The 115,343-nt window shown below is 56.4% G+C and carries 100 protein-coding genes, 5 tRNA genes and 1 riboswitch (1 of these 106 running past the window's edge); of the genes, 50 read left to right on the top strand and 55 right to left on the bottom strand.

The window, feature by feature from the left end; all coding sequences use genetic code 11:
• The first annotated feature begins 609 nt into the window (after window positions 1–609).
• Window positions 610–2,199, top strand: coding sequence for a bifunctional phosphoribosylaminoimidazolecarboxamide formyltransferase/IMP cyclohydrolase (purH, locus tag UTO39_RS11135; protein ID WP_320727176.1), 1,590 nt, complete (start codon window positions 610–612; stop codon window positions 2,197–2,199).
• Between the two features lie 15 nt (window positions 2,200–2,214).
• On the top strand, window positions 2,215–3,507 hold the full coding sequence (purD, locus tag UTO39_RS11140; RefSeq protein WP_061096552.1) for a phosphoribosylamine--glycine ligase: 1,293 nt from the start codon (window positions 2,215–2,217) through the stop codon (window positions 3,505–3,507).
• Window positions 3,508–3,565: 58 nt separating this feature from the next.
• Here the strand turns inward: purD and UTO39_RS11145 are convergent, their stop codons facing one another.
• The 6 genes from UTO39_RS11145 to nudC all read right to left on the bottom strand — a co-directional run bounded on the left by UTO39_RS11145 (window position 3,566) and on the right by nudC (window position 7,918).
• The gene (locus tag UTO39_RS11145) at window positions 3,566–4,258 is read right to left on the bottom strand and encodes a DUF1481 domain-containing protein (RefSeq protein WP_151413566.1); all 693 of its coding nucleotides are present in this window, start codon (window positions 4,256–4,258) and stop codon (window positions 3,566–3,568) included.
• Window positions 4,259–4,269: 11 nt separating this feature from the next.
• A complete protein-coding gene (gene hupA, locus UTO39_RS11150) occupies window positions 4,270–4,542 on the bottom strand; it encodes a nucleoid-associated protein HU-alpha (RefSeq protein WP_002445246.1) in 273 nt (90 codons plus the stop codon).
• 186 nt (window positions 4,543–4,728) lie between these two features.
• Window positions 4,729–5,319, bottom strand: a complete 591-nt coding sequence (locus UTO39_RS11155; protein ID WP_061096554.1) for a YjaG family protein — start codon at window positions 5,317–5,319, stop codon at window positions 4,729–4,731.
• A 41-nt stretch (window positions 5,320–5,360) separates the two neighbouring features.
• A complete protein-coding gene (nfi, locus tag UTO39_RS11160; protein ID WP_061096555.1) occupies window positions 5,361–6,032 on the bottom strand; it encodes a deoxyribonuclease V in 672 nt (223 codons plus the stop codon).
• A gap of 9 nt (window positions 6,033–6,041) precedes the next feature.
• Window positions 6,042–7,106, bottom strand: coding sequence for a uroporphyrinogen decarboxylase (gene hemE, locus UTO39_RS11165; protein ID WP_061096556.1), 1,065 nt, complete (start codon window positions 7,104–7,106; stop codon window positions 6,042–6,044).
• Between the two features lie 38 nt (window positions 7,107–7,144).
• The gene (nudC, locus tag UTO39_RS11170) at window positions 7,145–7,918 is read right to left on the bottom strand and encodes an NAD(+) diphosphatase (protein ID WP_080330441.1); all 774 of its coding nucleotides are present in this window, start codon (window positions 7,916–7,918) and stop codon (window positions 7,145–7,147) included.
• Window positions 7,919–8,013: 95 nt separating this feature from the next.
• On the opposite strand from nudC, the gene UTO39_RS11175 reads away from it, so the two are divergent.
• The 10 genes from UTO39_RS11175 (at window position 8,014) to UTO39_RS11220 (ending at window position 16,763) form a co-directional block, all read left to right on the top strand.
• On the top strand, window positions 8,014–8,511 hold the full coding sequence (locus tag UTO39_RS11175; protein ID WP_061096558.1) for an Rsd/AlgQ family anti-sigma factor: 498 nt from the start codon (window positions 8,014–8,016) through the stop codon (window positions 8,509–8,511).
• 54 nt (window positions 8,512–8,565) lie between these two features.
• Window positions 8,566–8,675, top strand: a riboswitch (TPP riboswitch).
• 78 nt (window positions 8,676–8,753) lie between these two features.
• Window positions 8,754–10,649: a phosphomethylpyrimidine synthase ThiC gene (gene thiC, locus UTO39_RS11180; RefSeq protein ID WP_320727177.1), complete on the top strand. Its 1,896-nt coding sequence runs from the start codon at window positions 8,754–8,756 to the stop codon at window positions 10,647–10,649.
• Window positions 10,649–11,284 (top strand): thiamine phosphate synthase, encoded by a 636-nt coding sequence (gene thiE, locus UTO39_RS11185; RefSeq protein ID WP_320727178.1) that lies wholly within the window; start codon window positions 10,649–10,651, stop codon window positions 11,282–11,284. The genes thiC and thiE overlap by 1 nt, the downstream gene beginning before the upstream one ends.
• A complete protein-coding gene (locus tag UTO39_RS11190) occupies window positions 11,277–12,032 on the top strand; it encodes a HesA/MoeB/ThiF family protein (RefSeq protein ID WP_320727179.1) in 756 nt (251 codons plus the stop codon). Before thiE ends, UTO39_RS11190 begins: the two co-directional genes overlap by 8 nt.
• Window positions 12,016–12,216: a sulfur carrier protein ThiS gene (gene thiS / locus UTO39_RS11195; protein ID WP_061096562.1), complete on the top strand. Its 201-nt coding sequence runs from the start codon at window positions 12,016–12,018 to the stop codon at window positions 12,214–12,216. Before UTO39_RS11190 ends, thiS begins: the two co-directional genes overlap by 17 nt.
• A gap of 1 nt (window position 12,217) precedes the next feature.
• Entirely contained in the window at window positions 12,218–12,988 is a 771-nt protein-coding gene (gene thiG / locus UTO39_RS11200; protein WP_320727180.1) for a thiazole synthase, read from the top strand.
• Window positions 12,985–14,112 (top strand): 2-iminoacetate synthase ThiH, encoded by a 1,128-nt coding sequence (gene thiH, locus UTO39_RS11205; RefSeq protein WP_320727181.1) that lies wholly within the window; start codon window positions 12,985–12,987, stop codon window positions 14,110–14,112. The genes thiG and thiH overlap by 4 nt, the downstream gene beginning before the upstream one ends.
• 337 nt (window positions 14,113–14,449) lie before the next feature.
• Window positions 14,450–15,991, top strand: coding sequence for a sensor domain-containing diguanylate cyclase (locus UTO39_RS11210; protein WP_320727182.1), 1,542 nt, complete (start codon window positions 14,450–14,452; stop codon window positions 15,989–15,991).
• A gap of 146 nt (window positions 15,992–16,137) precedes the next feature.
• Window positions 16,138–16,446 (top strand): PTS sugar transporter subunit IIB, encoded by a 309-nt coding sequence (locus UTO39_RS11215; protein ID WP_266180066.1) that lies wholly within the window; start codon window positions 16,138–16,140, stop codon window positions 16,444–16,446.
• Window positions 16,446–16,763, top strand: a complete 318-nt coding sequence (locus UTO39_RS11220) for a PTS lactose/cellobiose transporter subunit IIA (protein ID WP_003862327.1) — start codon at window positions 16,446–16,448, stop codon at window positions 16,761–16,763. The genes UTO39_RS11215 and UTO39_RS11220 overlap by 1 nt, the downstream gene beginning before the upstream one ends.
• A gap of 58 nt (window positions 16,764–16,821) precedes the next feature.
• Here UTO39_RS11220 and rpoC read toward each other — a convergent pair whose 3' ends face one another.
• From rpoC to UTO39_RS11285, 13 genes are all read right to left on the bottom strand, one after another.
• Window positions 16,822–21,045: a DNA-directed RNA polymerase subunit beta' gene (gene rpoC, locus UTO39_RS11225; protein ID WP_028015097.1), complete on the bottom strand. Its 4,224-nt coding sequence runs from the start codon at window positions 21,043–21,045 to the stop codon at window positions 16,822–16,824.
• Window positions 21,046–21,121: 76 nt separating this feature from the next.
• A complete protein-coding gene (rpoB, locus tag UTO39_RS11230) occupies window positions 21,122–25,150 on the bottom strand; it encodes a DNA-directed RNA polymerase subunit beta (RefSeq protein WP_061096566.1) in 4,029 nt (1,342 codons plus the stop codon).
• 319 nt (window positions 25,151–25,469) lie between these two features.
• Window positions 25,470–25,835 carry a 50S ribosomal protein L7/L12 gene (rplL, locus tag UTO39_RS11235; RefSeq protein ID WP_002445276.1) on the bottom strand — a complete coding sequence of 122 codons (366 nt, stop codon included), beginning with the start codon at window positions 25,833–25,835 and terminating at the stop codon, window positions 25,470–25,472.
• Between the two features lie 66 nt (window positions 25,836–25,901).
• A complete protein-coding gene (rplJ, locus tag UTO39_RS11240; RefSeq protein ID WP_003862338.1) occupies window positions 25,902–26,399 on the bottom strand; it encodes a 50S ribosomal protein L10 in 498 nt (165 codons plus the stop codon).
• A 289-nt stretch (window positions 26,400–26,688) separates the two neighbouring features.
• Window positions 26,689–27,393 carry a 50S ribosomal protein L1 gene (rplA, locus tag UTO39_RS11245; protein WP_006810530.1) on the bottom strand — a complete coding sequence of 235 codons (705 nt, stop codon included), beginning with the start codon at window positions 27,391–27,393 and terminating at the stop codon, window positions 26,689–26,691.
• A 3-nt stretch (window positions 27,394–27,396) separates the two neighbouring features.
• Window positions 27,397–27,825 (bottom strand): 50S ribosomal protein L11, encoded by a 429-nt coding sequence (gene rplK, locus UTO39_RS11250; RefSeq protein WP_008503452.1) that lies wholly within the window; start codon window positions 27,823–27,825, stop codon window positions 27,397–27,399.
• 156 nt (window positions 27,826–27,981) lie between these two features.
• The gene (nusG, locus tag UTO39_RS11255) at window positions 27,982–28,527 is read right to left on the bottom strand and encodes a transcription termination/antitermination protein NusG (protein ID WP_003862341.1); all 546 of its coding nucleotides are present in this window, start codon (window positions 28,525–28,527) and stop codon (window positions 27,982–27,984) included.
• A gap of 1 nt (window position 28,528) precedes the next feature.
• Window positions 28,529–28,912, bottom strand: a complete 384-nt coding sequence (gene secE, locus UTO39_RS11260) for a preprotein translocase subunit SecE (RefSeq protein WP_013094999.1) — start codon at window positions 28,910–28,912, stop codon at window positions 28,529–28,531.
• A 229-nt stretch (window positions 28,913–29,141) separates the two neighbouring features.
• Window positions 29,142–30,326 (bottom strand): elongation factor Tu, encoded by a 1,185-nt coding sequence (gene tuf, locus UTO39_RS11265; protein WP_217480381.1) that lies wholly within the window; start codon window positions 30,324–30,326, stop codon window positions 29,142–29,144.
• A 118-nt stretch (window positions 30,327–30,444) separates the two neighbouring features.
• Window positions 30,445–30,520, bottom strand: a tRNA-Thr gene (locus tag UTO39_RS11270).
• 6 nt (window positions 30,521–30,526) lie between these two features.
• Window positions 30,527–30,601, bottom strand: a tRNA-Gly gene (locus UTO39_RS11275).
• Between the two features lie 117 nt (window positions 30,602–30,718).
• A tRNA-Tyr gene (locus UTO39_RS11280) sits at window positions 30,719–30,803 on the bottom strand.
• A gap of 8 nt (window positions 30,804–30,811) precedes the next feature.
• Window positions 30,812–30,887, bottom strand: a tRNA-Thr gene (locus UTO39_RS11285).
• 317 nt (window positions 30,888–31,204) lie between these two features.
• Between UTO39_RS11285 and coaA the strand changes: the two genes are divergently transcribed.
• A complete protein-coding gene (coaA, locus tag UTO39_RS11290; protein ID WP_032654569.1) occupies window positions 31,205–32,155 on the top strand; it encodes a type I pantothenate kinase in 951 nt (316 codons plus the stop codon).
• A gap of 44 nt (window positions 32,156–32,199) precedes the next feature.
• Here the strand turns inward: coaA and dppF are convergent, their stop codons facing one another.
• The 9 genes from dppF to UTO39_RS11335 all read right to left on the bottom strand — a co-directional run bounded on the left by dppF (window position 32,200) and on the right by UTO39_RS11335 (window position 42,764).
• The gene (gene dppF, locus UTO39_RS11295) at window positions 32,200–33,213 is read right to left on the bottom strand and encodes a dipeptide ABC transporter ATP-binding subunit DppF (RefSeq protein ID WP_151413779.1); all 1,014 of its coding nucleotides are present in this window, start codon (window positions 33,211–33,213) and stop codon (window positions 32,200–32,202) included.
• The gene (dppD, locus tag UTO39_RS11300) at window positions 33,210–34,193 is read right to left on the bottom strand and encodes a dipeptide ABC transporter ATP-binding protein (RefSeq protein WP_008502772.1); all 984 of its coding nucleotides are present in this window, start codon (window positions 34,191–34,193) and stop codon (window positions 33,210–33,212) included. The genes dppF and dppD overlap by 4 nt, the downstream gene beginning before the upstream one ends.
• 10 nt (window positions 34,194–34,203) lie before the next feature.
• Window positions 34,204–35,106 (bottom strand): dipeptide ABC transporter permease DppC, encoded by a 903-nt coding sequence (gene dppC, locus UTO39_RS11305; protein ID WP_061096570.1) that lies wholly within the window; start codon window positions 35,104–35,106, stop codon window positions 34,204–34,206.
• Between the two features lie 9 nt (window positions 35,107–35,115).
• Window positions 35,116–36,135, bottom strand: a complete 1,020-nt coding sequence (gene dppB, locus UTO39_RS11310; RefSeq protein WP_028015092.1) for a dipeptide ABC transporter permease DppB — start codon at window positions 36,133–36,135, stop codon at window positions 35,116–35,118.
• 161 nt (window positions 36,136–36,296) lie between these two features.
• Entirely contained in the window at window positions 36,297–37,904 is a 1,608-nt protein-coding gene (gene dppA / locus UTO39_RS11315) for a dipeptide ABC transporter periplasmic-binding protein DppA (protein ID WP_028015091.1), read from the bottom strand.
• 620 nt (window positions 37,905–38,524) lie between these two features.
• Window positions 38,525–38,601 (bottom strand) — tRNA-Pro (locus UTO39_RS11320).
• Between the two features lie 91 nt (window positions 38,602–38,692).
• On the bottom strand, window positions 38,693–40,387 hold the full coding sequence (gene eptB, locus UTO39_RS11325) for a kdo(2)-lipid A phosphoethanolamine 7''-transferase (RefSeq protein ID WP_253540309.1): 1,695 nt from the start codon (window positions 40,385–40,387) through the stop codon (window positions 38,693–38,695).
• 237 nt (window positions 40,388–40,624) lie between these two features.
• A complete protein-coding gene (locus tag UTO39_RS11330; protein WP_320727183.1) occupies window positions 40,625–41,827 on the bottom strand; it encodes an MFS transporter in 1,203 nt (400 codons plus the stop codon).
• Between the two features lie 238 nt (window positions 41,828–42,065).
• On the bottom strand, window positions 42,066–42,764 hold the full coding sequence (locus UTO39_RS11335; RefSeq protein WP_320727184.1) for an autotransporter domain-containing protein: 699 nt from the start codon (window positions 42,762–42,764) through the stop codon (window positions 42,066–42,068).
• A gap of 163 nt (window positions 42,765–42,927) precedes the next feature.
• Between UTO39_RS11335 and tag the strand changes: the two genes are divergently transcribed.
• Together tag and UTO39_RS11345 are read left to right on the top strand one after the other, a co-directional pair.
• Window positions 42,928–43,509 carry a DNA-3-methyladenine glycosylase I gene (gene tag / locus UTO39_RS11340; protein ID WP_061096575.1) on the top strand — a complete coding sequence of 194 codons (582 nt, stop codon included), beginning with the start codon at window positions 42,928–42,930 and terminating at the stop codon, window positions 43,507–43,509.
• Window positions 43,487–43,933 (top strand): N-acetyltransferase, encoded by a 447-nt coding sequence (locus tag UTO39_RS11345; protein WP_061096576.1) that lies wholly within the window; start codon window positions 43,487–43,489, stop codon window positions 43,931–43,933. The genes tag and UTO39_RS11345 overlap by 23 nt, the downstream gene beginning before the upstream one ends.
• On the opposite strand, the gene UTO39_RS11350 is transcribed toward UTO39_RS11345, so the two are convergent.
• Complete coding sequence (locus UTO39_RS11350; protein WP_320727286.1) at window positions 43,896–46,175, bottom strand: molybdopterin guanine dinucleotide-containing S/N-oxide reductase; 2,280 nt, start codon at window positions 46,173–46,175, stop codon at window positions 43,896–43,898. The two genes, UTO39_RS11345 and UTO39_RS11350, sit on opposite strands and share 38 nt — an antisense overlap.
• Window positions 46,176–46,387: 212 nt before the next feature.
• On the opposite strand from UTO39_RS11350, the gene UTO39_RS11355 reads away from it, so the two are divergent.
• The 6 genes from UTO39_RS11355 (at window position 46,388) to ghrB (ending at window position 52,432) form a co-directional block, all read left to right on the top strand.
• A complete protein-coding gene (locus UTO39_RS11355) occupies window positions 46,388–47,050 on the top strand; it encodes an OmpA family lipoprotein (RefSeq protein ID WP_266179523.1) in 663 nt (220 codons plus the stop codon).
• A 162-nt stretch (window positions 47,051–47,212) separates the two neighbouring features.
• Window positions 47,213–48,229, top strand: coding sequence for a LacI family DNA-binding transcriptional regulator (locus UTO39_RS11360; RefSeq protein ID WP_061096578.1), 1,017 nt, complete (start codon window positions 47,213–47,215; stop codon window positions 48,227–48,229).
• 103 nt (window positions 48,230–48,332) lie between these two features.
• Window positions 48,333–49,091, top strand: a complete 759-nt coding sequence (locus tag UTO39_RS11365; protein ID WP_320727185.1) for a sugar phosphate isomerase/epimerase — start codon at window positions 48,333–48,335, stop codon at window positions 49,089–49,091.
• Between the two features lie 3 nt (window positions 49,092–49,094).
• Complete coding sequence (locus tag UTO39_RS11370; RefSeq protein WP_320727186.1) at window positions 49,095–50,033, top strand: sugar kinase; 939 nt, start codon at window positions 49,095–49,097, stop codon at window positions 50,031–50,033.
• A gap of 117 nt (window positions 50,034–50,150) precedes the next feature.
• Complete coding sequence (locus tag UTO39_RS11375; RefSeq protein WP_061096581.1) at window positions 50,151–51,431, top strand: MFS transporter; 1,281 nt, start codon at window positions 50,151–50,153, stop codon at window positions 51,429–51,431.
• A gap of 26 nt (window positions 51,432–51,457) precedes the next feature.
• Window positions 51,458–52,432 (top strand): glyoxylate/hydroxypyruvate reductase GhrB, encoded by a 975-nt coding sequence (ghrB, locus tag UTO39_RS11380; RefSeq protein WP_061096582.1) that lies wholly within the window; start codon window positions 51,458–51,460, stop codon window positions 52,430–52,432.
• A gap of 60 nt (window positions 52,433–52,492) precedes the next feature.
• Here ghrB and cspA read toward each other — a convergent pair whose 3' ends face one another.
• Both cspA and UTO39_RS11390 read right to left on the bottom strand, forming a co-directional pair.
• Window positions 52,493–52,705: an RNA chaperone/antiterminator CspA gene (gene cspA / locus UTO39_RS11385; RefSeq protein ID WP_003860775.1), complete on the bottom strand. Its 213-nt coding sequence runs from the start codon at window positions 52,703–52,705 to the stop codon at window positions 52,493–52,495.
• A gap of 246 nt (window positions 52,706–52,951) precedes the next feature.
• Window positions 52,952–53,662 carry a DUF3053 domain-containing protein gene (locus UTO39_RS11390; protein ID WP_045260020.1) on the bottom strand — a complete coding sequence of 237 codons (711 nt, stop codon included), beginning with the start codon at window positions 53,660–53,662 and terminating at the stop codon, window positions 52,952–52,954.
• A gap of 331 nt (window positions 53,663–53,993) precedes the next feature.
• Between UTO39_RS11390 and UTO39_RS11395 the strand changes: the two genes are divergently transcribed.
• Entirely contained in the window at window positions 53,994–54,281 is a 288-nt protein-coding gene (locus tag UTO39_RS11395) for an HTH-type transcriptional regulator (protein ID WP_028015078.1), read from the top strand.
• 38 nt (window positions 54,282–54,319) lie between these two features.
• Here UTO39_RS11395 and UTO39_RS11400 read toward each other — a convergent pair whose 3' ends face one another.
• Entirely contained in the window at window positions 54,320–55,939 is a 1,620-nt protein-coding gene (locus tag UTO39_RS11400) for an ABC-F family ATP-binding cassette domain-containing protein (protein WP_320727187.1), read from the bottom strand.
• An 853-nt stretch (window positions 55,940–56,792) separates the two neighbouring features.
• Between UTO39_RS11400 and UTO39_RS11405 the strand changes: the two genes are divergently transcribed.
• A complete protein-coding gene (locus UTO39_RS11405; RefSeq protein ID WP_266179520.1) occupies window positions 56,793–57,230 on the top strand; it encodes a hypothetical protein in 438 nt (145 codons plus the stop codon).
• Between the two features lie 93 nt (window positions 57,231–57,323).
• Here UTO39_RS11405 and glyS read toward each other — a convergent pair whose 3' ends face one another.
• The 3 genes from glyS to UTO39_RS11420 all read right to left on the bottom strand — a co-directional run bounded on the left by glyS (window position 57,324) and on the right by UTO39_RS11420 (window position 60,780).
• A complete protein-coding gene (glyS, locus tag UTO39_RS11410; RefSeq protein WP_253540284.1) occupies window positions 57,324–59,393 on the bottom strand; it encodes a glycine--tRNA ligase subunit beta in 2,070 nt (689 codons plus the stop codon).
• A 9-nt stretch (window positions 59,394–59,402) separates the two neighbouring features.
• Window positions 59,403–60,314: a glycine--tRNA ligase subunit alpha gene (gene glyQ, locus UTO39_RS11415; RefSeq protein ID WP_003860141.1), complete on the bottom strand. Its 912-nt coding sequence runs from the start codon at window positions 60,312–60,314 to the stop codon at window positions 59,403–59,405.
• A gap of 160 nt (window positions 60,315–60,474) precedes the next feature.
• Window positions 60,475–60,780 (bottom strand): YsaB family lipoprotein, encoded by a 306-nt coding sequence (locus UTO39_RS11420; RefSeq protein ID WP_061096586.1) that lies wholly within the window; start codon window positions 60,778–60,780, stop codon window positions 60,475–60,477.
• Between the two features lie 182 nt (window positions 60,781–60,962).
• On the opposite strand from UTO39_RS11420, the gene UTO39_RS11425 reads away from it, so the two are divergent.
• Entirely contained in the window at window positions 60,963–61,958 is a 996-nt protein-coding gene (locus tag UTO39_RS11425; RefSeq protein WP_320727188.1) for an acyltransferase, read from the top strand.
• Here UTO39_RS11425 and UTO39_RS11430 read toward each other — a convergent pair.
• The 4 genes from UTO39_RS11430 to xylA form a co-directional block, all read right to left on the bottom strand.
• Entirely contained in the window at window positions 61,951–62,871 is a 921-nt protein-coding gene (locus UTO39_RS11430; protein WP_320727189.1) for a helix-turn-helix domain-containing protein, read from the bottom strand. The two genes, UTO39_RS11425 and UTO39_RS11430, sit on opposite strands and share 8 nt — an antisense overlap.
• A complete protein-coding gene (locus UTO39_RS11435) occupies window positions 62,871–63,410 on the bottom strand; it encodes an isochorismatase family protein (protein ID WP_320727190.1) in 540 nt (179 codons plus the stop codon). The genes UTO39_RS11430 and UTO39_RS11435 overlap by 1 nt, the downstream gene beginning before the upstream one ends.
• Window positions 63,411–63,513: 103 nt before the next feature.
• Window positions 63,514–64,968: a xylulokinase gene (xylB, locus tag UTO39_RS11440; protein WP_320727191.1), complete on the bottom strand. Its 1,455-nt coding sequence runs from the start codon at window positions 64,966–64,968 to the stop codon at window positions 63,514–63,516.
• Window positions 64,969–65,029: 61 nt separating this feature from the next.
• Window positions 65,030–66,352: a xylose isomerase gene (gene xylA, locus UTO39_RS11445; RefSeq protein ID WP_266179532.1), complete on the bottom strand. Its 1,323-nt coding sequence runs from the start codon at window positions 66,350–66,352 to the stop codon at window positions 65,030–65,032.
• 371 nt (window positions 66,353–66,723) lie between these two features.
• Here xylA and xylF point away from each other — a divergent pair, with 371 nt between their 5' ends.
• The 4 genes from xylF to xylR all read left to right on the top strand — a co-directional run bounded on the left by xylF (window position 66,724) and on the right by xylR (window position 71,701).
• Window positions 66,724–67,716 (top strand): D-xylose ABC transporter substrate-binding protein, encoded by a 993-nt coding sequence (xylF, locus tag UTO39_RS11450; RefSeq protein ID WP_023618556.1) that lies wholly within the window; start codon window positions 66,724–66,726, stop codon window positions 67,714–67,716.
• Window positions 67,717–67,788: 72 nt separating this feature from the next.
• A complete protein-coding gene (locus tag UTO39_RS11455; RefSeq protein WP_320727192.1) occupies window positions 67,789–69,330 on the top strand; it encodes a xylose ABC transporter ATP-binding protein in 1,542 nt (513 codons plus the stop codon).
• Complete coding sequence (gene xylH, locus UTO39_RS11460) at window positions 69,308–70,489, top strand: xylose ABC transporter permease XylH (RefSeq protein WP_320727193.1); 1,182 nt, start codon at window positions 69,308–69,310, stop codon at window positions 70,487–70,489. The genes UTO39_RS11455 and xylH overlap by 23 nt, the downstream gene beginning before the upstream one ends.
• 33 nt (window positions 70,490–70,522) lie before the next feature.
• Window positions 70,523–71,701, top strand: coding sequence for a D-xylose utilization transcriptional activator XylR (gene xylR / locus UTO39_RS11465; protein WP_061096594.1), 1,179 nt, complete (start codon window positions 70,523–70,525; stop codon window positions 71,699–71,701).
• A gap of 38 nt (window positions 71,702–71,739) precedes the next feature.
• Here the strand turns inward: xylR and UTO39_RS11470 are convergent, their stop codons facing one another.
• A complete protein-coding gene (locus UTO39_RS11470; protein ID WP_071888220.1) occupies window positions 71,740–72,564 on the bottom strand; it encodes a protein bax in 825 nt (274 codons plus the stop codon).
• Between the two features lie 313 nt (window positions 72,565–72,877).
• On the opposite strand from UTO39_RS11470, the gene UTO39_RS11475 reads away from it, so the two are divergent.
• Together UTO39_RS11475 and avtA are read left to right on the top strand one after the other, a co-directional pair.
• The gene (locus UTO39_RS11475) at window positions 72,878–74,908 is read left to right on the top strand and encodes an alpha-amylase (protein ID WP_320727194.1); all 2,031 of its coding nucleotides are present in this window, start codon (window positions 72,878–72,880) and stop codon (window positions 74,906–74,908) included.
• A 249-nt stretch (window positions 74,909–75,157) separates the two neighbouring features.
• Window positions 75,158–76,414, top strand: coding sequence for a valine--pyruvate transaminase (gene avtA / locus UTO39_RS11480; protein WP_151412684.1), 1,257 nt, complete (start codon window positions 75,158–75,160; stop codon window positions 76,412–76,414).
• Between the two features lie 57 nt (window positions 76,415–76,471).
• Here the strand turns inward: avtA and UTO39_RS11485 are convergent, their stop codons facing one another.
• Window positions 76,472–77,290, bottom strand: coding sequence for an AraC family transcriptional regulator (locus UTO39_RS11485; RefSeq protein WP_061096598.1), 819 nt, complete (start codon window positions 77,288–77,290; stop codon window positions 76,472–76,474).
• Between the two features lie 222 nt (window positions 77,291–77,512).
• On the opposite strand from UTO39_RS11485, the gene UTO39_RS11490 reads away from it, so the two are divergent.
• Window positions 77,513–78,913, top strand: coding sequence for an MFS transporter (locus UTO39_RS11490; RefSeq protein ID WP_320727195.1), 1,401 nt, complete (start codon window positions 77,513–77,515; stop codon window positions 78,911–78,913).
• Window positions 78,914–78,923: 10 nt separating this feature from the next.
• A complete protein-coding gene (locus UTO39_RS11495; RefSeq protein ID WP_320727196.1) occupies window positions 78,924–80,873 on the top strand; it encodes a glycoside hydrolase family 127 protein in 1,950 nt (649 codons plus the stop codon).
• Between the two features lie 69 nt (window positions 80,874–80,942).
• On the opposite strand, the gene UTO39_RS11500 is transcribed toward UTO39_RS11495, so the two are convergent.
• Entirely contained in the window at window positions 80,943–81,683 is a 741-nt protein-coding gene (locus UTO39_RS11500) for a MipA/OmpV family protein (RefSeq protein ID WP_320727197.1), read from the bottom strand.
• A gap of 117 nt (window positions 81,684–81,800) precedes the next feature.
• Here UTO39_RS11500 and UTO39_RS11505 point away from each other — a divergent pair, with 117 nt between their 5' ends.
• A complete protein-coding gene (locus UTO39_RS11505; protein WP_320727287.1) occupies window positions 81,801–82,766 on the top strand; it encodes a LysR family transcriptional regulator in 966 nt (321 codons plus the stop codon).
• Here the strand turns inward: UTO39_RS11505 and aldB are convergent.
• Entirely contained in the window at window positions 82,763–84,301 is a 1,539-nt protein-coding gene (gene aldB / locus UTO39_RS11510) for an aldehyde dehydrogenase AldB (protein ID WP_023309928.1), read from the bottom strand. The two genes, UTO39_RS11505 and aldB, sit on opposite strands and share 4 nt — an antisense overlap.
• 165 nt (window positions 84,302–84,466) lie before the next feature.
• Here aldB and UTO39_RS11515 point away from each other — a divergent pair, with 165 nt between their 5' ends.
• Entirely contained in the window at window positions 84,467–85,351 is an 885-nt protein-coding gene (locus tag UTO39_RS11515; protein ID WP_320727198.1) for an ROK family protein, read from the top strand.
• Here the strand turns inward: UTO39_RS11515 and selB are convergent.
• From selB to UTO39_RS11540, 5 genes are all read right to left on the bottom strand, one after another.
• Window positions 85,348–87,186, bottom strand: coding sequence for a selenocysteine-specific translation elongation factor (gene selB / locus UTO39_RS11520; protein WP_320727199.1), 1,839 nt, complete (start codon window positions 87,184–87,186; stop codon window positions 85,348–85,350). The two genes, UTO39_RS11515 and selB, sit on opposite strands and share 4 nt — an antisense overlap.
• Window positions 87,183–88,568: an L-seryl-tRNA(Sec) selenium transferase gene (gene selA, locus UTO39_RS11525; RefSeq protein WP_320727200.1), complete on the bottom strand. Its 1,386-nt coding sequence runs from the start codon at window positions 88,566–88,568 to the stop codon at window positions 87,183–87,185. The genes selB and selA overlap by 4 nt, the downstream gene beginning before the upstream one ends.
• Before the next feature lie 103 nt (window positions 88,569–88,671).
• Complete coding sequence (locus UTO39_RS11530) at window positions 88,672–89,280, bottom strand: glutathione S-transferase (RefSeq protein WP_061096610.1); 609 nt, start codon at window positions 89,278–89,280, stop codon at window positions 88,672–88,674.
• A gap of 90 nt (window positions 89,281–89,370) precedes the next feature.
• A complete protein-coding gene (locus UTO39_RS11535; protein WP_061096611.1) occupies window positions 89,371–90,507 on the bottom strand; it encodes an HlyD family secretion protein in 1,137 nt (378 codons plus the stop codon).
• A gap of 2 nt (window positions 90,508–90,509) precedes the next feature.
• Complete coding sequence (locus UTO39_RS11540; RefSeq protein WP_028015048.1) at window positions 90,510–90,866, bottom strand: DUF3302 domain-containing protein; 357 nt, start codon at window positions 90,864–90,866, stop codon at window positions 90,510–90,512.
• A gap of 636 nt (window positions 90,867–91,502) precedes the next feature.
• Between UTO39_RS11540 and UTO39_RS11545 the strand changes: the two genes are divergently transcribed.
• From UTO39_RS11545 to trmL, 9 genes are all read left to right on the top strand, one after another.
• Window positions 91,503–93,410, top strand: a complete 1,908-nt coding sequence (locus UTO39_RS11545; RefSeq protein ID WP_320727201.1) for a PTS mannitol transporter subunit IICBA — start codon at window positions 91,503–91,505, stop codon at window positions 93,408–93,410.
• 102 nt (window positions 93,411–93,512) lie between these two features.
• Complete coding sequence (mtlD, locus tag UTO39_RS11550; protein ID WP_266179504.1) at window positions 93,513–94,661, top strand: mannitol-1-phosphate 5-dehydrogenase; 1,149 nt, start codon at window positions 93,513–93,515, stop codon at window positions 94,659–94,661.
• The gene (mtlR, locus tag UTO39_RS11555) at window positions 94,658–95,248 is read left to right on the top strand and encodes a mannitol operon repressor MtlR (protein WP_028015045.1); all 591 of its coding nucleotides are present in this window, start codon (window positions 94,658–94,660) and stop codon (window positions 95,246–95,248) included. The genes mtlD and mtlR overlap by 4 nt, the downstream gene beginning before the upstream one ends.
• A gap of 58 nt (window positions 95,249–95,306) precedes the next feature.
• Window positions 95,307–95,669, top strand: a complete 363-nt coding sequence (locus UTO39_RS11560; RefSeq protein ID WP_320727202.1) for a YibL family ribosome-associated protein — start codon at window positions 95,307–95,309, stop codon at window positions 95,667–95,669.
• A 341-nt stretch (window positions 95,670–96,010) separates the two neighbouring features.
• Window positions 96,011–97,666 carry an L-lactate permease gene (gene lldP / locus UTO39_RS11565; RefSeq protein ID WP_266179503.1) on the top strand — a complete coding sequence of 552 codons (1,656 nt, stop codon included), beginning with the start codon at window positions 96,011–96,013 and terminating at the stop codon, window positions 97,664–97,666.
• Window positions 97,663–98,436 (top strand): transcriptional regulator LldR, encoded by a 774-nt coding sequence (gene lldR / locus UTO39_RS11570; protein ID WP_061096615.1) that lies wholly within the window; start codon window positions 97,663–97,665, stop codon window positions 98,434–98,436. The genes lldP and lldR overlap by 4 nt, the downstream gene beginning before the upstream one ends.
• The gene (lldD, locus tag UTO39_RS11575) at window positions 98,433–99,620 is read left to right on the top strand and encodes an FMN-dependent L-lactate dehydrogenase LldD (protein ID WP_061096616.1); all 1,188 of its coding nucleotides are present in this window, start codon (window positions 98,433–98,435) and stop codon (window positions 99,618–99,620) included. Before lldR ends, lldD begins: the two co-directional genes overlap by 4 nt.
• A 178-nt stretch (window positions 99,621–99,798) precedes the next feature.
• Window positions 99,799–101,139 carry an aromatic acid/H+ symport family MFS transporter gene (locus tag UTO39_RS11580; protein WP_320727203.1) on the top strand — a complete coding sequence of 447 codons (1,341 nt, stop codon included), beginning with the start codon at window positions 99,799–99,801 and terminating at the stop codon, window positions 101,137–101,139.
• Between the two features lie 45 nt (window positions 101,140–101,184).
• A complete protein-coding gene (trmL, locus tag UTO39_RS11585) occupies window positions 101,185–101,658 on the top strand; it encodes a tRNA (uridine(34)/cytosine(34)/5-carboxymethylaminomethyluridine(34)-2'-O)-methyltransferase TrmL (protein WP_320727204.1) in 474 nt (157 codons plus the stop codon).
• On the opposite strand, the gene cysE is transcribed toward trmL, so the two are convergent.
• The 5 genes from cysE to UTO39_RS11610 all read right to left on the bottom strand — a co-directional run bounded on the left by cysE (window position 101,655) and on the right by UTO39_RS11610 (window position 104,765).
• Entirely contained in the window at window positions 101,655–102,476 is an 822-nt protein-coding gene (gene cysE, locus UTO39_RS11590; RefSeq protein WP_008502718.1) for a serine O-acetyltransferase, read from the bottom strand. The two genes, trmL and cysE, sit on opposite strands and share 4 nt — an antisense overlap.
• A gap of 75 nt (window positions 102,477–102,551) precedes the next feature.
• Entirely contained in the window at window positions 102,552–103,571 is a 1,020-nt protein-coding gene (gpsA, locus tag UTO39_RS11595) for an NAD(P)H-dependent glycerol-3-phosphate dehydrogenase (RefSeq protein ID WP_320727205.1), read from the bottom strand.
• Window positions 103,571–104,038, bottom strand: coding sequence for a protein-export chaperone SecB (secB, locus tag UTO39_RS11600; RefSeq protein WP_003860835.1), 468 nt, complete (start codon window positions 104,036–104,038; stop codon window positions 103,571–103,573). Before secB ends, gpsA begins: the two co-directional genes overlap by 1 nt.
• Window positions 104,039–104,070: 32 nt before the next feature.
• The gene (gene grxC / locus UTO39_RS11605) at window positions 104,071–104,322 is read right to left on the bottom strand and encodes a glutaredoxin 3 (RefSeq protein WP_003860837.1); all 252 of its coding nucleotides are present in this window, start codon (window positions 104,320–104,322) and stop codon (window positions 104,071–104,073) included.
• Window positions 104,323–104,333: 11 nt separating this feature from the next.
• Entirely contained in the window at window positions 104,334–104,765 is a 432-nt protein-coding gene (locus UTO39_RS11610; RefSeq protein ID WP_014882007.1) for a rhodanese-like domain-containing protein, read from the bottom strand.
• A 246-nt stretch (window positions 104,766–105,011) separates the two neighbouring features.
• Here UTO39_RS11610 and gpmM point away from each other — a divergent pair, with 246 nt between their 5' ends.
• Genes gpmM through UTO39_RS11635 form a run of 5 tightly spaced genes read left to right on the top strand, consistent with a single transcriptional unit; the run spans window position 105,012 to window position 110,959 of the window.
• On the top strand, window positions 105,012–106,556 hold the full coding sequence (gene gpmM, locus UTO39_RS11615; RefSeq protein ID WP_320727206.1) for a 2,3-bisphosphoglycerate-independent phosphoglycerate mutase: 1,545 nt from the start codon (window positions 105,012–105,014) through the stop codon (window positions 106,554–106,556).
• 33 nt (window positions 106,557–106,589) lie between these two features.
• Complete coding sequence (gene envC / locus UTO39_RS11620; RefSeq protein WP_231940812.1) at window positions 106,590–107,849, top strand: murein hydrolase activator EnvC; 1,260 nt, start codon at window positions 106,590–106,592, stop codon at window positions 107,847–107,849.
• Window positions 107,850–107,852: 3 nt separating this feature from the next.
• Complete coding sequence (locus UTO39_RS11625) at window positions 107,853–108,803, top strand: divergent polysaccharide deacetylase family protein (RefSeq protein WP_320727207.1); 951 nt, start codon at window positions 107,853–107,855, stop codon at window positions 108,801–108,803.
• Window positions 108,804–108,823: 20 nt separating this feature from the next.
• Window positions 108,824–110,029, top strand: a complete 1,206-nt coding sequence (locus tag UTO39_RS11630; protein ID WP_320727208.1) for a glycosyltransferase — start codon at window positions 108,824–108,826, stop codon at window positions 110,027–110,029.
• Between the two features lie 15 nt (window positions 110,030–110,044).
• A complete protein-coding gene (locus UTO39_RS11635; RefSeq protein ID WP_320727209.1) occupies window positions 110,045–110,959 on the top strand; it encodes a hypothetical protein in 915 nt (304 codons plus the stop codon).
• A 27-nt stretch (window positions 110,960–110,986) separates the two neighbouring features.
• Here the strand turns inward: UTO39_RS11635 and tdh are convergent, their stop codons facing one another.
• Complete coding sequence (tdh, locus tag UTO39_RS11640) at window positions 110,987–112,015, bottom strand: L-threonine 3-dehydrogenase (protein WP_042717745.1); 1,029 nt, start codon at window positions 112,013–112,015, stop codon at window positions 110,987–110,989.
• Window positions 112,016–112,024: 9 nt separating this feature from the next.
• The gene (kbl, locus tag UTO39_RS11645) at window positions 112,025–113,221 is read right to left on the bottom strand and encodes a glycine C-acetyltransferase (RefSeq protein WP_048996487.1); all 1,197 of its coding nucleotides are present in this window, start codon (window positions 113,219–113,221) and stop codon (window positions 112,025–112,027) included.
• Window positions 113,222–113,436: 215 nt separating this feature from the next.
• On the opposite strand from kbl, the gene rfaD reads away from it, so the two are divergent.
• The gene (gene rfaD, locus UTO39_RS11650) at window positions 113,437–114,369 is read left to right on the top strand and encodes an ADP-glyceromanno-heptose 6-epimerase (protein WP_320727210.1); all 933 of its coding nucleotides are present in this window, start codon (window positions 113,437–113,439) and stop codon (window positions 114,367–114,369) included.
• Window positions 114,370–114,371: 2 nt separating this feature from the next.
• Window positions 114,372–115,343, top strand: partial view of an ADP-heptose--LPS heptosyltransferase RfaF gene (gene rfaF / locus UTO39_RS11655; protein ID WP_320727211.1) — the 5' portion only. 75 nt of this gene lie beyond the right edge of the window; 972 of the gene's 1,047 nt are visible here — the first part of the coding sequence; its start codon is at window positions 114,372–114,374; the stop codon falls past the right edge of the window.

A 115,343-nucleotide genomic window follows, 5' to 3' on the forward strand; every position in this document is an offset into this window, starting at 1 on the left:
TAGGCCTGCCGCCAGCGTTCAATCTGAGCCATGATCAAACTCTTCAATTTAAGTTTGATGCTCGTGAATTAAACTTCGTAATGAATTACGTATGTTCACTCAGAGACTTGGTATTCATTTATTGTCCGAAGACATTAAGAATCCATGTCACTTTGAGTGCCCACACAGATTGTCTGATAAATTGTTAAAGAGCAGTGCAACGCGGCTTTCGCTCACCGTTGCGAGGTGGCGTATATTACGCTTTCCTCTTTCAGAGTCAACCCGTTATTTCAGGATTTTTCTCTTCAACCGACCGGGCTGTCTGTGAAGTGATTCACATCCGCCGTGTCGATGGAGGCGCATTATAGGGAGTTCTCCGCAGGCCGCAACCGCTAAATGACAGAAAAATGACTGACTGCTGCATTCCACAGCAAAACCCCGCCTTATACCTTTTTACACACAGAGTTATCCACAATGATACGAAAAAGTGAAAATGTGCGAGCGTTGCGCAAACGTTTTCGTTAAAATGCTCGCGCTTAACAAGGATGCCCCGTCAGGTGTGTTAGATGAGTTTTTCGCAGGAAAATTCATCTAACGCTCTCTGTAATCGTGAAATCCAGGGGATTTACCATGCAACAACGTCGTCCAGTCCGCCGCGCTCTGCTCAGTGTTTCTGATAAAGCCGGTATCGTCGAATTCGCTCAGGCACTTTCCGCACGCGGTGTGGAGCTGCTTTCCACAGGCGGTACCGCTCGCCTGTTAGCAGATAAAGGTCTGCCGGTAACCGAAGTGTCCGACTACACCGGTTTCCCGGAAATGATGGATGGACGCGTTAAAACCCTGCATCCGAAAGTGCACGGCGGCATTCTTGGCCGTCGCGGTCAGGACGATGGCATTATGGAGCAGCATAATATTGCCCCCATCGATATGGTTGTCGTTAACCTCTACCCGTTCGCCCAGACCGTTGCCCGCGAAGGCTGTTCTCTGGAAGATGCCGTAGAGAATATTGATATCGGCGGCCCGACCATGGTGCGCTCCGCAGCCAAGAACCATAAAGATGTGGCCATCGTGGTAAAGAGCGGCGACTACAGCGCCATTATTAATGAGATGGACGCCAACGAAGGGTCGCTCACACTGGAAACGCGTTTCGACCTCGCCATCAAAGCCTTCGAACACACCGCTGCGTACGACAGCATGATCGCCAACTATTTCGGTAGCCTGGTGCCGGCTTACCACGGTGAAAGCAAAGATCCTTCTGGCCGCTTCCCGCGCACGCTGAACCTGAACTTCATTAAGAAGCAGGATATGCGCTACGGTGAGAACAGCCACCAGCAGGCTGCCTTCTATATAGAAGAAGAGGTAAAAGAAGCCTCTGTTGCGACCGCCCAGCAGGTTCAGGGGAAAGCCCTCTCCTATAACAACATTGCCGACACCGACGCCGCGCTGGAATGCGTGAAAGAGTTCAGCGAGCCGGCCTGCGTTATCGTCAAGCACGCCAACCCATGCGGCGTTGCGGTAAGCACCTCTATTCTGGATGCCTACGATCGCGCCTACAAAACCGACCCGACCTCCGCGTTTGGCGGCATTATTGCCTTCAACCGCGAGCTGGATGCTGAGGCCGCGCAGGCCATCATCTCCCGTCAGTTTGTTGAAGTGATCGTTGCGCCATCCGCGTCCGAAGAAGCGTTGAAAATTACCGCGGCGAAACAGAACGTGCGCGTGCTGGTCTGCGGCCAGTGGGCGGAACGCGTGCCGGGCCTCGACTTCAAGCGCGTGAACGGCGGCCTGCTGGTTCAGGATCGCGATCTGGGGATGGTGACTGAAGCCGACCTGCGCGTGGTGACCAAACGTCAGCCGACCGAACAAGAACTGCGTGACGCGCTGTTCTGCTGGAAAGTGGCGAAGTTCGTCAAATCTAACGCCATCGTCTACGCCAAAGAGAACATGACAATCGGGATAGGCGCCGGCCAGATGAGCCGCGTGTACTCCGCAAAAATTGCCGGCATTAAAGCAGGCGACGAAGGGCTGGAAGTGAAAGGCTCCGCCATGGCTTCTGACGCCTTCTTCCCGTTCCGTGACGGCATCGACGCGGCGGCTGCTGTGGGTATCACCTGTGTGATCCAGCCTGGTGGCTCTATCCGCGACGACGAAGTGATTGCCGCAGCCGACGAGCACGGCATCGCGATGATCTTCACCGACATGCGTCACTTCCGCCATTAATTCCCGGAGCAGAAAATGAAAGTATTAGTGATTGGTAACGGCGGGCGCGAGCACGCTCTGGCGTGGAAAGCGGCGCAGTCTCCGCTGGTGAAAACGGTCTTCGTAGCGCCGGGCAACGCCGGTACCGCGCTGGAACCCGCGCTGCAGAACGTGGCTATTGGCGTAACCGATATTCCGGCGCTGCTGAACTTTGCCCAGAGTGAGAAAATCGACCTGACCATCGTCGGCCCGGAAGCGCCGCTGGTCATTGGCGTGGTTGACGCCTTCCGCGCCGCGGGTCTGAAAATCTTCGGCCCAACGGAAGGTGCCGCACAGCTGGAAGGCTCCAAAGCCTTCACCAAAGATTTCCTCGCGCGTCATAACATCCCTACGGCGGAATATCAGAACTTCACCGAAGTGGAGCCTGCTCTGGCCTGGTTACGTGAAAAAGGCGCGCCGATTGTTATCAAGGCCGACGGTCTGGCCGCCGGGAAAGGCGTTATCGTTGCGATGACCCTCGAAGAAGCTGAAGCCGCGGTTCAGGATATGCTGGCCGGCAACGCCTTTGGCGACGCGGGCCACCGCATCGTGATCGAAGAGTTTCTCGACGGTGAAGAGGCGAGCTTCATCGTGATGGTCGACGGCGAGCACGTTCTGCCGATGGCCACCAGCCAGGATCACAAGCGCGTGGGCAACGGCGATACCGGCCCGAATACCGGTGGGATGGGCGCCTACTCCCCTGCCCCGGTGGTGACGGATGAAGTGCATCAGCGCACCATGGACCGCATCATCTGGCCAACCGTGAAAGGGATGGCGGCGGAAGGCAACACCTACACCGGTTTCCTCTATGCGGGCCTGATGATCGACAAGCAGGGCAACCCGAAGGTGATTGAATTCAACTGCCGCTTCGGCGATCCGGAAACGCAACCCATCATGCTGCGCATGAAATCTGACCTGGTGGATCTGTGCCTGGCGGCCTGTGAGGGCAAGCTGGACGAGAAAACCTCAGAGTGGGACGAGCGCGCGTCTCTGGGCGTGGTGATTGCGGCGGGGGGGTATCCGGGTAGCTACAGCACCGGGGATGAGATCCACGGCCTGCCGCTGGAAGAAGTTGAAGGCGCGAAGGTGTTCCATGCCGGTACGAAGCTGGCTGACGACGATCGCGTGCTGACCAACGGCGGCCGCGTTCTGTGTGCGACCGCGCTGGGCCATACCGTGGCAGAAGCGCAGAAGCGCGCCTATGCGCTGATGGCGGATATTCACTGGAACGGCAGCTTCAGCCGCCAGGATATCGGCTATCGCGCGATTGCGCGGGAGCAGGGGGAGTAACGGAGCCGTCTTCGCCCCTCACCCTAACCCTCTCCCCTCAGGGGAGAGGGAACTTAAATCAAAAACTCTTCTCTGTCGGCTGCCAGGTGCAGAAATCTTCGTTCGCCACCAGCAGCAGCTGTGAGCCTTCCGGCGCTTCCAGCCACGCCACACTCACTTCCATTGATGAATGACGCTGACGGCGCTGAATATGTTCGGTCGCCCAGGATTCGAGCTCAGGCTTCACCGTCTGCCCTTCGCAGGTGGTCACCGTCCCATCGGCATGCCAGCGCCCCTGGCGCAGCACCACGCGACCCAGACGCAGCGCGTCGCTGGTCTGACGGATTTGTTCGGCACGGTATCGGTAGAGGGCGATTTGATCGCTGGAAAGCTGCTGTTTTTGACCGCTGACTTCACGCTGCATAAAGCTCAGCTCGCCATGGTCATCAAAACGCACTTTCACGTGTTCGGGGGTTTTGCTGTAGACGTTCAGTTCAATCAGCGACAGGTCATCTCCCTGCCAGCGATATTCCGCAGTTGACGTATTACCGCTATGCCACGGGCTGAAGGCTGAAAGCAGATGCACTTCGCCGCCGGAATCTTTGCGCCAGATCCTGACCGCCCCCTGGTTGTCCGCATAACCGCTGGCGGTAAACGGCGGCAGGGAGGTGTCGTGGCTACAGGCGGACAGCAGCAGCATACCTGCCAGCGCGAGCGTTCCACGCCAGACAGACAAAAGGGGCGTTGCCGCCCCTTCGCTAAAACTGTTCACTGCCACGCGTCTTACTTAACAGCGTCTTTCAGTGCTTTACCAGAAACAAATGCCGGCACGTTAGCTGCGGCGATTTTGATTTCTTTACCGGTCTGCGGGTTGCGGCCAGTACGCTCAGCGCGGTGGTTCACTTTGAAGGTACCGAAACCAACCAGTTGTACAGCATCGCCTTCTTTCAGAGACTCAGTAATAGCAGCCAGGGTAGATTCCAGAGCAGCTTTAGCCTGCACTTTAGACAGATCAGCCTTGTCCGCAATTACATCAATCAGTTGAGTCTTGTTCATAAGTTATCCTTTCAATGTGTTTATCGCTTGCTAAGCATCGAGTGCGACGAAAATGCCAAAAAAGCACTCTCCTGCATACACGCACCGATAGCCACTTTTTTTCGCCCTCCAAATGTAGACCAGACGGGGGGCAGAAGGGAAGAGTCGAGGTGCGACAAAACAGGCGTTAAATCACGTTTTGTTGTCTCATTGGTTAAAAATTATACCAATATTGCTCTCACCGGCCTCGCGTAAGTCTGCACGCAGCCCTTTGATCAGCTCAATATCGCGTTCTTCACACTCTGCCAGCAGGCGGAAAATTTCCCACTGGATGTCCCATTCTTGCTCAACGGCCGGATTAGCACGCAGCTCTTCGTCGGTCATTTCACGACCTTCCTGGGTCATTTCAAGCATCGCGACGGTCGTAATGGATGCCTTACTGACTTCAATTGCATGCTCCAGCGTTTCACCGCTCAGACGGGAGTGGAGCAGCTCGCTTAACGCCACGCAGGCATCAATCGCCGGATAAACTCCGTACAGGTCAAAATCATCCGCAACCGGGATCGCCTCTTCCAGCTTTTCCAGCTGAGAGTCGAAGTTCACCTTCGCATCTTTCACCGTCAGCGTCTCCCAGATTAAATCCAGGATACGACGATAAATCTGGCCTTCGCCAAACTCCGTTTGCTTACAGAACGCGGCGTAGTTGGGATACATGCGCTCGCACAGGCAAGCCATAAACGTCACGTGCTGCCAGCTTTCCAGCTTCTCAAGGCGCAGATGAATCGGGTTTTGTAACATGATGATGTCTCGAATCGAAAATTAGCCGCAGTTTACCTGAATCACGGCTGAATTTCCTGCCAACGAACAAAAGCCGGACGCGAGGAGGCGACAGCGTCAGCCCAGCGCGTCGGCTCCGGTAAACGGTAGCCCTTCATGCAGCGCTGCACCCATGCCAGCGCGCTGTCCATGCTGACCCGATGCCCGGTCGCGATAAACAATGGATTGCAGCGCGCCTTGCTGCGCCAGACCCACGCCAGCTGCTCGCCGTTATGAATAAGCGGCGCCAGCGCGCCCGGCTCGGCGGAGAGCGGCTCAAACGCGCCACACAGGCGTTTTTTTGCCACGCCAATGGTCGGCACGTCCACCAGCAGCCCAAAGTGGCTGGCAACGCCTAAGCGGCGCGGATGGGAAATACCGTGTCCATCGACAAACAGCAGGTCAGGTTTTTGCGAAAGCTGTTCCCACGCTGCCAGCAGCGCGGGATATTCGCGGAAGGAGAGAAAGCCGGGGATATACGGCATGGTGGTCGCGATGCGCGCCACCTTGTACTCCACCAGTTCAAGCGAAGGGTATTTCAGCACCACCATCGCCGCTCGCGTCACTTCCCCGCCCTGCTCGAACCCGACGTCCGCTCCGCCAATGTACTGCGGAGGATCCTTATCCAGACGATCCTCGCGGATCACTGATGAAGCCAGTTCGATTTGCTGAGCGCGTAGCGACGCGAGATCCATAACCACTCCTTACTTGTGATACTGGGCAGAAAGCCGATGCACCGCCTCCACAAATACGCCAGCGTGTTCTGGCGGCACATCCTGATGAATGCCGTGGCCGAGGTTAAAGACGTGCCCTTCACCCTGGCCGAAACCAGACAGTATAGTCGACACTTCTTCTTCAATACGTGCTGGCGGCGCATAGAGCATGGACGGATCCATGTTGCCCTGCAGCGCCACTTTGTCGCCCACGCGACGGCGCGCATCGGCAATATCGGTCGTCCAGTCGAGGCCCAGCGCGTCGCAGCCGGTCGCCGCCATCGCTTCCAGCCACTGACCGCCACCTTTCGTGAACAGCGTCACCGGCACGCGGCGACCTTCGTTTTCACGCAGCAGGCCATCGACGATTTTGTGCATGTAATACAGGGAGAACTGCTGATAATCACGCCCGGTCAGCACGCCGCCCCAGGTGTCGAAAATCATCACCGACTGCGCGCCCGCTTTAATCTGCGCGTTGAGATAGAGCGTGACGCTCTTCGCCAGCTTGTCGAGCAGGGCATGCAGGGCCAGCGGCTCGGCGTACATCATCTTTTTAATCATGGTGAAGGCTTTGCTGCTGCCCCCTTCCACCATGTAAGTAGCCAGCGTCCACGGGCTGCCGGAGAAGCCAATCAGCGGCACTTCGCCCTTCAGCTCGCGGCGAATGGTGCGCACGGCGTTCATCACATAGCCCAGCTCGCCTTCCGGATCGGGGATTGGCAGCTTATCCACGTCGGCTTTGCTTTTGATTGGGGAGGTGAAGCGCGGGCCTTCGCCGGTTTCGAAATAGAGCCCAAGGCCCATGGCGTCCGGAATGGTGAGAATGTCCGAAAAGAGAATGGCGGCATCCAGCGGGTAGCGGCGCAGCGGCTGGAGCGTGACTTCACAGGCCAGCTCGGCGTTTTTGCACAGCGACATAAAATCACCCGCCTGCGCGCGCGTGGCTTTGTACTCTGGCAGATAGCGTCCCGCCTGGCGCATCATCCACACCGGGGTGACATCAACGGGCTGGCGCAGCAGCGCACGCAGATAACGATCGTTCTTCAGTTCGGTCATTTTTGCAGTTCCTTAAGCGTCATGGCCTCAGTGTAACACTACTCATACTCGGCCCGACACATTGCCACGGTATCTTCTATCAGGCGGCGCGCCACCGTACCCGGCGGGGGTAGAAGAGGCAGATCGTCATAACGATACCAGTTTGCCTCCAGCAGCTCTTTCTGGTCGATAACGATCTCGCCGCTGTCGTATTCCGCCATAAACGCCGTCATCAGCGACATCGGGAACGGCCACGGCTGTGAGGTGACGTAGCGCAGGTTTTTCACCTTGATTCCGCTCTCTTCCATCACCTCGCGCGCCACCGCCTGCTCCAGCGTTTCGCCCACTTCGACGAAACCGGCCAGCACGGTATGAATGCCGTTACGATGGCGGGTATGCTGCGCCAGCAGGATGGAATCGTCCCGGCGGATGGCGACGATGATGCACGGCGCAATCTGCGGATAGTAGCGTTCACGGCAGTGGCCGCAGAGGAGAGCCCACTCGGTTTTGCTCGGGTGCATGGTATGCCCGCAGTAGCCACAGTATTTATGCGAGCGGTAAAACTCCGCCAGCTGCACGCCCCGCCCCGCCAGCTGAAACAGCCCCGCGTCCAGATCCAGCACCTGGCGTACGGATCCCATATCCTGACGACGAGATTGCCGGATCAACCACACCGGATCGCCCTGCCACTCGCCGATCCGCAGAGCGGGCTGACCGACAAGATCGAAGATTTCTGCCGCACCGTAGGGGATTTCTCCACCGGGCAGCCACAACTTCTGTTCGTGGCTGACGATCCACCAACCCAGATCTGATTTTTCAATAATACGATCCATATCTATTGCACTACCTTCGCTTCACTGACATGTTGTTAGCATTGTGGTTACATTTTGGATAAGTAGATCCCATTCTAAACTTTGCGGAGTCGACCATGTTAAACCAGCTAGAAAGCCTGACGGAGCGCGTTGGAGGAAGTAACACACTGGTGGATCGCTGGCTACATGTACGCAAGCATCTCCTCGTGGCGTATTACAATCTGGTCGGTCTTAAGCCTGGCAAAGAATCCTTTATGCGGCTGAATGAAAAAGCGCTGGATGATTTTTGTCAGAGCCTGGTCGACTACCTTTCCGACGGCCATTTCAACATTTATGAACGCATTATCCGCGAAATGGAAGGCACAAATCCCTGTTTAGCGGCCAGCAAACTTTGTCCGCTGCTGGAAGCCAACACCCAGCAGATCATGGATTACTACGATTCCACGCTCGAGAATGCCATCGATCACGATAATTATCTTGAGTTCCAGCAGGCGCTTTCCGATCTTGGCGAAGCGCTGGAGGAGCGATTCACGCTGGAAGATAAGCTGATCGCCCTCGCCCTGGATAACGGCCTGGACGTCAGCCACGAAGATAACGTCGTGCGCCCGGCTTGAGTTCTTAATCATTAACGAGTAATTTACAACCATTCGCCCCTCTGCGGAGGGGGATTTTTCTTGTCGGAGTGCCCAGTGTGAAAGCACGGGCTGAGACCGTTAATTCGGGATCCGCGGAACCTGATCAGGCTAATACCTGCGAAGGGAACAAGAGTTACACTGCTGTTGAATCGCCCCTGGGCGATCTTCTCTTGCTTCATCCGTCGTCTGACAAGCCATGTCCTTCACTTTTGGAATGAGCTATGTCTACTACTAAACTGACCCGCCGCGAACAGCGCGAACACGCCCAACGCTTCATCGACACCCTGGAAGGTACCGCTTTCCCGAACTCGAAACGCATCTACATTACCGGCTCGCAGGCCGATATCCGCGTCCCAATGCGCGAAATTCAGCTCAGCCCGACGCTTATCGGCGGCAGCAAAGAGAATCCGCAGTACGAAGACAACGAAGCCGTGCCGGTGTATGACACCTCTGGCCCGTACGGCGATCCCTCTGTCGCCATTAACGTCCAGCAGGGTCTGGCAAAGCTCCGCCAGCCGTGGATTGACGCGCGTAACGACTGCGAAGAGCTGAGCGTGCGCAGCTCTGCGTACACCAAAGAACGCCTGGCCGACGACGGTCTGGACGAGCTGCGCTTTTCCGGCCTGCTGACGCCAAAACGTGCCAAAGCGGGCAAATGCGTAACCCAGCTGCACTACGCGCGCCAGGGTATCGTCACGCCGGAGATGGAGTTCATCGCCATCCGCGAAAATATGGGCCGCGAGCGCATCCGCAGCGAAATATTGCGCCACCAGCATCCAGGCGAAGGCTTTGGCGCTCGCCTGCCGGAAAACATCACGCCGGAGTTTGTGCGTGACGAAGTGGCCGCCGGGCGCGCGATTATCCCCGCCAACGTCAATCACCCGGAATCCGAGCCGATGATTATCGGCCGTAACTTCCTGGTGAAGGTCAACGCCAACATCGGCAACTCGGCGGTGACGTCATCCATCGAAGAAGAGGTGGAAAAGCTGGTCTGGTCAACGCGCTGGGGCGCGGACACGGTGATGGACCTCTCCACTGGCCGCTACATCCACGAAACCCGCGAATGGATCCTGCGTAACAGCCCGGTGCCGATCGGTACCGTCCCGATTTATCAGGCGCTGGAGAAGGTGAACGGCATCGCCGAAAACCTCACCTGGGAAGCGTTCCGAGACACGCTGCTGGAGCAGGCGGAACAGGGCGTGGACTACTTCACCATTCACGCGGGCGTGCTGCTGCGCTACGTACCGATGACGGCGAAACGTCTGACCGGCATCGTCTCGCGCGGCGGTTCCATCATGGCGAAGTGGTGCCTGTCCCATCATCAGGAAAACTTCCTCTACGAACACTTCCGCGAGATCTGCGAAATCTGCGCCGCCTATGACGTATCGCTGTCGCTGGGCGACGGCCTGCGTCCGGGATCCATTCGCGACGCCAACGACGAAGCGCAGTTTGCCGAGCTGCACACGCTGGGCGAGCTGACCAAAATCGCCTGGGAGTATGACGTGCAGGTAATGATTGAAGGCCCTGGACACGTGCCGATGCAGATGATTCGCCGCAACATGACCGAAGAGCTGGAGCACTGCCACGAAGCGCCGTTCTACACCCTGGGGCCATTGACCACGGATATCGCACCGGGCTACGACCACTTCACCTCCGGGATTGGCGCGGCGATGATCGGCTGGTTCGGCTGCGCTATGCTCTGCTACGTCACGCCGAAAGAGCACCTCGGGCTGCCAAACAAAGAGGACGTAAAGCAGGGGCTGATCGCCTACAAGATTGCCGCCCACGCGGCGGATCTGGCGAAAGGCCATCCGGGCGCGCAAATCCGCGACAACGCCATGTCCAAAGCGCGCTTTGAATTCCGCTGGGAAGATCAGTTCAACCTGGCGCTGGATCCGTTCACCGCCCGCGCCTACCACGACGAAACCCTGCCGCAGGAATCGGGCAAGGTGGCGCACTTCTGCTCCATGTGCGGGCCGAAGTTCTGCTCGATGAAAATTAGCCAGGAAGTGCGCGACTACGCCGCCGCGCAGACCATTGAAGTCGGTATGGCGGACATGTCAGAAACCTTCCGCGCCAAAGGCGGCGAAATCTACCTCAAAAAAGAGGAGGCGTAATGTATCAGCCCGACTTTCCTCCTGTCCCCTTCCGCTTAGGGCTCTATCCGGTGGTGGACAGCGTGGAGTGGATCGAACGCCTGCTGGAGGCCGGCGTTCGCACCCTCCAGCTGCGCATCAAGGATAAGCGCGATGAAGAGGTAGAGGCCGATGTGGTTGCCGCCATCGCGCTGGGACGCCGCTACGACGCCCGCCTGTTTATCAACGACTACTGGCGGCTGGCCGTTAAGCACCGGGCGTACGGCGTGCATCTGGGTCAGGAGGACCTGGAAACCACCGACTTGAACGCCATCCGCCAGGCTGGCCTGCGCCTTGGCGTTTCAACACACGATGATATGGAAATCGACGTGGCGCTGGCGGCCCGCCCCTCTTACATCGCCCTCGGCCACGTCTTCCCGACGCAAACCAAGCAGATGCCCTCGGCACCGCAGGGGCTGACGCAGCTGGCGAGTCACGTTAAGCGCCTTGCCGATTACCCGACCGTCGCCATCGGCGGAATCAGCCTTGAACGCGCCCCGGCGGTGCTGGAGACCGGCGTCGGCAGTATCGCCGTCGTCAGCGCCATCACCCAGGCGGCAAACTGGCGGTCCGCCACCGAACAGCTTTTACAGCTGGCAGGAGTGGGCGATGAATGACCGCGATTTTATGCGCTACAGCCGCCAGATCCTGCTGGAGGATATCGCCATCGACGGGCAGCAAAAGCTGCTCTCAAGCCGGGTGCTGATTGTCGGTCTGGGCGGGTTAGGCGCGCCTGCCGCGCTCTATCTGGCCGGTGCGGGCGTGGGCACGCTGGTGCTGGCCGATGACGACGAGGTGCACATCAGCAATCTGCAGCGGCAAATTCTCTTCACAACTGAGGACATTAACCAGCCCAAAGCGCAGATCACCCGGCAGCGGCTACACCAGCTTAATCCGGATATCGAACTGATTGCACTCCAGACGCGGCTGAGCGGTGAAAGCCTGCTCCGTGAAGTCGCCCTTGCCGACGCGGTGCTGGACTGTACGGACAATATGGCGACGCGTCAGGCCATCAACGCCGCCTGCGTAGCAAAGAATACGCCGCTGATCACCGCCAGCGCGGTGGGGTTCGGCGGGCAGATGATGGTCCTGACGCCGCCGTGGGCGCAGGGCTGCTATCGCTGCCTGTGGCCGGACGATGCCGAGCCGGCGCGCAACTGCCGCACGGCTGGCGTGCTTGGTCCGGTGGTGGGCGTGATGGGCACGCTGCAGGCGCTGGAGGCCATCAAGCTGCTCAGCGGCATGGAGGCGGAACGCAACACGCTGCGCCTGTTCGACGCCCGCTCCAGCGGCTGGCGCCATCTGGCGCTACACCGCGCCAGCCACTGCCCGGTATGCGGAGGCCACGATGCGCATTCTGTTTAACGATGAGCCGATGAGCTGCGAAGACGGGCTTACCGTTGCCGTACTGCTCGATAAATTACGCCAGCTCAAGCCGGGAACGGCGCTGGCGCTCAATCAACAGATCCTGCCGCGCGAGCAGTGGGAGCATCAGCAGGTCACTGAAGGCGACCAGATCCTGCTGTTTCAGGTTATCGCAGGGGGCTAAGATGTTACGTATTGCTGATAAAGTCTTTGATTCACATCTGTTTACCGGAACAGGCAAATTCGCCTCGCCGCAGCTGATGGTGGATGCCATCCGTGAAAGCGGTAGCCAGCTGGTGACGCTGGCGATGAAGCGCGTGGACCTTCGCCAGCACAACGATGCCATTCTTGCCCCGTTGCTGGAAGCCGGCGTCACGCTGCTGCCCAACACCTCCGGCGCGAAAACGGCCGAGGAGGCGATTTTCGCCGCACAGCTGGCGCGGGAAGCGCTCGGCACCCGCTGGCTGAAGCTGGAAATTCACCCGGACGCCCGCTGGCTGCTGCCCGACCCAATCGAGACTCTGAAAGCCGCAGAAAAGCTGGTGCAGCAGGGGTTTACCGTTCTGCCTTACTGCGGTGCGGATCCCGTGCTGTGTAAGCGTCTGGAAGAGGTCGGCTGTGCCGCCGTCATGCCCCTGGGCGCCCCAATTGGCTCCAATCAGGGTCTGGAAACCCGCGCGATGCTGGAGATCATCATCGAGCAGGCGACCGTGCCGGTGGTAGTGGATGCGGGCATCGGCGTGCCCAGCCATGCCGCGCAGGCGCTGGAAATGGGCGCAGACGCGGTGCTGGTGAATACCGCCATTGCGGTGGCCGACGACCCGGTAATGATGGCGCGCGCGTTTCGTCTCGCCGTGGAGGCTGGCGTGCTGGCCAAAGAGTCAGGCCCCGGCTCGCGCAGTTTTCAGGCGCAGGCCACCAGCCCGCTGACCGGTTTTCTGGAGACGCTCTCATGAGCACGTTTACCGAGCGCTGGCGCGAGCTTAACTGGGACGATATAGCCCTGCGCATTAACAGCAAAACGACTGTTGACGTCGAGCGCGCGCTGAATGCCCGTCATCTGAACCGGGAGGATTTAATGGCCCTGCTCTCTCCGGCGGCCAGCGCCTACCTTGAACCGATGGCGCAGCGCGCCCAGCGCCTCACCCGGCAGCGGTTTGGCAACACGGTGAGCTTCTACGTCCCGCTCTATCTTTCGAACCTGTGCGCCAACGACTGTACCTACTGTGGTTTCTCCATGAGCAACCGCATCAAGCGGAAAACGCTTGATGAGGAGGAAATCGCACGCGAGTGTGCGGCCATTCGTGACATGGGCTTTGAGCATCTTCTGCTGGTCACGGGCGAGCATCAGGGGAAAGTGGGAATGGACTATTTCCGCCAGCATCTGCCTGCGATACGTCGGGAGTTTGCGTCGTTGCAGATGGAGGTTCAGCCCCTGTCGCAGGACGAGTATGCGGAGTTAAAAACGCTCGGGCTGGACGGAGTCATGGTCTATCAGGAAACCTACCACGAGGCGACGTACGCCCGGCATCACCTGAAGGGGAAGAAGCAGGATTTCTTCTTCCGGCTGGAAACGCCGGACAGGCTGGGCCGCGCCGGGATCGACAAAATCGGGCTGGGTGCGCTAATTGGGCTTTCCGATAGCTGGCGGGTAGATTGCTACATGGTGGCAGAACATCTGCTGTGGCTGCAGCAGCACTACTGGCAGACCCGATACTCCATCTCCTTCCCACGCCTGCGCCCCTGCGCAGGAGGTATTGAACCGGCTTCGCTGATGGATGAACGCCAGCTGGTGCAGACCATCTGCGCGTTTCGCCTGCTCGCCCCGGAAGTGGAATTATCACTCTCAACGCGTGAGTCCCCGGCGTTTCGCGATCGCGTCATTCCGCTGGCGATTAACAACGTCAGCGCGTTTTCCAAAACGCAGCCGGGCGGATATGCAGACGACCATCCGGAGCTTGAGCAGTTTGCACCGCATGACGGACGGCGTCCGGAAGCCGTTGCCGCCGCCCTGTCGGCACAGGGACTGCAGCCTGTGTGGAAAGACTGGGACAGCTGGCTGGGAAGAGCCTCGCAATGACGATGTAACGCACTGCAACACGGTAAAAAATTATCGAGGCGCTACGGAAAGGCAAAACCGGATGATTGTCAGCGATCGCCCGGTTTTTTATTGTCATCAGGTCAGCAACGGACGCTGACCAGGGCGAAAAGCTTCTTCCTCGTTTCGCCCTGCCTCAGTCTCCGTGCATAAAATGGGCGAAATGGTATGAATAAGGTATTTCTTAGTGATTCTTAAGATAAATCATCTCGTCTGAAATCGTGTTCCGTATAATTCACCGCTAACCGCAGGACAGCGACTATGCTGAGAGGATATCGGCAGACGAAAAATTTTCACCATCAGGATCGATGTACAACTCATGGCACTTCACAGCAAAAAGCTCTCTTTCACCCGACCAATTATGCTCAGCTTCGCGGGGATCCTGTGCAGTTTTGCGCTGATCGCGGTCGTGGTAACTCTTTCACAACGTAAGGATTTCCTTGAGGACTATCATAAGATTAATGGCAATTTCACCCATAACCTTGCGGTGAACTACACCGAGTCTATCCTGCGTGAAAACGACTATATCCTGGGCCGCTCCGCGATGTACTTTGCACGCGATGACAGGCTAAACGAGACCCTCAACGTCGACCCGACGCAAGGGCTGCAGATGATGATGCATTTGCAAAACCTGATGCCGACCGTATCTTCCATCTCGCTGGCAGACACGCAGGGACATTATCTGCGCGCGCCGGAAGTGCTCCAGACGGAAAAGAGTAAAACCTTCGATCCCCGGACGCGTCCGTGGTTTGTCGCCCATGCTGAAGCCAGTATCTTCAGCCACTACACTCGTCCCTATATGGACTACTTCAACGGCCATCCGACGGTCACGCTCTATAAGCCGTTGATTTCACCAGAAGGTCGACTTAAGGGTACGATCGCGTTTCATCTTGACTTAACGTCAATGGGCTACACCCTGCGTCAGATGGTCGCTCCTGTTCAGGGGGAATTCTTCGTCGTCGAGCGAGATGGCGCCGTCGTGCTGCACCCTGATACGGGCGCGCTTTTCAAACAGTACGTCAGCGAAGCGCTGATGGACAAAATGACCAGCGGCGAAGGCCATCTTTACGACAAAAAAACCAACACCTGGTATTACTACTACTCATTTACCAATCCGGACTGGTTTGTTATCTACCGGGTCTCTGGCGCAACGCTTACCGATATCACCCGACACGAAACGACGATCGTAGGCTGGGGTTTCGCGCTGGCTGCCATCATTATCATTCTCTTCGGCCTCTATCTGCGCCACGCCTCGCGTACCGTGTTGATGACCATTATCAACGCGATCAAAACGGGCGATGTGAGCCAGGCGCCGCGTCTGGAAGCGATGCTGAGCCATACCATCCAGTCCAATAAAGAGCGTGAGATGGCGTATGTCCGCCAGGCCACTCACGATGCGCTGACCGGCTGCAAAAACCGCCGTGCGTTCGATAGCGATGTGGAGGAATTATTAAACGCACACCAGCCTTTCGCGATGGCGCTGGTTGATATTGATAACTTTAAGTCAATTAACGACACGTGGGGACACCTGAGCGGCGATATTGTCCTGCGGAACGTGGCGCGCGAGGGGATCCAGATAATGCAGCCCCACCACGTCTCGGTCTATCGCTACGGTGGTGAAGAGTTCGCGGTGATTTTCCAGGCCGAGCAGATCGCTGCCGCATTTTCATTGCTTGACGCATGGCGCACCGCCGTTGAAAGACGCATCTGGCGGGAAGAAAATCTGCACGTCACGTTCAGTGCGGGTCTGGGTGAATGGCACTTCGAACCGCTGGAACAATTTGTAGGTAGTGTTGATAACGCGCTCTACGGTGCTAAAAAGCAGGGAAAAAACCGTATTGTTCGCACTGCCGTCGGCTGACTTTTGCTCTTACTCGAAGAATTGTAACCGGTTTCAGAAAAATGCCGCTTTCTTTGTGATGCCTGACACACAATCGTGGTAAAGCGGTTGTTGAAGCTCTCTGTGCGGGATAATTATCAATAAACACATGTAGATCGAGGCTGATTATGAAGAACATCGTTTTATGCTGTGCAGCGGGAATGTCAACCAGCATGCTGGTTCAACGTATGAAAGACGCCGCGCAGAAAAAAGGGGTTGAAGTCACCATTAAAGCCGTTCCGGTTGCGGAGTTTAAAGACAATATCGCGACGGCCGACATCGTATTGCTGGGGCCACAGGTTAAATACGAGCAGGCTAAACTGCAGGCGCAGGCCGACCCGCTGGGCAAAAAGGTCGCGGTGATCGACATGATGGATTACGGCATGATGAAAGGCGATGCCGTACTGGAAAAAGCGCTCAAACTGCTGGAGCCATAATGGAAGACTTAGAAACCACAATTATGGAACTGCTGGTCAACGCCGGTGCGGCGCGCAGTGCGGCCCTGACGGCCTTGCAGATGGCGCGTAAAGGTGATTTTGACGAAGCTGAAAAAGCGATGGAAGAATCCCGTGAATATGTGAAGCACGCGCATACGATCCAGACGCAGCTTATCGGCCTTGACGAAGGAACCGGAAAACTCCCTGTTAACCTGATTACCGTTCATTCTCAGGATCACCTGATGAACGCGATGGTTATTCAGGATCTGGCGGGCGATATGATTGAGCTTTATCGACGCATTCCATTAGTGAATTGAATAAATGCAGATGTAAAAAAACCCGCCGAGGCGGGTTTTTTATTTACGGCACCAACGATTACTCGTTGTCGGAACCGCCCAGACCTGCGTTCAGCAGTTCTGCCAGGCTCGCGGATGCATCTTCAGCAGTAACCTGCGGTGCAGCTGGCAGTTCGCCCGCTGCGCGACGACGCATACGATCCTGGTGGTACGCATAACCGGTACCGGCCGGGATCAGACGACCCACGATGACGTTCTCTTTCAGACCGCGCAGTTCATCACGTTTACCTGCAACAGCGGCTTCGGTCAGGACACGAGTCGTTTCCTGGAACGATGCTGCAGAGATGAAGGACTCGGTTGCCAGAGACGCTTTGGTGATACCCAGCAGATCGCGTGCGAAGGTCGCACCGATTTTGCCATTCGCTTCCAGATCGCGGTTAGCGATCTTAACGCGTGAGTATTCAACCTGCTCGCCTTCCAGGAAGTCGGAGCTACCCGCGTTTTCGATGGTTGCTTTACGCAGCATCTGACGAACGATAACTTCGATGTGCTTATCGTTAATCTTAACGCCCTGCAGGCGGTATACGTCCTGTACTTCGTTAACGATGTAACGAGTAACAGCATGCACACCACGCAGACGCAGGATGTCGTGCGGCGCTTCCGGACCGTCGGAAACCACGTCACCACGTTCTACACGTTCACCTTCGAACACGTTGAGCTGACGCCACTTAGGAATCATCTCTTCGTACGGCTCGCTGCCATCTACTGGCGTGATAACCAGACGGCGCTTACCTTTGGTCTCTTTACCGAAGGAGATGATACCGCTGATTTCAGCCAGGATTGCAGGCTCTTTCGGACGACGTGCTTCGAACAGGTCCGCAACGCGTGGCAGACCACCGGTGATGTCCTTGGTACCGCCGGATTCCTGAGGAATACGCGCCAGGGTGTCACCAGAGCTGATCTGTACGCCATCTTCCAGCTGTACAATCGCTTTACCCGGCAGGAAGTACTGCGCAGGCATATCGGTACCTGGGATCAGAACGTCGTTACCCTGAGCATCAACGATTTTCAGTGCAGGACGCAGATCTTTACCACCGGTAGTACGTTCTGCAGAATCCAGAACTACCAGAGAAGACAGACCGGTCAGCTCGTCGGTCTGACGAGTAATGGTCTGGCCGTCGATCATGTCAGTAAAGCGGATGAAACCACTTACTTCGGTGATAACCGGCATGGTGTGTGGATCCCAGTTTGCAACGGTTTCACCGCCGGCAACCTGCTCGCCATCACCTTTCGCCATAACAGCACCGTAAGGCACTTTATAGCTCTCTTTGGTACGACCGAATTCGTCGATCAGCTTCAGCTCGGTGTTACGAGAGGTCACAACCAGCTTGCCTGCGGAGTTAACAACAGACTTCGCGTTGCTGAGCTTGATGCTACCTTTGTTTTTCACCTGAATGCTGGATTCAGCAGCCGCACGAGATGCCGCACCACCGATGTGGAACGTACGCATCGTCAGCTGTGTACCCGGCTCACCGATGGACTGTGCCGCGATAACGCCGATGGCTTCACCCTTGTTGATGATGTGGCCACGCGCCAGGTCACGACCGTAGCAGTGCGCACACACACCAAAGTCGGTGTCACAGGATACAACGGAACGCACTTTCACAGAGTCAACAGAGTTCGCTTCCAGCAGGTCACACCACTGTTCGTGCAGCAGCGTATTGCGTGGAACCAGAATGTCTGCGGTACCCGGCTTCAGAATGTCTTCCGCGGTCACACGACCCAGTACGCGATCGCGCAGCGGCTCTTTAACATCACCACCCTCGATAACCGGGGTCATGGTGATACCTTCGAGGGTGCCACAATCGTCTTCGGTTACAACCAGATCCTGCGCAACGTCAACCAGACGACGCGTCAGATAACCGGAGTTCGCTGTCTTCAGTGCGGTATCCGCCAGACCTTTACGCGCACCGTGCGTGGAGATGAAGTACTGGAGTACGTTCAGACCTTCACGGAAGTTCGCGGTGATTGGCGTTTCGATGATGGAGCCATCTGGCTTCGCCATCAGACCACGCATACCTGCCAGCTGACGAATCTGTGCCGCAGAACCACGCGCACCGGAGTCGGCCATCATGTAGATGCTGTTGAAGGAAACCTGCTGCTCTTCTACGCCGTCACGGTTAATAACGGTTTCGGTTTGCAGGTTATCCATCATCGCTTTGGATACACGATCGTTCGCCGCTGCCCAGATATCGATAACTTTGTTGTAGCGTTCGCCCGCGGTTACCAGACCAGACTGGAACTGCTCCTGGATCTCAGCAACTTCGGCTTCCGCTTCAGAGATGATCTCGTGTTTCTTCTCTGGGATGACCATGTCATCGATACCAACAGATGCACCTGAACGCGCTGCATAAGCAAAGCCGGTATACATTGTCTGGTCAGCGAAGATAACGGTCGGCTTCAGACCCAGAATGCGGTAACAGGTGTTCAGCATTTTGGAGATCGCTTTCTTGCCCAGCGCCTGGTTGACGATGGAGAAAGGCAGACCTTTCGGTACGATCATCCACAGAATGGCACGGCCGATAGTCGTGTCTTTCAGGCTGGTTTTCGCAACGAATTCGCCGTTTGCATCTTTTTCGTATTCGGTGATACGCACTTTAACGCGCGCATGCAGAGAGGCCAGGCCAGCGCGATAAATACGCTCAGCTTCTTTAGGGCCAGTCAGCACCATGCCTTCGCCTTTGGCGTTAACACAGTCACGGGTCATGTAATACAGACCCAATACAACGTCCTGAGAAGGAACAATGATTGGCTCACCGTTCGCTGGAGACAGGATGTTGTTGGTAGACATCATCAGCGCACGCGCTTCGAGCTGGGCTTCCAGCGTCAGCGGTACGTGAACAGCCATCTGGTCACCATCGAAGTCGGCGTTATAGGCCGCACAAACCAGCGGGTGCAGCTGGATAGCTTTACCTTCGATCAGAACTGGCTCAAATGCCTGGATACCCAGACGGTGCAGCGTTGGTGCACGGTTCAGCAGTACCGGGTGTTCGCGGATAACTTCGTCCAGGATATCCCAAACGACAGCTTCTTCACGCTCAACCATTTTCTTAGCGGCTTTGATGGTGGTGGCCAGGCCACGCAGCTCCAGCTTGCCGTAGATGAACGGTTTGAACAGCTCCAGTGCCATTTTCTTCGGCAGACCGCACTGATGCAGACGCAGGTATGGACCTACGGTGATTACAGAACGACCGGAGTAGTCAACACGCTTACCGAGCAGGTTCTGACGGAAACGACCCTGCTTACCTTTGATCATGTCGGCCAAAGATTTCAGAGGACGTTTGTTAGAACCGGTGATCGCACGACCGCGACGACCGTTATCCAGCAGGGCATCTACCGCTTCCTGCAGCATACGTTTTTCGTTGCGTACGATGATGTCTGGCGCAGCCAGATCCAGCAGACGTTTCAGACGGTTGTTACGGTTGATAACGCGACGATACAGATCGTTCAGATCGGACGTTGCGAAACGACCACCATCCAGCGGAACCAGCGGACGCAGATCTGGCGGCAGAACCGGCAGAACGGTCAGGATCATCCACTCTGGTTTGTTACCAGACTGAACGAACGCTTCCAGCAGTTTGATACGCTTGGTCAGCTTTTTACGCTTGGTTTCGGAGTTGGTTTCGTTCAGCTCTTCACGCAGCTGCTCGCACTCCTGCTCCAGATCCATGCTCTTCAGCAGGGCCTGAATAGCTTCCGCACCCATCTTCGCGTCGAATTCGTCACCGAACTCTTCCAGCGCGTCCAGATACTGCTCTTCAGTCAGGATCTGATGACGTTCCAGGTTCGTCATCCCGCCTTCGATAACCACATAAGATTCGAAGTACAGTACACGTTCGATATCGCGCAGCGGCATATCCAGCAGCAGACCGATACGGGACGGCAGAGATTTCAGGAACCAGATGTGAGCAGTCGGAGACGCCAGCTCGATGTGGCCCATACGCTCACGGCGTACTTTGGTCTGGGTCACTTCAACGCCGCACTTCTCACAGATCACACCACGGTGTTTCAGGCGCTTGTACTTACCGCACAGGCACTCGTAATCTTTTACTGGCCCGAAAATACGTGCACAGAAAAGGCCGTCACGCTCAGGTTTGAACGTACGGTAGTTGATGGTTTCCGGCTTTTTAACTTCACCGAAAGACCATGAACGGATCATGTCTGGCGAAGCCAGAGCAATTTTGATCGCATCAAACTCTTCGGTTTTAGTTTGCGCTTTCAGAAACTTTAATAAGTCTTTCACGGATTTGCTCCCGTCGGAGTTAGCACACTCTGCTGTCGGGCGTTAACCCGACAGCAGTGACCTGTTTGAGCGAGAATTACTCGTCTTCCAGTTCGATGTTGATACCCAGCGAACGAATCTCTTTCAACAGTACGTTGAAGGATTCTGGCATGCCCGGCTCCATCTGATGGTTGCCGTCCACGATGTTTTTATACATCTTGGTACGACCGTTCACGTCATCAGACTTAACGGTGAGCATTTCCTGCAGGGTGTATGCTGCGCCGTATGCTTCCAGCGCCCACACTTCCATCTCCCCGAAGCGCTGACCACCGAACTGTGCCTTACCACCCAGCGGCTGCTGAGTAACCAGGCTGTAAGAACCGGTAGAACGAGCGTGCATCTTGTCGTCGACCAGGTGGTTCAGTTTCAGCATGTACATGTAACCAACGGTTACTGGACGCTCAAACTGTTCACCGGTACGGCCGTCAAACAGCGTAATCTGACCAGACGTTGGCAGACCACCCAGTTGCAGCAGCTCTTTAATTTCAGCTTCTTTTGCACCGTCGAATACCGGCGTTGCAATTGGCATACCTTTGCGCAGGTTCTCTGCCAGACGCAGCACTTCTTCATCGCTGAAGGTGTTCAGGTCGACTTTCTGACGCACGTCGGTACCCAGATCGTAGGCACGCTGGATGAATTCGCGCAGTTTCGCGACTTCCTGCTGCTGTTTCAGCATGGCGTTGATCTTGTCGCCGATACCTTTCGCAGCCATACCCAGGTGGGTTTCCAGAATCTGACCGATGTTCATACGAGACGGTACGCCCAGCGGGTTCAGTACGATATCTACCGGCGTACCGTTAGCATCGTGCGGCATATCTTCGATCGGGTTGATCTTAGAGATAACACCCTTGTTACCGTGACGACCTGCCATCTTATCACCAGGCTGGATCTGACGTTTAACGGCCAGATAGACCTTAACAATCTTCAGCACGCCTGGTGCCAGATCGTCGCCCTGAGTGATTTTGCGGCGTTTCGCTTCGAGTTTTTTCTCGAACTCGTGTTTCAGTTCGTCATACTGCTCAGCCAGCTGTTCCAGCTGATTTTGTTTCTCTTCGTCGGTCAGGCCCAGTTCCAGCCAGCGATCGCGTGGCAGTTTGTCGAGCTTCTCAGCTTCAACGCCACCGGCAACCAGCACCGCATAGATACGGCTGAACAGACCTGCTTCGAGGATCTGCAGTTCTTCAGACAGGTCTTTCTTAGCCTGTTTGAGCTGCATCTCTTCGATTTCCAGCGCACGCTTATCTTTCTCAACGCCGTCACGAGTGAAGACCTGAACGTCGATAACCGTACCGGAAACACCGTTTGGTACGCGCAGAGAAGAGTCTTTAACGTCAGACGCTTTCTCACCGAAGATTGCACGCAGCAGTTTCTCTTCTGGCGTCAGCTGGGTTTCACCTTTTGGCGTAACCTTACCAACCAGAATGTCGCCGCCGGTCACTTCCGCACCGATGTAAACAATACCGGATTCATCCAGCTTGGAGAGTGCAGCTTCACCCACGTTAGGGATGTCGGCAGTGATCTCTTCTGGCCCCAGCTTGGTGTCACGGGACACACAGGCCAGTTCCTGAATGTGGATGGTGGTGAAACGATCTTCCTGAACCACACGCTCGGAGACGAGGATGGAGTCTTCGAAGTTGTAACCGTTCCACGGCATGAACGCTACGCGCATGTTCTGACCGAGCGCCAGTTCACCGAGGTCGGTGGACGGACCGTCTGCCAGCACGTCGCCGCGCTCAACTGGCTCACCCAGAGATACGCAAGGCATCTGGTTGATACAGGTGTTCTGGTTAGAACGGGTGTATTTGGTCAGGTTGTAGATGTCGATACCCGCTTCGCCCGGATACATCTCGTCTTCGTTAACTTTGATAACGATACGGGATGCATCGACGTACTGAACGGTACCGCCACGCTTAGCAACTGCAGTAACACCGGAGTCAACGGCAACAGCACGTTCCATACCGGTACCAACCAGCGGCTTATCAGCGCGCAGAGTTGGAACGGCCTGACGTTGCATGTTCGCACCCATCAATGCACGGTTGGCGTCATCGTGTTCCAGGAACGGGATCAGAGACGCACCGACGGATACCACCTGCTGGGTGGATACGTCCATGTAGTCAACCTGGTCGCGGCTGAACAAGCTGGATTCGCCTTTGCTACGGCAGGTAACCAGATCTTCTACAAAGTGGCCTTCGTCATCCAGGTTGGAGTTCGCCTGAGCGATAACGTAGTTGCCTTCTTCGATAGCAGACAGGTAGTGAATTTCGTCGGTAACAACGCCGTCAGTCACTTTACGATACGGGGTCTCAAGGAAACCGTATTCGTTCGTCTGTGCGTACACGGACAGGGAGTTGATCAGACCGATGTTTGGACCTTCAGGCGTTTCGATTGGACACACGCGACCATAGTGAGTCGGGTGTACGTCTCGAACTTCAAAGCCTGCACGTTCACGGGTCAGACCGCCCGGGCCGAGTGCGGAGATACGACGTTTGTGCGTAATCTCAGACAGCGGGTTGTTCTGGTCCATAAACTGAGACAGCTGGCTGGAACCGAAGAACTCTTTCACTGCTGCAGAAATCGGCTTGGCGTTGATCATATCCTGAGGCATCAGGGTATCCAGATCGCCCAGTGACAGACGCTCTTTCACCGCACGCTCTACACGAACCAGGCCAACGCGGAACTGGTTTTCCGCCATTTCGCCTACGGAACGGATACGACGGTTGCCGAGGTGGTCGATATCGTCCACTTCGCCTTTGCCGTTACGGATATCGATGAGCTTCTTCATCACTTCGATGATGTCGTCTTTGCTCAGGATACCGGAACCTTCGATTTCGTCGCGCAGCAGAGAACGGTTGAACTTCATACGACCAACCGCGGACAGATCGTAGCGGTCTTCGGAGAAGAACAGGTTCTCGAACAGGCTTTCAGCCGCTTCGCGAGTTGGTGGCTCACCAGGACGCATCATGCGGTAGATTTCGACCAGCGCGCTCAGACGATCTGTGGTTGGGTCGACGCGTACAGTCTCAGAGATGTACGGACCGTGGTCCAGATCGTTGGTGAACAGCGTTTCGATACGTTTGTGGCCAGACTGGCTCAGCTTAGCCAGCAGATCCAGGCTCAGCTCCATGTTAGCCGGGCAGATCAGCTCGCCAGTTGATTCATCAACGTAATCTTTCGCGGCTACTTTTCCTGCAATGTATTCAACCGGAACTTCGATGTGTTTGATATCATCTTTTTCCAGCTGGCGGATGTGGCGCGCGGTGATACGGCGACCTTTTTCCACATACACTTTGCCGTCGGCTTCGATGTCGAACGACGCGGTCTCACCACGCAGACGTTCCGGCACCAGCTCCATCTGCAGCTTGTTGTCGCGGATTTCAAAGATCACTTTCTCAAAGAACAGGTCCAGGATCTGCTCAGTGGTATAGTTCAGTGCACGCAGAATGATGGTTGCAGGCAGTTTACGACGACGGTCGATACGGACAAACAGGTTGTCTTTTGGATCGAACTCGAAGTCCAGCCATGAACCACGGTAAGGAATGATGCGTGCGTTATACAGTACTTTACCGGAAGAGTGTGTTTTACCTTTATCGCTGTCGAAGAAGACGCCCGGGCTACGATGCAGCTGGGAAACGATAACACGCTCAGTACCGTTGATGACGAAAGTACCGTTGTCTGTCATGAGTGGAATCTCACCCATGTAGACTTCTTGTTCTTTAATGTCTTTTACGGTGCCTTCCGGCGCTTCGCGCTCGTAGATCACCAGACGCAGTTTTACGCGCAGCGGTGCGGAATAGGTCACGCCACGGATCTGACATTCCTGAACGTCAAACACCGGTTCGCCAAGGCGGTAGCTGACGTACTGCAGCTCGGAGTTACCGCTGTAGCTCTGAATCGGGAACACGGAACGGAAGGCTGCTTCCAGACCGTACTGCCCTTCAGGATCTTGCTCGATAAACTTCTGGAACGAGTCAAGCTGGATAGAAAGGAGATATGGAATGTCCAGAACTTGTGGACGTTTACCAAAATCCTTACGAATACGTTTTTTCTCGGTATAGGAGTAAACCATAGGGTTCCTCAGCTCGCTGACAAGTCGACCCATCTGTCCGACGAAGGGACAGTTTGTGCAACACCATTTTGTGGACCGGAAAATTGAATACTTTCCGCAATACCTGTTGCTATCACGCTTAAACCATTTCATTGCGATTTACACAGAGCGAGCACCCTGTCGCAGTATATTAAGTCGTCGATAGAAACAAGCATTGTCAGGACAATCAGCAGTCAAACAGTGTGAAATGCTACTGATGCCTTACAGCGCAAAAAGGCTGGTGACTAAAAAGTCACCAGCCATCAGCCTAATTGCTTAGGCTGCAACCAGAAAAGTTGGCTTATTTAACTTCAACTTCAGCGCCAGCTTCTTCCAGAGATTTTTTCAGTGCTTCTGCGTCGTCTTTGCTCACGCCTTCTTTCAGCGCAGCTGGAGCAGATTCTACCAGGTCTTTAGCTTCTTTCAGACCCAGGCCAGTTGCGCCACGTACTGCTTTGATAACAGCAACTTTGTTCGCGCCAGCAGCTTTCAGAATTACGTCGAATTCAGTTTTTTCTTCAGCAGCTTCAGCCGGGCCAGCAGCTACAGCTACAGCAGCAGCAGCAGAAACACCGAATTTTTCTTCCATTGCAGAAACCAGCTCTACAACGTCCATTACGGACATAGCTGCTACTGCTTCAATGATTTGATCTTTAGTGATAGACATTTAAATTGTTCCTGAAAATCAGAATAAGTTTATACGTAAGCAAATGCTTTATAAAGATAACTGCGATTAAGCAGCTTCTTTCGCATCGCGTACAGCAGCCAGAGTGCGAACCAGTTTGCCAGCCGCAGCTTCTTTCATGGTTGCCATCAGGCGTGCAATTGCTTCTTCGTAGGTCGGCAGGGTTGCCAGGCGATCGATTTGCGATGCCGGGATCAACTCACCTTCAAAGGCTGCAGCTTTGACCTCAAATTTTGCATTCGCTTTCGCGAACTCTTTGAACAGACGAGCAGCAGCGCCCGGGTGTTCCATAGAGTATGCAATCAGGGTCGGACCAACAAACGTGTCTTTCAGGCACTCGAACTGAGTACCTTCAACTACGCGGCGCAGCAGGGTGTTACGAACAACACGCATGTATACGCCAGCTTCACGACCTGCTTTACGCAGTTCAGTCATTTTGTCTACAGTAACGCCACGGGAATCCGCAACTACTGCAGACAGCGCGCCTTTGGCTACTTCGCTGACTTCAGCAACAATCGCTTGTTTGTCTTGAAGATTTAAAGCCATTAGCTTTGCTCCTGGATGTTTGCCGGAACTCATGTTCCGGAACTCACTTCACTCTTCCCAACGGAAAGAGCGTCTTAATACGGTGAGCAGAAACAAGCCAGAGTATTAAAAATAATCTTAGCGTTCTGTCACCGTCTACGCAGGGGATTAAGTCTCTTTCGAGACACCTGCGGTCTTCGACGGAGGCCTGGATAGGCCAGGCTCCAACGAACAATTCTTTTAGCCGCTAACTTTCGTTAGCAAACGTGGGGGTAAGATTGTAGACAAAATCACCGCCCACGTAAAGGCATTAGTTTGCAGCAGCGCTCAGGCCAGCCTGGTCAACTGCAACACCTGCACCCATGGTGGTGGAGATGCTAACTTTCTTGATGTACACGCCTTTCGCCTGAGTTGGTTTTGCTTTTTTCAGCGCAACCAGCAGAGCTTCCAGGTTTTCTTTCAGTTTGTCAGCGTCAAAGTCCACTTTACCGATGGTGGTGTGGATGATGCCGTTTTTGTCGTTACGATAACGAACCTGACCTGCTTTAGCGTTCTTAACCGCTTCAGCAACGTTAGGCGTTACAGTACCCACTTTCGGGTTTGGCATCAGGCCGCGTGGACCCAGAACCTGGCCCAGCTGGCCAACAACGCGCATTGCATCTGGAGATGCGATAACAACGTCAAAGTTCATTTCGCCTTTCTTGATCTGATCAGCCAGATCTTCCATACCTACCAGTTCAGCGCCGGCAGCTTTAGCAGCTTCAGCGTTTGCACCCTGAGCAAATACAGCTACGCGAACGGAACGGCCAGTACCGTGTGGCAGTACAGTTGCGCCACGAACGTTCTGATCGGATTTACGAGCGTCGATGCCCAGGTTAACGGCAACGTCAACGCTTTCAACGAACTTAGCAGTTGCCAGTTCTTTCAGCAGAGCGATAGCTTCGTTGATGTCGTACTGTTTGGTCGCATCAACTTTGTCACGGATCACGGACATGCGCTTGGTCAGTTTAGCCATTTCTTAGTCCTCCACTACCAGGCCCATGGAACGTGCAGTACCTTCGATGGAGCGAGTCATCGCTTCAATGTCGGCACCAGTCATGTCGGCAGCTTTGGTCTGCGCGATTTCCTGCAGCTGAGCGCGGGAAATTTTACCCACTTTGTCTTTGTTCGGTTTACCGGAACCAGACTTGATACCAGCCGCTTTCTTCAGCAGAACTGCTGCTGGAGGGGTTTTGGTAACGAAAGTGAAAGAACGGTCAGCGTAAACAGTGATTACGACTGGGATTGGCAGACCTTTTTCCAGGGATTCAGTTTTTGCGTTGAACGCTTTACAGAATTCCATGATGTTCACACCCTGCTGACCCAGAGCTGGACCAACTGGTGGACTTGGGTTCGCCATACCAGCTGCAACCTGCAGCTTGACGTAGGCTTGTACTTTCTTAGCCATTCTAAAATCCTCTGATTGGGTAATAGCGCCTCAGGGAGGCTCCCCGTGAATAAAATTCGTTTTACGGGCCGAGACCCATAAAAACAAAAGGCGCGAAATTGTATTCCAATCCCGCGCCTTGTGCAACGATTAAATCGTCGCTTTTTTGATCGCTGCTTAGGCTTTTTCTACCTGGGCAAAGTCCAGTTCTACCGGGGTCGCACGACCGAAGATAGAAACAGAAACTTTCAGGCGGGACTTCTCGTAGTCCACTTCTTCAACCACGCCATTAAAGTCAGCAAACGGACCGTCATTAACACGAACCATTTCACCCGGTTCAAACAGCGTTTTCGGACGCGGCTTATCACCCACCTGCTGCAGGCGGTTCATAATCGCATCAACTTCTTTGTCGCTGATTGGCGCCGGACGGTCAGACGTGCCGCCGATAAAGCCCATCACGCGCGGTACGCTGCGCACCAGGTGCCAGCTCGCGTCGTTCATAACCATCTGAACCAGCACGTAACCCGGGAAGAATTTGCGCTCGCTTTTGCGACGCTGGCCGCCACGGATCTCAACCACTTCTTCGGTCGGAACCATAACTTCGCCAAACAACTCTTCCATGTTGTGTAATTTGATATGCTCACGCAGCGACGTTGCTACGCGGCCTTCAAAACCGGAAAACGCCTGAACGACGTACCAGCGCTTTTTAGGGGCTTCAGACATCTCAGAACCTCAGGCCAGTGATAAAGGATACCAGGCGAACCAGAATACCATCCAGTCCCCACAGGATCAGTGACATTACAGCGGTAACCGCCGCTACGATCAGCGTGGTGTGCAATGTTTCCTGGCGAGTCGGCCAAATTACCTTGCGGACTTCGGTACGCGCTTCGCGAGCAAAAGCGACAGTCGCTTTGCCTTTCGTCGTCAACAGCGCGACACCACCCGCTGCAGCAATCAGAATTACCACTGCAAGCGCGCGTAGCGGCAGCATAATGTCACGATAAAGGTAGTTGCCGACAATCGCTACGATCAGCAGAACGGCTACTACTACCCATTTCATCGCTTCCAGGCCGCGCCCGCTCCCTTGAGCTTCGGTATTCGCACTCATAAACCAACCTGTCAGAAGTATTCTACAAACATTTTCACCCCGCGATCGCGAGGCAAACCAAATCGAAATGCTAATTCGCTTTTCGGATTATACGCTCTCTGCAGAGCCTGTCTCAGCAATGATTATGACAAAAATAATCACTGATGAGCCAGGTTCTGGCGTGAAAGCGTGCAAAAAGGGCATCAAATGATGCCCTTTTATTGCGCATTGCGTCAAATGTTATCAGCAATTAGCCGAGAACTTTAGCAACCACGCCCGCGCCAACGGTACGGCCACCTTCACGGATTGCGAAACGCAGACCGTCGTCCATCGCGATTGGGTGGATCAGAGTCACAACCATCTTGATGTTGTCGCCTGGCATTACCATCTCTACGCCTTCTGGCAGTTCGATGGTACCGGTCACGTCAGTAGTACGGAAGTAGAACTGTGGACGGTAGCCTTTGAAGAACGGAGTATGACGGCCGCCTTCGTCTTTGGACAGGATGTACACTTCAGATTCGAACTTGGTGTGTGGCTTGATTGAGCCTGGCTTCGCCAGAACCTGACCACGTTCGATTTCTTCACGTTTGATACCACGCAGCAGAACACCAACGTTCTCACCAGCACGGCCTTCGTCCAGCAGTTTGCGGAACATTTCAACGCCAGTACAGGTAGACTTCGCAGTCTCTTTGATACCAACGATTTCAACTTCTTCACCAACTTTGATGATACCGCGCTCTACACGACCGGTAACAACGGTACCACGACCGGAGATGGAGAATACGTCTTCGATTGGCAGCAGGAATGGCTTGTCAATCGCACGCTCTGGTTCTGGGATGTAAGAATCCAGGTAGCCAGCCAGTTCGATGATTTTCGCTTCCCACTCTGCTTCGCCTTCCAGCGCTTTCAGCGCGGAACCACGAACGATTGGAGTGTCGTCGCCCGGGAAATCGTACTGAGACAGCAGTTCACGAACTTCCATCTCTACCAGTTCCAGCAGCTCTTCGTCATCAACCATGTCGCATTTGTTCAGGAACACGATGATGAAAGGAACGCCTACCTGACGACCCAGCAGGATGTGCTCACGAGTCTGAGGCATTGGGCCGTCAGTCGCAGCAACAACCAGGATCGCGCCGTCCATCTGCGCAGCACCGGTGATCATGTTTTTAACATAGTCGGCGTGGCCTGGGCAGTCTACGTGTGCGTAGTGGCGAGTCGGGGTGTCGTACTCAACGTGAGAGGTGTTGATGGTGATACCACGAGCTTTTTCTTCTGGTGCGTTATCGATCTGGTCGAATGCACGAGCAGAACCACCGTAGGTTTTTGCCAGAACGGTAGTGATTGCAGCGGTCAGCGTTGTTTTACCATGGTCAACGTGGCCGATAGTACCGACGTTAACGTGCGGTTTTGTACGTTCAAACTTTTCTTTAGACATCGATTGTCCCTCTAAGACACGGATAAATCGGTGATATCACCACATCAACCAGGCGAAATGCCTGAATTGTTGAATACAGTAAAATTGAAACAGAGAGAAACGGGAAGGAGAAGTGAAGTGGTGCTGATACCCAGAGTCGAACTGGGGACCTCACCCTTACCAAGGGTGCGCTCTACCAACTGAGCCATATCAGCACGTATTGGAGCGGGCAGCGGGAATCGAACCCGCATCATCAGCTTGGAAGGCTGAGGTAATAGCCATTATACGATGCCCGCATCCTGAAACTCGGCTACCCAGTTCTTTCTGTAACAAAAAAAGAGATTTCTCTCTTTTTCAGTTTGAGCTGGCTAATTTTTCCAACCAGCTCCGGCGGCATTTACGCTGCCAGAAAGTGGTGGTGGGGGAAGGATTCGAACCTTCGAAGTCTGTGACGGCAGATTTACAGTCTGCTCCCTTTGGCCGCTCGGGAACCCCACCGGACTTGATGGTGCCGACTACCGGAATCGAACTGGTGACCTACTGATTACAAGTCAGTTGCTCTACCTACTGAGCTAAGTCGGCATCAAGTAGCGCGCATTCTATGGATACCTGCGCGGTCATGCAACTAAAAATTTGCATAAAACGTTCTTTCGCTCACATTTTATGCGAACGCAGCGCTAAGCGATGTAAAAGTAGCCATTGCGGGTCAAATAATCAACATAGATGCGTGATTTACACCGCATACACCGTAGCGTGACGGCTTCCGCGTAACGCAGCGCTTTCCATCTTTTTTCTTATTATTCCCGCCATCTGGTGTTAACCTCCTGCCCATTGTCCAAAATTAACTGTGTGATGAGCCACGTCCCGGCAGCATAGCGCTGGCTCACTGAAGCATGCTTATGAGCAAAAAAGAGCAAACGTTAATGACGCCTTATCTTCACTTTAACCGCAGCCAGTGGGCTGCCCTGCGTGATTCCGTCCCTATGACGCTGACGGAAGGTGAAATCGCACGGTTAAAAGGGATAAACGAAGATCTGTCCCTGGAAGAGGTGGCAGAAATTTATCTCCCCCTCTCTCGCTTGCTTAACTTCTATATCAGCTCCAACCTGCGCCGTCAGGCGGTGCTGGAGCAGTTCCTCGGCACGAACGGTCAACGCATTCCTTATATCATTAGCATTGCGGGCAGCGTGGCCGTGGGTAAAAGCACCACCGCACGCGTATTGCAGGCGCTATTGAGCCGCTGGCCGGAACACCGCAGCGTTGAGCTGATCACGACTGACGGCTTCCTGCACCCGAACGAGGTATTAAAAGAACGCGGGCTGATGAAGAAGAAGGGCTTCCCGCTCTCTTATGATATGCACCGTCTGGTGAAATTTGTCTCTGACCTGAAATCTGGCGTGCCGCACGTCACGGCGCCGGTCTATTCACACCTGATTTACGACCGCATCCCGGATGGGGATAAAACGGTAGTTCAGCCGGATATCCTGATTCTGGAAGGTTTGAACGTGCTGCAAAGCGGAATGGATTATCCACACGACCCGCATCATGTGTTCGTTTCGGATTTCGTCGATTTCTCAATCTATGTTGATGCGCCGGAAGACCTGCTGCAGAACTGGTATATCAACCGCTTCCTGAAGTTCCGCGAAGGGGCATTCACCGACCCTGACTCCTATTTCCACCACTACGCCCAGCTTTCTGAAGAAGAAGCGATCAATGTGGCGACGGGGCTGTGGAATGAGATCAACTACGTTAACCTCAAAGAGAACATTCTGCCGACGCGCGAGCGCGCGAGCCTGATCCTCACCAAGAGCGAGAAGCACGCCGTCGACCAGATTCGCCTGCGAAAATAGTCAGGCAGACATAAAAAAACCGGCTTAGCGCCGGTTTTTTTTCGTTATGCGTGTGGCTTCTCGCCATTTTCATCCTGATCGACCGCGAAGCAGGCAACCAGCTGACCGCCATAATCCTTCAGCTGCGGCTGCAGCTGGGTGCAAGGACCAAAGCGGCGGCTGCAGCGCGCGTTGAAGGCACACCCCGGTGGCGGATTCAGCGGGCTGGGCAGTTCCCCCGTCAGCTTAATGCGCTCGCGACGATCGTCCGGGTTCAGACGCGGCGTCGCAGACAGCAGCGCCTGGGTGTACGGATGACGAGGATTATTAAAGATCTGGTCTTTGCTCCCCTTCTCCACGCAGCGCCCCAGGTACATCACCATCACTTCATCGGCAATATGCTCCACCACCGACAGGTCGTGGGAGATGAACACATAAGAGAGCCCCAGTTCCTGCTGGAGATCCATCATCAGGTTCAGCACCTGCGCGCGCACGGAGACGTCGAGCGCCGAAACCGGCTCATCGGCAATCACCACGTCCGGATCGAGCATCAGCCCGCGGGCGATGGCGATACGCTGACGCTGCCCGCCGGAGAACATATGCGGGTAGCGGTCGTAATGCTCGGTTTTGAGGCCGACCTTCGCCATCATCGCCAGCGCTTTTTCACGGCGCTGCTCTTTGCTCAGATTGCTGTTAATCAGCAGGGGCTCTTCCAGAATCTGTCCCACTTTTTTACGCGGGTTCAGAGAACCGTACGGGTTCTGGAACACAATCTGGATTTTCTGACGACGCAGCTTCTGCGCCTGCGGATCGTGCTTGAGCAGATCCTGCCCCTGATAATAGAGCTCACCGCCGGTCGGCACTTCAATCATCGTCAGCAGGCGGCCCAGCGTGGATTTACCACAGCCTGACTCCCCCACTACCGCCAGCGTTTTACCGCGTTCGAGGGTAAATGACACGCCGTCCAGCGCTTTCACCAGGCGTTCGGGGGCAAAAATCCCCTTCTTCACCGGGTAGTGTTTTTTCAGGTCGATGGCCTGCAACAGCGGCTGCTGCGTGGTGGCCTGTTGCGTACTCATAGTGTTGGCCTCCCGGCATCATCGAGTGGGTAGTGACATTTCGACTGACGACCGTCAGCAAGCTGGTTCAGCTCTGGCTCTTCCGCCCGGCACTTATCCGTCGCGTACGGGCAACGCGGGTTCAGCAGACAGCCCTGCGGTCGGTCATATTTACCCGGAACCACGCCCGGCAGCGAGGCCAGGCGCGCTTTGTCCTGCGCAAACTCCGGCAGCGCACGCAGCAGAGCCTGGGTATACGGGTGACGCGGCGCGCGGAAGATATCGTGCGAATTCCCGGTCTCGACCACCTGGCCGGCATACATCACGATGATTTTATGCGCGGCTTCGGCCACCAGCGCCAGATCGTGCGTAATCAGCACCAGCGCCATGTTCTCTTTCTGCTGCAGCTCCAGCAGCAGCTCGATGATTTGCGCCTGAATGGTCACATCCAGCGCCGTTGTCGGTTCATCCGCAATCAGCAGCTTTGGTCGACAGGCAATCGCCATGGCGATCATCACGCGCTGGCTCATCCCACCGGAAAGCTGGTGCGGGTAAACGTCCAGCCGCGATGCCGGGTCAGGAATACCGACCTGGTTCAGCAGGTCGATCGCCCGCTGGCGACGGGTTTTCTTGTTACCGCCCTGGTGCACCTTAATCGCTTCCATAATCTGGAAACCGACCGTGTAGCACGGGTTCAGGCTGGTCATCGGGTCCTGGAAGATCATCGCCACTTCGGCGCCCACCAGCTGGCGGCGCTGTTTCTCAGAAATGCGCTTCAGGTCCTGACCGTTGAACTGCAGGTTTTCCGCCATCACGCGGCCCGGGTAATCAATCAGCCCCATGATGGCCAGTGAACTCACCGACTTACCGGAACCGGACTCCCCGACAATGCCTACCACTTCGCCCTGATTTACGCTGTAGCTGATGCGGTCCACGGCGCGAAACGGGGTGCCTTCGTCGCCGAAGTGCACCGATAATTTATCTACATTTAATAACGCCATCTCGTGCCTCTTACTGCTTCAGTTTGGGATCAAGCGCATCACGCAAACCATCACCCATCAGGTTAAATGCCAGCACCGTCAGCAGGATTGCCAGACCCGGGAAGGTGACAACCCACCAGGCGCTTTGTGCGAACTGCAACACGTCGGAGAGCATGGTGCCCCACTCCGGTGTTGGCGGCTGCGCACCCATGCCCAGGAAGCCAAGAGCGGCCATATCAAGAATGGCGTTAGAAAAACCGAGCGACGCCTGAACGATCAGCGGCGCAAGGCAGTTCGGGAAGATATTGACGAACATCTGGCGCATCGCACCCGCACCCGCCACGCGAGACGCGGTGACGTAGTCGCGGTTCACTTCCACCAGCACCGCCGCACGGGTTAGACGCACGTAGTGGGGAAGCGCCACGAAGGTCAGCGCCAGAGCGGCGTTACCGATCGACGGCCCAAAGATCGCCACCAGCACCAGGGCCAGCAGCAGGCTTGGCAGCGCCAGCATGATGTCGACGATGCGCATAATGATGTTATCAACGATGCCGCCGAAGTAACCGGCAACCAGGCCGAGGATGATCCCCATAATCAGGGAGAGCACCACCACCAGACAGCCAACCAGCAGCGACAGACGCGCGCCGTACATCAGACGCGACAGCACGTCGCGGCCCACATCATCGGTACCCAACAGGTGCGCCAGACTGCCGCCTTCCTGCCATGCAGGAGGTGCCAGCAGCGCATCGCGGAACTGATCCGCCGGGTTATACGGCGCCAGAAAGTTCGCGAACACCGCAATCAGAATCATGATGGCGACATACACCAGCCCGACTACCGCGCCTTTATTGCGCTTGAAGTAGTGCCAGAACTCCTGCAGCGGCGTCATTGGAACCGGTGCAGCAACAGCTTTGTTTTCAGAAACCTGTGACATGATGGCCCCTTACTTCTTATGACGAATACGCGGGTTCACCACGCCGTACAGCAAATCGACCAGCAGGTTGACGAGGATAATCATCGTCGCGACCAGCAGCACCCCGCCCTGCACCACCGGATAGTCACGGCGCTGCAGCGCATCTATCAGCCAGCGTCCGAGGCCCGGCCAGGAGAAGATGGTTTCCGTCAGGATCGCCCCCGCCAGCAGCGTACCCACCTGGAGGCCGATAACGGTCACCACCGGCAGCATGGCGTTACGCAGCGCGTGGACGATGATGACGCGCATGCGGGTTAACCCTTTGGCGCGCGCGGTACGGATGTAATCTTCGCCCAGCACTTCCAGCATGGAGGAACGGGTCATACGCACGATCACCGCCAGAGGAATGGTGCCCAGCACCATGGCAGGCAGGATCATGTGCGCGACGGCATCAATGAAGTTGCCCTCCTCGCCCCAGATGGCCGTGTCGATCAGCATAAAGCCGGTTAACGGATTGGTATCATCAAGGAAGACCATATCGCTGACGCGCCCGGAGACCGGCGTCAGGTTCAATTGCACCGAGACCAGCATGATCAGCATCATGCCCCACCAGAAGATAGGCATGGAGTAGCCGGTCAGCGCCAAACCCACGGCGGTATGATCAAAAATAGAGCCACGCTTAACGGCAGCCAGTACCCCAACAGGAATACCCACCGCAGTGGCAAAAATCATGGCGCAGATGCCAAGCTCCAGCGTCGCTTTAAAACGCGGCACGAACTCGTCCCACACCGGAAGACGGCTTTTTAACGAAATCCCCAAGTCACCGTGCATCACGCCCCAGATATAGTGGAGGTACTGCTGCCACATCGGCTTATCGAGGCCGAGTTCGGCCAGCAGCTGCGCATGACGTTCAGGGGAGATACCACGCTCGCCCGCCATAATCATTACCGGGTCGCCGGGGATCATATGGACGAAGGCAAAAGTGAGAAGGGTGATACCGATAAACGTCGGGATAACAAGTCCCAGACGTCGGAGGATGAACTGCAACATAACCCGGATTCTCTCTGATGACGCACGACCAGTGGCGTGACGTCTGTATTGCTCACAAATGTAAATTCCCTCTCCCGTGGGGAGAGGGTTAGGGTGAGGGGATGCATGCACGCCCCTCACCCCTGCCCTCTCCCAGAGGGAGAGGGAGAACACCCTACTTATTATTCAACCGATACGTTTTCAAAGTGGTGTTTGCCCAGTGGATCAACCACGTAGCCCTTCACTTCTTTACGCACTGGCTCATACACGGTGGAGTGAGCAACAATCAGCGCCGGAGCCTGATCGTGCATAACAACCTGAGCCTGCTTGTAGAGTTCAATACGTTTGTTGTGATCGTCGGTCGCACGCGCCGGCTGGATCAGGTCTTCAAACGGCTTGTAGCACCAGCGAGAGTAGTTAGAGCCGTCTTTTGCCGCCGCACAGCTGAACAGGGTGGCGAAGAAGTTGTCCGGATCCCCGTTGTCACCGGTCCAGCCCATCATCACCGCCTGGTGCTCACCCGCTTTGGCGCGCTTCAGATACTCGCCCCACTCGTAGGTCACAATCTTGGCCTGAACGCCAATTTTCGCCCAGTCAGCCTGGACCATTTCCGCCATACGGCGTGCGTTCGGGTTGTACGGACGCTGTACCGGCATCGCCCACAGCTCGACGGTAAAGCCTTTATCCTGGCCTGCTTCTTTCAGCAGCGCTTTCGCTTTCTCAGGATCGTAGGAGTAGTCCTTAACGTCGTCGTTATAGCCCCACATGGTTGGTGGGATCAGGTTCTTGGCAGCAACGCCCGCGCCCTGATAAACGGCCTTGATGATCGCTTCTTTGTTCACCGCGTAGGTCAGCGCCTGACGCACTTTCACGTCATCAAACGGTTTCTTCTCGGTGTTGAAGGAGAGATAACCCACGTTCAGGCCCGCCTGCTCCATCAGGTTGATATTCTTGTCCTGCTTCATGCGCGCGATGTCAGCCGGGTTTGGATACGGCATAACCTGACATTCGTTTTTCTGCAGTTTAGCGTAACGCACGGACGCATCAGGCGTGATGGAGAAGACCAGACGGTCGATCTGCGGCTTGGTGCCCCAGTAGCCCGGGAAGGCTTTATACAGAATACGGGAGTCTTTCTGGTACTGCAGCAGCTGGAACGGGCCGGTACCGATTGGGTTCAGATCCACTTTTTCCGGCGTGCCGGCTTTCAGCATATTGTCCGCATACTCTTTAGAGAGAATAGAGGCGAAGTCCATGGCCAGGTCAGCCAGGAATGGCGCTTCCGGACGGGTCAGCACGAACTGAACGGTTTTGTCGTCCACTTTTTTCACTTCGGCGATCAGGTCCGGCAGACCCATCCCTTCGAAGTATTCGTAGCTGCCGCCAGACACTTTGTGGTACGGGTTCTGGGCGTTTTTCTGACGGTCGAAGGAGAACACAACGTCGTCGGCGTTAAAGTCGCGCGTTGGTTTGAATTCTTTGCTGTCCTGCCACTTCACGCCCTGGCGCAGGTGGAAGGTATAGGTTTTACCGTCTTCGCTGATGTCCCACTTCTCGGCCAGACCCGGAATCACTTCCGTGGTGCCGGTTTTGAATTCAACCAGACGGTTATAGATCGGTACAGAGCTTGCGTCGTAAGTCGTACCAGAGGTAAAGAGCTGTGGGTTAAAGCCTTCCGGCGAGCCTTCAGAACAGTAAACCAGGGTTTTTGCCTGTACGCTTGCTGCCACGGTCATAGCCACCAGGCTCAGACCAAGCTTCAGCATCCCTGACTTCTTCAAGGAAATACTCATTATTCTGCTCCAATGTGATGTTTTGCTTTGTTGTGTTACGCCGCCAGACCTTTATTTATTTTTTACCCGGTCCGGTCGGAGGTGCCCGAAGGCGTTAAAGGGATGGAGAATCCTTTCAGAAGAGCGTTTGAGTTGCAGCGCAGATCGTCCCTGAAATGCCCCTCATGCCCTACAATCTGTCAACAGAATGTGAAAACGTCAATACAGGTGACGGGGATTTGCGCCGAGTGTGAGAAACCGCAAACAAAGATTAAAAAAACCCTGAACGCCAGTTTTCAGCAGGGAAATTTATGCTACTCGCCAACCTCCAGCACAAATATCTTCATATTTCGCAACAATCAGTGATTAACTTTTATTCAGAATGGGTAAATTTTCTTGCAGAATGGTGATTATCTGAGCACTAAATACCGCGAACGTTAAAACGCACAGCGAAAAATGCTGAGGTTATCCATAAGCAACGCGAAAAAAGATCAATCTATATATAAAAAAATACAATGGATTATGTCACAAAATCGTTAACACGCAGGGAGAAGCGGGGATAAAGGGCGTTTTGCTGAATCAGGATAAGTAAGCCGTTAATGCAAAAAGGGCTAACCTTGCGGTTAGCCCTTTTCAGAATTTGGTCGGCGAGAGAGGATTCGAACCTCCGACCCACTGGTCCCAAACCAGTTGCGCTACCAAGCTGCGCTACTCGCCGAATGCGGAGCGCATCTTACTGCTGAGGTGCGCCCCCGTCAATCCCTTATTTTCAAAAAGCCATTCAACTGGCGATATTCTCGCCAGAGCAGCTACTGCGCGGCTTTTGCGGTGTTATCAGGGAGTTTACACCAGTTGTTGTTTTCGTTAATCCCACCGTTCGGTGAGGTATAGCCGAGACAACCCATAATGGTGTCGTACAGCTCAACGTGACGGCGCGGTACCTTGATTTCTGCCTGCTGTTTCAGATGGGCAAACATTTTGGCTTTGTCTGGGTTCTCCAGGTACTTATCGGACATCCACATGATCATCGGCACGCGGAACTGCTCCGGCGGCGCCAGCTTGCGCGGCGTACCGTGCAGGTGCTCTTTCTCGTTGATGGACTCACCGTGGTCCGCGGCGTAGATAACAATCGCTTTTTTATCACGCAGCTGGTCGATTACGCGGCTCAGGAACGTATCCACATACAGAACGGAGTTATCGTAGGCGTTGATCAGCTCCTGCTTGCTGCAGTTTTTATTAATGCCAACGCACTCCGGTTTCCACTTCGCGAAATCGCGGGTATAGCGCTGGTAATAGCTGTAGTGCGACCCTTTGGTATGAAGAATGACAAGATGCTTACCTTTCGGATGGTTTTTCAGCGACTGCTCCATCTCGGAGAGCAGCAGCATGTCATCAACGTTCTTTCCACGGTTACGCGGTTCGGCGCCAATCTGCTCACGATAGGCAATGTTATCCGCCATGGTGTTGGTGTAGAACCACATTTCACTTTGCATGGCGAACAGATCGGAGCTAAATCCAAGCTGCTTCAGAACCGCAAATACGTTTTGCTCTTTAAGGGTACGCTGCGGGTTATCGCTCGCCCCGCCTTCACGCACAAACATACAGCGCAGCGAGAGCTTCGTGGCGGTATCGCAGGAATAGCCGCGGTAAGCCACCAGATTCTTTTCCTGCGCCAGTTTCGGGGTGGTATCACGGTCATAACCGAGCATACCCATATGATCCCAGCGCGTCGTTTCGCCGATGACAAAGACCACATAAGTATCATCCAGCCCGTCAGCCGGCGCCTGGTAGGTGAACTTTTTGGTCGGGTTAATCAGCGATTTCACATCGCTGGATTCGTCCGCCTGTGCCCAAGCGTAAAGACCTAACGCGGACAGCCAGTTGGACGGCAGATACGAGTTAGCCACCACGCCGCCATAGCTTGGCATATCTACGCCCGTCGCTTTTTCGATCCGTTTTTGCTGTTTTTCCATCAGGCGAATCGGCGCCCACACCAGCAGGCCCGCCAGCAGAACGACGGCGATATTGCGGATGCGCTGTCCCCGGGTACGCAACTGGCGTAACAGGGTATAGCGGCAGGTATTACTCCAGATAAAGAAGAGCGGGATCAGGCAGGTCAAAATCGTCCACATGATGAACCCTTGACCCACCACCTCTTTCGAGAGGTCGATATCCGTGGTCATCACCGAGGCAACAATACCGTAGCCAATGACCACGTTCATGAATGTCATGTAATAGCTTGCGGCGGCAGAAATAATCACCACCAGCGAGGCCAGAATTTGCCATGTACGACGCCCAAACAGAGAGAGCAGGCGTAACAGGAAGAAGGTTGCCAGGATAGAGCCAAACACTTCAATGGCGGCAAAAATTCCATTTCTTACGGTGAGGTGTTCAAAATAACCTTCCACGCGTCTGAACAGTACCGCGCCATTCAGAAACAAACCGATATAGACAGCCAGCATCAGACATAATCTTTGCTGGGTAAGAGACCTAATATATTTCATGCAAACAACCCTGGGGGAAGGGGTATAAAGACCCGCCGAATCTCATCGAGAAAGCAGACAGAGTAAGTAGATGCGAGAGAAACCGTTATCAGAAACGTCCACAAGCGCGATAAGTAGACCACAGCGGGGAAAAAAAGTGGCAACAGAGAGTGTGATCGATGAAGATTTTTACAAAATAACAGGTCTGGCAGCGATGCGGAGATAAAAAAAGAGGCCCGGCGGCCTCTTTTTATCGAATCATGCGTGCGCTTCTTTATACACTTCACGCTGCGGCTGACGGATAGTCGTGGACAGCGCCAGCGAAATAATCAGCAGGGCAAAGATCACGCAGAAGGTGACATAGAACCCGCCAAACAGCGAGGCAATCAGCGAACCGCAAATACTGCCGATACCGAAGCCGAGATAAATGACGCCGTAGTTTTTCGCCAGGTTATTCAGGCCGAAGAACTCGCTCACCAGCGACGGGAAGACGGTAATGGTGCCGCCGAAGTTAAAGGCCACGCAGGCAATCGCGGCAAAGAAGGTTGCTTCATTCAGCGGTGCAAACAGCAGGGCCGCCATTCCCACCAGCGAAACCACCTGCCCAATCGTAATCACGCGGATGCGGGCAATTTTGTCAGACAGAATACCGAGCACCAGACGGCCCGAGAGGTTAGCGATGGAGATGACCGTCACCGCATTCGCCGCCGTCGCGGCATCCAGTTTTACCATCCCCTGCGCGATATCTTTTGCCACGCCGATAACATACAGACCGCTCATGCAGGCTGTCAGGAACATCACCGCCAGCATCCAGTACTGCGGTTTACGCATGGACTGTGCGAGGGTGAAATCGTTCTCCACCACGCCGTTAACGGATTTCACTTCCTGCTGCGGCGCATCTTTCATCAGCGTGGCGCCAAACAGAATCATCACCAGGACGATCGCCCCCCAGATCATGAACGTTTTTTCGAGGCCAACGGACGCCAGCAGTTGAGAGTCGATAAATTTAAAGCCGAGGCTGCCCAGGCCATAGGAGCCGATAGCAAACGCGGAGATTAAGCCTTTACGCTCCGGGAACCACTTCACGCAGTTCGACAGCGTCAGCAGGTAACCTGCACCGTCTGCCAGACCCACCAGCACGCCGGCGCTCAGCCACAGCATCATCAGGTTGCTGGAATGCGCCGTCAGGAAAAAGCCCAGGCCCAGCAGTATGCCGGACGCCATGGTCACGCGCTTCACGCCGAAACGTTCCTGCAGCTTGCCCGCGACGGAAGACGAAATCGCCAGACCCAGGCTCAGCAGGCCGAAGGAAAACGCGACCTGGCTGACCGGGGCGCCGAGTTTGTCAGAAAGCGCGCTGTTAAACAGGCTCCAGGTATAGACCGATCCCAGCGCGAACTGGGTGACGATGGTGCCGAAGAGCGTGAGCCAGCGCGTACGGTTATAGGTTAATGTGTTCATGGCCGTTGTCCTGCAACAGAAATTAAGGGAATTCGCTGAGGACAACGATAAACAAAACCTTAATACCGATGGGGTAAAACGTCATGAAATGCAGAAAGAACGGAATGAAATGCCTGGAATCGGGAATGAACGACCTTGCCGGGGAAGAAAGCGATAACAGGTTAGTGCCTGCTATCGCTGTAAAGCCTGTGGTTATTGTTTTTAAGATGTTATCGTAACGTTTAAAAAAATAACAACACTAAAAATTCGCGCTCACCCCCATGGTATAGAGAAACTCTTCGCCGGTGGTGGTGCGTTCCCCCTGAGCCAGCGACGCGTAGGCCGCCATGTGCGTATTAAACGGAATGTCCGTTCCCACGGTGACGTCCATCCAGTTACCGTTTTGGGCAGGAGCCGGCGTTTGAGGCATGCCAAACTGCGATTTCCACTGGTTTTCACCAAACTGCTGGTTATAGCTAATCTGCGCCCAGGGACGGAGATCGCCGTACCGGGTATTCACGCGCCAGCCTAGCGTACTCACGCTGGCATGCCAGAGCGGATCGGCGAGCGACTGCGTCGTCGCGCTATCACCAAACTCATTGATCATCATCGGCGTCGAGCCGTCATACCGCCAGGCCATCACCGGACCGGTGGTGACCCGCGCCGAAACCGGAAAATTCCAGCCTACGCTCATCGCCGCTTCCATTTTCGCACCAGAAGGCACAGCCAGGGCCAGTCCCGGCGAATTTTGGGAAGACTGAATACGCTCAGCCAGAATATCCTCATAACGCGGTTGGTGATCCGCGTCCCATGTATAGCGTTCCGCCGTATTATTTTGGGCGTCTGAAACGATATATTCCTGTTGCCAGGCAAACGCTGTATTACACAACAACAGGCAGGCTGAAATCCCCACCAGGCCAGAAACAGCATGGCGACCACTGATTTTTTTTATCATCATCAAAGCGACCCCAGAGAGAGCCGAATTCGGCGATATTTGTCGTTATTCAGGAAGACTTTAGAGAGCAGATGGCCCTGTATTAACTATTGTCTTTATACCAGGCACGTCAAGACTGACGGAATGAAAATTTTGCGAAATTCAGTATCAATAAGGGAGATGACGGATGGAACGTTGCGGTTGGGTAAGCCAGGATCAGCTTTATATCGACTATCACGATCGGGAATGGGGCATACCGGAGACGGATGGCAAAAAACTTTTTGAGATGCTCTGCCTGGAGGGCCAGCAGGCGGGGTTATCATGGATTACGGTACTGAAGAAACGCGAAAATTACCGCAACGCCTTCCACCAGTTCGATCCCGTTGCCGTCGCCGCCATGACCGAAGATGACGTAGAGCGGCTGGTGCAGGATGCCGGTATCATCCGCCATCGCGGTAAAATCCAGGCCATCATCGGCAACGCCCGCGCCTGGCTGGCGATGGAACAAAACGGCGAATCGTTCTCAGAGTTTGTCTGGTCGTTCGTGAATAACGATCCGCAAATCACGCAGGCCGCCACGCTGGCGGAGATCCCGGCGTCCACGCCTGCGTCTGACGCGCTATCTAAGGCACTGAAAAAACGCGGCTTTAAGTTTGTCGGCTCCACCATCTGCTACGCCTTTATGCAGGCCTGTGGCCTGGTCAACGACCATGTCACCGGCTGCTTCTGTCATCCGGGGAGGCAACATGATCCGCAAATGGCAAAGTGAAAATGCCGATCCGCTCCTGAGCCTGTGGCTTGAAAGCACCACCGAGGCGCACCCGTTTATTAGCGCAAGCTACTGGAAGGAGAACGAAGCCATGGTGCGGGAGGTCTACCTGCCCGCAGCGGAAACCTGGGTGTGGGAAGAGAACGGCACGCCGCGCGGGTTTATTAGCGTCATACAGTCGCAGTTTGTGGGGGCGCTGTTCGTTACGCCAGCGTATATCGGAAAAGGCATCGGGCGCGCGCTGCTGAACCATGTTCAACAGCGCTTCCCGCACTTAAGCCTGGAGGTGTACCAGAAAAACGTCCGGGCGGTGAATTTCTATCACGCTCAGGGCTTTCGCATCGAAGACAGCGCCTGGCAGGATGATACCCAGCACCCGACGTGGATTATGAGCTGGCAGGCGGATCAAACGCCGTTAAGGTAAGCTCCGGGCCCTGGTATTTCTCAACCCAGGCCAGCGCCGTGTTCCCCGCGCAACCATTCCCCAGCTTCGAGCTGGGGAGATCTTTGGTCAGCACGTTAACCGCCCCGTTTTTACAGATCCCACCTTCGGCTGGCTCAAGGTCGGGCCATGCTCCCTGGTGTATACAGATAACGCCAGGCTTAATGCCGTCGCTGACCACCGCCCCTGCCAGCACCTGTCCACGCTGGTTCCAGACGCGCACCACGTCACCGTCCGCAATCCCACGCGCTTTGGCGTCAAGGGCGTTCAGCGTAATCGGCTCTCGCCCGGCGACCGCATACTGCTCGCGCAGAGAGGTGTAGTTAAGCTGGCTGTGCAGACGATGCGCCGGATGGGCAGACAGCACCTGCAGCTGCTCCGGCTGAGCATTGCCGTGCCACTCGTCCGGCTCCAGCCATGAAGGGTGTGGCGGACAATCGGCATATCCAAAGCTGGCGATGCGCTCGCTGTAGATCACAATCTTGCCGCTCTCGGTTTTCAGCGGATGGTTCTCCGGGTCGCGGCGGAAATCGGCGAAACGGACAAACCGGGCGTTTTGTTCGCTTTCCGGCATTTCGAGAATCTGGTTCGCCTCCCAGAACTCAGCAAATGGCGGAAGCGTCACGCCCTGCGCCGCACCGCGCTGCCCGGCGATCTGGTAGAAACTCTCCAGCCACTGCAGGTCATTTTTCCCTTCGGTAAAGCGTTCGCGACCGCCCGCTTCCCACCGCTCGCTCAGTTCGGCAAACACGTCAAAATCATCACGCGCTTCATCACGCGGGGCCACCACGCGCTTCATCGGCACCATGTGCTGGTTGCTGTAATCGCCGGTCATGGTGAGATCGTTACGCTCAAACGACGTGGTCGCCGGCAGCACGATGTCGGCGTGTTTGGCCGAGGCGGTCCAGAAGCACTCGGAAATCACCACCAGCTCCGGCTTTTGCCAGGCACGGATCAGGCGATTGGTATCCTGATGGTGCGTGAAGTTCGCCCCGCCCGCCCACCAGACAAACTTAATGTCCGGGAAGTGACGGTCCAGACCGTTATGCTGATAAAAACCGCCCGGGTTTTCCAGGGCTTCAACGATTCGCGCCACCGGGATTTTATCCACGGCATCCACGCCGCCCTGCACCGAGCCCTGCAGGGACGCCAGCACCGCCGCTTTACGCGTTGGGTTACCGCCGTTCGCAAAATGATAGGAAAGACCAAAACCGCCGCCCGGCGTGCCAATCTGTCCGAGCATCGCGGCAAGCGTCACCAGCATCCAGTGTTTCTGCTCGCCGAACTGCTGGCGCTGCATCCCCCAGCCGGACATGAGCATCGTGCTATTTTTATGGAACAGTGTCGCGAGTTCGCGGATTTTCTCCGCAGGAACGCCGCAAATTTCCGCGGCCCACTCTGCCGTTTTCGCTACCCCATCGGATTGGCCCGTCAGGTAGTCGGCGAATTTGTCGAAGCCGGAGGTGCAGCGGGCGAGGAAGTCGCGGTCGTGCCAGCCGTTCTCCACCAGCGTATGCGCGATGCCCAGCATCATCGCCACGTCGGTGCCCATATGCGGAGCAACCCACTCGGCGCTGTCGCCGAAGAAATCCATGGTTTCAGAACGCATCGGATCAATGCAGATGATGCGCTTGCCGCTTTTGCGCAGCGCGTCGAAATACCCAATCCCCTGCTCGTCGCTGGCATTCCAGGCAATTTTCAGCGTGTTCAGCGGGTTAGCGCTCCACAGCACTACCACGTCGGTGTGCTCCAGCACCAGCGGCCAGCTGGTCTGCTGCTGGTACACTTCGTTTCCCCCCACAACGTACGGCATGATCGCCTGCGCCGCGCCGGTCGAGTAGTCGCCCAGATGACCGGTATAGCCTCCCGCCAGGCTCATGTAGCGCTGCAGCAGGGTCGAGGCCTTGTGCAGAACGCCGTTCGAACGCCAGCCGTAAGAGCCGGCGAAAATGGACGACGGACCATAGCTGTCGCGAATGCGCTTATGCTGCGTATGGATCAGCGCCAGCGCGTCGTCCCAGCTCACGCGAACAAACTCATCCTGACCACGGATCCCCTGCGGCTTATCCGGCGAGGCCAGAAAGCCTTTGCGCACCATCGGCCAGCGCACGCGCGTTTTGCTGTGCACCTGATCGCGAACGACGGTCTGTAACGAATTGGGATGTTGTGTTGGCAGTGCCCCGCGGGAGGACAGAACATTTTCGCCATCGGTTTCGACCAGCATCGGCCCCCAGTGGGCGGCGGTCAGAATGGTTTTTGTTGAGGTGCTCAAGCGTGCGCTCCTGGTTGCGTGCAGGTTTTACGGCCTTCTCGTTGAGGCCGTTTATGGTTTGTCACAAATTTCAGAGTTATACCCGGAATTTTCTCCGTATCTGGACGTCATAATCAACTGCCACGCTCGCCGTGGCAAAGAATAAAAAGGATTAAGGAAAGAAGATGAAAAAACGCGTACTCGTTATTGCCGCTCTGGTGAGCGGTGCACTGGCTGTTTCTGGCTGCACAACCAACCCTTACACCGGTGAGCGCGAAGCGGGTAAATCCGGCATCGGCGCAGGCATCGGCTCGCTGGTAGGCGCAGGCGTTGGGGCGCTCTCCTCCTCCAAGAAAGACCGCGGCAAAGGTGCGCTGATTGGCGCAGCGGCGGGTGCGGCCCTGGGCGGCGGCGTCGGTTATTACATGGACGTACAGGAAGCAAAACTGCGCGACAAAATGAAGGGAACCGGCGTGAGCGTCACCCGCAGCGGCGACAACATTATCCTGAACATGCCGAACAACGTGACCTTTGACAGCAGCAGCGCCACGCTGAAACCTGCGGGCGCGAACACCCTGACCGGCGTGGCGATGGTGCTGAAAGAGTATAACAAGACCGCAGTTAACGTGATTGGCTACACCGACAGCACCGGCGGCCAGGATCTGAACATGCGTCTGTCTCAGCAGCGCGCCGATTCCGTGGCCAGCTCGCTGATTACCCAGGGCGTTGAAGCAAACCGCATCCGCACCAGCGGCATGGGTCCTGCCAACCCTATCGCCAGCAACAGCACGGCGGAAGGTAAAGCGCAGAACCGTCGCGTAGAGATTACGTTGAGCCCGATTCAGTAGGTAAAAGCAAAACGGCAACTCCGTTGCCGTTTTTAGTGTTTGCGCCCTCTCCCGTGGGAGAGGGTTGGGGTGAGGGCATCAAGCAGCACCTTCCATAATGAACCACTTGCCATCGTTGATTTTCCCGCTAAGGTATTCTCACTAAATTCAGGGAAATCAGCGATGAGCAAACCAGCCCGGGCCACCATCAGCGACGTAGCGAAAGCCGCCAAAACCGGTAAAACCAGCATTTCGCGCTACCTTAACGGCGAGAAACATCTGCTGTCCGACGCATTGCTGGCGCGTATTGAACAGGCTATCGCCGATCTCGACTACCGCCCCAGCCTGATGGCGCGCGGGCTCAAACGCGGCCGCACCCGACTGATTGGCCTTATCATCGCCGATATCACCAACCCCTACTCCGTCAACGTCCTCAGCGGTATTGAAGCCGCCTGCCGCGAGAAGGGTTTTACGCCGCTGGTCTGTAATACCAATAACGAGGTTGACCAGGAGCTGCACTACCTCGATCTGCTGCGCAGCTACCAGGTGGAAGGGATTGTGGTTAACGCGGTAGGCATGCGTGAAGAGGGCCTGAACCGCCTGCAGCAATCCTCCCTGCCCATGGTCCTCATCGACCGTAAAATCCCGGAATTCGCCTGCGATGTGGTTGGGCTGGATAACACCCAGGCGGCCACAACCGCGACCGAGCACCTGATCGAACAGGGCTTCGAAGCGATTCTTTTCCTGAGCGAACCGCTGGGCATGGTAAATACCCGACGCGATCGCCTGGCGGCATTTCGCGCCACGCTTGCCCGTTATCCCGGTGCGATCGCCGAAAATGCCGAAACGCCGCTTCACGAAGCCGACCAGATCGACAACACCCTGCGCCAGTTCCATACCCGCCATCGCGGGATGCGCAAAGCCGTTATCTCAGCCAACGGGGCGCTGACGCTTCAGGTCGCCCGCTCGCTTAAGCGCATTGGCCTGCACTGGGGCAGCGATATCGGTCTGCTGGGCTTTGATGAGCTGGAGTGGGCGGAGCTGGCAGGCGTAGGCATTACGACCCTTAAACAACCCACCTGGCAGATTGGTTATGCTGCTGTAGAACAAGTAGTTCGTCGTATTGAAGGCACCCGCGATGCCGTACGCGAGCAGGTCTTCTCCGGCGAGCTGATCGTTCGCGGCTCCACCGCCCGTTAATTCCCCCTTGTGATACCGATCATAAATTCGACATCCTGAACTTTTCTTTGGAACCGGTTCCACCTAGCGTAATAGTATTGATATGTTGCGATGGAGTCCGGAGATGGGCAGGAAAATCATGGTGGTCACCGCCGCGTATGGCGCGGAACAGGTGCGACAGGCAGGCGGTCAGCGGGCGATGCTCCCCGTTATTGCAGGCGCAGGAGCGGACGGCGTGGAGATCCGCCGCGAACTGTTTACCAGCGAAGAGCTGCTGGCGCTGCCCGCACTGAGCGAATCCATTGAGCTGATGGGTCTGCTGGCGTGCTACTCTGCGCCCGCCGCCCTGTTTATGTCCGACGGCACTCTCAACCCGGACCTGCCCCGCTATCTCTCTGAGGCCAACACCCTTAACGCCCTGTGGCTGAAGGTTTCTCTGGGCCATTTCCGCGACGCGCAGCCTCTCGACGCCCTGCGCGCCCTGCGCGCCCTGCTGAACGCCAGCGGTATGGCGCTTGTCGTGGAGAACGATCAGACCGACTGCGGGCAGCTCGCGCCCATGCGACGCTTCCAGGCCGCCTGCCGGGAACTGGCCTTGCCCGTCACGCTGACCTTCGACATGGGCAACTGGCTGTGGGTCGGCGATTCTCCCGAAGAGGCCGCGCGTCACCTGGCCCCAGCGGTGAGCTATATCCACGTTAAAGCCGCCGTTCCGCATAAAGATAACTTCCGCGCCGTGGCGCCGGACCGCGCAGATGCGCGCTGGCTGGATCTGCTCGGCCAGCTGCCCGCAGATGCCCCGCGCGGTATCGAGTTCCCGCTGGAAGGGGCGGATTTGACCGCCGTTACCCGCCATTACGTCAACCTGCTGCGCGAGGAGTAAACCATGCACAAGACGCTGGATGTCATCACGATCGGCGAGGCCATGGCGATGTTCGTCGCGACCGAAACGGGCGAGCTGAGCGCGGTAGAGCACTTTATCAAACGCGTAGCGGGCGCAGAGCTGAACGTCGCGACCGGACTGGCGCGTCTCGGTCTGAACGTCGGCTGGGTCAGCCGCGTGGGGGACGACAGCTTTGGCCATTTCGTTCTCGACTCGCTGAAAAAAGAGAATATTGATGCCGCAGGCGTCACCCTCGACGGACGCTTTCCGACCGGCTTTCAGCTTAAATCGAAGGTCGAAAATGGAATCGATCCCATCGTGGAGTATTTCCGTAAAGGTTCGGCGGCAAGCCATCTCTCGACGGAAGATTACCACGCCGGCTATTTTGCCGCCGCGCGCCATCTGCACCTGAGCGGCGTGGCGGCAGCGCTCTCTGACAGTTCCTATGAACTGCTGGACCATGCGGCAACGACCATGAAGTCGCAGGGCAAAACGATCTCTTTCGATCCGAATTTGCGCCCGGTGCTGTGGAAAAGCGAAGCGGAAATGGTTGAGAAGCTGAACCGCCTGGCGTTCCAGGCGGACTGGGTTCTGCCGGGCCTGAAAGAGGGGATGATCCTCACGGGTGAAAATACGCCGGAAGGCATTGCTGATTTCTACCTGAACAAAGGGGTAAAAGCGGTGGTGCTGAAGACCGGTGCCGATGGCGCATGGTTCAAAACGGCCAACGGCGAACAGGGCGCGGTCGCGGCGGTGAAGGTTGAGAACGTGGTCGACACCGTCGGCGCGGGCGATGGCTTTGCCGTGGGCGTCATTAGCGCGCTGCTGGAAGGCAAACCGCTGCAGCAGGCCGTCGCGCGAGGCAACAAGATTGGCTCACTGGCCATTCAGGTGCAGGGAGACAGCGAAGGATTGCCAACGCGAGCAGAGCTCGGCGTTTAAATTCCCTCTCCCTGTGGGAGAGGGCCAGGGTGAGGGCAGCAAGCCGCACCAAATAATTAAGCCACCGTGTACCCTACAGACAACGGCGGTAACAACCTCAACAACAGAGGCAAGCCTATGAACAGTTCGACCAATGCAGTAAAACGCTGGTGGTACATCATGCCAATCGTGTTTATCACGTACAGCCTGGCGTACCTCGATCGTGCCAACTTCAGCTTCGCGTCCGCGGCGGGGATCACCGAAGACCTCGGCATCACCAAAGGTATTTCATCCCTGCTGGGCGCCCTTTTCTTCCTGGGCTACTTTTTCTTCCAGATCCCCGGCGCTATCTACGCGGAACGCCGCAGCGTGCGTAAGCTGATCTTCATCTGTCTGATCCTGTGGGGCGCCTGCGCGTCACTGACCGGCGTGGTGAACAATATTCCTGCCCTGGCAGCCATTCGCTTTATCCTCGGCGTCGTTGAGGCGGCGGTCATGCCGGCGATGCTGATTTACATCAGCAACTGGTTTACCAAATCTGAGCGTTCCCGTGCTAACACCTTCCTGATCCTCGGTAACCCGGTCACCGTACTGTGGATGTCGGTAGTCTCCGGCTACCTGATCCAGTCCTTCGGCTGGCGCGAGATGTTTATCATCGAAGGCGTACCCGCGATTATCTGGGCATTCTGCTGGTGGGTGCTGGTAAAAGATAAGCCTGCCCAGGCGAAGTGGCTCTCCGAAGATGAAAAAGCCGCGCTGCAGGCGCAGCTGGATAAAGAGCAGCAGGGGCTGAAGGCGGTACGTAACTACGGTGAAGCGTTCCGCTCCCGCAACGTTATCCTGCTCTGCGCGCAGTACTTTGCCTGGAGTATCGGCGTGTACGGGTTTGTGCTGTGGCTGCCGTCGATTATCCGAAGCGGCGGCGAAAACCTCGGCATGGTGGAAGTGGGCTGGCTCTCTTCCGTACCGTATCTGGCCGCGACCATCGCCATGATTATCGTCTCCTGGGCGTCGGACAAGCTGCAAAACCGCAAGCTGTTCGTCTGGCCGCTGCTGCTGATTGCTGCTTTCGCCTTCATCGGCTCGTGGGCCGTGGGCGCAAATCACTTCTGGGCCTCTTACACCCTGCTGGTGATTGCCGGTGCCGCCATGTACGCCCCGTACGGTCCGTTCTTTGCCATCATCCCGGAAATGCTGCCGCGTAACGTCGCGGGTGGCGCGATGGCATTGATTAACAGCATGGGCGCGCTGGGGTCGTTCTGCGGATCCTGGTTTGTCGGCTACCTGAACGGTGCCACCGGCAGCCCGTCCGCGTCGTACATCTTTATGGGGGTGGCGCTTTTCGCCTCCGTGTGGCTTACTCTGATTGTTAAGCCTGCTAATAATCAACAGCACATCGTCGGCGCACGCCACGCCTGAATCCTTAAAAATCAACGGAGATTAGCATGAAGCCGTCCGTCATTTTGTACAAAGCTCTGCCGGAAGATCTGCAGAAACGCCTGGAAGAACACTTCACCGTTACGCAGGTGAAGAACCTGAGCCCGGAGACCGTGGCGCAGCACGCCGATGCGTTCGCCAGCGCCGAAGGCCTGCTGGGTTCAAGCGAAAAAGTGGATATCGCCCTGCTGGAGAAAATGCCGAAGCTTCGTGCTACCTCTACCGTTTCCGTGGGTTATGACAATTTCGACGTGGATGCCCTGAACGCCCGTAAAATCCTGCTGATGCATACGCCGCATGCCCTGACGGAAACCGTGGCGGACACGCTGATGGCGCTGGTGCTCAGCACGGCCCGCCGCGTGGTGGAAGTGGCCGAGCGCGTGAAAGCCGGCGAATGGACGAAAAGCATTGGGCCGGACTGGTTCGGCGTGGATGTGCATGGCAAAACGCTGGGCATTGTGGGTATGGGGCGTATCGGTCTGGCGCTGGCGCAGCGCGCGCATTTCGGCTTCAACATGCCGATTCTGTATAACGCGCGCCGTCATCACAGTGAAGCTGAAGAACGCTTCAACGCGCGTTACTGCGAGCTGGATACGCTGCTGCAGGAAGCCGATTTCGTCTGCCTGATCCTGCCGCTGACGGAGGAAACGCGCCATCTGATTGGCAAATCCGCGTTTGAAAAAATGAAGAAGTCCGCCATCTTCATCAACGCGGGTCGCGGCCCGGTGGTAGATGAGCAGGCGCTGATTGAGGCGCTGCAAAACGGCGAGATCCACGCCGCCGGTCTGGACGTGTTTGAGCAGGAGCCGCTTCCGGTGGATTCCCCGCTGCTGAGCATGCCAAACGTCGTCGCCCTGCCACACATCGGCTCTGCTACCCACGAAACGCGCTACAACATGGCGGCGACGGCGGTAGACAACCTGATTGCCGCGCTTGCCGGAAAAGTGGATAAAAACTGCGTGAACCCGCAGATCCAACGGTAGTAAACGAAAAAAACCCGCCAGAAGGCGGGTTTTTGAATTTTGTGCTACTGGGTTGGAAGCTTACAGGCTTACAACGTTACCAGCTGCTGGGCCTTTAGCGCCGCTTTCGATGGTGAAGGAAACTTTCTGACCTTCGTCCAGAGATTTGTAGCCATCGTTCTGGATAGCAGAGAAGTGTACGAACACGTCTTTAGAGCCATCGTCAGGAGTGATGAAGCCGAAACCTTTATCAGCGTTGAACCATTTAACCAGACCAGTCATTTTAGCAGACATAGAAATTACCTTATTAACAAATATATTGTGCCTTCCGGCTTGATGGATTGCGTTACAGATTTTTAAGCGATGAAGGAAGGGTCACTACGAAGGGTATCTATGGATAACAATCTGGACTGCTTTACTAAACTGCTTTAGGTCTGTGTAACAAACCGACGGGGATAGTTATACCGATGTGGTAGAAGAATAACAAGCGTTATTTTCTGCAGGCATAAAAAAACCCCGCCTCAGGCGGGGTTTTTCGTTTTATTCTGTGGCAGCAACAGCTGCGCCCCACGCCTGGCTAAAGGCCTGGTGCTGGGCGGCCAGCGGCCCAATCAGCGTATTGTACTGACTTGCCTGCTGCGAGGTTGGGAACTGAATGCCGTTAGCAACAAAGCTCACCTGCGTCCCCTGCTGGGAGATGAAATCCCCGACCTGAACCAGCTGCTGAGTGAAGACTTGCGCGGCCGGAATCAGCGGTTGTATCGCTTCAGACGGTTTCGTCACCACTTTCTCATACACTTTATCGAAGACAGGTTTCAGATCCTCGCCCTGCTTCAGCGCAGAACGTGACGCGTCAGCCTGCATTTTCGCATTCTGCAGCTGCTGGCTCAGCACGCCGAGCGCGCCGTTGGACTGGCGCAGCGGCTCGCGCTGAGTCATATAATCCTGGGGAACACGGATGGCGTTCACGCTATCCACTACCGGGCGGATACCGGAGTCCATCGCCTGGCTCACCTGCTGTGAATACCCATAAAGAATGGCGTAATCGGACACAAAGGGGCCAAACTGTTTTTTCTGATCCGCAGTCAGCGTCGGCAACCGCTCGCCGCTGCGCATCACTGTATTCTGCAGAAAATCGATAAACGCTTTGCGCTGATCGCCTTCTTTATCAAAACACCCACTCAGGCTAACAACCATCAACAACGCCGCAATAGGCGCAAACCAGCGAGAGCAGGACTTTCCTGTCGCCATTTTATTACTCCTTTCACCCAAAAAAGCGCACACCGGCACACGCGTGCCCGACGCTGACAAGGATAGTCCAGGTCAGCCTTGCAAGATACTCTTTTCATGTAAAACGACTATTGCCGATTTATTTCTTACTATTTACAAAAAAATACCTGGCGAAGCCGACATATGGTTAATCAGGTAATTAGCATAACTATCCATATAGCTGAATCGGATAAAGCGATCGTTAACGCACGATTAGTCACAGCCGTGACGATCCTGGGTTTGTATTAGGGACTATTCTTAATTGGCTCTCTGATGTTCTTGATCACGATGTGAGATTTAAGAGGAGTTCTCAATGGAATATAAAGATCCTGAGTTTGAGCTGCTGAGCAGTCTGGAACAGATCGTTTTTAAAGATGTACCGCAGGCCATTACCCTGCAACAAAAATCCAATCCCTTTACAGAATATGAGCAATTGCGCAAAGGGACAGGACTGAAAACTGAAGAATTCGCCAGAGCGATGGGTGTCAGCGTGGCTATGGTGCTGGAGTGGGAGTCAAAACGAGAGAAACCCACCCCAACCGAGCTAAAGCTGATGCGCCTGATTCAGGCCAACCCTGCACTCAGCAAACAGATAGCGTAGTGAAGTTTGAACGCCCCCGCCTCTGCGGGGGCTTGTGTTTAAAGGCTCTCGAAACGCCAGCCCGTCTTCTCCCACACCATCTCGTGCGTCAACGTTAACCCTTTTAAAAACGCATCATCGTGTGACACCACCAGCAGCGCACCGGGGAAACCGGCCAGCGCCGCTTCAATCGCCTGCACCGAGGCCAGATCCAGATGGTTGGTCGGTTCATCCAGCAACAGGAGCTGCGTGGCCTCCGCGCGCCATAGCACGCAGGCCAGCGCAGCCTTCAGACGCTCACCGCCGCTCAGTTCCGTCAGCGGGAGCGAGACTTTGTCGGCCCCCAGCTGAAGCTGGGCTAAACGGGTGCGTAACATCCCCTCTTCCAGGGGCGTATTGCCCAGGTTGAGGTGCGTCATGACCGACTGCGACAGATCGAGCCGGGAAAGATGCTGATCGAGATAAGCGCAGCTGACCGACACCTTACAGGTTCCAGAGCGTGGACTAATATCGCCGAGGATTGTTTTCAACAGCGTCGATTTTCCGCAGCCGTTCGGTCCTTTTAGCGCCACGCGCATTGGCCCGTCCATCCGCCAGCTGAGCGGAGGAACAGGCACATGCGGCAGCACCAGATCTTCCAGCACCAGCACCTGTTTGCCTTCCGGGATCTGACTCCCCGGCAGGGTAAACATCACCGGGTTATCTTCTTCAACCCGCTCACGCGCCTTGTTTACCGCGGCGTTCAGGGCTTCATTTTGCTCGCTGTGCTGTTTTTTCCATGAGCCGATACGTTCCTTCGCCGCGCTTTTATATTTGACGCGTTCAAACGACGCGATATTGAGGGTATCGACGGTGCGCAACGTTTTTGCCGAACGCCGCTGGCTGTCGTCATGCTCTTTTTGCATGCGTGCGCGGGTGCGTTTGCGCTCCGTGGCCGCATGCTCCAGCGCCGCGCGGGCCGCCTGCTGTTCAGCATCGCGCTGGGTTTGATAATCCGCATAATTCCCGCCGTAGCTGCGCAGGCCGCCGCTGCTCAGCTCAAGAATACGCGGCACCTGCGCCAGCAGCTCACGGTCATGAGAGGCAACAAGCACGCCGCCCTGGTAACGACTAAGCTGGTCGTAGAACCACGCCCGCCCTTGCCGATCGAGATGGTTAGTAGGTTCGTCCAGCAGCAGGAAATCCGCTTCAGCCGTAAATGCCCCGCACAGCAGCGCGCGAATGCGCTCGCCGCCGCTGAGCTCACCGGCTGGCTTATCAGGTTCAAACGGCGGAAGTTTCGCCCGGGCAAACGCCTCGCCCAGACGTTCGGCTAAATCCCAGAATCCATCAAGCGTTTCCAGATCGTCAGGCTGGTAATCGCCGCTGTCGATGCGCGCTCGCGCCGAGAAGATGGCCTCGTACCCGAGCAGCTCAGCCAGCGTCGTGTGCGGCGAAATGTCCTGCTGCTGAGCCACATAGACATGTGTTCCGGTACGTTCGATATGCCCGCTTGCAGGCTCATCAAGCCCCGCCAGCAGACGCAGCAAACGCGTTTTCCCGCTGCCGTTGCGGCCAACCAGCGCGCACAGAGACGGCTCCAGCGAAAAACTCAGTGGACCAAAAAGAGTATCTCCCGTCGCAAACTGACAGGTGACCTGATGCAAAATAAAAGAAGGGGACTGCGCAAAATGAGCCATAAGCACTCCTGAATGAAATCAAAACATCCCCTGCCCACGCGGTGGCGTTTAGCAAGGATCGAAATTCATCAGTCGTGTTTGTTCATTTTTGGGGGGCGCTCCGAAGCGAGAAATTTAACGGGGATAAGGATAGCGGTAATGGGTTGACCATTTCAAGGTTAAATTTTGGGCGACTTATACTCCCTCTCCCGGAGGGAGAGGGCTGGGGTGAGGGGGAACATACGACTGTGGTGGTCTTTCCGTTCACTTTATGTTCCTTGCTACTCTGTGGTTCCTGTGCCGGTGAACGTGCCAGGGTGGCTCAATCGCCACCACCCTGGCTACCCGGGCTCCCGGCGGTAAATCGCCGCTGCGCGGTACCTTCGGCTTATTCCTTACGGCTTATCGGGGACGGGCGGAGGTAACATCCCTGTAAAGCCCGCCCTCTCGGCGCATCCATGCGCCTCGCCCCGGCCTGCAGGAAACGCCTCAGCGATTTACAGCCGGACCATGGTGTCGCTGTAAGACCTCTGCCCGCAGTATGCTTTTCATTGCGGTAATTTTGCGAGCCTCTTTCCAGAAATGGTAATATCCTCAGTAGCATAGCTCAAATCTGTTGCCGCCAGTTTTGATGAGCAGTAAGTTCTCTTCGCACCTGCAAAATCAGGTGCCGGGATTGGAACCCTGAATCACTTCACTGGCGACACAGGCTCTGTGTCGTACGGCCTGTTACATCTCAATGGCGGGCCGGACAGGGGCGCTGCAAAGCGCGCTGGTGTCAGTGAGGCCAGTCGTTCCAACCTTGTTCGGTTCCGCCACCAGCGAGCCTGGAACCTCCCGTGGCGGAAGATATACCACTCACTGAGGTTATTTTATGTCAATGACTGACTCTTTAATCACTCTGCCGTTCAACCACGCCACCAACTTCACCGAACTGGCGAATAACTGCGAACGTTTTACCGATGCACTGGTAGATTGCGAACAACGCGCCCACAAAATGGCGCTTTACGGCAGACTTTATGCCTGTCTGAATCTTCTGCAACCCACGCTTCTGGACCCTGTTCCGGACGCTTTAAAAGCCAGCCTGACCGTGAAGGAACTCCCGTCACGCGTTCCGGCTTTCGAACCCGAATGCGATCAGCTGGGGCGCTACTGTCAGGAGATTACGCAGATGCTGATGAACGGCTCACTGCCGCGACAATCTGAAATCGTGATGGAAGATTTGCTGTGCGAACTGGTCAGCTACTTTGCCGACACGCTGAAGGCACCGCGCTGGCTGCAGACAGACGAAGGCACAATCACGATCGGCTAAACCTGCCGGATGACGCTGCGCTTATCCGGCCTACAAAAGCCCCATAAAAAAACCCGCCGAAGCGGGTTTTTAGCATTTGTAACAGCGGGCACATTACTGCAGCAGCGAAATATCCGCCACGCGCAGGAACAGCTCGCGCAGTTTTTCGAGCATGGAGAGACGGTTAATACGCAGTTCTTTATCTTCTACGTTCACCATCACTTTCTCGAAGAAGGCGTCGATAACGTCACGCAGCTCAGCCAGCTCAACCAGCGCTTCCTGGTAGCGGCCTTCCGCGAAGAACGGCTCGAGCTTGTCGCGCAGCACCACAACCTGCATCGCCAGAGCAATCTCTTCCGGCTCTTTCAGGGACGCGGCATTTACGCGCTCGTTCAGCGTCTCGTCAGATTTCGCCAGGATGTTGGACACACGCTTGTTGGCCGCAGCCAGGGCAGATGCCGCTTCCAGGGTACGGAAGTGGGACACCGCCTTCATACGCGCATCGAAATCAGCCGGACGGGTTGGACGACGCGCCAGCACCGCCTGAATGGTGTCGACGGTGTAACCTTCGTCCTGATACCACGCACGGAAACGGCCGAGCATAAAGTCGATCACGTCATCCACAACGTTCGCGTTGGTCAGCTTGTCACCGTACAGACGCACCGCTTCTTCGGTCAGCGTTTGCAGATCGAGGTTCAGGTTTTTCTCTACGATGATACGCAGCACGCCCAGCGCGGCACGACGCAGCGCGAACGGGTCTTTATCGCCTTTAGGATGCTGGCCGATGCCGAAGATACCCGCCAGGGTGTCCATCTTATCGGCAATCGCTACGGCGCAGGCAACTGGGTTGGACGGCAGATCGTCACCCGCAAAGCGCGGCTGATACTGCTCGTTCAGGGCCACGGCCACGTCTTCCGCTTCGCCATCGTGACGCGCGTAGTGCATGCCCATCACGCCCTGGGTGTCGGTAAATTCGAACACCATGTTGGTCATCAGGTCGCACTTGGAGAGCAGGCCCGCGCGAGTCGCGTGGTTAACGTCGGCACCGATTTCACGGGCGATCCAGCCGGACAGCTCCGCGATACGGTCAGTCTTGTCGCGCAGCGTACCCAACTGCTGCTGGAACAGCACGGTCTGCAGGCGCGGCAGGTTATCTTCCAGACGCTTTTTACGGTCGGTATTGAAGAAGAACTCGGCATCCGCCAGACGCGGGCGCACCACTTTTTCGTTACCGGAGATAATCTGGCTCGGATCTTTCGATTCGATATTCGCCACGAAGATGAAGTTTGGCAGCAGCTTGCCGTCGTTGGCGTAGACCGGGAAGTACTTCTGGTCACCCTTCATGGTGTACACCAGCGCTTCAGCCGGAACGGCCAGGAATTTCTCTTCGAACTTCGCGGTCAGCACAACCGGCCATTCAACCAGAGAGGTAACTTCTTCCAGCAGGCTGTCGCTCAGGTCGGCATTACCGCCAATCTTGCGGGCCGCCTCTTCCGCGTCCGCTTTGATTTTGGCTTTACGCTGTTCGTAGTCGGCAATGACCTTACCGCGCTCCAGCAGGATCTGCGGATACTGGTCGGCATTGTCGATGGTGAACTCCGGCTCGCCCATAAAGCGGTGGCCGCGGATCACGCGATCGGACGCCACGCCCAGAATGGTGGCCGGAATAACGGTATCGCCCAGCAGCAGGGTCACAGTATGCACCGGACGCACGAAGTGAACGTCAGACGCGCCCCAGCGCATCAGCTTAGGAATAGGCAGCTTGGCCAGCGAGGTGGCGATCATATTCGGCAGCAGCGCTTCAGCGCTTTCACCTTTCACATGCGCACGATACAGCAGCCATTCGCCTTTATCGGTGGTCAGACGCTCGGCCTGATCAACGGTGATACCGCAGCCGCGCGCCCAGCCTTCTGCCGCTTTGCTCGGCTTGCCTTCCGCGTCGAACGCCTGGGCAATCGCCGGGCCACGTTTTTCAACTTCACGATCCGGCTGAGACGCCGCCAGATTTGCCACTTTCAGCGCCAGACGACGCGGTGCAGCAAACCACTCAATTTTACCGTGCGCCAGGCCAGCGTTATCCAGCTCGGCGGTCACGTTCGCAGCAAAAGATTCAGCCAGGCTGCGCAGGGCTTTTGGTGGCAGCTCTTCGGTGCCGATTTCCACCAGGAAAGTTTTCTCAGACATGGCCGCCTCTTATTTGTTTCGGTTGCACATCGGGAAGCCAAGGGCTTCACGGGACGCGTAGTAAGCTTCTGCAACGGCTTTGGTCAGGGTACGAATACGCAGAATGTAGCGCTGACGTTCAGTCACGGAGATCGCTTTGCGGGCGTCCAGCAGGTTGAAGCTGTGGGCGGCCTTCAGAATACGCTCGTAGGCAGGCAGCGGCAGCGGAGTCTCCAGCGCCAGCAGCTGCTGCGCTTCTTTCTCGTACTGCTCGAAGCAGGTGAACAGGAAGTCCACGTCCGCGTATTCGAAGTTATAGGTGGATTGCTCCACTTCGTTCTGATGGAACACGTCGCCGTAGGTGGTTTTACCCAGCGGGCCGTCGCTCCAGACCAGGTCGTAAACGCTGTCTACGCCCTGAATGTACATCGCCAGACGTTCCAGACCGTAGGTGATTTCACCGGTGATTGGCTTACATTCCAGACCGCCAACCTGCTGGAAGTAAGTGAACTGGGTCACTTCCATGCCGTTCAGCCACACTTCCCAACCCAGACCCCAGGCACCCAGCGTTGGGTTTTCCCAGTTGTCTTCCACGAAACGGATATCGTGGATGGTTGGATCCATACCCAGCTCTTTCAGCGACCCGAGGTACAGTTCCTGAATGTTGTCGGGTGATGGCTTAATCACCACCTGGAACTGATAGTAATGCTGCAGACGGTTCGGGTTTTCACCGTAACGACCATCGGTCGGACGACGGGAAGGCTGCACATACGCGGTCGCCATTGGCTCTGGCCCCAACGCGCGCAGGCTGGTCATCGGGTGTGAAGTGCCGGCGCCGACTTCCATGTCCAAAGGTTGAACAATGGTACAGCCCTGACGAGCCCAGTAATCCTGTAAGGTCAGGATCAGGCCCTGGAAGGTCTTGGTATCAAACTTTTGCATAGTATTTCGTGCTGGATACGTGTGGTTTTAAATGGAAGGGACCAGTATACCCGCTGGCTGCAAGATATACAGTACGAAACGGGGTTGTTTAGGGAAAATTGGGAAATAAGCCTTCCGGCCAGAACGCTGGCGGCGTCTGGCTGTTGATTATGCGAGCAGGCTAGCGCATGGAGAGATGTAAAAACTGACCGTCCGCATCAAACGAGCAGACAAAGCCCTCTTTACGCGCAGTATACCCTCTAAGCTCATAGCTGCCCTGAAAGCGCTCGAATCCGATGACGTTAATTTTCTGAGCGTTCGAGTTATAGCGCCGAGCGGCCTGGTCTTTGCAGAGCGCTTCCATATTCAGTGAACGCTCCGGGCTTATTTTGCCCTGCTGCGCTTTTTGCACGGGTACTTCCTGTGGCGCACTGCATCCTGCCAGCATCACCAGCAGAAAGAGTGATACCACACGCTTCATCATCATTTTTATTACCGTCCTGGTCAGCGGCTGTTATTTTTAGTATCAACACTTTTATAGATTAAGGTCTGCCATTCTGCGAATCTCACGGTCTCCCGGCAAGCCTGCACATAAAACTCAGAATTTTCCAAACGAAGACTTTTGGACAACGGGAGTCACACTCACTTTACAGGGAATACGAGGAACTGATGCCGTCAAAAATTAACTGGATTGATAACCTGCGAGGAATAGCGTGTCTGATGGTGGTCATGATCCACACGACGACCTGGTATGTCACGAATGCCCACAGCATCAGCCCCGTTAATTGGGATATTGCCAATATCCTCAACTCCGCGTCGCGCGTCAGCGTGCCGCTGTTTTTTATGATTTCCGGCTTTCTCTTTTTTGGCGAGCGTAGCGCGCAGCCGAGGCACTTCATCCGCATCGCGGCCTGCCTGGGCTTCTATAGCGCCGTTGCCCTGCTCTATATCACCCTGTTTACCTCCATTAACGCCGGGTTATCCCTCAAATATTTGCTGCAAAAACCGGTGTTCTACCATCTGTGGTTCTTCTTCGCCATCATCGTTATCTATCTTGTCTCTCCGCTCATTCAGGTGAAAAACGTCAGCGGGAAAATGCTCCTGGCCCTGATGATGGTGATTGGCATCGTCGCCAACCCGAATACGATCTCGCAGAAAATCGACGGTTTCGAATGGTTGCCGGTGAACCTCTATATCAACGGCGATACCTTCTACTACGTGCTTTACGGCATGCTGGGGCGCGCCATCGGGATGATGGACACGCAAAAACGCGGCCTGAACTGGCTCTGCGGGGCGCTGTTTATCGCAGGCGTGGCGGTGATTTCACGCGGGACGCTGCATGAGCTTCAGTGGCGCGGCAATTTTGCCGATACCTGGTATCTGTATTGCGGGCCGATGGTCTTTATCTGTGCCGTATCGCTGCTTACGCTCGTCAAAAATACCCTGAACGCGCGTCCCCTGCCCGTGCTGAACGTGATCTCGCGGCATTCGCTTGGGATTTACGGCTTTCACGCGCTGGTGATCCACGCGCTGCGCACGCGGGGCGTTGAGCTGAAAAGCTGGCCGGTGCTGGATATTATCTGGATTTTTGCCGCCACGCTGGCTGTCAGCCTGCTGCTGTCGATGCTGCTGCAAAAAATAGACGTTCGCCGCTTCGTCAGCTAGCGCTTCGCTGCCGGGCGCGGTGGTACTGGCGCGGGGAGGAAAACCCTGCCGCCAGTGAGGCCTGCTCCACGCCGCGTCCCTGCATCAGCCACTGCTCCGCCACCGCCAGACGCAGCTGCTCCAGATAATCGCGAACGCTAATCCCTAAATGTGACTGGAAAAGCCGGGTAAGGTGGCGCGGGCTTACGTGCGCCAGCGCGGCGATATCAGGCAAGCTCCACGTTTTTTGCGGCTCGGCGATGAGGGCATCCTGCGCCCGATGAATCGCCGGGTGAAGATGGTTGCGGTAGCGCAGCCACGGAGAAAGCTGGGGATCGTCACCGGAACGGCGGAACCAGACCACCATCTCACGCGCCACGGCCAGGGCCTTTTCGGGGCCGCACAGGCGGTTGATCGTGTGCAGCGCCAGGTCGATACCGGAGGTGATCCCTGCGCTGGTCCAGATATTTTCATCCTGCACAAATATCCGGTTCTCTTTAATCGTCGCCGTAGGGGCCGCGGTGCGTAAACGGCTGATAACGTCATGGTGGGTTGTGCACAGTCGGTTATTCAGCAGGCCCGATTTTGCCGCCAGCAGCGCCCCTGAACAGACGCACATCACGGTGATTTCCTGGCGCTGTATTTGCGGCTGCAGCCGCATCAGCCAGTGCTGGATCTGCTGCGCCTGTGGCGTTGAGAACTGAAAGCGGGAGTCGCTCACACCAGGCAATACCAGCAGGCTGCCTGAAGGCAGGCTTTCCGGCAGCGGCTGAATGCCGCTCATCGTCAGGCCAATCGACGTCTGAACATCAGGCTGCGGGCCTATGTAATGCAGGCGAAACGCATCGCCTGCCAGAACAAAGGTTTCTGCCGGGCCGGTCATATCTAATGACAGCACTCCGGGCAACATCACAAACCAGACGTCGATGCGCATTACAGTAACTCCAGCGTCTCCGCTACCGTTTTAATCTCGGCAAAACGCCCGGCCAGCACCGTCTCGGTACGATGGCGAATCTCCGCTGCGCTAAGGGTAATGCCCTTATACGTCATGGGAAACGTCAGCGTTGCCTCGCTCACAAAGGTCACAGCATACCCCAGATCGGATGCCACCCGGGCCGTAGTTTCACAGCATTGTTCTGTGCGAATGCCGCAGATAATCAGCTGGTTGATATCACGCTCGCGCAGCCAGCGGTCAAGCCCGGTATCCGTGAAGGCATTATGGACGTGTTTCTGGAATACCACATCCGGCTGATGACGCAAAAAGGCCATCGGTTTGACATAGCCGCTTTGCAGGGTGAAGGGGCCGTCTTCATCAACGTGAAAAATATCAACGACCGGAATATTGCGCGCCTGGCAGCCTTCGATCAGCCCCAGCATCGCCTGCTGAAAGGCGGGAATATCGTCCTCCTGCCAGTAGCTGCGGTGGTGAAAAGACTGCTGAGTATCAATGTTGATTAATGCGATGCGGGACATGATGTAACTCCTCGTCAGTGGGTATGACCTTATCCTGACGAGGAAACGAAGGCACGCACAGACCAAAAAAGGACATCCTCGTGCCTCTCCCGGACAAGCGTGTTTATGACATCAGCGGCAGCAGCTGCTGATAAATTTTGCGGAACACGTCGCGCCTTTCCGCGTACCGCGCATGGCGCGCTGCGTCAGGCAAATGCGCCTGCTCAAGCGTAAGCTGCGGCAACAGCTGCGAAAGCGGTTTTTCCGGGTTCATGGCGATCTGCGCCAGACGCGCGGCACCGAGCGCGGGCCCGACATCCCCGCCGGTGCGGAAATCCAGCTGCAACCCGCTAATATCCGCCAGCATCTGTCGCCAGTAAGGGCTTCGCGCGCCGCCGCCAATCAGGGTGACGCTTGTCGGCTTCAGGCCGCAGTCGTGCACTACGTCCATCCCGTCGGCCAGTGCATACCCTACGCCTTCCAGAACCGCACGCGCCAGCTCTGCCGGGCCGTGCTGATGGGTTAGGCCAAAGAACACCCCTTTCGCTTCCGGGTTGTTGTGCGGCGTACGCTCGCCGGAAAGATACGGTAAAAACCAGACCGTCCCCGCCGCGTCATCCGCCTGCTGCGCCGCGGCAATGAGCGCAGGAACGTCGGCCACGCCGGTGAGCTTTGCTGCCCAATCCAGGCAGGACGCCGCACTGAGCATCACCGACATCAAATGCCATTTACCAGGAAGGGCGTGGCAGAAGCTGTGCACGGCGCTTTCGGGGTTGCTGCGGTACCCGTCGCTGACGGCAAAATAGACGCCGGAGGTGCCCAGCGACAGCATCGCCTGCCCCGCCTCAACCATCCCGACCCCCACGGCGCCCGCCGCGTTATCGCCACCCCCGGCGACTACCGGTACGGCAGGCATGTTCCAGCGCTCGGCAACGTCTGGCAGCAGCGTGCCTGTCACCTCGCTACCTTCGAATAGCGCAGGCATATGTTCACGGGTCAGATGGCAGGCATCCAGCATCGCCTCGCTCCAGTCGCGTTTCGCCACGTCGAGCCACATGGTGCCCGCGGAATCGGATATGTCGCTGGCGAAATCGCCCGTCATGCGAAAACGCAGATAGTCTTTTGGCAGCAGAACTTTCGCCACCTGACGGAAAATCTCCGGCTCGTGGCGCTGAACCCACAAGAGTTTTGGTGCGGTGAAGCCCGGCATCATCAGGTTGCCGGCGATCTCGCGGGACGCGGGTACGCGTTCCTCAAGAAGCGCACACTCTTCCGCACAGCGGCCATCGTTCCAGAGGATCGCGGGACGCAGCACGCGATGCTCGCTATCCAGCAAGGTTGCACCGTGCATTTGCCCGGCCATCCCCAGGGCCTTCACGTCACGCAGAGAATGCTGTTCACCTAAGGCCTTAATTGCGCGATCCGTCGCCTGCCACCACTGCTCCGGGTCCTGCTCCGACCATAGCGGATGCGGGCGTGAAACCTGTAGCTTTTCAGTCTGCGTTGCTAACACGTCGCCCTGCTCGCTTAACAGGATGGCTTTTACACCCGATGTGCCAAGATCGATCCCGATATACATTGCGGTGACTCCTTTGACAGAAATGCCCGGTGGCGCTTCCGCTTACCGGGCCTGCATGCTGTTATTTATCGAACAGGTAGTGATTAACCAGGTTTTCCAGCAGCTCCTGGTGGCCGCTCTGGTGCTGCGGTGCCAGCTGATGTTGTTCAGCGTACTTCGCGATTTCCGCAAGCGATAACTGACCTTTCAAAATTTGCTGGCCCAGCTCACTGTTCCAGCCGCTGTAGCGCTTCGCCACGCGCTTATCCAGCTCGCCGTCTTCAATCATACGCGCCGCCACTTTCAGCGCCAGCGCCATGGTGTCCATCGCGCCAATGTGGCCGTAGAACAGATCGTATTTGTCGGTGCTCTGACGACGCACCTTGGCGTCAAAGTTCAGGCCGCCGGTGGTGAAGCCGCCCGCTTTGACGATCTCGTACATCACCAGCGCATTCTCTTCCACGCTGTTCGGGAACTGATCGGTATCCCAGCCCAGCTGTGGATCGCCACGGTTAGCATCGACAGAGCCAAAGATACCCAGCGCAATCGCAGACGCGATTTCGTGATGGAATGAGTGGCCCGCCAGCGTGGCGTGGTTGGCCTCAATGTTCACTTTAATCTCTTTTTCCAGACCGAACTGCTTCAGGAAGCCATACACCGTCGCCACGTCGTAGTCATACTGGTGCTTCGTCGGTTCCTGCGGCTTCGGCTCGATCAGCAGCGTGCCGCGGAAGCCGATTTTGTGCTTATGGTCGACAACCATCTGCATAAAGCGGCCAATCTGCTCGCGCTCCTGGCGCAGGTCGGTGTTGAGCAAGGTTTCATAGCCTTCACGGCCGCCCCACAGGACATAGTTTTCGCCGCCCAGCTGATGCGTGGCGTTCATTGCCGTCACCACCTGCGTGGCCGCCCAGCTAAACACTTCCGGATCCGGGTTGGTGGCCGCACCCGCGCCGTAGCGTGGGTTGGTGAAGCAGTTTGCCGTACCCCAGAGCAGCTTCACGCCGCTTTGCTGCTGTTTTGCCGCCAGCACATCCACCATCTGCGCAAAATTATTCAGGTACTCTTTCAGCGACGCCCCTTCCGGCGACACGTCAACATCATGGAAGCAGTAGTACGGCACGTTCAGCTTGTGGAAGAACTCAAACGCCACGTCGGCTTTGCGTTTCGCCAGCTCGATGGCCTCACCCGGCTGCTGCCACGGACGGTCAAAGGAACCCACGCCGAACATATCGGCGCCGTTCCAGCAGAAGGTATGCCAGTAACAGGCGGCAAAGCGCAGATGATCTTCCATGCGCTTACCCAGCACCAGCTCATCCGGATTGTAGTGACGAAATGCTAAAGGATTGGTCGTTTTTGGGCCTTCGTAACGAACGCGATCGAGTTGGTCGAAATAAGCTTGCATATTGAGCTCCATAATCAGGGTATGCGGCGAGTCGTTGATACAGGAGTAATAGTGAATAGACATTTTGGGTTGCTCAATTACGTTATTTCACACTGCTATTGAGAGAATGCACAACTGTGCGCTGGCTCGCAAAATAATGCGCAGACAAACTATTTTTCGGCGCGTATTCCAGAATCAAATGTAATTAAGGCGTTACGAATTTTAAAACCCGATCGCGGTCATAAATTCAGAAATAAACCAAATATCGTAATGAGAAGATAAAAATCTGTAATTGCCAGCCCGCCTTTCCGCGTTAAAAATTTGCTGCGACCCAGCAGTGAATGTTTCTTTTATCTCAGCAACACATACCCCTACAAAAAGGCCTAATAATTATGAAGATAAAGAACCTGACCCTAACGCTCTGCGCTACGCTCCTCCTTGCAAGCTTTGCAGGGCATGCCAAGGAGGTCAAAATTGGCATGGCGATTGACGACCTGCGTCTGGAGCGCTGGCAAAAAGATCGCGATATTTTTGTGAAAAAAGCGGAATCACTCGGTGCGAATGTGTTTGTTCAGTCGGCTAACGGCAATGAAGAAACGCAAATGTCGCAGATCGAGAATATGATCAACCGGGGAGTCGATGTTCTGGTCATTATCCCTTATAACGGCCAGGTATTAAGTAACGTGGTGAAAGAAGCGAAGCAGGAAGGCATAAAAGTTCTCGCTTATGACCGCATGATTAATAATGCCGATATTGATTATTATATTTCTTTCGACAATGAAAAAGTGGGCGAATTACAGGCGCAAAGCCTGATCGACAAAGTGCCTCAGGGCAATTATTTCCTGATGGGCGGTTCGCCGGTGGATAACAACGCCAAACTGTTCCGCGAAGGGCAAATGAAGGTCCTTAAGCCATACATCGACAACGGCAAAATTAAGGTGGTTGGCGATCAGTGGGCCGACGGATGGTTGCCAGAAAATGCCCTGAAGATTATGGAAAACGCGCTGACGGCCAATAACAACAAAATTGATGCTGTCGTGGCCTCCAACGATGCCACAGCCGGCGGGGCTATCCAGGCCCTGAGTGCCCAGGGGCTGGCCGGTAAAGTCGCGATTTCTGGTCAGGATGCCGACCTTGCGGGCGTAAAACGCATTATCGCAGGTACCCAGACCATGACGGTCTACAAACCGATTACCGAGCTTGCCAATACGGCGGCGGAAATCGCCGTTGAGCTGGGCAACGGTAAGCAACCTAAAGCAGACGCGACGCTGAATAACGGCCTGAAAGACGTTCCGGCTCGCCTGCTCACGCCAATTGAAGTCAATAAAGAGAACATTGACGCCACCGTGATTAAAGACGGTTTCCACAAGAAGAGCGAACTGTAATCCGGCGCTGCCCCTGCTCTGCGGGGGCGCATCACGTTGTACTGTTCTTCCCTCGGGTTATGTGGAGCAGTTATGCCTTATTTACTTGAAATGAAAAGCATCACCAAGCGCTTCGGCGCGGTGAAAGCCGTCGATAACGTCAGTCTCCGGTTGAACCCCGGCGAAGTGGTTTCGCTGTGTGGCGAGAACGGTTCGGGCAAATCAACGTTGATGAAAGTGCTGTGCGGGATCTACCCGCACGGCAGTTACGAAGGCGAAATCGTCTTTGCCGGTGAAGTCATCCAGGCGACACACATTCGCGACACCGAACGCAAAGGCATCGCCATCATTCACCAGGAGCTGGCGCTGGTGAAACATCTCACCGTGCTGGAGAACATCTTCCTCGGAGCCGAGATTTCCCGCCACGGCGTGCTGGATTACGACACCATGACGCTCCGCTGTGAAAAGCTGCTGGCACAGGTGAGCCTCAACATTTCACCGGATACCCGCGTGGGCGATCTGGGTCTGGGGCAACAGCAGCTGGTCGAAATTGCGAAGGCGCTGAATAAACAGGTCAGGCTGCTGATCCTCGATGAGCCAACGGCCTCACTCACCGAACAGGAAACGGCGGTTCTGCTCAATATCATCCGCGATCTGCAAAACCACGGTATCGCCTGCATCTACATTTCGCACAAGCTGAACGAGGTTAAAGCCATTTCGGACACCATCTGCGTGATCCGCGACGGGCAACACATCGGCACGCGTGAAGCTGCGGGCATGAGTGAAGATGACATCATCACCATGATGGTGGGCCGCGAGCTAACCGCGCTCTACCCGAATGAGCCCCACAGTCAGGGCGATGAAGTGCTGCGCGTGGAAAACCTGACCGCGTGGCACCCCGTTAACCGCCACATTAAGCGGGTCAATAACGTTTCGTTTTCCCTTCACAGCGGCGAAATTCTTGGGATTGCTGGGCTCGTCGGTGCCGGGCGCACCGAAGCCGTGCAGTGCCTGTTTGGCGTGTGGCCGGGGCGCTGGGAGGGCACAATTTACATAGACGGCCAGCAGGTGAAAATCGACAACTGCCAGCAGGCGATTGCCCGCGGCATTGCCATGGTGCCGGAAGACCGCAAAAAAGACGGCATTGTGCCGGTCATGGCGGTGGGTAAAAACATCACCCTTGCGGCACTCGATCGGTTCTCCGGCGCGCTGAGCAGTCTGGACGATGCCGCCGAGCAGCAGTGCATCCTTCAGTCACTTGCCCGGCTGAAGGTCAAAACCTCCTCGCCGGAACTGGCGATCGGCCGACTGAGCGGCGGTAACCAGCAGAAGGCGATTCTGGCGCGCTGCCTGCTCCTCAATCCACGCATTTTGATCCTTGATGAGCCAACGCGTGGGATCGATATCGGTGCCAAATACGAAATCTACAAACTGATTAACCAGCTTGTACAGCAAGGGATTGCCGTCATTGTCATCTCGTCTGAGTTACCCGAAGTGCTCGGCCTGAGCGACCGCGTGCTGGTCATGCACGAGGGGAAACTGAAAGCCAACCTGATTAACCAGAACCTGACGCAGGAGCAGGTGATGGAAGCCGCTTTAAGGAGCGAACGTCATGTCGAAAAGCAATCCGTCTGATATCAAAGTCGCTGTTCCGACGCCCGGCGCGTTCGCGGGCCTAAAAGCGCTGAACCTGCAGGTTTTCGTGATGATCGCAGCAATCGTCGTCATCATGCTGTTCTTCACGTGGATGACGGATGGCTCGTACTTAAGCGCGCGTAACGTCTCAAACCTGCTCCGCCAGACCGCCATCACCGGCATCCTGGCCGTGGGGATGGTGTTCGTGATTATTTCTGCGGAAATCGACCTGTCGGTCGGGTCGATGATGGGTCTTCTCGGCGGCGTGGCGGCCATTTTTGACGTCTGGCTCGGCTGGCCGCTGCCGCTGACCGTGGCTGTCACGCTGGTTCTGGGGCTGGTTTTAGGCGCCTGGAACGGCTGGTGGGTTGCCTACCGTAAAGTGCCATCGTTTATCGTCACCCTGGCGGGAATGCTGGCCTTCCGTGGGATCTTGATCGGTATTACCAACGGTACCACCGTCTCCCCCACCAGCGCGGCGATGTCGCAAATTGGCCAGAGTTACCTCTCCGACAGCATAGGCTTTACGATCGGCGTGGTGGGTCTGCTGGCGTTTGTCGCGTGGCAGTGGCGTGGACGTATACGCCGTCAGGCGCTGGGTCTTGCGTCGCCAGCATCAACGTCCGTGGTAGGACGTCAGGCGCTGACGGCGGTCATTGTGCTGGGCGCCATCTGGCTTCTTAACGACTATCGCGGCGTTCCGACGCCGGTGCTGCTGCTGGCGCTGTTGCTGCTCGGCGGCATGTTTATGGCGACGCGCACCGCGTTTGGCCGCCGTATTTATGCCATCGGCGGCAACCTTGAAGCTGCTCGCCTTTCGGGTATTAACGTCGAACGTACCAAGCTGGCGGTTTTCGCCATTAACGGCCTGATGGTCGCTATCGCCGGGCTGATCCTCAGTTCGCGTCTGGGGGCCGGCTCACCCTCCGCCGGTAACATCGCCGAGCTGGATGCTATCGCCGCCTGCGTCATCGGTGGTACCAGCCTCGCAGGCGGTATCGGGAGCGTGGCGGGCGCGGTTATGGGGGCATTTATCATGGCGTCGTTGGATAACGGGATGAGTATGATGGACGTCCCGACGTTTTGGCAGTATATCGTCAAGGGGGCCATTCTTTTACTGGCAGTCTGGATGGACTCTGCCACCAAGCGACGAGCCTGATAACCGCATTGTGACTTAATTGGGAAGCGAGCCATGTTTGAAAAGCGTCACCGCATTACGTTGTTATTCAATGCCAACAAAGCCTACGACCGTCAGGTGGTGGAAGGTGTTGGTGAATATTTGCAGGCGTCGCAATCCGAGTGGGATATTTTTATCGAGGAAGACTTCCGCACCCGCCTGGAGAACATCAAAGACTGGCTGGGCGATGGCGTCATCGCCGACTATGACGATCCCGTCATTGAGCAGCTGCTGACCGACGTCGACGTCCCGATAGTGGGCGTCGGCGGCTCCTACCATTCACCCGAACACTATCCCCCGGTTCACTATATCGCTACCGATAACCATGCCCTGGTCGAGGCCGCCTTTCTTCATTTAAAGGAGAAAGGCGTCCATCGCTTCGCGTTCTATGGTTTACCCACCACCAGCGGCAAGCGCTGGGCCGTTGAGCGTGAACATGCGTTTTGCCAGCTGGTCGCGCAGGAGAAGTACCGCGGCGTGGTCTATCAGGGGCTGGAAACCGCACCGGAAAACTGGCAGCACGCGCAAAACCGCCTGGCGGACTGGCTGCAAACGCTGCCGCCGCAAACCGGGATTATTGCCGTCACGGACGCCCGCGCCCGACACGTGCTGCAGGTCTGCGAACATTTGCATATCCCGGTGCCTGAAAAACTGTGCGTGATTGGCATTGATAACGAAGAGCTTACCCGCTATCTGTCCCGCGTGGCGCTCTCCTCCGTTGCACAGGGCACGCGTCAGATGGGCTATCAGGCGGCGAAGCTGCTGCACCGTCTGCTGGATAAAGAGTCTCTGCCGCTTCAGCGCCTGCTGGTGCCGCCTGTCCGCGTCGTGGAACGTCGCTCAACCGATTATCGCTCCCTAAGCGACCCGGCCGTCATTCAGGCCATGCACTATATTCGCAACCACGCCTGCAAAGGGATTAAGGTCGATCAGGTCCTGGACTCGGTGGGCATTTCCCGCTCGAATCTGGAGAAGCGGTTCAAAGAAGAGGTGGGCGAAACCATCCATGCCGTCATCCATGCGGAGAAGCTGGAGAAGGCCCGCAGCCTGCTTGTCTCCACGTCACTGTCGATCAACGAAATCTCGCAGATGTGCGGCTACCCGTCGCTACAGTATTTCTATTCGGTGTTTCGCAAAGAGTATGACACCACGCCAAAAGAGTACCGGGATCGCCACAGCGAGGTGCTAATATAGAAAAGAAAACGCCTTCCGGTGGAAGGCATTTTTTGAGATTACATATGGGCGGCAATTAAGCGCTGGTTATCCTGGTACATAGCGAACAGATAGTTGTTATAGCTACTTCCCTTCGTCGAATAACCTTTCAGCTTGTGAATCATTGCGCTGGCCGTTACTTCCTGATCCGCTTTACGCAACTGAGCGCGTGATTTACGGAACGATGAGTAGGCCGGGTGCGTATTAAGATTCACCGCGTAAGCATTCACGGAATCTTTTACTGATTCAAACTGAGAATAGCCCTTCACTTTGCCAGGCGCATTATTACAACGCCCTTTCGCACACTTCATGCCGAACAGGTTGTTGTTATTACGCGCCAGCTTAGACGTTCCCCAGCCGCTTTCGGCTGCTGCCATGGTCGCAACCATGCTGCCTGGGATAATGTCCACACGCTCAAGGAGAGCATTCCACGGTACGCGACGCGTGTTGCCGTTCCAGCTCAGCTTGTAGCGCTTCGTGATGTCTTTCAGACGCGCGCGTTCAGACGGCGACCAGCGGCTATCGTACTGTTTTGAAATCAGCCAGTTACGATCCGCCGTAATCGCGGCATTTTGACTTGTTATGTAAGGCATTACCGTCCGGAGAAACGCTTTTTTTCTTGGTGTTCCGGAAGGGTATTTTCGCAAATCAGGAAGTGAACTACTCTTTGCACTATTGCGAGAATACTCTTGTTTACTGCTAACCTTACTACTTGTCGTCTTTATTACGTGGGCTTTCTTACTCGTTGTATCCGTGTGCGTCTTCGCAAGCACCCCACCCGAAAATGTCGTGGTGAGTAACATGAGTATCGCGGCCCCATATCGTCGAATGGGAGTCGATATCATTAGGTCTCCTGGTCGGATGTAATCATCCCAACACCTTATTTTTTCACAAATTTGAGAGCGGAATCTCAAATCATATCAAAAATAGACTTCAAGAGCACGTATAGAAATAGTCCAAATCCGAAACTATGTCACCTGAAACTTGCTCATAAAAACATCATTGCTGAAAAAATGTGTGCGATATCGCAGATAACTGCCTCATTTTGCGCGGGATCACTCATCCTCACGCGTCCTCCCGGGAGAAAGCGATGGGGGATGAGTTTTTAACCACAACCTGATGGCACACTGGTCAAAAATGCCGCGACAGGAAAATGGAATGAAACGCACCGCATTAGCATTTCTGATGTTACCCGCTCTGGCACATGCCGACTGGTCATCGCCGGGGTTTAACGCATTTCACGCCGAAGGCACCGGGGTTTTTACCAGCCAGGCAAAGCTTGCGAAGGGTACGCGTCCTCTGACGCTGAGTTTTGACAAGACGTGCTGGCAGCCTTCGGAGGCGATAAAACTCAATGAGATGCTGTCGCTCAAGCCCTGCGACGGCACACCGCCGCAGTGGCGCCTGTTCCGCGACGGTGAATACCAGATGCGGATTGATACCCGCTCCGGCACGCCGACCCTGCTGCTGACCATTCAGAGTGCCCCAGAACAGCCGGTTGCAAACGTTATCCGTCAGTGTCCGAAGTGGGACGGTAAACCGCTGACGCTGGACGTTAGCCATACCTTCCCGGAAGGCACCGTGGTGCGTGATTTCTACAGCAAACAGACCGCGACGGTGCAGAACGGAAACATTACCCTGCAGCCAGCCGCCAGCAGTGGTGGCCTGCTGCTGCTTGAGCGCGCCGAAACCGACAAACCAGCGCCGTTTAGCTGGCAGAACGCCACCGTCTATTTTGTGCTAACCGACCGCTTTGTGAATGGCGACCCGGGCAACGACAATAGCTATGGCCGCCACAAAGACGGCATGCAGGAGATTGGCACCTTTCACGGTGGCGATCTCAAAGGGCTCGCCAGCAGGCTCGACTATTTACAGCAGCTGGGGGTGAACGCGCTCTGGATAAGCTCCCCGCTTGAGCAGATCCACGGCTGGGTAGGCGGCGGCACCAAAGGAGACTTCCCACACTACGCCTATCACGGCTACTACACCCAGGACTGGACGAAGCTCGATGCCAATATGGGCACCGAGGATGACCTGCGCCATCTTATTGATGAAGCGCACAGGCGCGGCATTCGCGTCCTGTTCGATATCGTCATGAACCACGCGGGCTACGCGACGCTTGCGGACATGCAGGAGTACCAGTTTGGCTCGCTGTATCTGCAGGGGGATGAGCTGAAAAAGACCCTGGGAGACCGCTGGACTGACTGGAAGCCTGGCGCTGGCCAAAGCTGGCACAGTTTTAATGACTACATTAACTTTAGCGACAAAGCCGCATGGGAAAAATGGTGGGGCAAGAAATGGATCCGCACCGACATTGGTGATTACGACAACCCCGGCTTCGACGATTTAACCATGTCGCTGGCGTTTCTCCCGGATCTGAAAACGGAATCTACCGACCCTTCCGGACTACCCAACTTTTATCAGCACAAACCCGATACCCACGCGAAGGCCATCCCGGGATATACCCCGCGCGACTATCTCACCCACTGGCTCAGCCAGTGGGTGCGCGACTACGGCATTGACGGTTTCCGGGTGGACACCGCGAAGCACGTCGAGCTTGCGGCCTGGCAGCAGTTGAAAGACCAGGCAAGCCAGGCGCTGGCCGCGTGGAAAGGGGCCAACCCGGACAAGAAGCTCGATAACGCACCGTTCTGGATGACCGGCGAGTCCTGGGGCCACGGGGTGATGCAAAGCGACTACTACCGCCACGGTTTCGACGCGATGATCAACTTTGATTATCAGGAGCAGGCGGCGAAAGCGGTGAATTGCCTGGCCGATATCGACCTGACGTGGCAGCAGATGGCGGAAAAGCTGCAAAGCTTCAACGTCCTGAGCTACCTCTCTTCTCATGACACGCGCCTGTTCCGCGAAGGGGGCCAGCGCGCTGCGGAGCTGCTCCTGCTGGCGCCGGGCAGCGTACAAATCTATTACGGGGATGAATCCGAGCGTCCGTTTGGCCCGACGGGATCCGACCCGCTGCAGGGTACCCGCTCGGATATGAACTGGCAGGACGTGACGGGCAAGCAGGCCTTAACCGTCGCCCACTGGCAAACGCTGGGCCAGTTCCGCGCCCGCCATCCGGCGATCGGTGAAGGCAGGCAAACCACGCTGTCGCTGAAAGAGGGGTACGGCTTCGTGCGCGAGCACAAGGGCGATAAGGTGATGGTGGTATGGGCGGGTAATCAATAATTTCCCCCACCCCTCACCCCGTCCCTCTCCCCAAAGGGGCGAGGGTGAAAAGACGGCTCCGTGCGGTCCCCTCTCCCCTCTGGGGAGAGGGTTAGGGTGAGGGGTGGAAAACCTACCAGAACTATTCACTACACAAATCCAACTCCGCCATACAAAACAACAAATCCGACCACACCCCCAGATTTGCACCAGCACGGTGCTAGCGTTATGGTTACCCACTTTCAAAATAAGCTCGATAGAACACCTGCTATGACGTTTTCACTTTTCGGCGACAAATTCACCCGCCATTCAGGCATTACTCGCCTGATGGAGGACCTCAACGACGGGCTGCGCACACCGGGCGCCATCATGCTCGGCGGCGGAAACCCGGCGCAAATTCCGGAGATGACGACCTATTTCCAGACGCTGCTCGCACAGATGCTGGAAAACGGCAAAGCGACCGATGCGCTCTGCAATTATGACGGTCCGCAGGGTAAAACCGAGCTACTGACTCTCCTTGCCAAAATGCTGCGTGAAGAGCTGGGCTGGGATATCGAACCACAGAATATTGCACTGACAAACGGCAGCCAGAGCGCGTTTTTCTACTTGTTTAACCTCTTCGCAGGGCGTCGTGCCGACGGCACCACCAAAAAGGTGCTGTTCCCGCTGGCACCGGAGTATATCGGCTATGCTGATTCCGGTCTGGAAGAGGATCTGTTCGTCTCCGCGCGCCCGAACATCGAGCTGCTGCCGGAAGGCCAGTTCAAATACCACGTCGATTTTGAACACCTGCATATCGGTGAAGAGACGGGGATGATCTGCGTATCGCGCCCGACTAACCCAACGGGCAACGTGATTACCGACGACGAACTGATGAAGCTGGATGTCCTGGCGAATCAGCACGGCATCCCGCTGGTGATCGATAACGCCTACGGCGTACCGTTCCCGGGCATTATTTTCAGCGAAGCACGCCCGCTGTGGAACCCGAACATTGTTCTGTGCATGAGCCTCTCAAAGCTGGGTCTGCCGGGCAGCCGCTGCGGCATCATCATCGCCAACGAGAAAATCATCACCGCCATTACCAATATGAACGGCATTATCAGCCTTTCACCGGGCGGCATTGGCCCGGCGATGATGTGCGAAATGATCAAGCGCAACGACCTGCTGCGTCTGTCTAACGAGGTGATCAAGCCGTTCTATTACCAGCGCGTTCAGGAAACAATCGCGACGCTTCGCCGCTATTTGCCGGAAGAACGCTGTCTGATCCACAAACCTGAAGGGGCGATTTTCCTGTGGCTTTGGTTTAAGGATCTGCCGATCACCACCGAATTGCTCTACCAGCGCCTGAAAAAACGCGGCGTGCTGATGGTGCCGGGCGATTACTTCTTCCCGGGTTTGGATAAGCCGTGGCCGCATACGCACCAGTGCATGCGCATGAACTACGTGCCCGATCCGGAAAAAATCGAAGCGGGCGTCAAAATTCTCGCCGAAGAAATTGAAAAAGCCTGGCACGAAGGCGGTCAATAACGCGTTACGCCAGATTGTGCCGCAGAGTCGAGCGTAGTCTGGCGGCCCCGGCACGGGTCAACCGGAGTTAATATGCTCCTTACAGTACCGTCGTTTCCAGACGGCGGGGGTTAACCCGGTATGCTTAGAAAATATCTGCCGGAAATACCCCACGTCATTAAAGCCGCAGCGCGCTGCGACCTCGGTTAACGATGCAGAATCGTTAAGCAGCAGTTTTTCCGCCGCCCTGACGCGCTGGCGATGTATCGCCTCCGTCAGGGTTAAATGGAAAGTCCGGCGAAATACGCGCCCGAGATAATCCGCATTACAGTGCAACGCTTTTGCCAGCTGCGAGGTGGATATCGGTAAATGAAACTGCGTGCGAATAAGCTGTTTTGCCTTCCAGGCCATCGCCGCGCCGGCCTGATCGGCGCTGTCTTCATATCCTGAAGAGTTCGACACCTGCTGTAAAATCAATAATAAAATCATCTCCAGCGCCAGGCTGCGCTGTAATTTCTCCTGCTCGCTGAGGAATTGCCGAAATAGCGCAATCACATATTCCGCATCCCTTACCCGGCAGTGTTGTTCTATTGCCAGAGGAGCGGCGTTGGGTAACGCTGAATCTTGCGGCTCCACCTCAAAATGAAGCCAGTAAAAGCGCAGGTCCGCCGGAAAATCCTCCACGCCCACATGCCGACGCTGCGGCCAGAGCAACAAACTCTCTCCCGCATTAACGTCAAAAAGATGATTTTCTTCCTGGATCGTTAATGTCCCTTTTTCGACGAAAATAATCTCCCACGATGTTAATTTTCGCGCAGGATGGCGGCCCACTCCGCGGGAGATAAATAGCCCGCCGTTTTGGACCTTAACCGGAAGCGCTATGGATAATTCGAGCATGGATATTCACCATTCCGCTTTTATTGCCGCTAATATTCAACTTACCCGTTGATTATTAATTAATATTCGAATATCTGTCCGATCGGAATCACATTTTTATCATCAGGTCGGAATCGTCACCTTTTTATACTTTTCCCTTCCCTTGTTGGTCTGACCGTTGAATGCAGAATAAATGGGGTACCTACAAATACGATAAAAAAATCGTTTATCGAGGAGTTACCCATGACTTCCACACCGATTACAGACGCAGGCGTTGCAAAACAGAAAGTCGATGACCGGCTGTCCGTCCGCGAGAAAATTGGCTACGGCCTGGGCGATGCGGGCGGCACGGTGATTACCTGCCTGATCATGAACTTTCTGACCTTTTTCTATACCGATGTATTTGGCCTCACCCCTGCGCTGGTGGGCACGCTGTTTATTGCCCTTCGCGTGTTTGACGCCATTTCCGATCCGGTGATGGGCGTCATTGCTGACCGCACGCAGAGCCGCTGGGGGCGATTTCGTCCGTGGCAGCTGTGGGTCGCGGTCCCGATAGGAATTATCGGCGTACTGACCTTCACCGTTCCGGAAGCCAGCATGGGCGTGAAAATCGCCTGGGCGTTCGGCACCTATTTGCTGTTATCCGTGGGCTATACCGCCATTAACGTGCCCTACTGCGCGCTGATTAACACCATGACCACCCGCCACAACGAGGTGATCGCCTGCCAGTCCTGGCGCTTTGTGCTGTGCGGCGTGGCGGGCTTTCTGGTCTCCGTTGGCCTGCCGTGGCTGGTGGCGGAGCTGGGCCAAGGCGATGCCGCAAAGGGTTATCAGCTGGGCGTTGGCGTGCTGTGCGCCATCGCCGTGGTGATGTTCTTGTGCTGCTTCTTCTGGGTGCGCGAACGCGTCCCGCTGGCGCTGATGGGCAAATTCACCCTGCGCGAGCACCTGGCGGGCCTGCGTAAAAACGATCAGCTGTTGCTGATGCTGTTGATGTCGTTTCTGCTGATCAACGTCTTCAACATTCGCGGCGGCGGATACATGTACTTCATCACCTACGTGCTTCAGGGCAGCACGGCGTACACCTCGCTGTTTTTCACCATGGTGACTTTTGCCGCCATTCTGGGCGCAGTGATCGTCAGCCCGCTGTCGCGCCGAATTGATACCGTCAAACTCTACTACTACACCAACCTGGTGCTCGCGGCGCTTGCGGTCGGCATGTGGTTTCTGCCGGGTGGCCCGGCGCACCAGACGCTGTGGCTGATCGTCATTTTGAGCAACGGCGTGATCCTGGGCTTCACCCTGCCGCTGCACTTCTCGCTTATGGCCTTTGCCGATGACTACGGCGAGTGGAAAACCGGCGTGCGTTCGTCGGGAATGAACTTCGCCTTCAACCTGTTTTTCATCAAGCTTGCGTGGGCGTCCAGCGCCGGGATCATCAGCCTGGTGTTTATTGCTGTCGCCTATCAGCCAGGCGCGGGCAACCAGACGCCAGCCTCACTGCAGGGCATCACCGCCATGGAGACGCTGCTGCCTGCCCTTTTCCACCTGCTGCTGGCGGTCGCTATCCGCTGGTGCAGGCTTAATAACCCTGTGATGTCGCGCATTGCCACCGACCTGCGCCAGCGTCACGTACCGTCCTGAGGAGAACGCTATGTCCATAATGGAACCCGACCTGCACCAGCTGAAAATCAACGATCCGTTTCTCGGGCAATATCAACGGCTGGTCCGTGACGTGGTGATCCCATACCAGTGGGATGCGCTTAACGACCGCGTGGCGGAGGCCGAACCCAGCCACGCCATCGCCAACTTCCGCATCGCGGCCGGGCTGGAACAGGGGGAGTTTTACGGGATGGTGTTTCAGGACAGCGACGTGGCGAAATGGCTCGAAGCCGTGGCGTGGTCGCTGTGCCAGAAGCCGGATGCAGAACTGGAAAAAACCGCCGACGAGGTGATTGAGCTGGTCGCGACGGCGCAGTGTGAAGATGGCTACCTCAATACCTACTTTACGGTAAAAGCCCCCGAGGAACGCTGGACGAATCTGGCCGAATGCCACGAGCTGTACTGCGCCGGGCATATGATTGAAGCGGGCGTGGCGTATTTCCAGGGAACCGGAAAACGTCGCCTGCTCGACGTGGTGTGCCGGCTGGCGGACCATATCGACAGCGTGTTTGGACCGGGCGAGACGCAGCTACACGGTTACCCTGGCCACCCGGAAATCGAGCTGGCGCTGATGCGGCTGTACGACGTCACGCAGGAGCCGCGTTACCTCAATCTGGTGAAATACTTTATCGAAGAACGCGGCGTGCAGCCTCACTTCTACGATACCGAATACGAGAAGCGCGGCAAAACGTCTTACTGGAACACCTATGGCCCGGCGTGGATGGTCAAGGACAAAGCCTACAGCCAGGCGCATCAGCCGCTTGCCGAGCAGCAAACGGCCATCGGCCACGCGGTGCGTTTCGTCTATCTGATGGCGGGCATGGCGCACCTGGCGCGCCTGAGCAACGACGAAGGTAAACGCCGGGACTGTCTGCGGCTGTGGAACAACATGGCGCTGCGCCAGCTGTACATTACCGGCGGGATTGGCTCGCAGAGCAGCGGGGAGGCGTTCAGCAGCGATTACGATCTGCCCAACGATACGGTGTACGCCGAAAGCTGCGCCTCAATCGGCCTGATGATGTTTGCCCGCCGGATGCTGGAGATGGAGGCAGACGGCCACTACGCCGACGTGATGGAGCGCGCGCTGTACAACACGGTGCTGGGCGGGATGGCGCTGGACGGAAAGCATTTCTTTTACGTGAATCCGCTGGAAGTGCATCCGAAAACGCTGGCCTTTAACCATATCTATGACCACGTGAAGCCGGTGCGCCAGCGCTGGTTCGGCTGCGCCTGCTGCCCGCCGAATATCGCCCGCGTGCTGACCTCGCTGGGGCACTACATTTATACCGTTCGCCCGGATGCGCTGCTGATCAACCTGTACGTGGGGAACGATGTCGCCATTCCGGTGGGGGATAGCACCCTACAGCTGCGCATTAGCGGTAACTATCCGTGGCAGGAGCAGGTGAAGATCGAAATCACCTCGCCGGTTCCGGTCACCCACACGCTGGCACTCAGGCTGCCGGACTGGTGCGCGGAACCTGCTGTTTCGCTGAATGGCGAAGCCATTACCGGTGAAGTGTCACGCGGATACCTCTACCTCAACCGCCACTGGCAGGAAGGCGACACCCTGACCCTGACGCTACCGATGCCGGTCCGCCGCGTGTACGGTAACCCCCAGGTGCGCCAGCAGGCGGGTAAAGTCGCGCTCCAGCGCGGACCGCTGGTTTACTGCCTGGAAGAAGCGGATAACGGCGCCAACCTGCATAACCTCTCCCTGCCCCGAGAGAGCGAGTTCCGGGTGTTTGAAGGCAAAGGCATTTTCGCGCACAAGATGTTGATACAGGCGGAGGGGATTGGGTGCCAGGCAAAGGACACGAATGCGCTGTGGAAGTACGACCGCTCGCCGGTACAGCGTCAGCCCCAGACGTTGACCTTTATTCCGTGGTTTAGCTGGGCTAACCGGGGAGAAGGGGAAATGCGGATATGGGTGGATGAAGGCTGAATAGCGGCGATCTGTTGCCCTCATCCCAGCCCTCTCCCATGGGAGAGGGCGTAAACCGGCTTTACCGCATCAGAAACGCCAGGTCAGGCCGGTCATCAGCGCGAAGCTGTCGTCGCGGTCGATCATCGGGCTGTTCTTCACGTCATCAGGCAACACGGTGTAGACCGCGCTGGCGTTGAGGTACAGCTTCTGGGTTAGCTGATATTTAGCCGCCAGGCCAACGTACGGCGTCCAGCTGTCGCCAGCGGTGTATTGATCCAGACCTGAGCGGCGAGACTCGCTGCCGGATACGCCGTAGTAGTAGTCGTTATAGCTTTCGTCGCTGTAGAAAACACCGACAGAGGGCGTCAGGGTCAGGCGTTCCATCCTGATTGGGCGGAAGTAAGATACCTCGCCCACCACGCCGCCGCTTTCATCCGTGGCATCGCCAGAGACCGCCACTTTCAGAGAACCCCAGCTTTCGTGGCGGTAGTACGCACCGCCGAGGAACGCAGAGGCTTTACGCTCATCAATCTGCTTCATCTGATGGTCGTCGTTATCGTCCGGATCAAAGTGCAGCGGCATCCAGGATGCGGTCAGGCTGAGTTCATTTTTTGCGTCTTTCCACAGGATCCATCCGCCCGTGGTCTGACGAACATAGAAGCGATCGCCCTCATAGCTAATTAACGGCACCGCAGTGGTATTTTCGTTATAGCCTTTGTAAGGAGACTCATTAAATACGGCCCCCGCGCCAAGTGAAAAATCACCGGCCATTGCAGAAGATGTTGCAAATAACGTGGCAGCAATCAGTAAATTGTATTTAATAGTCATGTGAAGTAATCCATTTATACGCCAAATAAGCGGGGCGAATAATAATGGTTACAAATTTGCCTGTGCAACGCTGCGGTTTATATAATATTATATATAAAACCATATAGATGGGTGCGCATGATGAATAAATTACAGCTAAAGCCACGCGAATTAAAAATAATCTCCGTCATCGCAGCCACCCACAGCATTGGTGATGCCGCCGCCCTGCTGGGCATGGCGCAGGCCAACGTCAGTAAATATCTCTCGGATTTTGAAACGCGGGTTGGGCTTAAGGTTTTTGAGCGCACGACCCGCCAGCTCGCTCTGACGCAGTTCGGTGAAGCATTACTCCCTTATGTCGACGCCACGCTGGACAAAAACACGCAACTTATTAATTTCATTGCTGATTACAAGCATGAAAAGCGTGGAAAAGTCACGATTTACGCCCCGACAGGTATCGTGACCTATCTCGCGCGCCACGTGATCCACCAGATAAAGGACATCGGGGACATTCGCATTTCCCTGAAAACCTACAACCTGGACCGCAACGAATATTCAGAAGGCGTGTCCTTCCCGGACGACTGCGATATTTTAATTACCTATGCGCAACCTAAAGATGAAAATCTGGTCGCCAGCGTGTTAACAAAATATTCCGTCACGGCATTCGCAACCCAGGAATATTTAAATAAACACCCTTTAACCGGACCTGAAGATTTAATTAATCACTCGTGTATCCTGATCGACTCCATGCTCGTCGATGATGCCAATATCTGGCGTTTTCGCGTACACGGCAGTGATGATGTGCATGATTATCGGGTGACCGGCAATTATATTTGCGACAATACGCAGACGGCCCTGGAGCTGGCAAGAAATAACCTTGGCATAGTATTCGCGCCGAAAGAAAGCCTGAAAAAAGAATTAACGCAGGGCACGCTGGTCCCCTGCTTCCCGCACCAGGAAGAGTGGTGGCTCGACCTAACCGCTATCTTCCGCAAACGCGAATACCAGCCCTGGCGCGTACAGTATGTTCTGGATGGCGTGCTGAACCGTCTGCGCCAGCAAATTGCTCAGGCCGCCCACGGACGGCCTGAGCTGGGCGATTAGAACAGCCCCAGCGGTTTATCGGAGTAGCTGACAAGCAGACATTTCGTCTGCTGGTAATGCTCCAGCATCATCTTGTGGGTTTCACGCCCGATGCCCGACTGCTTATACCCGCCAAACGCCGCGTGCGCCGGATAGGCGTGGTAGCAGTTGGTCCAGACGCGCCCGGCCTGTATTCCCCTGCCCATTTTATAGGCCAGATTACCGTTACGGCTCCAGACCCCCGCCCCCAGGCCATACGGCGTGTCGTTGGCAATCTCCAGCGCCTCTTCCATCGTTTTGAAGGTGGTCACGGCCAGCACCGGTCCGAAAATCTCCTCCTGGAAGACACGCATGTTGTTCTGCCCAAACAGGATTGTCGGCTCAAGGTAATACCCTTCCTGCAGATCCCCCCCGAGCACCTTACGGCGACCGCCGGTCAGGATATCCGCCCCTTCCTTCTTGCCGATATCAATGTAGTTGAGGATGGTTTCCAGCTGTCCGTGCGAGACCTGCGCGCCCATCTGGGTGACATTATCGAGCGGGTTACCGCTGCGGATAGACTCCACGCGGCGAATGGCCCGCTCCATAAAGCGCTCGTAGATGGACTCCTGCACCAGCGCGCGGCTTGGGCAGGTGCAGACTTCGCCCTGATTAAAGGCAAACAGCGCAAACCCTTCCAGCGCCTTATCGAAGAAGGCGTCCTCTTCCTCCATCACGTCCGCGAAGAAGATGTTAGGAGACTTCCCGCCCAGCTCCAGCGTTACCGGAATGATGTTTTGCGTGGCGTACTGCATAATCTGCTGGCCCACTTCCGTCGACCCGGTAAACGCCACTTTGGCGATCCGTTTTGAGGTGGCCAGATATTCCCCTATCTCACCGCCCGCGCCGTTCACCACGTTAATAACTCCCGGCGGCAGAAGATCGCCCACAATTTCCATCAGCAGCAGGACCGAGAGCGGAGTTAAACGTGCCGGTTTCAGCACAATGCAGTTCCCGGCGGCCAGCGCGGGCGCCATTTTCCAGCTCGCCATCAGCAGCGGGAAGTTCCATGGAATAATTTGTCCGACGACGCCCAGCGGTTCGTGGAAGTGGTACGCCACGGTGTCGCTGTCAACTTCGCTTATTCCACCCTCCTGCGCGCGAATACAGGAGGCAAAATAGCGGAAGTGGTCGATAGCCAGCGGCACGTCTGCCGCCATCGTTTCCCGAATCGGCTTGCCGTTATCCCAGGTTTCCGCCGTCGCCAGCAGTTCCAGGTTCTGCTCCATGCGGTCGGCGATTTTGAACAAAATGGCGGCGCGATCCTGAACGGAGGTGTGGCCCCATTTGTCTTTCGCTTTGTGCGCCGCATCCAGCGCCAAATCGATATCACGCTTGCCGGAGCTGGCAATCTCGCACAGCGGCTGGCCGGTAACGGGCGTCAGGTTGGAATAGTATTCGCCGTCAACGGGGGCCACCCAGTCGCCGCCGATAAAGTTGTCATAGCGAGGCTTCAGCTTGAGGGGAAAACCATACTCGCCGGGCTGGATACGCGAAGAGGGAGGATTGTTTGTCATGACCGTCTCCTTGCTGTTGTTGTACAACAAGGGTAGTCCCGGCTGGCGGTTTTCTCGCCAGTGGGTGACGGGTTTACGAGCCGTATCACGGATTACCGTACTTTACGTTTCGTTTCTGCCACTGAACCATACTTAACAGTTCAAGAGCTCATAAGGAACGATGCGATGCAGCTATTTATCGGTTTTGACGTAGGCGGAACCCACATCAAGCACGGCGTGATTGATGAAAATGGCAAGGAGCTGACGACGGACGAGTACGATACCCCTGAGGATAAAAATACCTTCAAAAAGAAGTGGAAAGCGGTGGTTGAAGCGTATCAGGACGAACACGACATCGTCGGTATCGGCGTGAGCTTTCCCGGCCATATTAACCACCACAGCGGCGAAGCGGCTAAAGCGGGCGCGCTCGAGTATCTCGACGGCGAAAACCTGTGCGAACTCTTCGCCGGTCTGACCGACCTTCCCGTCACCGTAGAAAACGACGCCAACTGTGCGGCGCTGGGCGAGCGCTGGCAGGGCGCGGGTAAGGATTACGAGCATTTCGTCTGTATCACCATCGGCACGGGCATCGGTGGCGGGATTGTGATGGAAGGGGATCTCTATCGCGGGTCGCATTACCGCGCCGGTGAATTTGGCGTGCTACCCGTGGGGGACAAGGGCGAACCGATGCACGAGGTTGCGTCTGCCAGCGGCCTGATGAAAGCCTGCCGCCGCGCGCTGGCCGTATCAGAAGAAGAGATGCCTGACGGCGAGGAGCTGTTTAAACGCATGGAGAGCGACGTGCACCTGCGCGAAGCTATTGAAGCCTGGGCGCATTTTCTCTCGCGCGGCGTTTACAGCGTGATCTCGATGTTCGATCCCCAGGCCGTGCTGATTGGCGGCGGGATAAGCGAGCAGGAGAAAATCTATCTCCTGCTCGATAAGTACCTGCAGCGATTCGAGGAATGGGAAGCGCTCAAGGTGCCCATCCTGCCCTGCGAGCTGGGTAACCAGGCGGGAAGACTGGGCGCGGTATGGCTGGCGAAGCAGAAGCTCGCTCGTAACGCTTAAGGGAACAGCTGTGCGTCGCGAAGCAGATGATCATTACCCCGGCGACGCGTAAACCCGATACGGTTGAAATATTCCAGGATCTGAATCGCCAGCTTGCGGCCTACGTTCAGCCGATCGCGGAAATCGGCTGCGCAGGTGGAGCCGCGCGCCTGATCCAGTTCGCGGATCAGGTTAGCAAACGCCACAATGCGATCGTTACGGTAATAACGATCTTTCACGATCGCGACTATCAGCCCCTGCTGCGCCGCATGGCGCAATACCTGGCGCATCACCTGCTCGTCGGTGTTCGTTTCACGCGCCAGGTCGCGAACCCACCACGGCTCATCGCCAAACAGCGAGGCCGCTTTTTGCCAGATTGCCTCCTGCTCTGCGGTGAACCCGGCTTTGTGATCCGGCAGATGCAGCCAGCCGTGATGGCTTTTAATCACCCCGCTTTCGCGCATGTTTTCAATCAGCAGCAGCACCAGCGCATCGTCTTCCGTCGGCAGCGCCATGCGCCGCAGGCGCTCACGACCAGGACCGGGTTCATCCTGATGCTGTTCATGGTAAGTCGCGAGGGTGTTCAGTATCTTACGCTGCCAGTGTGCAGCCACCGGCGCATCGAGCAGGCTGTTGCCGGCCTGAATAAAGCCCGGCTGTTGGGTCAGCTGAAGCAACCCTTCGCCGCTCAGCTGGCGTGCCCATGCAAAATCACTCAGGCTCACCGCCCCGCGCTCAAGATGCACCCGCAGCGCGGCGTTATCATCCCGAGCCTGCGCCAGCGCAGCCAGCCATTGCAGGTATTCAGGCTTACGCTTGCCGCGTCGCGGCGGGTTCAGCGTCACCACCCGCGCTCCGGCCAGCGTTTCCCGTGCGGAAATATCCCGCAGCACCAGACGGTCGTTGTCCGCCAGCCAGAGCGGCGAATCAAAAACCAGTTCGGCAAGATCGTTTTCCAGCAGCGACACCCGCCCGGTGATATGGCTGGCCGCGTGGTGAATATGCAGCGGCTGCCATTGGGTCAGCGGCACGTTTGTCTGCAGGGAGACAATGACGCGTTCAGACGGCTCGGGCGGGGCGTCGGCCAGCAGCCAGTCGCCGCGGCTAAGCTGCTCTTTTTCCGCATCCCCGGCAATGTTGAGCGCGATCCGCTGCCCTGCATGGGCGTGCTCCGCAGGCTGGTTTTGCGCATGCAAGCCGCGCACGCGCATCGGCTTATTAACGCCCGTCAGCCACAGGCTATCGCCCAACTTCACTTCACCGCTCAGCGCCGTACCGGTGACCACCAGACCCGCGCCTTTGACGGTAAACGCCCGGTCAATTGCCAGACGGAAGCGGTGATGGCTGGCGTGGTCGCGCGACGATAATTGCTGCAAATGGTGGCGAAGATCGTCGATACCGCGCCCTTCAGTCGCCACGGTGACAAAAAGCGGCGCATCGGCAAAACCATATTCCCGTAGGGTCGCCTGCACCGCTTCGCGCACCTCGCTGACGCGCGCGTCGTCAACGCGATCGGCTTTGGTCAGCGCCACGGTCAGCTGCGGGTTGCCGGTCAGTTGGAGGATCGCCAGATGCTCACGGGTTTGCGCCATCACGCCGTCGTCGCACGCCACCACCAGCAGGGCATGGTCGATACCCCCTACGCCCGCCAGCATGTTGGACAGAAACTTTTCATGCCCCGGAACATCAATAAAGCCCAGCACGCGGCCATCGGGCTGGGGCCAGTAGGCATAGCCCAGATCGATGGTCATGCCGCGCTTTTTCTCTTCCGGCAGGCGATCGGCGTTTATGCCGGTAATTGCCTGCAGTAACGTGGTTTTTCCATGGTCGACGTGACCGGCGGTGGCAATAATCATTTCAACAACATCTCCAGAAATCGCTCTTCATCTTCAAGACAGCGCAGATCCAGCCACATGCGGCCGTCGTAAATCCGCCCGATGACCGGCGTCGGCAGGCCGCGCCAGCGCAACGACAGGGCCTCAAGGCGGCTACCGCGCCCGTCACGCGGGGTGAAGGTGAGCGCTTCACTCGGCAGCCTGTCCACCGGCAGCGAACCGCTGCCAATCTGCGACTGGCAGGGTTCAATGCGAACGTCAAAATCGGGGTAGTGCGGGGCGACGAGCGGCAGCAGCAGTTCGGCCTGGGCGCGAATCGAGGCGGCATCCCGGCTTAACAGGCGCAGCGTGGGCAGGCGGTCGGCCAGTTTCTCCGGGTGGAGATAGAGCCGCAGCGTCGCGTCCAGCGCGGCAAGGGTCATTTTATCGGCCCGCAGGGCGCGCTTGAGCGGGTGCTGCTGCAGCTGCGCAATCAGCTCGCGCTTGCCGACGATAATCCCGGCCTGCGGCCCGCCCAGCAGTTTGTCGCCGGAAAAGCTGACCAGGCTCACGCCCGCGGCAATCATCTCTTGCGGCATCGGCTCTTTTGGCAGCCCGTACTGGCTGAGATCCACCAGCGAACCGCTGCCAAGATCGGCAATCACCGGAATATTCAGCTCGCGCCCAATCGCCGCCAGCTCGGCCTCTTCAACCGTTTTGGTGAAGCCTTCAATATGATAATTGCTGGTGTGGACCTTCATCAGCAGGGCGGTGTTTTCATTCACCGCCGCGCGATAATCTTTCACATGGGTACGGTTAGTCGTACCCACTTCATGCAGCGTGCAGCCCGCCTGGCGCATCACGTCCGGGATGCGAAACGCCCCGCCAATCTCCACCAGCTCGCCGCGGGACACTACCACCTCTCTGCCGCTTGCGGTCGCCGCCAGCATCAGCAGCACCGCCGCCGCGTTGTTATTCACAATGCAGGCATCCTCCGCGCCGGTTAGCTGGCAGAGCAGATCCGCCAGCGCGCGATCGCGATGCCCGCGCCCGGCGCCGTCCAGATCGTACTCCAGCGTCACCGGCGAGCGCATGGCCTGCACGACCGCAGCCACAGCCTCTTCCGCCTGCCGGGCGCGTCCCAGGTTGGTGTGCAGCACGGTCCCCGTCAGGTTAATCACCGGGCGTAACGCGCTTTGCGCCTTCTCGCCCAGCCGATGCTCCACTTCCTGCTCCCACGCCGCGCACCAGTCGGGCAAGGCATTTTCGGCCTGGATATGGCCGCGGGCTTCATCCTGAAGCAGACGCAGCATCCCCACCGTCGCGGTATGGCCGAAGCGCTCAACGGCAGCATGAATGCGGGGATCGCGAAGAAGTCGGTCGGTCGCGGGGATCTGGCTGTACAGCGAATGATGAGTAGTCATGAAAGCGCCTGGCGAGTAAATATCTTCCCCCCTCCCGACGGGAGAGGGAGTTAACATGTGGAGGGATTGTACCGCCTCCGACGCCGAAGTGTTATAACCCGCGTCAAGCCTTTGGCGGTTCGGTGCGGGCAAAGCTCTCGCGGCTAAAGAGCGTTTCTGCGAGTTTCACCAGCAGCGGACGGTCAACGCACCAGCCAGGGGACACCCGGCGGAAGTTGAGATAGCCGATGGCGCAGGCAATAGCGATGGTTGCCAGGTTCAGGCTGTCGGTGTGGATCTTGCCCTCCCGGATAAGCTGTTCGCACATATCCAGACTGCGGCTGATTTTTTCCCGCTGGCGCAGCAATTCGTTTTCTGACTGCTGGGCGGCGGGACGCGCCTGCTCGCGTACGGAGGTGAGTGCCGCATCCATAATGCCGTCGGCCAGGGCTTCAATTTGCTTCACCGCCAGCGCCGCTTTAGGGTCAGACGGCAGCATTGCCGGGGCAACGCCCAGCAGCTCGATATACTCTGCAATAATGGGGGAATCGAACCAGTATTCGCCCTCGTCCGTTACCAGCGCCGGAACTTTCCCCAGCGGGTTATACTGCGCAACGCCGTTTTCGGCGTTGTAGGGCTGTTCATTGACGAATTCAAATTCAATCCCTTTCTCCAGCAGGAGAATCGAGATTTTTCGCACGAAGGGACTGGTGTAGCTACCGATGAGTTTCATTGCCTGATCCTTGATGCCGGGAAAAAGTCAGTATGGATCAAGCGATGAAAAAAGGGCAGGTATGCGTGTCGCATTCCTGCCCCGGAAGGATTAGTGATCGAGATAGAGGTAGTGCATCCAGCTGGTCATACGCAGCAGCACTTTACGCATCACCGAGACGTGGGCGAAATGATCCGAATAGACCGCCACCTGGGCATAAATACCGTCCGGCAAAGCATCGACGTCGGCGTTAGGCTCCAGCTCAATCAGCGCCTGTACGCCATCCGTACCCGGCGCAACGGTCAGTGCCTGCAATGCGCCCTGCGCCTGATACGACCCGCCCGGCACTACCGGCAGAACGCTGGTGAGCTTACCGGTGAACACCTGGCCCGGCAGCGCGTTAAACACTACTTCCGCTTCATCGCCCGGTTTCAGACGCAGCAGCGAGTTCTGACGGAACTGGGCCACAATCTGACGCTTCTGTTCAGGAATGAAGACCATCACCGGGCGCAGCGGCAGCGCGGCGGCATAGGTTCCCGGACGGATCAGCACCTGGGTGATATAGCCATTGCTCGGCGCGCGCACCACGGTCTGATCGAGATTGTATTTCGCTTCAGCAAGCTGGGCGCGTAACGAGGCAATTTGCGACTGCTCGCCGTTTACCATGCTGTCCAGCTGGCTTTGAATCTGCTTCTGTTCAGCAACGGAGCCTTTCACCATGGCATCCTGCGCCAGATAGTTCTGCCGCGCGTTATCAATATCGCTTTCAGAGAACGGATTCACCTTCGCCTGGCTGCCCTTCAGGTAGCGCTGATAATCTTTATACAGGCGATCGCGTTCAGCGGAGACGCGTGTCGTATTGGCAACCGCTTCCGAAAGCTGCGCTTTCAGATTGTCGATATTGTGCGTCGCGGTCACCAGGTCTGCCTTCAGTCTGTCGACGCGCGCCTGATAGCGGCCCGGATCCAGCTTAAATAACACTTCGCCTTTTTTAATGAGCTGGTTATTTTTATCGGTCACTTCCGTAACCACTCCCGTGACCTGCGGCGTAATCGGAATGGAAATTACCGCTTTTTGCGCCGTAAAGGTATACGGATGGTTATAGTTCATTAGCAGAATGAGTCCGGCAACAATAAACACCCCGCCTAACGTCGCGGTAGCAAGCGTCCACTGGTTTACCGGAATACGGAATATTTTAAAGATTGCCCAGGCAAATGCCACATAGGTCAGAATAATCAACAGATCCATGATTAGCGCTCCAACGTGTTTTTATCATCAGAGGGCTGAACCGCTGCCAGCTTGTGTTCTAACTCGGCCACGCGTTTGGCCAGCGCATCCATGCCCGGAACCTCATCAGGCTTAGTGATGTGGTTCTGCATTCCCCAGCCGCGATCTTCCCGGTACAGCGTGGCCCAAATCCACAGGAACGGCCAGATGGCATGGAGCGTAAACAGGCTGATCCAGCCTGCCGTATGAATAGCATCGGCATGGGGATGATTGCGCTTTTTGGCCATATTATAGGGGATGTCATGGATGGCGATGATTCCGTAAAAAAGAACCAGAAATACAAAAATCAACACGCCCAGCGCGAAATAGTTGAGAAACATATTCTCCTCACTTAAACAACGTCAACTCATTACATTAATAAAACAGCACGCAGCCTAATTAATTTATTTTTAAATTTAAAAGGCACACTGATTATTTCAGAGCCGGGGAGTATCGGTTTTTATAATATCTCCATGCAAGTTTATAAGCGTGTCAAAATATATCCTGAATAATAATATACTCAACCTTACATTATGAGCGTAATTCAGGTTTTAACTTTTCGCCATACAACATATGAAGAGTATTTTTTTAGCTTTCCGTGTCACTCCAGGCCATCCGGACGCCGATCGCAGTCGGAGAAATCTGCATAAAAATATTTTGTGAAACCAGTCACAATCCAGAAACAAACTCGCAAAAATAAAATGTGACATCAATCACATAAAGAGGTGGTTTTTGCTCTTTTTCTCGCCATCGTATTTTTTTCACCCACCAATTTTGTGATTCAGATCACCTCATTCAGCGCCACACCCCCTACATTTACGTGACATGTATCACACAAAATTCCGCTGTCTGGACAGTTGAACGATTCAGTGCCAGATTTCACAGCATCAGAACAGGGTCCGGCTACCTCTGCCGCCGCACATTAACGATAAACCTCGGGCCGCAAGCCTAAGCGTAAACATAAGAAGGGGTGTTTTATGTCATCCGATTTCAAGATCAAAGTTCAAAGCTTTGGTCGTTTCCTCAGCAACATGGTGATGCCAAATATCGGCGCGTTTATCGCGTGGGGTATTATCACCGCATTGTTCATTCCGACAGGGTGGTTGCCTAACGAAACGCTGGCGAAACTTGTTGGCCCAATGATTACCTATCTCCTGCCGCTGCTCATCGGTTATACCGGTGGTCGTCTGGTGGGCGGTGACCGTGGTGGCGTCGTGGGTGCCATCACAACCATGGGTGTTATCGTCGGTGCGGATATGCCGATGTTCCTCGGTGCGATGATTGCCGGTCCCCTGGGCGGCTGGGCGATTAAGAAATTCGACGTCTGGGTTGATGGCAAGATCAAATCCGGCTTCGAAATGCTGGTGAACAACTTCTCTGCGGGCATCATCGGGATGATCCTCGCGATTCTGGCGTTCCTCGGCATTGGCCCGGCTGTTGAAGTGCTCTCCAAACTGCTGGCGGCGGGCGTTAACTTCATGCTAGCGCACGACATGCTGCCGCTAGCGTCTATCTTCGTTGAACCGGCGAAAATCCTGTTCCTGAACAACGCCATTAACCACGGTATCTTCTCGCCGCTGGGTATTCAGCAGTCTCACGATCTCGGCAAGTCCATCTTCTTCCTGATTGAAGCGAACCCGGGTCCGGGTATGGGCGTTCTGCTGGCGTACATGTTCTTTGGCCGCGGCAGCGCGAAGCAGTCTGCTGGCGGCGCGGCTATCATCCACTTCCTGGGCGGTATCCACGAAATTTACTTCCCGTACGTGCTGATGAACCCACGTCTGATCCTGGCCGTTATCCTCGGCGGTATGACCGGCGTGTTCACCCTGAGCGTGCTGGGCGGTGGTCTGGTCTCTCCTGCTTCTCCGGGCTCTATCCTGGCGGTGCTGGCGATGACGCCGAAAGGCGCATACTTCGCGAATATCGCGGCGATCTGTGCGGCGATGGCGGTCTCCTTCGTGGTCTCTTCTATCCTGCTGAAAACCAGCAAGGTGAAAGAAGACGACGATATCGAAGCGGCAACCCGTCGTATGCACGACATGAAAGCCGAATCCAAAGGCGCGACCCCGCTGGCGGCTGGCGATGTCTCTAACGACCTGAGCCACGTGCGTAAAATCATCGTTGCCTGCGACGCCGGTATGGGCTCCAGCGCAATGGGTGCAGGCGTGCTGCGTAAGAAAGTGCAGGATGCGGGTCTGACCAATATCTCCGTGACCAACAGCGCGATTAATAATCTGCCGCCGGACGTTGACCTGGTGATCACGCACCGCGATCTAACCGAGCGCGCTATGCGTCAGGTACCGCAGGCACAGCACATCTCGCTGACCAACTTCCTGGACAGCGGCCTGTACACCAGCCTGACCGAACGTCTGGTTGCCGCGCAGCGTCACGAAGACAACGAAGTGAAAGTGCGTACCAGCCTGCAGGACAGCTTTGACGAGAGCAATGCTCACCTGTTTAAGCTGGGCGCGGAGAACATCTTCCTCGGCCGTACCGCGAGCACCAAAGAAGAGGCGATTCGCTTCGCGGGTGAGCAGCTGGTGAAAGGCGGCTACGTTCAGCCAGAATACGTTGACGCGATGCTGGAACGTGAAAAACTGACGCCAACCTACCTGGGCGAATCCATCGCGGTTCCGCACGGTACGGTTGAAGCGAAAGACCGCGTGCTGAAAACCGGCGTAGTGTTCTGCCAGTATCCTGATGGCGTGCGCTTCGGTGAAGAAGAGGACGACATCGCCCGTCTGGTAATTGGTATCGCCGCTCGTAATAACGAGCACATTCAGGTGATTACCAGCCTGACCAACGCGCTGGACGACGAGTCCGTCATCGAGCGCCTGGCCAACACCACCAGCGTGGAAGAAGTTCTGGCCCTGCTCAACAAATAGCAGCGCCTCTTCCCTCTCCCCTTTGGGGAGAGGGCTAGGGTGAGGGGAAAACGTTCCTCACCCCAGCCCTCTCGGGTAAAAACATTGATGAAGGTTAACACTATGAAAGCATTACATTTTGGCGCAGGTAATATCGGTCGTGGTTTTATCGGTAAACTGCTGGCAGACGCGGGCATTACCCTGACATTCGCCGATGTGAATCAGGTGGTTCTGGATGCCCTGAATGCCCGTCATAGCTATCAGGTTCATGTGGTGGGTGAAAACGAGCAGGTTGAAACCGTCTCTGGCGTCAACGCGGTCAGCAGCATCGGCGACGACGTGATTGACCTGATCGCCAGCGTTGATCTGGTGACCACCGCCGTGGGTCCGGTGGTGCTTGAGCGTATTGCTCCTGCGGTCGCGAAAGGCCTGGCTAAACGTAAGGCACAGGGTATCGATACCCCGCTGAACATCATCGCCTGCGAAAACATGGTGCGCGGCACCACGCAGCTGAAAGGTCACGTTATGGCGGCCGTGGCTGACGAAGATAAAGCCTGGGTTGAAGCGCACGTCGGTTTTGTTGATTCCGCCGTGGACCGCATCGTTCCGCCGTCCGAATCCGCCACCAACGACCCGCTGGAAGTGACTGTGGAAACCTTCAGCGAGTGGATCGTCGATAAAACCCAGTTTAAGGGCGTGCTGCCAACCATTCCGGGAATGGAATTAACCGATAACCTGATGGCATTTGTCGAACGCAAACTCTTCACGCTGAACACCGGGCATGCTATAACCGCGTACCTCGGAAAATTGGCCGGTCATCAGACCATTCGTGACGCGATCCTCGATGAGCAGATCCGCGCGGTGGTAAAAGGGGCGATGGAAGAGAGCGGCGCGGTGCTGATCAAACGCTACGGTTTTGATGCTGATAAACACGCAGCATACATCCAGAAAATCCTCGGTCGTTTTGAAAACCCGTATCTGAAAGATGACGTTGAGCGCGTGGGCCGTCAGCCGCTGCGTAAGCTCAGCGCGGGCGACCGCCTGATTAAGCCGCTGCTCGGCACGCTGGAATACGGCCTGCCGCACGCCAACCTGGTGAAAGGAATTGCCGCCGCGATGCACTACCGCAGCGAGCAGGACCCGCAGGCGATTGAGCTGGCTCAGCTGATTGATGACAAAGGCGCGCAGGCTGCGCTGGCGCAGATTTCCGGTCTGGACGCCAGCAGCGACGTGGTTGCGGAGGCGGTTAACGCATACAACGCAACCAAATGATGCAGAATCCGGCGCAGGTTAGCCTGCGCCCGAATAACAGATTGTCAGATATGCAGGCAATAATGGAACAAACCCAGGCCTTTGAAAATCGTGTGCTTGAGCGTCTGAATGCTGGCAAAACCGTACGAAGCTTCCTGATTGCCGCCGTCGAATTACTGACCGAGGCGGTGAACATTCTGGTGCTTCAGGTGTTTCGCAAAGACGACTACGCGGTAAAGTACGCTGTAGAACCGTTACTGGACGGAGACGGACCGCTGGGCGATCTGTCGGTGCGCCTGAAGCTGATTTATGGTCTTGGCGTGCTGAACCGGCAAGAGTATGAAGATGCGGAGCTGTTAATGGCGCTGCGCGAAGAGCTCAATCATGACGGTAATGAGTACACCTTTACCGATGATGAGATTCTGGGGCCTTTCGGCGAACTGCACTGCGTAACCGCCCTGCCCCCTGCTCCCCATTTTGATAACAGCGACCCTGAACTGTACGCGATGCAAAAGCTGCGCTATCAACAGGTTGTCCGTTCCACTATGGTCCTTTCCCTGACTGAGCTGATTTCTAAAATCAGCTTAAAAAAAGCGTTTCAGAAGTAAGCCCGTTCACATTGGTGTATCCTTCCCTCTAAATTCCCCGTTTTCAGAGTCATTTGTCATGAAAGAAGTCGAAAAGAACGAAATTAAGCGCCTGAGCGACCGCCTGGATCTGATCCGTCATCAGATGGCTGGCCTGTCACTGGTCGATTCCGCCGAGAAGTACGCCGAGCTGGAAAAAGAGACCGCGAAGCTGGAAGCTGAAATCGAGCGCCTGCGCGAAGTGAAAGGCCAAAAGCTGAGCAAAGAAGCGCAGAAGCTGATGGGCATGCCGCACCGCCGCGCGATCACCAAAAAAGAGCAGGCCGACATGGGCAAGCTGAAGAAAAGCGTCCGTGGCCTGGTGGTGGTGCACCCGATGACCGAGCTTGGCCGCGAAATGGGCCTGAAAGAGATGACGGGTTTTTGTAAGACGGCTTTTTAACCGTTCTTCCCCTCACCCCGCCCTCTCCCCAAAGGGGAGAGGGAGAAAACCGCACAGTTCAGTCCCCTCGCCCCTTTGGGGAGAGGGTTAGGGTGAGGGGTCCCTCAGCCACACTCCCGCTTAAAATTGGCCCAACCAATCCCCCTTTTCTTCCTTCCCCGGTTCACAATTTCATTATTTCCGCTCACAAAACCATTGCCACCTCATAACATCTGGTTAACCATTCATTGTCATTAACCCTACAACACAATATTGGCAGGACCACTTTTACACAGTTTGTGACGCAGAGTTGAGCGGAGACTCACCCGCAGCACAGGCTGTCTGGTCCCCAGGAGACCTGCATGAGCCTCTGGCAACAAAACTACGACCCGGCCGGAAATATCTGGCTGTCGAGCCTGATCGCATCGCTTCCGATCCTGTTCTTCTTCTTTGCGCTGATTAAGCTCAAGCTGAAGGGCTACCTCGCCGCGACGTATACCGTTGCCATCGCCCTGCTGGTGGCGCTGTTCTTCTATAAAATGCCGGTCGACCGCGCGCTGGCCTCCGTTGTCTACGGCTTCTTCTACGGCCTGTGGCCGATTGCGTGGATCATCATCGCCGCGGTCTTTGTCTATAAAATCTCGGTCAAAACCGGGCAGTTCGACATCATTCGTTCGTCGATTCTCTCCATCACCCCGGACCAGCGCCTGCAAATGCTGATAGTCGGCTTCTCCTTCGGCGCGTTCCTCGAAGGTGCGGCAGGCTTTGGCGCACCGGTGGCGATCACCGCTGCGCTGCTGGTGGGTCTGGGCTTTAACCCGCTGTATGCCGCGGGCCTGTGCCTGATTGTGAACACCGCCCCGGTAGCCTTTGGCGCGATGGGGATCCCGATTCTGGTGGCCGGACAGGTGACCGGGCTGGACAGCTTTGAGATCGGCCAGATGGTAGGCCGCCAGCTGCCGTTCCTGACCATTATCGTCCTGTTCTGGATCATGGCGATTATGGACGGCTGGCGCGGCGTGAAGGAGACCTGGCCTGCGGTGATGGTGGCAGGCGGTTCGTTCGCCATTGCCCAGTACCTCAGCTCGAACTTCCTCGGCCCGGAACTGCCGGACATTATCTCTTCGCTGGTGTCGCTGGTTTGTCTGACGCTGTTCCTGAAACGCTGGCAGCCGGTGCGCATCTTCCGCTTTGCCGACATGGGCGCGTCGCACGTGGATCAGACTCTCGCCCGCACGGGCTATACCGCAGGACAGATCGTCCGCGCCTGGTCGCCGTTCCTGTTCCTGACCGCCACCGTGACGCTGTGGAGCATTCCGCCGTTTAAAGCCCTGTTCGCTCCGGGCGGCGCGCTGTACGACATGGTGATTAACATCTCCGTGCCGTTCCTCGACAAGATGGTTGCCCGTATGCCGCCGGTAGTGCACGACGCCACCCCGTATGCGGCAGTGTTTAAGTTTGACTGGTTCTCCGCCACCGGCACGGCGATTCTGTTTGCGGCACTCCTTTCCGTGGCGTGGCTGCGCATGAAGCCTGCCGCAGCGGTACAGACTTTTGCGGCGACGATTAAAGAGCTGATGCTGCCGATCTACTCCATCGGCATGGTGCTGGCGTTCGCGTTTATCTCCAACTACTCCGGCCTGTCGTCGACGCTGGCGTTAGCGCTGGCCCACACCGGACACGCGTTCACCTTCTTCTCGCCGTTCCTCGGCTGGCTGGGGGTGTTCCTGACCGGTTCAGATACCTCATCTAACGCCCTGTTTGCCGCCCTGCAGGCAACGGCGGCGCAGCAGATTGGCGTGTCGGACGTGCTGCTGGTGGCCGCGAACACCACCGGCGGCGTGACCGGCAAAATGATCTCCCCGCAGTCCATCGCCATTGCCTGTGCGGCGGTGGGACTGGTGGGCAAAGAGTCGGACCTGTTCCGCTTTACCGTTAAACACAGCCTGATATTCACCTGCATGGTGGGCGCGATCACCACCCTGCAGGCCTATGTCTTAACCTGGATGATCCCATGATAGTGATGCCCAGACGCCTGTCCGACGAGATTGCCTCTCGCGTGCGGGCGCTGATTGAAGAACAACAGCTGGAAGCGGGCATGAAATTGCCCGCCGAGCGCCAGCTTGCCGCCCGGCTTGGCGTATCGCGTAACTCACTGCGCGAGGCGCTCGCGACGCTGGTCAGCGAAGGCGTGCTGGTGAGCCGTCGCGGCGGCGGCACTTTCGTGCGCTGGCAGCATGACGACTGGTCCGAGCAAAACATCGTCCAGCCGCTGAAGACGCTGATGGAAAACGACCCGGACTACAGCTTCGACATTCTTGAAGCGCGTCACGCCATCGAAACCAGTACCGCGTGGCACGCGGCGATGCGGGCAACCGAAGCCGACAAAGAGAAGCTCAAAGCCTGTTTTGAAGCCACGCAAAGCAGCGATCCGGATATCGCCTCCCAGGCGGACGTGCGTTTCCATCTGGCAATCGCCGAGGCCTCGCACAACGTGGTGCTGCTCCAGACCATGCGCGGGTTCTTCGACCTGCTGCAATCCTCCGTGAAGCAGAGCCGCCAGCGCATGTATCTGGTCCCGCCGGTCTTTGCCCAGCTGACCGAACAGCACGAGGCGGTGCTCAACGCCATTCTGGCCGGCGATGCCGAAGCCGCGCGCAAGGCGATGATGGCGCATCTCGGCTTCGTGCACACCACCATTAAACGATTTGATGAAGACCAGGCCCGACAGGCGCGTATTACCCGTCTGCCTGGCGACAGTGATATTTCCAGGGAGAACAAAGCATGATTATTTCAGCAGCCAGTGACTACCGCGCCGCGGCGCAGCGCATTTTGCCGCCGTTCCTGTTCCACTACATCGACGGTGGGGCGTATGCCGAATACACCCTGCGCCGCAACGTGGAGGATCTGTCTGAAGTGGCCCTGCGCCAGCGCGTGCTGAAGAATATGTCCGACCTGAGCCTTGAGACAAAGCTGTTCAACGAAACGCTCTCCATGCCCGTCGCGCTCGCGCCTGTTGGCTTATGCGGCATGTATGCCCGCCGTGGCGAAGTGCAGGCCGCCGCCGCTGCGGATGCCAAAGGCATTCCGTTTACGCTTTCTACCGTCTCAGTCTGCCCGATTGAAGAGGTCGCCCCGACCATCAAGCGCCCGATGTGGTTCCAGCTTTACGTCCTGCGCGATCGCGGCTTTATGCGTAACGCCCTTGAGCGCGCCAAAGCGGCGGGCTGCTCCACGCTGGTCTTTACCGTCGATATGCCAACGCCCGGCGCGCGCTACCGCGACGCGCACTCCGGCATGAGCGGCCCGAACGCTGCGCTCCGCCGCTACTGGCAGGCAGTTACGCATCCGCAGTGGGCGTGGGACGTCGGCCTGAACGGTCGTCCGCACGATCTGGGGAATATCTCGGCGTACCTCGGTAAACCCACCGGGCTGGAAGATTACATCGGCTGGCTGGCGAACAACTTCGATCCGTCAATCTCGTGGAAAGACCTGGAGTGGATCCGCGAATTCTGGGACGGCCCGATGGTGATCAAAGGGATCCTCGACCCGGAAGATGCCCGCGACGCGGTGCGTTTTGGCGCGGACGGGATTGTGGTCTCTAACCACGGCGGACGCCAGCTTGACGGAGTGCTCTCTTCTGCCCGCGCGCTGCCGGCCATTGCCGATGCGGTGAAAGGGGATATTGCCATTCTGGCCGACAGCGGCATCCGCAACGGGCTGGACGTGGTGCGCATGATTGCCCTGGGCGCAGACAGCGTGCTGCTGGGCCGCGCGTACCTCTACGCGCTGGCCACCAGCGGCCAGGCCGGCGTGGCAAACCTGCTGAGCCTGATTGAGAAAGAGATGAAGGTGGCGATGACCCTGACCGGCGCGAAAACGATCGGTGAAATCAGCAAGGATTCGCTGGTGCAGGAGCTGAGCAAGCTGCCTGCGGCGCTGGCCCCCCTTTCGCAGGGAAACGCGGCCTGACTTTCATCTGTTAATATTTTTCACCTGCGCCCGACTTCCCCCTCGGGCGCTTTTTTTGTCGAAAATAACACCTGCGTAACATTCTGGATAAGAAAATTTGACACACCCCTCCGGTTAGCAATTGTATAGACAAGCAAATACAAGAGCACAAAAACAACATCACATCAGAGAGGAGCATATGGCCTATTCAGGTAAGGTGGATATTCAGCAGGTAATCGACGAGAGTCCCTTTTCAGGGTTTCACTGGCTTCTTATCGTGCTGGGCTTTCTGGTTCTGGCGATCGATGGTTTTGATACCGCAGCAATGGGCTACATCGCGCCTACGCTGTCGGCAGAATGGGGGATACACAAACAGGATCTAGGCCCGGTGCTGAGCGCGGCGCTGCTGGGGCTGTCGCTGGGTGCCCTGATTGCAGGCCCGGTATCGGACCGGATGGGGCGCAAGCGCGTGCTGGTCTTTTCGTGCCTGTTCTTCGGTCTGGCGAGCCTGGGAACGGCCTGGGCGCAAAGCCTGAATACCCTGACGCTGTGGCGCTTTCTGACGGGTCTCGGGCTCGGTGCAGCGATGCCTAACGCCATCACGCTGATTTCGGAGTTCGCCCCCCAGCGCTGCCGCGCCATGGCGATTAATACCATGTACTGCGGCTTCCCTCTGGGCGCGGCGGGCGGCGGCGCGATCTCTTCCTGGCTTATTCCCCACCACGGCTGGCGAAGCGTGCTGCTGACCGGCGCGATTGCCCCGCTGATTTTAACCGTGCTGCTGGCGCTGCTGCTGCCGGAATCGGTGAAGTTTCTGGTGCAGCGCGGGAAGGACGTCATGCAGGTCCGCTGCATCGCCAGCCGGTTCAGCCGCAGCACGCTGGAGAGCGTTACGGGCTTTTTCCTGGCGGAAGAGAAAGTCGCGTCTAAAAAAGGGAGCGTGGGGCAGCTGTTTTCCATGCCCTGGCTGCCCGGCACCCTGATGCTGTGGGTGACCTATTTTATGGGGCTGGTGATTTACTACGTCCTGCTTAGCTGGATGCCGACGCTGATGCAGGGGATGGGGTATGCCCTGGCGGAATCCGCCTGGCTCACCTCGCTGTTCACCTTCGGCGGCACCGCAGGCATTCTGCTCGCGGGCTGGATGATGGACCGCTGGGAAGCGCACAAGGTGGTCGCAGGGGGATTTGTCCTGACGATGGGACTGATCCTGTTACTCGGCCTTGAGCATAACCATATCGCCCTGTTTGGCGGGCTGATTTTCCTGATGGGGATCGCGATGAACGGCGCGCAGTCGGGCATGCAGACCCTGGCGGCCACCTTTTACCCTACCGAGTGCCGCGCGACGGGCATCGCCTGGATGCAGGGGATCGGCCGCTTTGGCGGGGTGGCGGGCACTATGACCAGCGCCCAGCTTCTTTCTATGCAGTGGCAGGCAGACAGTATTTTAATGATCCTCAGCGTGCCCGCCCTGGTGGCCGCGGCGGCAACCGTCTACAAAATGCTGTATAGCCGCTCGCAGGAACCCGGCGTCGCGTAGTTCCTCTCTTTTCTGCTATTCTGCCCCCGCAATTAAGGGGGCAGCATGCTTAACATCGTTTTATTCGAACCAGAAATTCCGCCGAACACCGGCAATATCATCCGCCTGTGCGCCAACACCGGTTTTCGCCTGCACATCATTGAGCCGATGGGCTTTACGTGGGACGACAAACGCCTGCGCCGCGCGGGGCTGGATTACCATGAATTTACCGCCGTGGTTCGCCATCACGATTACGCCGCGTTTCTGGAAGCAGAGAAGCCGCAGCGCATGTTCGCCCTGACCACCAAAGGCACGCCAGCGCACAGCGCAGTGAGCTATCAGGAGGGTGACTATCTAATGTTTGGCCCGGAAACCCGCGGCCTGCCGGCCACGATCCTGGATGCCCTGCCCGCTGAGCAGAAGATCCGTATTCCGATGATGCCGGACAGCCGCAGCATGAACCTGTCGAACGCGGTGTCGGTGGTGGTGTATGAGGCCTGGCGCCAGCTGGGTTATCCGGGCGCCATTCTCAGAATTTAAATGCCGTCACCATACTCGAAGGTATGGTGAATGCCGTTGAAGTGCTGGTCCATATCCATCGACGGCTTATCGCTGTCTGGCTTACCAACGATGCGCGCCGGTACGCCAGCGGCGGTGGTGTGCGGCGGCACGGGCTGGAGCACAACCGACCCCGCGCCAATCTTCGCGCCGCGCCCGACTTCGATATTGCCGAGAATTTTAGCGCCCGCGCCAATCATCACCCCTTCGCGAATTTTCGGGTGGCGATCGCCGCTGGTTTTTCCGGTACCGCCCAGGGTGACCGATTGCAGGATCGAGACGTCATCTTCAATCACCGCCGTTTCACCCACCACGATGCCGGTGGCGTGGTCGAGCATGATCCCGCGTCCAATCTTCGCCGCCGGGTGAATATCAACCTGGAACGTCACGGAGACCTGGTTTTGCAGGAAAATCGCCAGCGCGCGGCGGCCTTCATTCCATAACCAGTGGCCGATGCGGTACGCCTGCAGGGCGTGGAAGCCTTTCAGGTACAGCAGCGGCGTAGAGTATTTATCCACCGCCGGGTCACGCGTGCGCACGGCCTGGATATCACAGGCGGCAGAGGCGATCATTTCCGGGTCTGCGGCGTAAGCCTCTTCCACCACTTCACGAATGGCGATAGCAGGCATGATGGAGGAAGCGAGCTTGTTGGCGAGCATGTAGCTCAGCGCGCTGCCGAGATTTTCGTGCTTGAGTAGCGTCGCGTGGTAAAAACTGGCCAGCATCGGCTCACAGTCGGCCAGCGCCCGGGCTTCGGCTTTAATATTATTCCAGACGATATCCAGTTCTTCACACGGCATTGCTAACTCCAGACGATAGTATAATGACCAGCCAGTTCTGCGCTGGCTGGGTCATTCAGGTGACAACGGTTCCGACTAGTTACTGCTGCGCTCGTCCTTGCGCGCACGACCTAATAAGGTCAATGCTGCCTCGCGCGCATTTTTTCCGCAATACAATACCTGATAAATTTCCTCGGTTATTGGCATTTCGACACCAAACCGGTGTGCCAACTCGCGAACTTCTTTGGTATTGCGGTAGCCTTCCACCACCTGTCCAATCTTCTCCTGCGCGCTTTTTACATCGCTGCCCTGTCCGAGCATCATGCCAAAGCGGCGGTTACGAGACTGGTTGTCGGTACAGGTCAGCACCAGGTCGCCCAGACCCGCCATCCCCATAAAGGTGGCCGGATCGGCACCCAGCGCTTCGCCCAGACGGGACATCTCGGTTAAGCCGCGGGTAATCAACGCCGTACGCGCGTTGGCGCCAAAGCCAATACCGTCAGACATCCCGGCACCGATGGCAATCACGTTCTTCACCGCGCCGCCCAGCTGCACGCCGATAAAATCGGGGTTGCTGTAGACGCGGAAGCTCTTGCCGCAGTGCAGCAGCTGCTGGAGATCGTCGGAGAAGGTCTGGTCAGTGGATGCCAGCGAGATCGCCGTCGGCAGGCCCGCAGCCAGCTCTTTGGCAAAGGTTGGGCCGGAGATAACCGCCAGCGGGATCTCATCCCCCAGCGCTTCGCGGGCAACGTCCTGCAGCAGGCGTCCGGTTTCCGCTTCCAGCCCTTTGGTCGCCCAGACGATACGCGCATCCGGGCGCATCAGCGGCTTGATCTGATTCAGCACGTCGCCAAAGACATGGCTCGGCACCACAATCAAAATGTTGCGGCTGGCCGCCAGCGCGGTCGCAAGATCGCTTTCCAGGTGCAGGGTGTCAGGGAACGGAACGTCCGGGAGAAACGCCACATTGCAACGGTCGCGCTGCAGCGTGGCGATATGTTTTGGATCGTGGCCCCACAGGACCACGTCGTGACCATTTCTTGCCAGCGTGATGGCAAGAGCGGTGCCGTATGAGCCGGCACCGATCACAGTCATTGACGCATTAACAGTGCTCATCAGGCATCCTGATGTTGTTCGGCACCTTCGCCAGCCTGCTGCTGCAGATAGTTCATGAACAGCGCATCAAAGTTCACTGGCGCAAGGTTCAGTTGCGGGAATGTACCGCGAGAAACCAGGCTGGTGATGCATTCACGGGCATACGGGAACAGGATGTTCGGGCAGTATGCACCCAGGCAATGCGCCATCTGGTTGCCTTCGATGCCGCCGATGGAGAAGATACCGCCCTGCTGTACTTCGCACAGGAATGCAGTTTCTTCGCCCAGAGAGGCGGTCACGGTCACACGCAGTACGACTTCATACACGTCATCCGCCAGCTGGGTGGATGCGGTATCCAGATCAAGTTTAACCTCTGGCTGCCAGTCTTTCTGGAAAACGTGCGGCGCATTTGGCGCTTCGAAAGAGACATCCTTGGTGTAGATACGCTGGATCTGGAAAGTCATTTCGGTGTTGTTTTGTTCTGACATGGAAATACCCTTTTTAATTGTCCTAAAGTCTCTTAGCTCAGCAGCGGATCGAGTCCACCACGGGCGTCGAGCGCATACAAGTCATCACAGCCGCCAATGTGCTGCGCATCAATAAAAATCTGCGGAACCGTCGTACGACCACTACGTTGGATCATCTCTTCGCGTTTGATCGCGTCACCGTCGATCGGCAGTTCCTTGAACGTGACGCCTTTGCTGCTCAGCAGCGCTTTCGCACGGTGGCAGAACGGGCACGTCGCTTTGGTGTAGATCTCAATATTGGCCATGACTGAACTCCTTATTTACCGCGAACCAAAGGAAGATTTTCCCCGCTCCAGCCGGAAATCCCTTCTTTCAGTACCGTTACGTTTTCGAAGCCCGCTTTATAAAGCGCGCTGGCAGATTCCTGCGCCTGCATACCGGTCGCATCCACAACGATAATGGGCTGGGCTTTGTGTTTCTCAAGCTCACCAACGTTGTTGGCTTTGATTTCAGCTGGCAACAGGTTGATTGCGCCGGCAATGTGACCTTTACGGAAATCGTCACGCTGACGCAGATCGACAACGACGGCATCTTCTTTGTTAATCAGACGCGTCGCTTCACCACGGGTGATAACCTTAATCTTAGACGTCAGGCTCTTAAATGTGGTGAACAGCACAGCAGCCAGCAGGCCAATCCACGCGATGCTCAGAACCGGATGGCGGCTAACGAATTGCATAATTTCTTGCATGGAGGGTAACTACTCCCGACTAAGTGATAAAAAAACCAAGACAGGAGTATACCTGTGCGTTCTGGCAAATACAGCCAGCGACCATAACCTAATCCATTTTCTGCGGCATGCCACCTAAAAAAATGCCTCAAAATGGTCCGGTCAGCATCTTGCCCCCGCGCTTTCTTTGATCTTCTGCGGCTATTTGATCGATTCAGCTGTAGTAAAATTACGCAAATTTTGACTCTTGAGCATGAGGTTGTTGCAATGTCGGTTTCTAAAAAACCTATGGTACTGGTGATTCTGGATGGCTATGGCTACCGTGAAGACAGCCAGGATAACGCTATTTTCAACGCAAAAACCCCGGTCATGGATGCACTGTGGGCAAAACGTCCGCATACGCTGATTGATGCGTCTGGGCTGGAAGTGGGCCTGCCGGATCGCCAGATGGGCAACTCCGAAGTCGGCCACGTTAACCTGGGCGCAGGCCGTATCGTGTATCAGGATCTGACCCGTCTGGACGTCGAAATCAAAGAACGCACCTTCTTCGCGAACCCGGTTCTCTCCGGTGCGGTAGATAAAGCCGTTGCGGCAGGTAAATCGGTGCACATCATGGGTCTGCTCTCCGCGGGCGGCGTGCACAGCCACGAAGATCACATCATGGCGATGGTTGAACTGGCCGCTGAACGCGGTGCGGAAAAAATCTACCTGCACGCCTTCCTGGACGGTCGCGATACGCCGCCGCGCAGCGCAAAAGGCTCTTTGCAAGCCTTCGAAGACAAATTCGCCGCGCTGGGCAAAGGCCGCGTGGCCTCCATCATTGGCCGTTACTACGCTATGGACCGCGACAACCGCTGGGATCGCGTTGAACAGGCCTATGATCTGATGACCCTGGCAAAAGGGGAATTCCAGTTCGCGACTGCCGTTGAGGCGCTGGAAGCCGCTTACGCGCGTGATGAAAACGATGAATTCGTGAAAGCGAGCGTGATCCGCGCTGAAGGCCAGGCCGATGCCGCCATGGAAGATGGCGATGCGCTGATCTTCATGAACTTCCGCGCTGACCGCGCGCGCGAAATCACCCGTGCGTTCGTGAATAGCGATTTCGACGGTTTCGCCCGTAAAAAAGTGGTGAACATCGACTTCATCCAGCTGACCGAATACGCGGCAGACATCAAAGCGCCTTGCGCTTACCCACCTGCCTCGCTGGCCAATACCTTCGGCGAGTGGATGGCGAAGAACGACAAAACCCAGCTGCGTATCTCCGAAACTGAGAAATATGCGCACGTGACCTTCTTCTTTAACGGCGGCGTTGAAGAGCCGTTCAAAGGCGAAGAGCGCATTTTGATCAACTCGCCGAAAGTGGCGACTTACGATCTGCAGCCAGAAATGAGCTCTGCAGAATTGACTGAAAAACTGGTCGCGGCCATCGAAAGCGGCAAGTACGACACCATCATCTGTAACTATCCGAACGGCGACATGGTCGGCCATACCGGCGTGATGGAAGCGGCAGTGAAGGCGGTTGAAGCGCTGGACCACTGCGTTGAGCAGGTTGCGAAAGCGGTTGAGTCCGTTGGCGGCCAGCTGCTGATCACCGCTGACCACGGTAACGCCGAGCAGATGCGCGACCCGGCAACCGGTCAGGCGCACACCGCCCATACTAACCTGCCGGTTCCGCTGATTTATGTGGGTGATAAATCACTGAAAGCAGTGGAAGGCGGCAAGCTTTCCGACATCGCGCCAACCATGTTGTCGCTGATGGGTATGCCGATCCCTGAAGAGATGACTGGTAAGCCGCTGTTCATCGTGGAATAATCGCTCCCCATGAGGGGAAAGGCGATTTTTTCAATCACATGGGTCGTGAAGCCGCTTAGGTTATCAGTCAGACCTCTGCTTTGCGCCAGCGCACTCAGCGCTGGCGTATTGCTGTGCGCCGCATCCGCCCACGCGGATGACCGCGACCAGCTGAAATCCATTCAGGCCGATATCGCCGCCAAAGAGCGTGCGGTACGCCAGCAGCAACAGCAGCGCGCCACCCTGCTCGCCCAGCTTAAGCAGCAGGAAGAGGCCATCTCCGCTGCCGCACGTAAGCTCCGTGAAACGCAAAATACCCTCACCCAGTTGAACAAACAGATCGACGAGATGAACGCGTCGATTGCCAAACTGGAGCGCCAGCGTGATGCGCAGGAGCGCAACCTCGCGGCTCAGCTCGATGCCGCATTCCGCCAGGGTGAACATACCGGACTCCAGCTGATCCTCAGCGGTGAAGAGAGCCAGCGCGGCCAGCGCCTGCAGGCCTACTTCGGCTATCTGAACCAGGCGCGTCAGGAGACGATCGCGCAGCTGAAGCAGACGCGTGAAGAGGTCTCCACCCAAAAAGCGGAGCTGGAAGAGAAGCAGAGCCAGCAGCAGACGTTGCTCTACGAACAAAAAGCGCAGCAGGCAAAGCTTGAGCAGGCCCGTAACGAGCGCAAGAAAACCCTGTCCGGCCTTGAGTCCTCCATTCAGGCAGGACAGAGCCAGCTGAGCGAAATGCGCGCCAACGAATCAAAACTGCGCAACAGCATTGCCCGTGCGGAAGCCGCAGCGAAGGCGCGCGCTGAAAAAGAGGCCCGCGAGGCCCAGGCGGTTCGCGACAAGCAGCAGGAAGCCTCCCGCAAAGGGACCACCTACAAGCCAAGCGAAAGCGAACGTTCCCTGATGTCGCGTACCGGCGGTCTGGGTTCCCCTCGCGGTCAGGCCTACTGGCCCGTTCGCGGCACTATTCTGCATCGCTATGGCGAACAGCTGCAGGGTGAGCTACGTTGGAAAGGGATCGTTATCGGTGCGTCTGAAGGTAGCGAAGTGAAAGCCATCGCCGATGGCCGCGTGATTCTGGCCGACTGGCTGCAGGGTTACGGGCTTGTGGTAGTGGTCGAACACGGTAAAGGCGACATGAGTCTTTACGGCTACAACCAGAGCGCGCTGGTCAGCGTCGGCACCCAGGTGCGCGCCGGCCAACCCATCGCCCTTGTGGGCAGCAGTGGCGGTCAGGGCCGCCCGTCACTCTATTTCGAAATTCGTCGTCAGGGTCAGGCGGTCAATCCACAGCCGTGGTTGGGAAGATAAGTTTTGCTTCAGTTTCGTCGAATGGTTCTCTCCGTCGTCAGCGCGCTGGCGCTGGCTGCACCGGTATATGCAGGCAAACTCGCGATTGTGATTGATGACTTCGGTTATCGTCCACACTATGAAAATCAGGTGCTGGCGATGCCGTCAGCCATCTCCGTCGCCGTCCTGCCGAATGCGCCACACGCGCATGAGATGGCAACCAAAGCCCACAATAGCGGTCATCAGGTGCTCATCCATCTGCCGATGGCACCGCTCAGCAAGCAGCCGCTGGAAAAAGATACCCTGCGCCCGGATATGAGCAGCGATGAGATCGAGCGCATCATCCGCGACGCCTACAACAAAGTGCCGTATGCCGTGGGTCTGAACAACCATATGGGCAGCGCGATGACCTCCAGCCTGTACGGTATGCTGAAAGTGATGCAGGCGCTGGAACGTTACAATCTCTACTTCCTCGACAGCATGACCATCGGCAACAGCCAGGCGATGCGTGCCGCTCAGGGTACGGGTGTGAAGGTCATTAAGCGTAAAGTCTTCCTGGACGACTCCCAGAACGAAGCGGATATCCGCGTGCAGTTTAATCGCGCGGTAGCGCTGGCGCGCCGCAATGGTTCGGCGATTGCCATCGGGCACCCGCATCCGTCTACCGTTCGCGTTTTACAGCAAATGCTGCCGACCTTACCCGACGATATCACGCTGGTACGCCCGAGCGATCTGCTTAATGAACCGCAGGTAGATACGTCTCGTCCGGGTAGCGCACAACCTCCCACCACGCAGCCGCGCAATCCGTTCCGCGGCGTGAAGAACTGCACGCTGAAAAAACCGCCTGAACCGGTGCATGCAACCCGCTTCTTCGCGGTCATCAGCGAAAGCGTGAGCCAGAGTACGCTGGTGCAATACTTCCAGCACCAGTGGCAGGGATGGGGTAAAAAAGTCTCAGCGAACCAGTCCCAGTGACAGGCGATTAAGGTAGAACAATGCCGCAACGACACAAAATTTTGCTCCTCGATACCGGTAAAGAGTGGGGAGGAGGCACCAACAGCATGCTCGAACTTCTGAAGCGCATTAACCGCGAGAAGTTCGATATTACCTGCTGTTTTTACAGCGACTACAGCCGGGCCGAAGGGCAAACCATCGGCCAGGTGCTGAACGGCATTGGCATTCCCTTAATTGTGATTCCCCAGCATAAACAGCCCGCATGGGCGAAAATCGCAAAAGAGCTGGGCCGCAGCCTGCTGTTTTTCTCCCGCAGCGCCCGGAAGGCGTTTACGCGCCATATTGATACCCTCTGGCGCATTCGCCCCAACGTCAGCAAGATCGAGACGATTTTTCGGGAAGGCGGTTTTGATACGCTGTACATGAACAACCAGCCAGGCTCTAACGAAGAGGGTTATCTGGCGGGCGCGAAGCTGCATGCGCGGATCATCCAGCACTGCCGCATTGAGCCGGTGCTGACGCCGCCGCTGGTGAAGCTGGTGAATGCCCATGCCACAAAAATCATCGCCGTCTCGTACGGCGTTGAGCGCGTGTTACTTCAGCATGGCGTCCGGCCCGAGCTGTGTACAACGGTCAACAACGCCATCGACATCCACCAGCCTTTGCCCGACCGACGCGCCATGCGCCAGCGTCTGAACATTGATGACGACACCTTTGTGTTCGGCAGCATTGGGTCGCTTATCCCTCGCAAGGCCAACCACCACACGCTGGAGGCGCTGGCCCAGTTCAGCCAGAAGCATCCGCAGGCAAAATGGAAGATGGTGCTGGTCGGTGAAGGGGCTGAACGCGGCGCGCTGGCGGCACAGGCTGACGCGCTGGGTATTGCTGAACACGTGATTTTTACCGGTTTCCAGAACACGCCTTTTGACTATCTCGCCACCTTTGACGCGTTTATTCTGGCCTCGCAGAGCGAAGGCCTGCCCCGCGTCGTGCTGGAAGCGATGCTGCTGAACATTCCCGTCATTGGTTCAAAGGTGACCGGTACGGCAGAATTGATCGATCACGAGTCGACCGGGCTGCTTTTCCCGTGGAGCGATGTATCGAAACTTGCTCAACATCTGGATAATATCTGGCAGGATCCCGATCTGCGCGCCCGGCTCGCCGCGGCCGCGCATCAGAATGTCTGCAACGTGTATGCCATTGAAAGCTATGTTAACGGTGTCGAGGCCGTTCTTGGCGCGCAATAACCAAACGAGAAAAACATGTTTAAATTCCTGAATGCTCGCTACCGCCACATCACCGGGCGACATAACATTCCGTACGCTTCCCTTCCGGTCACGCGCGATCTCGTTGCGGTGGATTCCATCGTGATTCCGTGTACGGGCGCGGATTTCGTAGAAGAAGCGTTGTTGTCAGCGACCTTTGCAGAGCGTTATGCCACCGGCGTCAGCGAAATTGTTATCGTCAGCGATCAGCCTGAATCCGCTTTCGGCGAACTGCCGCCAAAAACCCGCGTCGTTACGCTTACCCTTCCGGTACGCGAGGAAAGTTACCGCTATAAGCAGATCTACCTCAGCCGTCTGGTGAAGCTGAACGCTCCGCTGCAGGCGCGCGGCGAAGGGGTATTGATGATCGACTCCGATCTCAATTTGCTGAAAATGCCTGAAATTAAGGTGGCAGATATGCATCTCTACTCGAGTTTTCGCCAGGGTAAAATGATTGCCAAACTGGACGGCGCGCCATCAGATAAAGTCCCTGCCTATTACAAAGGTATGGTGCGCCCATATCTGGTTGATCATGTTAACAGCGCCTTCCTCGTGGCTACCCAAAAGACATGGCGTCGTATTTGCCCTCTGTGGCTGTCGTTGTTTCAGGATACCTGGGAACTGATGGATGATAGTCAGCCGCCAACCGATCAGCTGCCGCTTACTGCCCTGCTGGACATGCTGGATTTAAAAACGGTTAATCTGGGGGACTGGGTAAACTGGCCGGTATCCAAGAAGATTGGTGGACAAGAAGCCATGATCCCAAAAGAGGTGATTGGCGCGCACGGTGGTTTCCCGCTTTCCGAATGGCAGAAGTATCTTGAATCGCCGGATAATAAGCTGCTGTTTAAAGGTCAGGATTACACCCGCAAGGTGCGTTACCTGACGGACGAAGAGAAAAAGAATCAGTAAAAAAAGGGGCCGCAGGCCCCTTTTTTATTACTTATCCCAGCTCAGGATCACTTTCCCTGACTGGCCGGAACGCATCGCGTCAAAGCCCTGCTGGAACTCGTCGATGGAGAAACGGTGAGTAATAATCGGGGACAGATCCAGACCGGACTGGATCAGCGCCGCCATCTTGTACCAGGTTTCGAACATCTCGCGGCCATAGATGCCCTTTATGAACAGCCCTTTGAAGATAACTTTGTTCCAGTCGATGGACATATCTGACGGCGGAATACCCAGCATCGCGATACGGCCACCGTGGTTCATGGTGTCGAGCATGGTGCGGAACGCCGGTGGCGCGCCGGACATCTCCAGACCCACGTCAAAGCCTTCGGTCATGCCCAGCTCTTCCATCACGTCGGTCAGGCTCTCTTTGGAGACATCCACCGCACGGGTGACGCCCATTTTGCGCGCCAGCGACAGGCGGTATTCGTTCACGTCGGTGATCACGACGTTGCGTGCCCCCACGTGCTTCGCCACGGCTGCCGCCATAATGCCGATTGGGCCCGCGCCGGAGACCAGCACATCTTCACCCACCAGGTCGAAGGAGAGCGCGGTGTGTACCGCGTTGCCGAACGGGTCGAAGATGGAGGCCAGATCGTCAGAGATATTGTCCGGAATTTTGAACGCGTTAAACGCCGGGATCACCAGGTATTCCGCGAAGCAGCCCGGACGGTTTACGCCCACGCCGACGGTGTTGCGGCACAGGTGCGTGCGACCGCCGCGGCAGTTACGGCAGTGGCCGCAGGTAATATGGCCTTCGCCGGAGACGCGATCGCCAATTTTGAAGCCTTTCACTTCCTGGCCGATACCGACCACTTCGCCGACATATTCGTGACCGACAACCATCGGGACAGGAATGGTTTTCTGCGACCACTGGTCCCAGTTGTAGATGTGAACGTCAGTACCGCAGATAGCCGTTTTACGAATTTTGATCAGCAGATCGTTATGACCGACTTCCGGCTCCGGCACGTCGGTCATCCAAATCCCTTCTTCCGCTTTCAGTTTGGATAACGCTTTCATCACACGTCCTCAGGCAATTACGCCCAGCTGTTTACCGATGCGGGTAAAGGCTTCCACCGCACGTTCAATTTGTTCAGGCGAGTGCGCCGCAGACATCTGGGTGCGGATACGCGCCTGACCTTTTGGCACCACCGGGAAGAAGAACCCGGTGACGTAGATCCCTTCTTTCTGCAGCTCGCGGGCAAATTGCTGCGCGACGACCGCATCGCCCAGCATCACCGGAATGATCGCGTGATCGGCACCGGCCAGGGTGAAGCCTGCGGCGCTCATTTTTTCACGGAACAGACGGGCGTTGGACCACAGGCGGTCGCGCAGTTCGGCCCCGGACTCCACCATCTCCAGCACCTTGATGGAGGCGGCCACAATCGCCGGCGCCAGGGAGTTGGAGAACAGATACGGGCGAGAGCGCTGGCGCAGCCACTCAACCACCTCTTTACGCGCGGCGGTATAGCCGCCGGACGCGCCGCCGAGCGCTTTGCCCAGCGTACCGGTGATGATGTCCACGCGGCCCATTACGTCGCAGTATTCGTGGGAACCGCGACCGTTTTCGCCGACAAAGCCGACCGCGTGAGAGTCATCGACCATCACCAGCGCGTCGTATTTATCCGCCAGGTCGCACACGCCCTTCAGGTTGGCGATCACGCCGTCCATGGAGAACACGCCGTCGGTGGCGATCAGCACGTGGCGAGCACCCGCTTCGCGGGCCTCTTTCAGGCGCGCTTCCAGCTCAACCATGTCGTTGTTGGCGTAGCGGAAGCGCTTCGCTTTACACAGGCGTACACCGTCGATGATGGAGGCGTGGTTCAGGGCGTCGGAGATAATCGCATCTTCTGCGCCGAGCAGGGTCTCAAACAGACCGCCGTTGGCGTCGAAGCAGGAGGAGTACAGGATCGCGTCTTCCATCCCAAGGAAGCTCGCCAGCTTTTGCTCAAGCTGCTTATGGCTGTCCTGCGTACCGCAGATGAAACGTACGGAGGCCATGCCGAAACCGTGGGTGTCCATGCCGTTTTTTGCAGCGGCAATCAGCTCAGGGTGATTAGCAAGACCTAAGTAGTTGTTCGCACAAAAGTTGATCACATGGCTGCCGTCGGCAACGGTGATGTCCGCCTGCTGAGCAGACGTGATAATACGCTCTTCCTTGAACAACCCTTCCGCACGTGCGGTGTCGAGGTCGCTGTTTAACTGTTTGTAAAAATCACCACGCATTGCAATTCTCCAGACTCGGCAAATTTCGGCACATATTACCCAAACCTATAGTTCATGACGAGATGACGCAGTATCTCTTCTCGTTTTTGCAGCATAAATCACGTGTAACCCTGCTGCATATCGGTGAATGGCTGAAGGGTCGCCATACTAATGATATGATATGAATATTAGCGTCCGGGATTGTCCCCGGGCTCCACACTTCAAAGGTTACAGTTATGATCATCGTTACCGGCGGCGCGGGCTTTATCGGCAGCAACATTATCAAGGCCCTCAATGTCAAAGGCATCACCGACATCCTGGTGGTGGACAACCTGAAAGACGGCACCAAGTTCGTTAACCTGGTGGATCTGAACATCGCTGACTACATGGATAAAGAAGACTTCCTTATCCAGATTATGGCAGGTGAAGAGTTCGGCGAGATCGAAGCCATCTTCCACGAAGGTGCGTGCTCCTCCACCACCGAGTGGGACGGCAAGTACATGATGGACAACAACTATCAGTACTCCAAAGAGCTCTTGCACTACTGCCTGGAGCGTGAAATTCCGTTCCTGTATGCCTCCTCCGCGGCAACCTACGGCGGCCGCACCTCGGACTTCATCGAATCCCGCGAGTACGAGCAGCCGCTGAACGTCTACGGCTACTCCAAGTTCCTGTTCGACGAGTACGTGCGTCAGGTTCTGCCAGAAGCGAACTCGCAGATTGTCGGCTTCCGATACTTTAACGTTTACGGGCCGCGCGAAGGCCACAAAGGCAGTATGGCGAGCGTGGCATTCCACCTGAATACCCAGCTGAATAACGGCGAGAGCCCGAAACTGTTCGAAGGCAGCGATGGCTTTAAGCGTGATTTCGTCTACGTGGGCGACGTGGCAGCCGTCAATCTGTGGTTCCTGGAAAACGGCGTGTCCGGCATCTTCAACCTCGGCACAGGCCGCGCGGAATCCTTCCAGGCGGTGGCTGACGCAACGCTGGCGTACCACAAGAAAGGCAGCATCGAGTACATTCCGTTCCCGGATAAGCTGAAAGGCCGCTACCAGGCGTTCACCCAGGCTGACCTGACCAACCTGCGCGCCGCAGGCTACGACAAGCCGTTCAAGACCGTTGCCGAAGGCGTAACGGAATATATGGCCTGGCTGAACCGCGACGCATAAGTATGAAGATTCTGGTGATCGGCCCGTCATGGGTGGGCGACATGATGATGTCGCAAAGTCTCTATCGCACGCTCAAGGCGCGTTATCCCCAGGCGATAATCGACGTGATGGCACCCGCATGGTGCCGTCCGCTGCTATCGCGTATGCCGGAAGTGAACGAGGCGATCCCGATGCCGCTTGGCCACGGGGCGCTGGAAATCGGCGAACGCCGCAAGCTCGGTCATAGCCTGCGCGAGAAGCGCTACGACCGGGCGTATGTCCTGCCAAACTCCTTTAAATCCGCCCTGGTGCCTTTCTTTGCGGGCATCCCGCACCGTACCGGCTGGCGCGGCGAAATGCGCTACGGCCTGCTGAACGACGCGCGGGTGCTGGATAAAGAGGCCTGGCCGCTGATGGTGGAGCGCTACGTGGCGCTGGCCTACGACAAAGGGGTGATGCGCAGCGCGAAAGACCTGCCTCAGCCGCTGCTGTGGCCGCAGCTGCAGGTTAACGACGGGGAGAAATCCCACACCTGCAACGCGTTTGGCATTTCGTCTGAACGTCCGATGATTGGCTTCTGCCCCGGCGCGGAATTTGGTCCGGCAAAACGCTGGCCGCACTACCACTACGCCGAACTGGCGAAACAGCTGATCGACGAAGGCTACCAGATTGTGCTGTTTGGCTCGGCGAAGGACCACGAGGCGGGCAACGAAATTTTCGCCACGCTGAGCAACGAGCAGCAGGCCTGGTGCCGTAACCTGGCTGGGGAAACGCAGCTCGAGCAGGCGGTTATCCTGATTGCCGCCTGTAAGGCCGTGGTCAGCAATGACTCTGGCCTGATGCACGTCGCCGCCGCGCTGGATCGTCCGCTGGTTGCGCTATATGGCCCAAGCAGCCCGGACTTCACGCCGCCGCTGTCGCACAAGGCGCGCGTAATCCGTTTGATCACCGGCTACCACAAGGTACGTAAAGGCGATGCCGCAGAAGGCTACCAT

Origin of the sequence: Enterobacter sp. 118C5 (assembly GCF_034107645.1) — a bacterium.
Lineage (GTDB): Bacteria > Pseudomonadota > Gammaproteobacteria > Enterobacterales > Enterobacteriaceae > Enterobacter > Enterobacter nematophilus.

What these genes read in the sequence shown, in the direction of transcription:
- selA (WP_320727200.1), bottom strand. Translation starts at nt 88,568, where the DNA reads ATGACTACTCATCATTCGCTGTACAGCCAGATCCCCGCGACCGACCGA.
- hupA (WP_002445246.1), bottom strand. Translation starts at nt 4,542, where the DNA reads ATGAACAAGACTCAACTGATTGATGTAATTGCGGACAAGGCTGATCTG.
- UTO39_RS11345 (WP_061096576.1), top strand. Translation starts at nt 43,487, where the DNA reads ATGATCCGCAAATGGCAAAGTGAAAATGCCGATCCGCTCCTGAGCCTG.
- selB (WP_320727199.1), bottom strand. Translation starts at nt 87,186, where the DNA reads ATGATTATTGCCACCGCCGGTCACGTCGACCATGGAAAAACCACGTTA.
- UTO39_RS11630 (WP_320727208.1), top strand. Translation starts at nt 108,824, where the DNA reads ATGCCGCAACGACACAAAATTTTGCTCCTCGATACCGGTAAAGAGTGG.
- UTO39_RS11395 (WP_028015078.1), top strand. Translation starts at nt 53,994, where the DNA reads ATGGAATATAAAGATCCTGAGTTTGAGCTGCTGAGCAGTCTGGAACAG.
- UTO39_RS11210 (WP_320727182.1), top strand. Translation starts at nt 14,450, where the DNA reads ATGGCACTTCACAGCAAAAAGCTCTCTTTCACCCGACCAATTATGCTC.
- UTO39_RS11430 (WP_320727189.1), bottom strand. Translation starts at nt 62,871, where the DNA reads ATGCGCATCGACGTCTGGTTTGTGATGTTGCCCGGAGTGCTGTCATTA.
- UTO39_RS11635 (WP_320727209.1), top strand. Translation starts at nt 110,045, where the DNA reads ATGTTTAAATTCCTGAATGCTCGCTACCGCCACATCACCGGGCGACAT.
- grxC (WP_003860837.1), bottom strand. Translation starts at nt 104,322, where the DNA reads ATGGCCAATATTGAGATCTACACCAAAGCGACGTGCCCGTTCTGCCAC.
- UTO39_RS11545 (WP_320727201.1), top strand. Translation starts at nt 91,503, where the DNA reads ATGTCATCCGATTTCAAGATCAAAGTTCAAAGCTTTGGTCGTTTCCTC.
- nudC (WP_080330441.1), bottom strand. Translation starts at nt 7,918, where the DNA reads ATGGATCGTATTATTGAAAAATCAGATCTGGGTTGGTGGATCGTCAGC.
- dppC (WP_061096570.1), bottom strand. Translation starts at nt 35,106, where the DNA reads ATGTCACAGGTTTCTGAAAACAAAGCTGTTGCTGCACCGGTTCCAATG.
- UTO39_RS11470 (WP_071888220.1), bottom strand. Translation starts at nt 72,564, where the DNA reads ATGATATCGACTCCCATTCGACGATATGGGGCCGCGATACTCATGTTA.
- lldP (WP_266179503.1), top strand. Translation starts at nt 96,011, where the DNA reads ATGAGCCTCTGGCAACAAAACTACGACCCGGCCGGAAATATCTGGCTG.
- trmL (WP_320727204.1), top strand. Translation starts at nt 101,185, where the DNA reads ATGCTTAACATCGTTTTATTCGAACCAGAAATTCCGCCGAACACCGGC.
- secE (WP_013094999.1), bottom strand. Translation starts at nt 28,912, where the DNA reads ATGAGTGCGAATACCGAAGCTCAAGGGAGCGGGCGCGGCCTGGAAGCG.
- glyS (WP_253540284.1), bottom strand. Translation starts at nt 59,393, where the DNA reads ATGTCTGAGAAAACTTTCCTGGTGGAAATCGGCACCGAAGAGCTGCCA.
- dppA (WP_028015091.1), bottom strand. Translation starts at nt 37,904, where the DNA reads ATGAGTATTTCCTTGAAGAAGTCAGGGATGCTGAAGCTTGGTCTGAGC.
- UTO39_RS11580 (WP_320727203.1), top strand. Translation starts at nt 99,799, where the DNA reads ATGGCCTATTCAGGTAAGGTGGATATTCAGCAGGTAATCGACGAGAGT.
- mtlD (WP_266179504.1), top strand. Translation starts at nt 93,513, where the DNA reads ATGAAAGCATTACATTTTGGCGCAGGTAATATCGGTCGTGGTTTTATC.
- xylF (WP_023618556.1), top strand. Translation starts at nt 66,724, where the DNA reads ATGAAGATAAAGAACCTGACCCTAACGCTCTGCGCTACGCTCCTCCTT.
- UTO39_RS11610 (WP_014882007.1), bottom strand. Translation starts at nt 104,765, where the DNA reads ATGCAAGAAATTATGCAATTCGTTAGCCGCCATCCGGTTCTGAGCATC.
- UTO39_RS11335 (WP_320727184.1), bottom strand. Translation starts at nt 42,764, where the DNA reads ATGATGATAAAAAAAATCAGTGGTCGCCATGCTGTTTCTGGCCTGGTG.
- dppB (WP_028015092.1), bottom strand. Translation starts at nt 36,135, where the DNA reads ATGTTGCAGTTCATCCTCCGACGTCTGGGACTTGTTATCCCGACGTTT.
- dppF (WP_151413779.1), bottom strand. Translation starts at nt 33,213, where the DNA reads ATGAGTACGCAACAGGCCACCACGCAGCAGCCGCTGTTGCAGGCCATC.
- UTO39_RS11505 (WP_320727287.1), top strand. Translation starts at nt 81,801, where the DNA reads ATGATGAATAAATTACAGCTAAAGCCACGCGAATTAAAAATAATCTCC.
- glyQ (WP_003860141.1), bottom strand. Translation starts at nt 60,314, where the DNA reads ATGCAAAAGTTTGATACCAAGACCTTCCAGGGCCTGATCCTGACCTTA.
- hemE (WP_061096556.1), bottom strand. Translation starts at nt 7,106, where the DNA reads ATGACCGAACTGAAGAACGATCGTTATCTGCGTGCGCTGCTGCGCCAG.
- UTO39_RS11420 (WP_061096586.1), bottom strand. Translation starts at nt 60,780, where the DNA reads ATGATGATGAAGCGTGTGGTATCACTCTTTCTGCTGGTGATGCTGGCA.
- UTO39_RS11485 (WP_061096598.1), bottom strand. Translation starts at nt 77,290, where the DNA reads ATGCTCGAATTATCCATAGCGCTTCCGGTTAAGGTCCAAAACGGCGGG.
- coaA (WP_032654569.1), top strand. Translation starts at nt 31,205, where the DNA reads ATGAGCAAAAAAGAGCAAACGTTAATGACGCCTTATCTTCACTTTAAC.
- tag (WP_061096575.1), top strand. Translation starts at nt 42,928, where the DNA reads ATGGAACGTTGCGGTTGGGTAAGCCAGGATCAGCTTTATATCGACTAT.
- cysE (WP_008502718.1), bottom strand. Translation starts at nt 102,476, where the DNA reads ATGCCGTGTGAAGAACTGGATATCGTCTGGAATAATATTAAAGCCGAA.
- xylB (WP_320727191.1), bottom strand. Translation starts at nt 64,968, where the DNA reads ATGTATATCGGGATCGATCTTGGCACATCGGGTGTAAAAGCCATCCTG.
- UTO39_RS11360 (WP_061096578.1), top strand. Translation starts at nt 47,213, where the DNA reads ATGAGCAAACCAGCCCGGGCCACCATCAGCGACGTAGCGAAAGCCGCC.
- mtlR (WP_028015045.1), top strand. Translation starts at nt 94,658, where the DNA reads ATGATGCAGAATCCGGCGCAGGTTAGCCTGCGCCCGAATAACAGATTG.
- UTO39_RS11375 (WP_061096581.1), top strand. Translation starts at nt 50,151, where the DNA reads ATGAACAGTTCGACCAATGCAGTAAAACGCTGGTGGTACATCATGCCA.
- aldB (WP_023309928.1), bottom strand. Translation starts at nt 84,301, where the DNA reads ATGACAAACAATCCTCCCTCTTCGCGTATCCAGCCCGGCGAGTATGGT.
- purH (WP_320727176.1), top strand. Translation starts at nt 610, where the DNA reads ATGCAACAACGTCGTCCAGTCCGCCGCGCTCTGCTCAGTGTTTCTGAT.
- UTO39_RS11455 (WP_320727192.1), top strand. Translation starts at nt 67,789, where the DNA reads ATGCCTTATTTACTTGAAATGAAAAGCATCACCAAGCGCTTCGGCGCG.
- UTO39_RS11155 (WP_061096554.1), bottom strand. Translation starts at nt 5,319, where the DNA reads ATGTTACAAAACCCGATTCATCTGCGCCTTGAGAAGCTGGAAAGCTGG.
- UTO39_RS11495 (WP_320727196.1), top strand. Translation starts at nt 78,924, where the DNA reads ATGTCCATAATGGAACCCGACCTGCACCAGCTGAAAATCAACGATCCG.
- UTO39_RS11190 (WP_320727179.1), top strand. Translation starts at nt 11,277, where the DNA reads ATGAATGACCGCGATTTTATGCGCTACAGCCGCCAGATCCTGCTGGAG.
- UTO39_RS11355 (WP_266179523.1), top strand. Translation starts at nt 46,388, where the DNA reads ATGAAAAAACGCGTACTCGTTATTGCCGCTCTGGTGAGCGGTGCACTG.
- UTO39_RS11215 (WP_266180066.1), top strand. Translation starts at nt 16,138, where the DNA reads ATGAAGAACATCGTTTTATGCTGTGCAGCGGGAATGTCAACCAGCATG.
- UTO39_RS11220 (WP_003862327.1), top strand. Translation starts at nt 16,446, where the DNA reads ATGGAAGACTTAGAAACCACAATTATGGAACTGCTGGTCAACGCCGGT.
- rplA (WP_006810530.1), bottom strand. Translation starts at nt 27,393, where the DNA reads ATGGCTAAACTGACCAAGCGCATGTCCGTGATCCGTGACAAAGTTGAT.
- gpmM (WP_320727206.1), top strand. Translation starts at nt 105,012, where the DNA reads ATGTCGGTTTCTAAAAAACCTATGGTACTGGTGATTCTGGATGGCTAT.
- UTO39_RS11535 (WP_061096611.1), bottom strand. Translation starts at nt 90,507, where the DNA reads ATGGATCTGTTGATTATTCTGACCTATGTGGCATTTGCCTGGGCAATC.
- ghrB (WP_061096582.1), top strand. Translation starts at nt 51,458, where the DNA reads ATGAAGCCGTCCGTCATTTTGTACAAAGCTCTGCCGGAAGATCTGCAG.
- secB (WP_003860835.1), bottom strand. Translation starts at nt 104,038, where the DNA reads ATGTCAGAACAAAACAACACCGAAATGACTTTCCAGATCCAGCGTATC.
- tdh (WP_042717745.1), bottom strand. Translation starts at nt 112,015, where the DNA reads ATGAAAGCGTTATCCAAACTGAAAGCGGAAGAAGGGATTTGGATGACC.
- UTO39_RS11475 (WP_320727194.1), top strand. Translation starts at nt 72,878, where the DNA reads ATGAAACGCACCGCATTAGCATTTCTGATGTTACCCGCTCTGGCACAT.
- kbl (WP_048996487.1), bottom strand. Translation starts at nt 113,221, where the DNA reads ATGCGTGGTGATTTTTACAAACAGTTAAACAGCGACCTCGACACCGCA.
- nfi (WP_061096555.1), bottom strand. Translation starts at nt 6,032, where the DNA reads ATGGATCTCGCGTCGCTACGCGCTCAGCAAATCGAACTGGCTTCATCA.
- cspA (WP_003860775.1), bottom strand. Translation starts at nt 52,705, where the DNA reads ATGTCTGCTAAAATGACTGGTCTGGTTAAATGGTTCAACGCTGATAAA.
- UTO39_RS11540 (WP_028015048.1), bottom strand. Translation starts at nt 90,866, where the DNA reads ATGTTTCTCAACTATTTCGCGCTGGGCGTGTTGATTTTTGTATTTCTG.
- UTO39_RS11435 (WP_320727190.1), bottom strand. Translation starts at nt 63,410, where the DNA reads ATGTCCCGCATCGCATTAATCAACATTGATACTCAGCAGTCTTTTCAC.
- rfaD (WP_320727210.1), top strand. Translation starts at nt 113,437, where the DNA reads ATGATCATCGTTACCGGCGGCGCGGGCTTTATCGGCAGCAACATTATC.
- UTO39_RS11390 (WP_045260020.1), bottom strand. Translation starts at nt 53,662, where the DNA reads ATGGCGACAGGAAAGTCCTGCTCTCGCTGGTTTGCGCCTATTGCGGCG.
- purD (WP_061096552.1), top strand. Translation starts at nt 2,215, where the DNA reads ATGAAAGTATTAGTGATTGGTAACGGCGGGCGCGAGCACGCTCTGGCG.
- dppD (WP_008502772.1), bottom strand. Translation starts at nt 34,193, where the DNA reads ATGGCGTTATTAAATGTAGATAAATTATCGGTGCACTTCGGCGACGAA.
- UTO39_RS11490 (WP_320727195.1), top strand. Translation starts at nt 77,513, where the DNA reads ATGACTTCCACACCGATTACAGACGCAGGCGTTGCAAAACAGAAAGTC.
- lldR (WP_061096615.1), top strand. Translation starts at nt 97,663, where the DNA reads ATGATAGTGATGCCCAGACGCCTGTCCGACGAGATTGCCTCTCGCGTG.
- rplK (WP_008503452.1), bottom strand. Translation starts at nt 27,825, where the DNA reads ATGGCTAAGAAAGTACAAGCCTACGTCAAGCTGCAGGTTGCAGCTGGT.
- thiH (WP_320727181.1), top strand. Translation starts at nt 12,985, where the DNA reads ATGAGCACGTTTACCGAGCGCTGGCGCGAGCTTAACTGGGACGATATA.
- xylH (WP_320727193.1), top strand. Translation starts at nt 69,308, where the DNA reads ATGTCGAAAAGCAATCCGTCTGATATCAAAGTCGCTGTTCCGACGCCC.
- eptB (WP_253540309.1), bottom strand. Translation starts at nt 40,387, where the DNA reads ATGAAATATATTAGGTCTCTTACCCAGCAAAGATTATGTCTGATGCTG.
- gpsA (WP_320727205.1), bottom strand. Translation starts at nt 103,571, where the DNA reads ATGAGCACTGTTAATGCGTCAATGACTGTGATCGGTGCCGGCTCATAC.
- UTO39_RS11500 (WP_320727197.1), bottom strand. Translation starts at nt 81,683, where the DNA reads ATGACTATTAAATACAATTTACTGATTGCTGCCACGTTATTTGCAACA.
- thiC (WP_320727177.1), top strand. Translation starts at nt 8,754, where the DNA reads ATGTCTACTACTAAACTGACCCGCCGCGAACAGCGCGAACACGCCCAA.
- UTO39_RS11405 (WP_266179520.1), top strand. Translation starts at nt 56,793, where the DNA reads ATGTCAATGACTGACTCTTTAATCACTCTGCCGTTCAACCACGCCACC.
- UTO39_RS11330 (WP_320727183.1), bottom strand. Translation starts at nt 41,827, where the DNA reads ATGAACACATTAACCTATAACCGTACGCGCTGGCTCACGCTCTTCGGC.
- tuf (WP_217480381.1), bottom strand. Translation starts at nt 30,326, where the DNA reads ATGTCTAAAGAAAAGTTTGAACGTACAAAACCGCACGTTAACGTCGGT.
- UTO39_RS11365 (WP_320727185.1), top strand. Translation starts at nt 48,333, where the DNA reads ATGGGCAGGAAAATCATGGTGGTCACCGCCGCGTATGGCGCGGAACAG.
- avtA (WP_151412684.1), top strand. Translation starts at nt 75,158, where the DNA reads ATGACGTTTTCACTTTTCGGCGACAAATTCACCCGCCATTCAGGCATT.
- UTO39_RS11175 (WP_061096558.1), top strand. Translation starts at nt 8,014, where the DNA reads ATGTTAAACCAGCTAGAAAGCCTGACGGAGCGCGTTGGAGGAAGTAAC.
- lldD (WP_061096616.1), top strand. Translation starts at nt 98,433, where the DNA reads ATGATTATTTCAGCAGCCAGTGACTACCGCGCCGCGGCGCAGCGCATT.
- thiG (WP_320727180.1), top strand. Translation starts at nt 12,218, where the DNA reads ATGTTACGTATTGCTGATAAAGTCTTTGATTCACATCTGTTTACCGGA.
- UTO39_RS11560 (WP_320727202.1), top strand. Translation starts at nt 95,307, where the DNA reads ATGAAAGAAGTCGAAAAGAACGAAATTAAGCGCCTGAGCGACCGCCTG.
- UTO39_RS11515 (WP_320727198.1), top strand. Translation starts at nt 84,467, where the DNA reads ATGCAGCTATTTATCGGTTTTGACGTAGGCGGAACCCACATCAAGCAC.
- rpoB (WP_061096566.1), bottom strand. Translation starts at nt 25,150, where the DNA reads ATGGTTTACTCCTATACCGAGAAAAAACGTATTCGTAAGGATTTTGGT.
- UTO39_RS11370 (WP_320727186.1), top strand. Translation starts at nt 49,095, where the DNA reads ATGCACAAGACGCTGGATGTCATCACGATCGGCGAGGCCATGGCGATG.
- nusG (WP_003862341.1), bottom strand. Translation starts at nt 28,527, where the DNA reads ATGTCTGAAGCCCCTAAAAAGCGCTGGTACGTCGTTCAGGCGTTTTCC.
- thiS (WP_061096562.1), top strand. Translation starts at nt 12,016, where the DNA reads ATGCGCATTCTGTTTAACGATGAGCCGATGAGCTGCGAAGACGGGCTT.
- xylA (WP_266179532.1), bottom strand. Translation starts at nt 66,352, where the DNA reads ATGCAAGCTTATTTCGACCAACTCGATCGCGTTCGTTACGAAGGCCCA.
- thiE (WP_320727178.1), top strand. Translation starts at nt 10,649, where the DNA reads ATGTATCAGCCCGACTTTCCTCCTGTCCCCTTCCGCTTAGGGCTCTAT.
- UTO39_RS11350 (WP_320727286.1), bottom strand. Translation starts at nt 46,175, where the DNA reads ATGCTGGTCGAAACCGATGGCGAAAATGTTCTGTCCTCCCGCGGGGCA.
- rplL (WP_002445276.1), bottom strand. Translation starts at nt 25,835, where the DNA reads ATGTCTATCACTAAAGATCAAATCATTGAAGCAGTAGCAGCTATGTCC.
- UTO39_RS11425 (WP_320727188.1), top strand. Translation starts at nt 60,963, where the DNA reads ATGCCGTCAAAAATTAACTGGATTGATAACCTGCGAGGAATAGCGTGT.
- UTO39_RS11530 (WP_061096610.1), bottom strand. Translation starts at nt 89,280, where the DNA reads ATGAAACTCATCGGTAGCTACACCAGTCCCTTCGTGCGAAAAATCTCG.
- rplJ (WP_003862338.1), bottom strand. Translation starts at nt 26,399, where the DNA reads ATGGCTTTAAATCTTCAAGACAAACAAGCGATTGTTGCTGAAGTCAGC.
- UTO39_RS11400 (WP_320727187.1), bottom strand. Translation starts at nt 55,939, where the DNA reads ATGGCTCATTTTGCGCAGTCCCCTTCTTTTATTTTGCATCAGGTCACC.
- xylR (WP_061096594.1), top strand. Translation starts at nt 70,523, where the DNA reads ATGTTTGAAAAGCGTCACCGCATTACGTTGTTATTCAATGCCAACAAA.